This window comes from Pseudomonas sp. S2_A02, assembly GCF_054668495.1.
In genome coordinates this window covers 3,624,338-3,739,680 of sequence record NZ_CP162776.1, presented here as the reverse complement: position 1 = coordinate 3,739,680, position 115,343 = coordinate 3,624,338, and the positions used below count along the sequence as shown (strand labels likewise).

Genomic DNA, 115,343 nt, shown 5'->3' with positions numbered 1-115,343 from the left:
GTCCTGCCAGGTTGACGCTCCCTGCGTCGGGCACATCCCAATGCCTTTGTGCCGCTCAGCGACGACGAATTTACCGGCATAAGTAACCTGCGAGCCGATTCACAATATTTGTTCAGAATTGGTCGAAGGCTAAAACATCATCAACGTCACCCTGCTTGGGAACTTCGATTCAATCAATCGGCCTAAACTCCGCAATTTTCACTTTGCACTTACGAGATAAAGGAATCACTCGGCATGCGTGTCGCAATACTGGATGACGAACCCGCCGAACTCCGCCGGGTGGAACAGACACTGCGACAGATTCCCGCAACGGGAGAGCAGACGTGGACGTTGCACAGTTTCGAGCGGGGAGAGGACTTGCTGCGGCAACTCCGGCGGGAGACCTTCGACCTGCTGATCCTCGATTGGCAACTGCCCGATATCACTGGCTTGGCGTTGTTACGCTGGACCCGTGAACATATGGACGCTCCACCGGCCGCGATCATGCTCACCAGCCGCGATACTGAAAGCGATATCGTCCAGGCGTTGAACGCCGGGGCCGACGATTATGTGAGCAAACCATTTCGTCCAAACGAGCTGATGGCCCGAGTCAGCGCGGTACTTCGTCGACATGGACTGCAACGCGCGGCAGCCCCCGAAATACTGACTTTCAATGATCTTGAATTCGACGACGCTGAACTCACCGTCACCCGCGCGTCCACCCCCATCAGCCTGACCGAACGGGAATACCGTCTCGCCCGCTGTCTGTTCGCTAATCTGGGCCGACCTTTATCCCGTGAATATTTGTATGAGCGCTTTTGGACCCATGAAGAAATAGTCTCCTCCCGCCCGCTGGACACTCATATCTATCGCCTGCGCAACAAGTTGGGCCTGACGGCCGATCGCGGTTGGCAACTGCTGACGATTTACGGGTATGGGTATCGGCTCGAGAGCGTGGCCACTGCTAGCGAATGACGACGTTTCGACGATCAATAAAAAAGGCCAGCGCTAAGCGTTGGCCTTTTTCGTTTAGCGGTCCTGCCGGATGATTCGGCAGCCCTGGCAAATGCTGGCAAAGATGAATAGTTCTGGCACGACCGGTTCAGTCAGGGCGAAACTCGGCTCCGGGGGCGGCATGGATTGTGCCGGGGGACTTACGATAGAGGCCGACTGCCAATCCCATAATGATGATCGCAATTGAAATCAAGTTCGGTATCAAGATGTGCTCGCCAATAATCAGCATCGAACTGCCGATGCCGAATACCGGAATCAACAACGACAGCGGTGCCACTGTGGATACGGGATAAAGCTTCAACAGCGAATTCCATCCCCAATAGGCAAAGTGGGTGGCCAGGTAAACCTGGAAAACGATCGATAGCACAGCCGTGAAGTCGAGACTACTTTGCAGGTTCTCAAAGGGCGCGGCGCCCTGCATGAGCCAAGCGATGAAGAAGAGTGGGATGGGTGGAAACAGACTGGCCCAGACCATGAATGAAAAGATCTCTTTGACACCGGATTTCTTGATAATCACGTTGCCGACGCTCCAAGCGACCGCACTCAGCACAATCAGCAGTACTCCAAGTATTGCGTGCTCCCCTTGTTGGGTGGAAATGATGCCACCTAGCCCGACCAATGCCAGCAGTGCCCCGATAAGCTGAGCACCGCGTAACTTTTCTTTAAACAATAACGCTCCCCAACCCATGGTGAAGAACACGCTGAGCTGAATGATCAGCGAAGCAATACCGGGGCTGACACCGACCTGAATGCCATAGTTGATCACCCCCCACATACCCAACCCGAAAATGAAGCCGTAAGCGGCGACATAGCTGAACTTGATGGCGGGGCGCTTGATGAAGAACACCAAGGGTATGGCCGCGAGTGCAAAGCGTATTCCGGTTAACACAAAGGGATCGATCGAGCGCAAACCCAGTTTGGTGATTGGAAAGTTCACTCCCCATACCAAGGTGACGAGTATCGCCAGAACCAAGTGTTTTTTCTGCATATCCCTAGCCTCACATTAAGCGGTACACCGCGTAGGCGGTATGTCGCATTCCAATCAGTTCAATGCGAACCGTTTTTGCATCAGGTAGTTTTGGAGATGCGATTCTATGGTCCAAAAATTTGGCCTGCTTGCTATAGCAGGTCTATTTTTGTCAAAATCGGGCCATGTTGATCAATCAAACACTGGATCCCTACGAGCATGGAAGCCCCGATGCTGTGGTGAGTCTGCGCAAGTATTCTTCGGGTACTGTTTTTGCGCGGCACACGCACAGTCGTGGTCAGTTTGCGTACGCCTCAACGGGCGCGTTGAAGATGTTCACCGATCAGGGGAATTGGGTTGTCCCGCCTCAAAGAGCGCTTTGGGTGCCCGCGTGCGTGTCGCATGAAATGCATATGCGCGGCGACGTGACCATGATCAATACTTACCTCAATGAGGCTGCCTCCATCCGCGCCGGTTTGCCGGAGCATTGCCAGGTCTACAATGTTTCGCCGCTACTCAGGCACTTGTTGGAAGCGGCGTTGACTATTGATCCGGAGCAACCGCCCAATATTCGAAGCCAATCCGTGCAGACGCTACTGGTGGATGAAATCGGCGCCATGTCGGAGCTTCCACTGAGCGCACCTTTGCCTTCAGAGCCTCGACTGGCCCATTCGTGCCATCGATTCCTTGATGCACCCACGCAGAATATTTCCATCAGTGAAATGGCCAGTTGGTCGAGCATGAGCCGGCGAACGTTCACGCGAAGTTTTCGGGAAGCGACTGGCATGAGTTTTGTGTTCTGGCGGCAACAAGTCTGTTTGCTGGAAGCCACGTCCAGATTGAGCAATGGTTCATCAATCACCGAAGTGGCTATTGATCTGGGTTACAGCAGCCCAAGCGCATTTACCTCGGTATTTCGGCGTAATTTGGGGGATTCACCGGGGCGCTATCTGGCCAAGTCCAAAGGCGCATCGATGTTCTGAGCGATTGATCGAGAAGGGAAATAATCGACGTCTTAATAAATTGATATACCGTCTCAATGGAGTGTTATGCGAGGCGTATCCGGACCGAGCCACCCCTTGGTTGACCTAAGGGACGTTCATTTCGTGGTGGAAACACAGATCCTTGAAGACCCGGAACTCCAGCCTGCGGTCCGCGAAAATTTCCTGTTCACTCTGGACCTGCTTGAGCGCGCAGGGGTTCATCTTCATTACAGGGCAATGTCGCGACGCCCATAACACGCAATAAAAAAAGGCCAACGCTAAGCGTTGGCCTTTTCCGTTTAGCGATCCTGCCCGGATCAGAAGTCCAGGTTGGAAACCGCCAAGGCGTTGCTTTCGATGAAGTCACGGCGAGGTTCGACCGCATCACCCATCAGGGTGTTGAAGATCTGGTCTGCGCCAATGGCGTCTTCGATGGTCACTTTGAGCATCCGGCGCTGGCTTGGGTCCATGGTGGTTTCCCACAGCTGATCCGGGTTCATTTCGCCCAGACCTTTGTATCGCTGGATGGTGTGACGCTTGGTGCTTTCAGCCATCAGCCATTCAAGTGCTTCCTTGAATTCGGTGACCGGCTTCTTGCGCTCGCCGCGCTGGATGTACGCGCCGTCGTCCAGCAAGGTGCTCAATTGAGCGCCCAACGACACGACAGTCTTGTAATCGTTACTGCCGAAGAAATCGCGGTTGAAGGTGATGTAGTTCGACAGGCCGTGGGAGATCAGTTCGACCTCTGGCAGCCAGACGTTACGTTCACGGTCTTCACGCAGGCTGGCTTTGTAAACCAGGCCGGATTTTTCGACGGTGCGCAGGCGAACTTCGAACTGAGCCATCCAATCCTGCATCGCTGCGTGATCGGACAGTTGCTCCATGCTTACCGCTGGCAGGTAGATGAAGTGCTCGGTCAGTTCTTGCGGGTACAGGCGCGACAGACGCTTGAGGGTCTTCATTACCAGACGGAAGTCATTCACCAGACGCTCAAGCGCTTCGCCGGAGATACCCGGGGCTTCTTCGTTCAGGTGCAGGCTCGCGTCTTCCAGGGCCGACTGCGTCATGTACTCTTCCATGGCGTCGTCGTCTTTGATGTATTGCTCTTGCTTGCCTTTCTTGACCTTGTACAGCGGCGGCTGAGCGATGTAGATGTAACCGCGCTCAATCAACTCCGGCAACTGACGGAAGAAGAAGGTCAGCAACAGGGTACGGATGTGCGAACCGTCGACGTCAGCATCGGTCATGATGATGATGTTGTGATAACGCAGCTTGTCGATGTTGTACTCGTCGCGGCCAATACCGCAGCCCAGCGCGGTGATCAAGGTGCCCACTTCCTGCGAAGAGATCATCTTGTCGAAGCGTGCCTTCTCGACGTTCAGGATCTTGCCCTTGAGCGGCAGGATGGCCTGGGTGCGACGGTTGCGTCCCTGCTTGGCGGAGCCGCCAGCAGAGTCACCTTCCACAAGGTACAGTTCGGAGAGGGCAGGGTCTTTTTCCTGGCAGTCAGCCAATTTGCCCGGCAGGCCGGCGATGTCCAGCGCGCCTTTACGGCGGGTCATCTCACGAGCCTTACGTGCCGCTTCACGCGCACGCGCCGCATCGATCATCTTGCCGACGACCAGCTTGGCTTCGTTCGGGTTCTCCAGCAAGAAGTCAGAGAAGTACTTGCCCATTTCCTGTTCAACCGCAGTCTTCACTTCGGAAGACACCAGCTTGTCTTTAGTCTGGGAGCTGAACTTCGGATCCGGCACTTTTACCGAAATGATCGCGGTCAGGCCTTCGCGGGCATCGTCACCGGTGGTGGCAACTTTGTGCTTCTTCGCCAGACCTTCAGCTTCGATATAGGTGTTCAGGTTACGCGTCAGTGCGGAACGGAAACCCACCAGGTGAGTACCGCCATCGCGCTGTGGAATGTTGTTGGTGAAGCACAACAGGTTCTCGTTGAAGCTGTCGTTCCACTGCAAGGCGATTTCGACGCCGATGCCGTCTTCACGCTGGATGTTGAAATGGAACACCTGGTTGACTGGAGTCTTGTTGGTGTTCAGGTATTCAACGAACGCACGCAGACCACCTTCGTACTTGAACAGCTCTTCCTTGCCGCTGCGCTCGTCCTTGAGGACGATGCCGACACCGGAGTTGAGGAAGGATAGTTCGCGAATCCGCTTGGCCAGGATGTCCCAGCTGAAATGGATGTTCTTGAAGGTTTCAGCCGAAGGCTTGAAGTGAATCTGCGTGCCAGTGGTTTCGCTCTCGCCAACGATTTTCATCGGCTCTTGCGGAACACCATGGACGTAAGTCTGTTCCCAGATCTTGCCGCTGCGGCGAACGGTCAGGATCAGTTCTTTGGACAGCGCGTTCACAACCGAAACGCCTACACCGTGCAGACCGCCGGATACTTTGTAGGAGTTGTCGTCGAACTTACCGCCGGCGTGCAGCACGGTCATGATGACCTCGGCCGCCGATACACCTTCTTCTTTGTGCACGTCTACCGGGATACCACGACCGTTGTCGCGAACGGTAATGGACTCATCCGGGTGAATGATGATGCTGATATCGTCGCAGTGGCCGGCGAGAGCTTCGTCGATCGAGTTATCGACCACCTCGAACACCATGTGGTGCAGACCACTGCCATCGTCAGTGTCACCAATGTACATACCGGGACGTTTGCGTACGGCATCCAGGCCTTTCAGCACTTTAATGCTCGTTGAGTCGTACGTATTTTCTTCGCTCAATGCCTTCACTCCCGATGGTCGTGGGTCTGGGTGATACGGCCCTGTTCCACGTGGAACAGAGCGACTGGCGTTTCCGTCTGCCAGCCTTCCCTCAATAATTCGTGATCTACACAGGTGATAAAGACCTGGCAGCGTAAGTCTTCCAGCAAGCGGCAAAGCGCGCGACGGTGGTGCTCGTCCAGTTCGGACGGCAGGTCATCCACCAGATAAATACACTGGCCGCGACGGGCCTGGCTAACCAAGTGCCCTTGGGCGATCCGCAATGCACAGACCACCAACTTCTGCTGGCCACGAGACAAGATGTCCGCGGCGTTATGTGCGCCCAATCTAAGACGCAAATCAGCGCGTTGTGGTCCGGCCTGGGTATGACCCATTTGCTGATCCCGCTGAAGGGACCCGGCGAGCACTGCACTCAACTCACGGTCTTTGTCCCAACCTCGGTAATAGCTGAGCGTTAAGCCCTCAAGCTCAACCAGTTCGCTCAAGGTCTGTTCAAAGACTGGTTTCAAGGCTTTGATGTAGGCGCGGCGGTATTCATCTATTTCAGCGCTGGCCTGGCACAGTTCCCTGTCCCAAACCGCTTGCGAAACGGCGTCAAGTGTACCATGTCGCAGCCAAGAGTTTCTCTGGCGCAAGGCCTTCTGCAAGCGCTGCCACGTGGACATGAATCGCGGTTCCACGTGGAACACACCCCAGTCGAGAAACTGTCGGCGAATCTTCGGCGCACCTTCCAGCAGGCGGAAGCTGTCCGGGTTGATCAACTGCAACGGCAAGATCTCTGCAAGTTGCGCAGCACTTCGGGCGTTCTGCCCGTCGATGCGGATCTGGAACTCACCCTGCCGGTCGCGAGATATCCCCAGCGCGCTGTGTCCACCCTCGGCCAGTTCAACCTGGCCAAACACCGTACACGCCAATTGCTCGTATTGAATGACGGGTAACAGACGGCTGCTACGAAACGAACGGGCAAGCCCCAGCAGATGAATGGCTTCCAGAACACTGGTTTTGCCGCTGCCGTTGGCGCCGTAAAGAATGTTTATTCGGGGGGAGGGGGAGAAGGTCACCGGGTGCAGATTGCGCACCGCGGTGACCGAGACGCGACTTAAGGACATCTAGGTTCTGCTGAACATGATTACAGACGCATCGGCATGACAACATAGGCCGAGTCGTCATTGTCGGACTCTTGCACCAGCGCACTGCTGTTGGAGTCGGACAGGATCAAGCGAACCTGCTCGGTGGTCATCACGCCCAGTACGTCGAGTAGATAGCTCACGTTGAAGCCGATTTCCAGAGAGCCGCCGTTGTACTCAACGCCCACTTCTTCTTCCGCTTCTTCCTGCTCCGGGTTGTTCGCCTGAATCTTCAGCTGACCATTGGCCAGTTGCAGACGGATGCCACGGTACTTCTCGTTGGACAGAATCGCGGTACGGCTGAACGCTTCACGCAATGCCTGGCGATCGCCGAGTACCAGCTTGTCGCCGCCTTTAGGCAGAACACGCTCGTAGTCAGGGAATTTACCGTCGACCAGTTTCGAGGTGAAGGTAAACTCGCCGGTGGTGGCGCGAATGTGGTGTTGGCCCAGCACGATGCTGACGTTGCCGTCCGGCTCGGTCAGCAGACGCGCCAGTTCCAGAATACCTTTGCGTGGCACGATCACCTGATGACGATCCGGCTGACCGATATCGGCCTGCATCGAACACATGGCCAGACGGTGACCGTCAGTCGCCACGGCGCGGATGATCCCGGCCGAGACTTCCAGCAGCATGCCGTTGAGGTAGTAACGTACGTCTTGCTGCGCCATGGCGAAGCTGGTGCGTTCAATCAGACGACGCAGTTTGCTTTGCTCAAGGCTGCAGGTCAGCGAGCCAGGGCCTTCTTCCACCGTCGGGAAGTCATTGGCCGGCAGGGTCGACAGAGTGAAGCGGCTACGGCCGGCCTTCACCACGAGCTTCTGCTCATCGACCTTGATGTCGATCAGCGCATCGTTCGGCAAGCTCTTGCAGATGTCCATCAGCTTGCGCGCAGGCACAGTGATGGAACCCGGGTCCGCAGGCTCTTCGAGTTGCACACGACCGACCAGCTCGACTTCCAGGTCGGTACCGGTCAGCGACAATTGCTGGCCTTCGACAACCAGCAGCACGTTGGAGAGCACCGGCAAGGTCTGTCGGCGCTCGACGACGCCTGCGACCAGTTGCAGGGGTTTCAACAGGGCTTCGCGTTGAATGGTGAAATGCATGGTCTAGTCCCTTGCCTTAATAAGCTGCGCTGGTGTTCATCAAGTAGTCAGTGTACGCAGCAGGTTCTTATAGTCCTCGCGGATGTCCGCGTCGGATTCCTTAAGCTCGTTGATCTTGCGGCAGGCGTGCAAAACAGTCGTGTGGTCGCGGCCTCCAAACACATCGCCGATTTCCGGCAGGCTGTGGTTGGTCAGTTCCTTGGACAACGCCATGGCGACCTGACGCGGACGTGCTACCGAGCGTGAACGACGCTTGGACAGCAAGTCGGAGATCTTGATCTTGTAATACTCGGCGACGGTGCGCTGAATGTTATCCACAGACACCAGTTTGTCTTGCAGCGCCAACAAGTCTTTCAGGGATTCGCGAATCAACTCGATGGTGATATCGCGGCCCATGAAGTGCGAGTGGGCGATCACGCGTTTGAGCGCGCCTTCCAGCTCACGGACGTTGGAGCGAATACGCTGGGCAATGAAGAACGCTGCGTCGTGTGGCAGATCGACTTTGGCCTGGTCGGCCTTTTTCATCAGGATCGCCACGCGGGTTTCCAGCTCCGGCGGCTCGACGGCAACCGTCAGGCCCCAGCCGAAACGGGACTTCAGGCGTTCTTCAAGGCCTTCGATTTCTTTCGGATAGCGGTCACTGGTAAGAATGACCTGCTGGCCACCTTCAAGCAGGGCGTTGAAGGTGTGGAAAAACTCTTCCTGGGAACGTTCCTTGCGGGCGAAGAACTGAATGTCATCGATCAGCAACGCATCCACCGAGCGGTAGAAGCGCTTGAACTCGTTGATCGCATTCAGCTGCAAGGCCTTGACCATGTCCGCGACGAAACGCTCGGAATGCAGGTACACAACCTTGGCATTCGGATTCTTCTTTAATAGGTGGTTACCCACAGCGTGCATCAAGTGGGTTTTACCCAAGCCGACACCGCCATAAAGGAAGAGCGGGTTGTAGCCGTGCTTGGGGTTGTCCGCCACTTGCCAGGCCGCAGCCCGGGCCAGTTGGTTGGACTTGCCTTCGACGAAGTTCTCGAAGGTAAAGGTGCGGTTCAGGTAGCTGGTGTGCTTGAGCGCGCCTTCGACCTGCACCGTGCGCTGTTCAGCGCGAACCGGAGCCTGTTGCGAACTGGCGCCGGCCATTGGATCGAAGCTGTCGCGGGACGGCTCTTCACTGACCTCAGCTACTTTTTGGGTCGCACGCTTGGTCGAGGCAGCTACCGGGGCTGGCGCCGGAGCGCTGACAGGCGCTTGAGCGGCCTGAGCCTGGGACGCCGCAGCGGCCAACGGGGCATTGGGTGCCGCACGCGGTGCCGAACTGCGTTTGCTGCCTATTAATAAGGAAAGCGCCGGCGCCAGGCCATTGCCATGCTCATCCAGCAGTTCAAGGACGCGGCCCAGGTATTTTTCATTGACCCAGTCGAGAACAAAACGATTCGGCGCGTAGACACGCAGCTCGTCGCCTTCGGCTTCGACCTGTAGTGGACGGATCCAAGTGTTGAATTGTTGGGCAGGCAGCTCATCGCGCAAAAGCTCTACGCACTGCTGCCAAAGTTCCACTGACACGGATATCCCCTAAGTTGAAAGCCGGTGAGGCAAAAACAAGCGGTCATTGTAGCGACCAGACGTCCACTTATCCACATGCAGGTTGCGCACAGGGCATGATTTATCAATGCGTTAACCCTTGAAAAGAAGACCAACGGTATGTGCATAAGCTCTGTGGATAACCGCCCATGAGGGCACTGGACAAGTGGGGGCGAAACTCGGTGGATAACCTGCCTGTGGATAACTGGCCTTTCCACACACAGCTTATCCGACAGCGCAGCACAGGCTGACCACCGTTTTCCACTGTAGTTGTCATTCTCTGTACATCACGGTTTAGAAGGGCTAAAGGCAGTTATCCACAGATGAACGTGGCCCTAGCTTTTATAAGCTTTACAGAAAAGCCTTAAATAATTCCCTTCTTTATTTCTATATTTAGAGAGCGACCTTCGGCGAGCAAATCGTCTGGAGATCTATTTATGAGGAAACGCTGGTTGGAAATTGACCTAGAGGCTTGCTTTCTCTAGAATCCCCGGTCTCTTAAAACGGGGGCCATTCCGGCCCGTTGTGGACGAACCAGGTAACACGACAATGAAACGTACTTTCCAACCAAGCACTATCAAACGCGCTCGTACCCACGGTTTCCGTGCTCGCATGGCTACCAAGAACGGTCGTGCCGTCCTGTCGCGTCGTCGCGCCAAAGGTCGTGCGCGTCTGGCAGTTTGATAATCCGGCACTGGAGGTGAGTCAGGACTTCAGTCGGGAAAAGCGTCTGCTTACTCCCCGGCATTTCAAGGCAGTCTTTGACTCCCCTACCGGCAAGGTTCCGGGGAAAAATCTCCTGCTCCTTGCGCGCAACAACGATCTTGATCACCCCCGTCTCGGGCTGGTTATCGGGAAAAAGAGCGTAAAGCTCTCCGTCGAGCGCAATCGCCTCAAACGTCTGATGCGCGAATCGTTTCGCCTGAACCAGGATTTACTGGTCGGTTGGGACATTGTTATCGTCGCGCGCAAAGGTTTGGGTGACGTAGAAAGCCCCGAATTGATTCAGCATTTCGACAAACTCTGGAAACGTCTGGCACGCAGCAAGCCGGTACCAGCAGTCAGAACCGAAACTGTAGGGGTAGACAGTCCCGATGCGTAAACTGGCACTCGTTCCGATCCAGTTTTATCGCTATGCCATCAGTCCCCTGATGGCCAGTCACTGTCGTTTCTACCCCAGTTGTTCCTGCTACGCGTATGAAGCCATAGAAAATCATGGCCTTCTGCGCGGTGGCTGGCTGACCTTTCGTCGTTTAGGTCGCTGTCATCCGTGGAATCCCGGTGGTTATGACCCGGTTCCATCTATCCCTACCTCCCGTTCTTCTTCGATGGCCGAGTAATCATGGATATCAAACGCACGATCCTGATCGTCGCCCTGGCAATCGTGTCCTACGTTATGGTCCTTAAATGGAACCAGGACTATGGCCAGGCTGCCCTGCCGACTCAGAATGTTGCTTCCAGTACTACCGCACCGGGCCTTCCGGATACGGCGACTGGCAATAATGCTTCTGTCAGTGACGACATTCCACGCGCCGCAAGCGATACCAGTGCAACTGCACCTGCTGAAACACCAGTAGCTGCAAGCAAAGACCTCATCCAGATCAAAACGGATGTGCTCAACCTGGCAATCGATCCACAAGGTGGCGATGTTGCGCAGTTGACGTTGCCGCTGTATCCACGTCGCCAGGACCATCCGGAAATTCCATTCCAGCTGTTTGATAACGGCAACGAGCGGACATATCTGGCTCAGAGTGGCCTGATCGGCACCAACGGGCCGGACGCAAGTCCTGCCGGTCGTCCGGTTTACTCCTCCGAGAAGAAGATTTATCAACTGGCTGACGGTCAGGACCAATTGGTCGCGGACCTGAAGTTCAGCAAGGACGGCGTCAACTACATCAAACGTTTCACGCTGAAACGTGGCCTGTATGACGTAACCGTTTCCTACCTGATCGACAACCAGAGCGCTCAGCCCTGGTCCGGTGCAATGTTCGCGCAACTGAAGCGCGATGCCAGCTCCGATCCTTCTTCAAGCACCGCCACCGGCACCGCGACTTACCTGGGCGCCGCCCTGTGGACAAGTAACGAGCCGTACAAGAAAGTGTCGATGAAGGACATGGACAAGGCTCAGCTGAAAGAAACCGTCAGTGGTGGCTGGGTTGCCTGGTTGCAACACTACTTCGTGACTGCCTGGATTCCGGCCAAGGGCGAAAACAACGTCGTCCAGACCCGTAAAGACAGCAAAGGCAACTACATCATCGGCTACACCGCCCCGGCAATGACTGTTGCGCCAGGTGCGAAAGCTGAAACCAGCGCTGTTCTGTACGCGGGTCCGAAAAGCCAGGCTGTGCTGAAAGAGTTGTCCCCAGGTCTGGAACTGACTGTCGACTACGGCATTCTATGGTTCATTGCCCAGCCAATCTTCTGGCTGCTGCAACATATCCACGCGCTGGTCGGTAACTGGGGCTGGTCGATCATCTTCCTGACCATGCTGATCAAGGGGATTTTCTTCCCGCTGTCGGCTGCCAGCTACAAATCTATGGCACGCATGCGTGCAGTGGCACCGAAACTGGCCGCGCTGAAAGAGCAACATGGCGACGACCGGCAGAAAATGTCGCAATCCATGATGGAACTGTACAAAAAAGAGAAGATCAATCCGCTGGGTGGTTGCTTGCCAATCCTCGTGCAGATGCCGGTTTTCCTTTCGCTGTACTGGGTTCTGCTGGAAAGCGTTGAAATGCGCCAAGCGCCATTCATGCTGTGGATTACTGACCTGTCGATCAAGGATCCGTTCTTCATTCTGCCGATCATCATGGGTGCAACCATGTTCATCCAGCAGCAGCTGAACCCGACGCCTCCGGATCCGATGCAGGCCAAGGTGATGAAGCTGATGCCAATCATCTTCACCTTCTTCTTCCTGTGGTTCCCGGCGGGTCTGGTGCTGTACTGGGTAGTGAACAACTGCCTGTCCATCGCCCAACAGTGGTACATCACGCGTAAAATCGAAGCGGCTACCAAAGCAGCTGCCTGATTTACACTGTGGATAACCACTCAAAACGCCCCCTAGTGGGGCGTTTTGCTATCTGTCACTTTTGTCTGGATACCGGTTTATGAGCGTTCCTCGTGAAACCATCGCTGCCGTCGCCACCGCTCAAGGTCGCGGCGGTGTGGGCATCGTCCGTATTTCCGGGCCGCTGGCGAGTCTGGCGGCCAAAGCCATCAGCGGTCGCGAACTGAAACCGCGGTTTGCCCATTACGGCCCGTTCCTCAGTGCAAACGAAGAGGTGCTGGACGAAGGCATCGCGCTGTACTTCCCCGGACCGAACTCGTTCACCGGCGAAGATGTGCTTGAGCTGCAGGGCCACGGCGGGCCGATCGTTCTGGATATGCTGCTCAAGCGTTGCCTGGAACTGGGCTGTCGTCTGGCCCGGCCGGGTGAATTCAGCGAGCGCGCCTTCCTCAACGACAAGCTCGACCTGGCTCAGGCCGAAGCCATTGCCGACTTGATCGAGGCAAGTTCTGCACAGGCGGCACGAAATGCCCTGCGTTCGTTGCAGGGCGCGTTTTCCCAACGTGTGCATAACCTCACCGAGCAACTGATAGGCCTGCGCATCTACGTCGAAGCCGCCATCGACTTCCCCGAAGAAGAAATCGACTTCCTCGCCGATGGCCATGTCCTGAGCATGCTCGACAAAGTGCGCAACGAATTATCCACAGTGCTGCGTGAAGCCGGGCAAGGAGCCTTGCTCCGCGACGGCATGACCGTGGTGATCGCCGGCCGGCCGAATGCCGGCAAGTCCAGCCTTCTGAATGCCTTGGCCGGACGTGAAGCTGCGATCGTGACCGAGATTGCCGGCACTACCCGAGACATTCTTCGCGAACATATCCACATCGATGGCATGCCGTTGCACGTGGTCGACACTGCCGGCCTGCGAGATACCGATGATCAGGTGGAAAAAATTGGCGTTGAACGGGCATTGAAAGCCATCGGTGAGGCAGATCGGGTATTGCTGGTGGTCGATGCCACAGCTCCCGAAGCCCTTGATCCATTTGCCTTGTGGCCTGAATTCCTTGAGATCCGTCCGGATCCGGCAAAAGTTACCCTTATACGCAACAAGGCTGACCTGACGGGAGAAGCTATCGCCTTGGAGGTCAGTGATGATGGCCATGTCACAATCAGCCTCAGTGCCAAATCCGCCGGTATGGGGCTGGAACTGTTACGCGAACATCTCAAGGAATGCATGGGTTACGAGCAGACCTCCGAAAGCAGCTTCAGTGCTCGCAGGCGTCACCTGGAGGCACTGCGTCACGCGAGTGCGTCCCTTGAGCATGGCCGTGCGCAGCTGACGTTAGCGGGAGCCGGTGAGCTGTTGGCCGAAGATTTGCGACAGGCTCAGCACTCTTTGGGCGAAATCACCGGCGCATTCAGCTCCGATGATCTACTGGGAAGGATCTTTTCCAGCTTCTGTATCGGTAAATAGTCCCTCCTGCTGTCCCCAGACAGGCCATTCGGGCCTGTCTGTTCTCTCCTTTTCTGAAATTTTTCCCTCAGTGCCGAGCAGATTCTTCGCTTGGGCGGATTTTCCTTGCCGGGATTTGCTCATTCGACGGCTTTTCTGTGGATTAAGCCCTGTGAATAAGTACCGCTAAGGGCAGTTGATAACAAGGCCTGAAAACTGAAGATAACCATCTCTGTGGATAACCACCCCTTTCATCCACAGGCTTACACCGGTTATCCAAGGGCCTCCTTGGCACATGACCACAGGGTTTTGAATCTCTGTACATATTGAAAATAAAGGGCTGTACCAATCTATCCACAGAAAGATGGCTCAGTAGAAATAAACATAAAAACAAAGATTTAATAAATTTCTCTCTTTTTAATTTCTATAACCCCGACTTCTCCACAGCTGGTTAAATTTTGTGCAAAGGGTTCTTTAGGAAGGGCGAAGTCCCTATACTTGCCGACCAGGTCCAAAAACCTGAGCTCAAACTATTTCCGGATTACCTGACTGAAGCAGGCACGAGGTGCGTGGTGGATTTCCCTTCCCGTTTTGAAGTGATCGTCATCGGCGGCGGTCATGCCGGTACCGAGGCAGCACTGGCGTCAGCACGTATGGGGGCAAAAACCCTATTGCTGACGCATAACGTGGAAACCCTCGGTGCCATGAGTTGCAATCCAGCCATTGGCGGGATCGGCAAAAGCCATTTGGTTAAAGAAATCGATGCCCTGGGCGGCGCGATGGCCATGGCTACCGATAAAGGCGGCATTCAGTTTCGCGTATTGAACAGCCGCAAAGGCCCAGCCGTGCGTGCAACCCGCGCTCAGGCAGATCGGGTTCTGTACAAGGCCGCTGTCCGCGAAGCTTTGGAAAACCAGCCGAACCTGTGGATATTTCAACAGGCTGCTGACGACCTGATCGTCGAGCAGGAACAAGTGCGCGGTGTTGTCACCCAAATGGGCCTGCGTTTCTTCGCAGACTCCGTGGTATTGACCACTGGCACCTTCCTCGGTGGACTTATCCACATCGGCATGCAGAATTATTCCGGCGGTCGCGCCGGCGATCCTCCGTCGATTGCTCTGGCTCATCGCCTGCGCGAACTGCCATTGCGTGTCGGTCGCCTGAAAACCGGTACCCCGCCGCGCATCGACGGTCGTTCTGTGGATTTCTCGGTGATGACCGAGCAGGCAGGGGATACGCCGATACCGGTGATGTCGTTCATGGGCTCCAAGGAGCAGCATCCGAAACAGGTCAGCTGCTGGATTACCCACACCAACGCCCGTACCCACGAAATCATTGCTTCGAACCTAGATCGTTCGCCGATGTATTCCGGTGTGATCGAAGGTATCGGCCCGCGTTATTGCCCATCGATCGAAGACAAGATCCACCGCTTTGCCGACAAGGAAAGCCATCAGGTATTCATCGAGCCGGAAGGTTTGACCACCCACGAGCTGTACCCGAACGGGATATCCACTTCCCTGCCGTTCGACGTGCAACTGCAGATCGTGCAATCGATCCGCGGCATGGAAAACGCGCACATTGTTCGCCCTGGCTACGCCATCGAGTACGACTACTTCGACCCGCGTGACTTGAAATACAGCCTGGAAACCAAAGTGATCGGCGGTTTGTTCTTCGCCGGGCAAATCAACGGCACCACCGGTTACGAAGAAGCCGGCGCCCAGGGTTTGCTGGCCGGAGCCAACGCCGCACTGCGTGCTCAGGGCAAAGATGCCTGGTGCCCGCGTCGCGACGAGGCGTACATCGGCGTTTTGGTCGACGACCTGATTACCCTGGGTACCCAGGAACCGTATCGGATGTTCACGTCCCGCGCCGAATACCGTTTGATCCTGCGCGAAGACAACGCAGACCTGCGCTTGACCGAAAAAGGTCGCGAATTGGGTCTGGTGGATGACGTGCGTTGGGCAGCGTTCTGCAAGAAGCGCGAAAGCATCGATCTGGAAGAGCAACGCCTGAAAAGTACCTGGGTTCGCCCGGGCACCGAGCAGGGCGATGCGATTTCCGAGAAATTCGGTACGCCGCTGACCCACGAATACAATTTGCTCAATCTGCTGAGCCGTCCGGAAATCGACTACGCTGGTCTGATCGCCGTGACCGGTGGAGGCGCAGAAGATCCACAGGTCGCCGAACAGGTCGAAATCAAGACCAAGTACGCCGGTTACATCGATCGTCAACAGGATGAAATCGCGCGTCTGCGGGCCAGCGAAGACACCAAACTGCCTGTGGATATCGATTACACGAACATCTCTGGTCTCTCGAAAGAGATCCAGAGCAAGCTCGGCGCGACCCGTCCAGAAACCCTGGGCCAGGCGTCGCGTATTCCGGGCGTGACCCCGGCAGCGATTTCGCTGTTGATGATTCATTTGAAAAAACGCGGCGCGGGCCGTCAGTTGGAGCAAAGCGCTTGAGTTCGTTGGTCACCTCGCAACACGCCGAAGAGTTATCCACAGGTGCTCGCCAGCTCGGTGTCAACCTGACTGAAGCCCAGCATGCACAGCTGCTGGGTTATCTGGCCCTGTTGATAAAATGGAACAAGGCCTACAACCTCACGGCAGTGCGTGATCCGGACGAAATGGTTTCACGGCATTTGCTCGACAGCCTGAGTGTTATGTCCTTCATCGAAAACGGCCGTTGGCTGGATGTGGGCAGTGGCGGCGGCATGCCAGGCATTCCCTTGGCGATTCTGTTTCCCGAGTCGCAAGTGACCTGCCTGGACAGCAACGGCAAGAAAACCCGCTTCCTGACCCAAGTCAAACTCGAACTCAAACTGGATAACCTGCAAGTTATCCACAGTCGCGTCGAAGCCTTCCAGCCTGAACTGCCATTCAACGGGATCATTTCCCGTGCGTTCAGCAGCATGGAGAACTTCAGCAACTGGACTCGCCATTTGGGCGATGCCGATACACGTTGGCTGGCAATGAAGGGCGTTCATCCCGCTGATGAGCTGGTAGCATTGCCGGCAGACTTCCACCTCGATAGCGAACACGCCCTGGCCGTACCCGGTTGCCAAGGCCAACGCCATCTGCTGATACTGCGCCGCACGGCATGATTGGGAACACAAGCAAGAATGGCTAAGGTATTCGCGATAGCGAACCAAAAGGGTGGTGTGGGCAAGACCACCACCTGCATCAACCTCGCAGCTTCCCTGGTCGCTACCAAGCGTCGGGTGCTGTTGATCGATCTCGATCCACAGGGCAACGCCACCATGGGTAGCGGTGTGGATAAACACGGCCTGGAAAACTCGGTCTACGACCTGCTGATCGGTGAATGCGATCTGGCCCAGGCCATGCACTATTCCGAGCACGGCGGTTATCAATTGCTGCCGGCCAACCGCGACCTGACCGCGGCCGAAGTCGTTCTGCTGGAAATGCAGATGAAGGAAAGTCGTCTGCGCAGTGCGTTGGCGCCAATCCGTGAAAACTACGATTACATTTTGATCGACTGCCCGCCGTCGCTGTCGATGTTGACGCTTAACGCGCTGGTTGCCGCCGACGGGGTGATTATCCCCATGCAGTGCGAGTACTTCGCGCTCGAAGGGTTGAGCGACCTTGTGGATAACATCAAGCGCATTGCCGAACTGCTGAACCCGAACCTGAAAGTCGAAGGCCTGTTGCGGACCATGTACGACCCGCGCCTGAGCCTGATGAACGACGTATCGGCGCAGCTCAAGGAACACTTTGGCGAGCAGCTCTACGACACCGTGATTCCGCGCAACATCCGCCTGGCCGAAGCGCCAAGCTATGGCATGCCGGCGCTGGCGTACGACAAATCCTCGCGGGGCGCGATTGCCTATCTGGCATTGGCGGGCGAGATGGTTCGCCGTCAGCGCAAAAATTCACGCATCGCCGCTGCTCAGGCAACTTAAGGAATCCCCATGGCCGTCAAGAAACGAGGTCTCGGACGTGGACTGGATGCACTGCTGAGTGGTCCGACTGTCAGCTCGCTGGAAGAGCAAGCGGTACAGGCCGATCAGCGTGAGCTGCAGCACCTGCCCCTGGACCTGATCCAGCGTGGCAAGTACCAGCCGCGTCGGGACATGGATCCTCAAGCGCTGGAAGAGCTGGCGCAGTCGATCAGGGCCCAGGGCGTGATGCAGCCGATCGTGGTTCGTCCGATCGGCAGCGGGCGCTTCGAAATCATCGCCGGCGAACGCCGCTGGCGCGCCAGCCAGCAGGCTGGCCAGGAAACCATCCCGGCGATGGTTCGCGATGTGCCGGATGAAACCGCCATCGCCATGGCGCTGATCGAGAACATCCAGCGCGAAGACCTCAATCCGATCGAAGAAGCGGTGGCCTTGCAGCGTTTGCAGCAGGAATTCCAGCTGACTCAGCAACAAGTGGCCGAGGCTGTGGGTAAGTCTCGCGTCACCGTGGCCAACCTGTTGCGTCTGATTGCGCTGCCGGAAGTCATCAAAACCATGCTGTCTCACGGCGACCTGGAAATGGGTCATGCCCGTGCCTTGCTCGGTTTGCCGGAAAATCAACAAGTTGAAGGGGCGCGACACGTTGTCGCACGGGGGCTGACTGTGCGCCAGACTGAAGCACTGGTTCGCCAGTGGTTGAGTGGCAAACCGGAGCCTGTGGAACCTGCAAAACCGGACCCGGATATCGCCCGACTCGAGCAGCGTCTGGCCGAGCGCCTAGGCTCTGCGGTGCAGATCCGCCACGGAAAGAAGGGTAAAGGGCAGCTGGTGATCGGCTACAACTCTCTTGATGAGCTTCAAGGTGTGCTTGCACACATCCGCTGAAACAATTCCTCATGTAGCGTGAAGTCGGAAATCACTACCTGACAGTTGAATAGGGGCAGAACCGCCCCTATACTCTGCGCGCATTTTGTCGGCACAAATTATGCCAAGTTATTGAATTCTGGCAGCCGACCATTGGGGGCAAAAGAGATGGAAAACCGCACGCCAGACCGCTTGCCGTTCCATCGCCTGGCAGTTTTCCCGGTGTTAATGGCTCAATTTGTCGTTTTGCTGATCGCCGCTTTGGCGCTCTGGCAATGGCATGGAGTCGTTGCCGGGTACTCAGGACTCTGCGGAGGCCTGATAGCCTTGCTTCCCAATATATATTTCGCTCACAGGGCATTTCGGTTTTCCGGCGCCCGAGCAGCTCAAGCCATCGTCCGGTCTTTTTATGCCGGCGAGGCGGGCAAACTGATTTTGACGGCAGTGCTGTTTGCATTGACGTTTGCAGGTGTGAAGCCACTGGCGCCGTTAGCAGTATTCGGCGTCTTCGTGCTGACCCAACTGGTTAGCTGGTTCGCTCCCCTGCTAATGAGAACAAGACTTTCGAGACCTTAGGGCGTTTGAGGCAACCATGGCAGAGACAACCGCTTCGGGCTATATCCAGCACCACTTGCAGAACCTGACTTTCGGTCAGCACCCAACTGGCGGGTGGGGTTTTGCCCACACCGCAGCAGAAGCCAAAGAAATGGGCTTCTGGGCTTTCCACGTCGATACTCTCGGCTGGTCGGTTGCGTTAGGTCTGATTTTCGTTCTTCTTTTCCGCATGGCGGCAAAAAAGGCGACTTCCGGTCAACCTGGCGCCCTGCAGAACTTCGTCGAGGTTCTGATCGAGTTCGTCGACGGCAGCGTGAAAGATACTTTCCACGGCCGTAATCCATTGATCGCGCCATTGGCCCTGACGATTTTTGTCTGGGTGTTCCTGATGAACGCCGTCGACCTGGTACCGGTTGACTGGATTCCGAAGCTGGCTGCCATCATTACCGGCGACCCGCACCTGGTTTTCCGTGCCGTTCCTACCACTGACCCGAATGCGACCCTGGGTATGTCCCTGTCGGTATTCGCGTTGATCATTTTCTACAGCATCAAGGTCAAGGGCATCAGCGGCTTCATTGGCGAACTGACCCTGCACCCGTTCGGCAGCAAGAACATCTTCGTTCAAGCCCTGCTGATTCCGGTGAACTTCCTGCTGGAGTTCGTGACGCTGGTGGCCAAGCCAATCTCTCTGGCACTGCGTCTGTTCGGCAACATGTACGCCGGCGAGCTGGTTTTCATTCTGATTGCTGTGATGTTCGGCAGCGGTCTGCTCTGGCTTAGCGGCCTGGGCGTAGTTCTGCAGTGGGCGTGGGCTGTGTTCCACATCCTGATCATCACCCTGCAGGCGTTTATCTTCATGATGCTGACCATCGTCTACCTGTCGATGGCGCACGAAGAGAACCATTAAGACCAGTCTCGACTAGTCTGATGTCCCTCTCGGTCAAACGAGAGGGTGCCCGAACAGGGCTATGAAACGATTTGTTTTACCGCTTTAAAATCTAAAAAACCTAAACCATACGACGTAAAAGTCGGGAGGAAAGATGGAAACTGTAGTTGGTCTAACCGCTATCGCTGTTGCACTGTTGATCGGCCTGGGCGCACTGGGTACCGCAATTGGTTTCGGCCTGTTGGGCGGCAAGTTCCTGGAAGGCGCAGCGCGTCAGCCAGAAATGGTTCCAATGCTGCAAGTCAAAATGTTCATCGTTGCCGGTCTGCTCGACGCCGTAACCATGATCGGTGTTGGTATCGCTCTGTTCTTCACCTTCGCGAACCCATTCGTTGGTCAACTCGCTGGCTAATCACTCGAACCTTCGAGTTGATTGGTGTGATGTGCAACGAACGAGCGAGGTGTTGGCGTGAACATTAATGCAACCCTGATTGGCCAGTCCGTTGCGTTCTTCATTTTTGTACTGTTTTGCATGAAGTTCGTGTGGCCTCCGGTCATCGCGGCTTTGCACGAACGTCAGAAGAAGATCGCGGATGGACTGGACGCTGCCAGCCGAGCAGCTCGCGACCTGGAGTTGGCCCATGAGAAAGTGGGTCAGCAACTGCGCGAAGCGAAAGCTCAGGCAGCTGAAATCATTGAGCAAGCCAAGAAACGCGGTAATCAGATCGTCGAAGAGGCCGTTGAAAAGGCCCGTGTCGACGCTGACCGTGTGAAGGTCCAGGCTCAGGCCGAGATCGAGCAGGAACTGAACAGTGTCAAAGACGCGCTGCGTGCCCAACTGGGTGCATTGGCTGTCGGCGGCGCCGAGAAGATCCTGGGTGCCACAATCGATCAAAACGCGCACGCGGAGCTGGTAAACAAACTGGCTGCTGAAATTTAAGCGAGGGCGATCATGGCAGAATTGACCACGTTGGCCCGACCTTACGCTAAGGCAGCCTTCGAGCACGCCCAGGCCCACCAGCAACTGGCCTCTTGGTCAGCCATGCTCGGCCTGGCTGCAGCAGTGTCGCAAGACGACACCATGCAGCGCGTGCTCAAGGCCCCGCGACTGACGAGCGCAAACAAGGCCGCCACGTTTATTGACGTGTGCGGCGACAAGTTTGATGCCAAGGCACAGAACTTCATTAACGTCGTTGCCGAAAACGACCGTCTCCCGCTTTTGCCGGAGATATCCGCTCTGTTCGACCTGTACAAGGCTGAACAAGAGAAGTCGGTAGACGTTGAAGTCACCAGTGCTTTTGCATTGAACCAAGAACAGCAAGACAAACTCGCCAAGGTTCTCAGTGCACGACTCAACCGGGAAGTGCGCCTGCAAGTTGCGGAGGATGCCGCCCTGATTGGTGGTGTCATCATTCGCGCCGGCGACCTGGTAATCGATGGCTCGATTCGCGGCAAACTCGCGAATCTTGCCGAAGCATTGAAATCTTGAGTTTGAAGGGGCAGCAGAGCAATGCAGCAACTCAATCCTTCCGAAATAAGTGAAATTATCAAGGGCCGCATCGACAAACTCGATGTGACCTCCCAAGCCCGTAACGAAGGCACTGTCGTCAGCGTATCTGACGGTATCGTGCGGATTCACGGTCTGGCCGACGTCATGTACGGCGAGATGATCGAGTTTCCGGGCGGCGTCTTCGGTATGGCTCTCAACCTCGAGCAAGACTCTGTAGGTGCCGTTGTATTGGGCGCTTACCAGTCTCTGGCTGAAGGCATGAGCGCCAAGTGCACTGGCCGCATCCTCGAAGTTCCGGTGGGTAAGGAACTGCTGGGTCGCGTAGTCGACGCACTGGGTAACCCAGTTGACGGCAAAGGTCCGCTGAACAACACCTTGACCGATGCGGTCGAGAAAGTTGCTCCGGGCGTGATCTGGCGTAAGTCGGTAGACCAGCCTGTACAGACTGGCTACAAGGCTGTCGATGCCATGATTCCTGTCGGCCGTGGCCAGCGTGAGCTGATCATCGGTGACCGTCAGATCGGTAAAACCGCTCTGGCGATCGACGCGATCATCAACCAGAAAAACAGCGGCATTTTCTGCGTCTACGTAGCGATCGGTCAGAAGCAATCGACCATCGCCAACGTGGTTCGCAAGCTGGAAGAAAACGGCGCTCTGGCCAACACGATCATCGTGGCTGCCAGTGCTTCGGAATCTCCTGCGCTGCAATTCCTGGCTCCGTACTCCGGTTGCACCATGGGTGAATTCTTCCGCGACCGCGGTGAAGACGCGCTGATCGTTTATGACGATCTGTCCAAGCAAGCAGTGGCTTACCGCCAGATTTCCCTGCTGCTGCGCCGTCCACCAGGCCGTGAAGCTTACCCAGGCGACGTGTTCTATCTCCACTCCCGTCTGCTGGAGCGCGCATCCCGCGTTTCGGAAGAATACGTAGAGAAGTTCACCAACGGCGCAGTGACCGGCAAAACCGGTTCCCTGACCGCACTGCCGATCATCGAAACCCAGGCTGGCGACGTTTCCGCGTTCGTTCCGACCAACGTGATTTCCATCACCGACGGTCAGATCTTCCTGGAATCGGCCATGTTCAACTCCGGGATCCGTCCTGCTGTGAACGCCGGTGTTTCGGTATCCCGTGTGGGTGGTGCCGCTCAGACCAAGATCATCAAGAAGCTCTCCGGTGGTATCCGTACCGCTCTGGCTCAGTACCGTGAACTGGCGGCATTCGCCCAGTTCGCTTCTGACCTGGACGAAGCGACCCGTAAGCAACTTGAGCATGGTCAGCGCGTTACCGAGCTGATGAAGCAGAAGCAATACGCACCAATGTCGATCGCTGACATGGCGCTGTCGCTGTATGCCGCTGAGCGTGGGTTCCTGACTGACGTCGAAATCGCCAAGATCGGCAGCTTTGAACAAGCGCTGATTGCTTTCTTCAACCGCGATCACGCCGATTTGATGGCGAAGATCAACGTGAAGGGTGACTTCAATGACGAAATCGACGCTGGCATGAAAGCCGGTATCGAGAAGTTCAAGGCCACCCAAACCTGGTAAGCCGCAGCGGGAGCCGCAAGGCTCCCGCTTGCTAACCTGATAGGTGTTACATGGCAGGCGCAAAAGAGATTCGCAGTAAGATTGCGAGCATCAAAAGCACGCAAAAGATTACCAGCGCCATGGAAAAAGTGGCGGTCAGCAAAATGCGCAAGGCACAAATGCGCATGGCTGCTAGCCGTCCTTACGCGGAGCGCATCCGCCAGGTTATTGGCCATCTGGCCAACGCCAACCCGGAATATCGCCACCCATTCATGATCGACCGTGAAGTAAAGCGCGTCGGTTACGTTGTGGTGAGCAGTGACCGTGGTCTGTGTGGTGGCTTGAACACCAACCTGTTCAAGGCCCTGGTCAAGGACATGGCGGTAAACCGCGAAAACGGCGTCGAGATTGATCTGTGTGTAGTGGGTAGCAAGGGTGCGGCTTTCTTCCGCAACTTCGGCGGTAACGTCGTTGCAGCTATCAGCCACCTGGGTGAAGAGCCGTCGATCAATGACCTGATCGGCAGCGTCAAGGTGATGCTGGATGCCTACCTGGACGGCCGTATTGACCGCCTGTCCGTGGTGTCCAACAAGTTCATCAACACCATGACGCAACAGCCTACCGTGGAGCAGTTGATTCCACTGGTGGCAACCCCGGATCAAGAACTCAAGCACCACTGGGATTATCTGTACGAACCGGACGCCAAAGAGCTGCTTGACGGCTTGATGGTCCGCTACGTGGAGTCGCAGGTCTACCAGGCGGTGGTCGAGAACAACGCGGCTGAACAAGCTGCGCGGATGATCGCGATGAAGAACGCTACCGACAACGCCGGTGATTTGATCAGCGATTTGCAGCTGGTCTATAACAAGGCGCGTCAGGCTGCGATCACCCAAGAGATCTCGGAAATCGTCGGCGGCGCTGCCGCGGTTTAACGGTTCAAATATTCAGAGGATCCAGCTATGAGTAGCGGACGTATCGTTCAAATCATCGGCGCCGTTATCGACGTGGAATTTCCACGCGACAGCGTACCGAGCATCTACAATGCGCTGACAGTTCAAAGCGCGGCCGGGACCACCCTGGAAGTTCAGCAGCAGCTGGGCGACGGCGTGGTTCGTACCATTGCGATGGGTTCCACCGAAGGCTTGAAGCGCGGTCTGGACGTCATCGACTCCGGCGCAGCCATCTCCGTACCTGTCGGTAAAGCGACCCTGGGCCGGATCATGGACGTTCTGGGTAACCCGATCGACGAAGCGGGCCCGATCGACACCGAAGAGCGCTGGGGCATTCACCGTCCTGCGCCATCCTTCGCTGAACAAGCAGGCGGCAACGACCTGCTGGAAACCGGCATCAAGGTTATCGACCTGGTTTGCCCGTTCGCCAAGGGCGGTAAAGTCGGTCTGTTCGGTGGTGCCGGTGTAGGCAAAACCGTAAACATGATGGAACTGATCCGTAACATCGCCATCGAGCACAGCGGTTATTCCGTGTTCGCTGGTGTGGGTGAGCGTACTCGTGAGGGTAACGACTTCTACCACGAGATGAAGGATTCCAACGTTCTGGACAAAGTGGCACTGGTTTACGGTCAGATGAACGAGCCGCCGGGTAACCGTCTGCGCGTAGCACTGACCGGCCTGACCATGGCCGAGAAGTTCCGTGACGAAGGTAACGACGTTCTGCTGTTCGTCGATAACATCTATCGTTACACCCTGGCCGGTACTGAAGTATCCGCACTGCTGGGCCGTATGCCTTCGGCAGTGGGTTACCAGCCGACCCTGGCTGAAGAGATGGGCGTTCTGCAAGAACGTATCACTTCGACCAAGGAAGGTTCGATCACTTCGATCCAGGCGGTATACGTACCTGCGGATGACTTGACTGACCCGTCGCCAGCGACCACCTTCGCCCACTTGGACGCCACCGTCGTTCTGTCCCGTGACATCGCTTCCCTGGGTATCTACCCGGCTGTCGATCCACTCGACTCGACTTCGCGCCAGTTGGACCCGAACGTAATCGGCCAGGACCACTACGACACCGCTCGCGGCGTACAGTATGTTCTGCAGCGTTACAAAGAACTGAAGGACATCATTGCGATCCTGGGTATGGACGAGCTGTCGGAAGCCGACAAGCAGTTGGTAAACCGTGCTCGTAAGATCCAGCGTTTCTTGTCGCAGCCGTTCTTCGTGGCTGAAGTCTTCACCGGTGCTTCGGGTAAATACGTTTCCCTGAAAGACACCATTGCTGGCTTCAAAGGCATCCTCAACGGTGACTACGACCACCTGCCAGAACAAGCGTTCTACATGGTCGGCGGCATCGAAGAAGCGATCGAGAAAGCCAAGAAACTGTAATCCCGGCGCCCGGCAACGGGCGCTAATTTAGGTTGAGGCAATCAGATGGCTATGACAGTCCATTGCGATATCGTCAGCGCGGAAGGGGAAATCTTTTCCGGTCTGGTCGAGATGGTGATTGCGCACGGTGCACTGGGTGATCTTGGTATCGCCTTGGGTCACGCGCCGTTGATCACTAATCTCAAGCCGGGCCCGATCCGCCTGGTCAAGCAGGGCGGGGAAGAGGAGGTGTATTACATCTCCGGTGGTTTCCTCGAGGTTCAGCCGAACATGGTCAAGGTTCTTGCCGACACCGTGCAACGTGCTGCCGACCTGGACGAAGCCTCCGCTCAGGAAGCCGTAAAGGCTGCCGAGAAGGCACTGCATGAGCGGGGCGCGGAATTCGATTACGGTTCTGCTGCCGCACGTCTGGCCGAGGCTGCAGCTCAGCTGCGCACCGTCCAGCAGATCCGCAAGAAGTTCGGCCACTAATTGGCCATCGACTAATTGTGTGATTGATTAAAAAGGGTAGCCTCGGCTACCCTTTTTTCTTTTCTGACTTTCATCACCCGGTCGCAGCCGCTGACCTCCCAGGATTAGTAGCCTGTCATGTCTCTTGAAATCGTTATCCTCGCAGCCGGCCAAGGCACGCGCATGCGTTCGGCCTTGCCGAAAGTTCTGCACCCGGTTGCCGGTAATTCAATGCTTGGCCATGTTATCCACAGTGCCCGGCAACTTGATCCACAACGCATCCATGTAGTGATCGGTCATGGCGCCGAAGCCGTGCGCGAGCGTCTGGCGGCCGATGACCTGAATTTCGTCCTGCAGGATCAACAGCTGGGTACCGGACATGCGGTGGCCCAGGCTGTGCCGTTCATCGAGTCCGATACCGTGCTGATTCTGTACGGCGATGTACCCTTGATCGAAGTCGAAACCCTGCAACGGTTGCTCAAGCTCGCCGCACCGCAGCAACTGGGCCTGTTGACTGTCGAGCTGGATGACCCGACTGGTTACGGCCGTATCGTCCGCGATGCCGCCGGCAAGGTTACCGCCATCGTCGAGCAGAAAGATGCCAACGAAGCCGAACGCGCTATCACTGAAGGCAACACTGGCATTCTGGCGGTTCCTTTCGAGCGCTTGGGCGACTGGATGAGCCGGCTCTCCAACAACAATGCCCAGGGCGAGTACTACCTGACCGACGTGATCGCCATGGCGGTCAGTGATGGTCTGGTGGTGGCTACCGAACACCCCCATGACACCATGGAAGTGCAGGGCGCCAACGATCGCAAGCAACTGGCCGAGCTTGAGCGCCACTATCAGCTGCGCGCTGCCCGTCGCTTGATGGCTCAGGGCGTGACTTTGCGCGACCCGGCACGTTTCGATGTGCGTGGTGAGATCACCGTCGGCCGCGATGTACTGATCGACATCAACGTGATCCTCGAAGGTAAAGTGGTCATCGAGGACGATGTGGTGATCGGCCCGAATTGCGTGATCAAGGACAGCACCCTGCGCAAAGGTGTGGTGATCAAGGCCAACAGCCACATCGAAGGCGCAATACTCGGTGAAGGCAGCGATGCTGGTCCGTTCGCTCGTTTGCGTCCGGGCACAGTGCTGGAAGCTCGCGCACATGTGGGTAACTTCGTTGAGCTGAAGAACGCTCATTTGGGCGAAGGCGCCAAGGCCGGTCACTTGACGTATCTGGGCGACGCCGAAATCGGTGCGCGTACCAACATCGGCGCAGGCACCATCACCTGTAACTATGACGGCGCCAACAAGTGGAAAACCGTGTTGGGTGAAGATGTATTCATCGGTTCCAACAATTCGTTGGTGGCGCCTGTGGATATCTCGGCGGGTGCAACCACGGCGGCTGGTTCGACCATTACCCAGAATGTGGATAAGGCTCAGTTGGCCGTGGGTCGGGCTCGGCAGAAGAACATCGATGGCTGGAAACGGCCGGAGAAGATCAAGAAGAGCTGAGTTATCCACAGTTCATGAGATCGCCTTCGCGGGCAAGCCTCGCTCCTACAAGGTTTTTGTCGTTCGCACATTGGCAAACGACACAAACCCTGTAGGAGCGAGGCTTGCCCGCGAAGCTTTTTATCCACAGATCATTTTTATCGTGTCCCGCTTGACGAAGTTTCGCTAATAGGTTTTGATTGCTTACGTTATCTTTCGAATCGAAACTTACCAAGCCATGTCAAAGCGCAACACACCCCAACGCCGGCACAACATCCTCGCCTTGCTCAATGAGCAGGGCGAAGTCAGTGTGGATGAACTGGCCAAGCGCTTCGAAACCTCGGAAGTTACGATTCGCAAGGATTTGGCGGCGCTTGAAAGCAATGGTCTGTTGCTGCGTCGCTATGGCGGGGCAATCACCATGCCTCAGGAACTGGTCGCCGACCTCGGCCAACCGGTTTCCAAATACAAGAAGGCCATTGCCCGCGCCGCCGTCACGCGAATCCGCGAGCATGCACGAATCATCATCGACAGTGGCAGCACCACCGCCGCGATGATCCCGGAACTCGGCCAACAACCGGGTCTGGTAGTGATGACCAACTCCCTGCATGTCGCTAACGCTTTGAGCGAACTCGAGCATGAGCCAGTGCTGTTGATGACCGGGGGGACTTGGGACCCGCATTCCGAGTCCTTCCAGGGGCAGGTGGCCGAGCAAGTACTACGCTCATATGACTTTGATCAGTTGTTTATTGGTGCCGATGGCATCGATCTGGTGCGCGGAACCACCACCTTCAATGAATTGCTGGGCTTGAGCCGAGTCATGGCCGAAGTCGCCCGCGAAGTGATCGTGATGGTCGAGGCCGACAAGATCGGCCGCAAAATTCCCAATCTGGAGCTGCCATGGAGCAGTGTCCATACCCTCATTACCGATGATCGCCTGCCACTGGAGGCACGCGATCAGATTCAGGCCCGCGGCATTAATTTGATCTGCGCCGCCGTCAGTCAGGAGAAATAGCATGTGTGGAATTGTCGGTGCAGTCGCAGAACGTAACGTTACCGCCATCCTGCTCGAAGGCCTCAAGCGCCTGGAATACCGTGGCTATGACAGCGCCGGTGTGGCGGTGTACACCAACGATGGAAAACTCTTGCGCACGCGTCGTCCGGGCAAGGTCAGCGAACTGGAACAGGCGCTGATCGAAGAGCCTCTGGTCGGCCGTCTAGGCATTGCCCATACCCGCTGGGCGACCCACGGCGCGCCGTGTGAACGCAATGCTCACCCGCATTTTTCCGGCGATCTGGCGGTGGTGCACAACGGCATCATCGAGAACCATGAAGCCCTGCGCGAGCAACTCAAGGCTTTGGGTCACGTATTCACGTCGGACACTGACACTGAAGTCATCGCGCATTTGCTGCACGAGAAACTCAAGCTGCAACCCGACCTGACGGCGGCCCTGAAAGCGACCGTGCAAGAGCTGCACGGTGCTTACGGCCTGGCGGTGATCAGCGCCCTTCAACCGGATCGTCTGGTCGCCGCTCGCAGTGGCAGCCCGCTGGTGATCGGTTTGGGTATGGGTGAGAACTTCCTGGCCTCCGATCAATTGGCACTGCGTCAGGTCACCGACCGCTTCATGTACCTGGAAGAAGGCGATATCGCCGAAATTCGCCGCGACAGTGTGCAGATCTGGGACATCAACGGCAAACTCGTCGAGCGTGAAAGCGTTCAGTATCGTGACGGTGCCGAAGCCGCTGACAAGGGCGAATTCCGCCATTACATGCTCAAGGAAATTCACGAGCAACCGGCTGTGGTGCAGCGCACCCTTGAAGGTCGCCTGAGTCAGAACCAGGTGCTGGTCGAGGCGTTCGGTCCCCAAGCTCCCGAGCTGTTCGCCAAGGTGCGCAATGTACAGATCGTCGCCTGCGGCACCAGCTATCACGCCGGCATGGTTGCCCGTTACTGGCTCGAAGAACTGGCTGGCATTCCGTGTCAGGTCGAAGTCGCCAGCGAATTCCGCTATCGCAAGGTAGTGGTTCAGCCGGACACCCTGTTCGTGAGCATCTCTCAGTCCGGTGAAACCGCCGACACTTTGGCCGCGCTGCGTAATGCCAAGGAGCTCGGTTTCCTCGCCAGCCTGGCAATCTGCAACGTCGGCATCAGTTCTCTGGTGCGTGAATCGGACCTGACGCTGCTGACCCAGGCCGGTCGCGAAATCGGCGTGGCCTCGACCAAAGCCTTCACCACTCAACTGGTTGGCCTGCTGTTGCTGACCCTGTCTTTGGGTCAGGTTCGCGGTACGTTGGCCGAAGGTATCGAAGCCACACTGGTCGAGGAACTGCGTCGCCTGCCGACTCGTTTGGGCGAAGCCCTGGCCATGGACGGCACCGTGGAGAAAATCGCCGAGCTGTTCGCCGAGAAGAACCACACGCTGTTCCTCGGTCGCGGCGCGCAATTCCCGGTGGCGATGGAAGGGGCTCTCAAGCTCAAGGAAATCTCCTACATCCACGCAGAAGCCTACCCGGCGGGCGAACTGAAACATGGCCCGTTGGCGCTTGTGGATAACGACATGCCGGTGGTCACCGTGGCGCCGAACAACGAGTTGCTGGAGAAGCTGAAGTCCAACCTCCAGGAAGTCCGCGCCCGTGGCGGTGAGCTGATCGTCTTTGCTGACGAGCAGGCTGGCATGACCAATGGCGAAGGCACTCATGTCGTCCAGATGCCGCACATCCACGACATTCTGTCGCCGATTCTCTACACCATTCCGTTGCAGTTGCTTTCGTACTACGTGGCTGTGTTGAAAGGTACTGACGTTGATCAGCCGCGTAATCTGGCGAAGTCGGTGACGGTGGAATAAGTTATCCACAGGTGATCGAAACAATGAAAAGACCGCTGTTTTAGAGAATTAAAACTGTCGCAGGAGTCGGTCAGGTCAGTCCTACCGCCTCTTGCGATGCTTCCCGCTCTCCGCATCCTCCCATTCTTCCTTCACCACGACCGGCCGCTCATGCTGCTGGGATGCTAATCTCGTTGGAACCTTCGGTTATGGCTACAGTTGGGTCAATAGCGGTATCAGGAGCGTCTGCTCGATTTTCGCAAGCAACTTGAGGCCATCCCCTCAAAAACTCGTTTGGCAAATGCAGAGATAGAACAGGCAGAGGCTGTTTTCAACCGACTGACTGGGCTGACAGTCATTGAGAGAGATTTACAACTCCAGACGAAGCTCATCGACGAATTCCTTAATCCCGCCAACCTGGAAATGGTTATCCAGTTGACCAGCAATCAAAAAATCCGCGCAGAAACGGTGCTCGCCGTACACCAGCTCCGAAATGAGCCTTGCGGCATGGCTCCTGAGAAATACGTAGCCGAAATCGACCGAATGCTGAAGCAACGTTATTCAGCCGGAGCCATACGAATCTCTGAGTGATTCTTCTCGCCCCGGCGTCAACGCTCGAGTCGCCGTTATTGACCTCTCGTGCAGAGCGCGCTGGTCCTACGTTGGCATCGGGGGCGGGTTGGTGTTTTGCTGAGCGATGAGCTGTGCTTGAGAAATTCGCCAAGTCCAGACAATCGTGGTGAGCATGCAAATGACAGCTACGATCATAGCAATCGTAATTCCTGTGATGCTCAGCAGGAAACTTAATAGGCCATCCATTTCTGAGCTTTGACCCATCGTGCGCTGTAGAGTCATGAAACGAATCCTGCTCGCGATGTCGGCCTTCATGGCGCCGAACGCCGTTTTTTCTATGTTCTCATCTGTGTCGCCGGGCATCTCCTTGAAAGTTAGTTTGTAAAGCTCCACTGCCGTATCGCAATAGTAATTGCGGTTCGCATCATTATTTTTTGATGCATCGATGCAAAGCCCAAGGTAATCAATCGTTCGCTTGTCTTGGTTTTCGGCAACCATGAAACTGTACTTAGCGTTATGTTCGTTAGAGCTCTTCCGGTATTCACCGAGCAAGTAGGTAAGGTATCCAAGGTAGCTACCTAAAATCACGATACCCACGCTGGCCATGAGCAGCACCCTGGTCAGTACGCGTTTCGAGGCCTTGGACGTAATACTGTTGGCTAGCCTTCCCAGAAAGTCTGCATCATCAAAAGCATCCTTAATGCTGCCCATATGGCTCCTTGAACAGTTTCGTGCTTATCTTGGGTGACCAGTATTATGCCTCCGTGCCATCACAGCCGCGAGCGACGATGGCTCAGGGTGTGGAAATGCCTAGCTCAGTACGGAGCTAACTTCTTCAAGCACGAGCCAGATACTGATATCCAACTGTTAACGCCAACGCTGAATTGACCCACGTGCTGACGTGCGATTAACCCACCCTCAAGTCAACACAAATCCAGTAAAAGTAGTGGTTATCGAGGAGTCTGCCCGGGTCAGTGATATCTCGGCAACTGGGTCAATTCGGCGCCGGCGCCAACAGGCTGGACGTCAGCGCTGACGTGAGCGCCGGGCGACTGGTCGTGTTGCTGGCGGATCATCCGGGCAACGCTTCGCCGTTAAGCATGGTCTGTCCGCACCGCAAGCAGATTTCTCCTGCCGTTTCGCAACTCTATAAGTGGTTGAGAAGCCAGTTTTCCCGAATGGAGCCTGTTTGAACCTGGGCGTCTGGCTTTAAGTCTCCCAGGTAAGAACGGCGGGCTGCGCAGCGTAACGAAACACCCTCTCAACGTTTCACGCCTGAATATGCCGCCGCGTTGATCACTGTCATTGTCAGTTGAAACACACACTGCCAATACTCAGCCACATCATTCATCAGCCCCGCTGGCGTCTACACTCGATGGCCATGCCCACCAGGACAACCCTGCTGGGCAGGTTGCTGCTGATTATCATGGAAACTTGAGAAGGACACTCAAATGGTACGTGCCGTTACTATTCTCACCGAGAATTTTTCTGACTGGGAGCCCGCGCTGATCAACTCCACGGGCCGCGCCTACTATGGCTTCGAGACTTGTTTTGCCGCTCCCGGTGGCAAGCAAGTGACATCATCCGGAGGCATGACCATCATCCCCAACCTGGCCATCGAGGCCATTCGGCTGGACGATGTCGACTTGCTGATTGTGACGGGAGGCCCGATCTGGAAAACAAACAAGGCACCCGCCATCGAGGCGCTGGTCCGTGAGGCCCACGACAGGAGCATAGTCGTGGCGGGAATCTGTGACGGTACCCGCGTACTGGCCAAGGCTGGAGTGCTGGATCACTTGCAGCACACCTCCAATTCCGTTGACAACCTGAAGCAGGTGCATTATCGCGGAGCAGATTATTACCAGGACGTACCGTACGCCGTTGCCGACCAGGGTGTGGTCACGGCTCCCGGCAGCGCGCCGGTCAGTTTCATGGCGCAAATTCTCGACACCTTGGGTTTGAACGACAAGAAGCTGGATGCCTACCTGGCCATGCATGCGGCTGAACATATTCACGGCTGAACCCTTCCCCCTATCTCTCCCCTCACCTCGGCGCTGCGGCCTGTTACCGGGCCGTAGCGCACTTCACCCTTGAACCACTCCTCCAATACTGCGCTGACAACAACCCCTGTTTGTTCTCCACTGCTGAACCGCAGTTCCAGATCGTCCGACAATTATTTTTAATAATCGGAAAAATCTTACTTGCGGTTACGACATTTCCGACTAAGGTTACTCCCCATGACGCGTAGGGGTTTCCTTGGCTCCATAAGGACGAGTTTGGAGCCGTGTCAAAGGATGCATTGTTGAGATCGCCAAGAGGCGACACTTTTCGACCAAAGCTAAGGAATGGCTAAATGTTTTTCTCTGCCGACATGACTGTGGCTCGATGCCTGCCGCACTCGCTTGTGTCCCCGGCTTTCAGCACCTCATCCCATGAGCGAACTGCTGTAAGCAATAACTCCCATACCCTCAGAGCCGTGTCCGAGATGACGTCAGGCTCTCTCCTTAGCGTGCGCCTTAGAAATTGATTGGCCCGCTCATAGCCAGTAAATCACCGACACATTTTTACGACATGACTGACTGAGTCTGTCGTACAAAAACCTGTGCGCGTTCTATGTCTTTCCCGCTGAACGGGAGAGATGCGAGTGCCCGGGAATGTGCTCCCCAATGGATCGAGATCGCCGCCGGCTGCTGCCTGTGCGTCGAGGATCTGACATGCCAAAAATAACAGTTGAACGCTCGACCAAAGATTCGACCGAGCAGATGAGCATGACGCAAGCACTTGCCGATGCCAGGCTGAGTGTCGAGGCCAAGGCCATGGTCGCCCAAGGCATCTACGCCGGGGTCGCTCAGGAAGTTTCCATCGTCATACCGGTCAAAACTGCGATCAATCCGGATTCGGGACTTTTGCGTCAGTTGGTGATCGCTGGATGGGGCGAAGCGCTTGGCCAGTATCTTGAAGTGCTCGATCTGGGGGGAGACGGCGCTCCAGAGGCCTTGCGCAAGGTTCAGCTGGCTGTCAGATCCGGCACTGCGCTATTTGCCGCCGGCAGCCTGACCACCCGCACTGGAGTGCACTGCCTGGTCTCGATCCATCATGGGTTGGCCGACGAACATAGCCTTGAGGTGCTGGCACGACAGCTACAAACAGAAGACATCGACTCGGCCCTGATGTGCATGCGTCGAGGGCGCGAACGCCATGGCGAATACATCCAGGCACAAGCACAGCTCGCGGAAGTTGATGGCGCGCAGCTGACCGCTGCGGCGCACGCCATGACCCCCGTGCGTTTGCTGCAAACCGGGCGCTTGGCCTTCGACATCCAACGGCAGCGCATCAGCCTGCAACGCACCCTGGACATCGCCTCGATCAATGCCGACAAGCCGCCCGTGGCGAAACTCCTGGGCTGCCTGCAGCGGGCCGGTGTCATCGCCGAGGGCGACACCCTGTGTTCGTCGCACAACTGGCGCGAGGCTCACCAGCAGGATGCCATCGGCATGATGACGGGTCTTGTTCCACGCTCCGTGGCGACCCCTGGAGCGCTTGTGCTTCCCGGGCAAATCAGCCTTGAAGCATGCGCCCGTCGCTCTCCGGCTGCGCGCCAGGCGCTGGCCTGCTGCCGCGCGTCCGAGCTGTTCATCAATGGTGCCGGTCGACGCGGCATCCCGGCTTCACACGTGATGAGTGCCGCTTTTCCGGTCGGCATCGACATACGGCGTACCGGCGCTTCGCAACTGCTCCTGGAACTCGAGGGACCGTTTTGCAACGCCAGCGCAGCCACCAATCTGCTCAATGAACTCGCTGATGTATTTATGGATAGGAGTGAATGGAATGACTGAAAACATCCAGCTTGATGAACACGCTCTGGCTGATGAAGTGGCTCGCGTCTGCGCCACTTTTGCCGAGGTGCTCAACCTGCCGAGTGTCGGCCACGAGGACAACTTCTTCAACCTCGGCGGCGACTCCTTTGACGCGATTCGCGTGATGTCGCGGCTGTCTTGCAATTTGCCCATAGTGACTCTTTTCGAGCATCCGACGGCAGCGGGTCTTGCTCAACGCATTGTCTGCGCCGCCGCCCGACAAGCCGCACGTCTGGTCTGTTTTGGCGACGTGCAAGCAGCCGCGGGTTCGACCGCGGTGATTGCGGTGCCTTTCGGCGGCGGAGACGCCACGGCCTACCGCAATCTGTTTCAAGGTAATCCGGATGTGCAGGTGTTCGGCGTGGACTTCGGTGATACCGAGGTGGAGAACGCCGCGGATTTTCAAAGTCTGCTCGACAGCCTTGCCAGCGACATCGAAGAAATCGGCGCTGCCCATCTGGTGATCTATGGCCACTGCGCAGGCGCGGCGACCGCCGCGTGCATTGCCTCAAGCATGGCCGCCCACCACAACCACCTCGCTCTGGTGGTGGCCGCCTCGCGCCCGGTGCTGGATGCAGACGCCGCGATTCGTGCGGCTGAAACCACCTCGGACCAGATCTGGACCGACTACTTGCGATCGCTGGGGGCCTTCACCGGACTGCTCGACAGTCAGGTCGAGAGCATGCTGGCTCGCGGTCGAAGAGACCACCTGATCGCCTGCGAAGCCTATCGCTACCTGACGCAGTACCCGGCCAATGGCGTATCGGCACTGGTGCTGCTGGGCGACGAGGATCCGGCCACCGCCGAGCCTGAAGTCGTATTGGCGCAATGGGGCAAGTTCATCAACGTCACCCAAGCCGCCACCCTCGCCGGTGGCGGGCACTACTTCGTGCGTACCCATGCGCACGAGGTCGAGGAAACCGTGCTGTCTTTTGCAGCACACAACACCAAAGGAAGGGATAGCAAGTCATGACAGTCAATCATCAACCACTTCTGACCCAGGCTGATCTGCTCAAGCGTGGCCTGGCCGATCTGCAGGAACATGATGCCGAACTGGCGCGGATCCTCGACGCCGAGGTCGCTCGCCAGCAACGCACGCTCTCTCTGGTGGCCTCTTGCTGCGCGGTCAAGCCGCGCACCCTGGCCGCGTCGTCCTCCGTGCTGGTCAACGTGACCGCCGAAGGTGTGCCCGGACGCCGCTATCACGCCGGATGCGAGAACGTCGACCTGGTCGAGTCTCTGGCGATCCAGCGTGCCCGCGAGCTGTTCTCTGCGCAGTACGCCGGTGTGCAGTCGCACTCGGCTTCCAGCGCCAACTATTCGGTACTCGCGGCTTTGCTCGAGCCTGGCGACACGCTGCTGGGCATGGCTCTGGATAACGGCGGCCACCTGACCCATGGCAGCCCCGTGACGTTCTCGGGCACTTACTACAACGCCATCGGCTATGGCACCACCAAGGAAGGCCTGATCGACTACGACGAAGTCCGCAGGCTGGCTTTGGAACATCGGCCGCGACTGATCATCTGCGGTGCCACGGCCTACTCCAGAGTCGTGGATTTCGAGCGCTTCCGCCGGATCGCCGACGAAGCCGGCGCCATCCTGATGGCCGACATCTCGCACATTGCCGGTCTGGTGGCAACCGGGCGGCATCCGAGCCCGATCGACGCTGCGCACGTCACCACCACCTGTACCCACAAGCAGCTCGCCGGCCCGCGTGGTGGCCTGATTCTCTCGGGCCGTGACGCCCACGAAAAAGTCCCTGGCCGTGAAGCGACGTTCAGCCGCGTGCTCGAACTGGCGGTGTTCCCGCGGATGCAAGGCGCACCGGCCGTCAACATGATGGCTGCCAAGGCCGCGGCACTGGGTTACGCCATGACCCCTGAGTTCGATGCCGAGATGCAGCGCATCCGCACTGCGGCGGACGTAATGGCCAGCGAATTCCAGGCCCGGGACTATGAAGTGGTGGGCGGTCGCAGCGAGAACCACACCATTCTGATCCGCCTGCGTGCAGCGATGACCGGCGCTATCGCCGAGACCGCGCTGGAGCACTGTGGAATCGTCGTCAACAAGAACCGTGTGCCCGGCGAAACCCGCTCGTCCTTCGTCACCAGTGGCCTGCGCATCGGTACCGGCGCCCTCGCCCAGCGTCATGTCGACCCACAGGGTTGCCGGGAGATCGTCGACCTGCTCTGCCGGATCCTGGACGAGGTGACGCCGCTCGGTGACAGCGAGTTCACCCTCGATCCGCTCCTGCGCCAGCAATTCTGCGCAGAGGCCGAGGCGCTTTGCGCGAAGTATCCGATCGCCGATTACCTCGCACGCTAAAACAGTCTCCGGCAGCGCTGGAGGCATGGCACGACGGTCCGCCGATCGTCGTGCCCGGGAACAGGTAAAACTCTAAGGAGAGAGAAGCACCATGACGGACAAGATCAAGTATGTCGCCATCAATGGCTCGGAACGGGTGGATGGCAACAATGCCAGGGCGCTGGAGTGGGCGGCCGAGTACCTGGAAAAACAGGATGTCATTCTCGAAGTTTTCTCATTGGCCAACGCCAAAATCGACCCTTGCGGGGCCTGCGGTGATTGCAATTTTCGCAACGAACCCTGCGCCCAGAAAGATGACGCCGCGCGCGCCGTGCGCCTCATGGAAGCCAGCGATGGCGTGATCTTCGCCTGTGCCGTGCATGGCTTTGGCGCAACCCCTCTGATGTCGGCGTTCCTGGAACGGGTCGGCACCGGGTTCCTGCGCCACGACCGCACCCTCACCAACAAAGTGGCCGGGGTCATGGTCACTGGTCGGCGCATGGGCCATGTCGAGGTCTACAACCAGATGCTCCAGTGCGCCTTGCTCAACCGCATGATCATGGTCGGCTACGGCTTCCCGGCGATGCTCGTGGGCGACAAGAAAGGCGAAGTGCTGGGTGACAAGGAAGGCATGGAGATGCTGCGTCGGATGCTCGATCGCATGGTGTCCATGACGCGTCTGATCCGCGACTACGAACAACTCACCGGGCAGCCGGCGCTGCCGGTCTCGGTGCCTGGGGAACGCCATCGCGAGGGTAACGACGGCAAGTTCTTCGTCCCGACCAAGTCCGACATGTACCAGGTCGAGGCCACTCGCAGTTGCAACTTCGATGTCGTCGGCGACTGAACAGCGCAGCCTCAGAGCCAATCGAGAATCATATGAGCATTAGAACTGCCTGCAATGGCCTCACCGACACTCTCCTGCGGGAATGGATGGTGTCGGAACACTTCGAGCGTCTGGCACAAGCAACGGTGGCACAGATAGCACAGGCCTATGTCGGCGTTTATTCGGCGCGGCCCACCAGTTGGCTGGCGGTCATGGCACGCAATCAAAACCTCGATCGCAAGAGCGTACTGGCGGAAGAAAACGACAGCGAGTTGTTGCGTATCCCGGGTATGCGGCGCTCCAAGTTCCTGCTGCCCGGCGAGCTCGCAGGCAACGTCTTTGCGGCCACTCGCCTGCCGTTGGCCAACCACGAGTGGCGGCTACGGGACGTCGGGCTTGGCCTGGACGATTACCGACGCCTGCTGCCGGCGCTGATCACTTTGAGCACAGGCGCCGCCGTGCGTCTGCAAGACATCGCCAGTGCCCTCGAACTGCCGGCGCCCCAGGCGCGGGCGTTGACGTCAGTGGCGACCTATGACGGCGCGTTGGTTCGCATACCGGCGGCCAATCATTGGTCGAATCGCTGGCTGTATTCGGCTGCACCCGAAGGCCTGTTGCCGGGTGACGGTGTGCCACTGGACCGCGACTCGTTGCTGCGTGACATCGCTGGGCGCTACGTCGAGCACTACGGACCGGTCACGGTCAATGACCTCGCCTGGTGGCTCGCGGTTTCAAAGGACACCGCGCGCACGCTGCTTCAAGCCTGCGCAGCCTGCCAGGTCGCCGATCAGATGTGGCATAGCGAGGCCGGGAAAGCGCGTCTTGAGCAGTTCCTGCAACGCGAGCAGAAACCCGCGAGCAAGCAGATCCGCTTTCTGCCGGCCTGGGACCCGTTGGTCATGGGCTATGCGCCCGGTTCCAGGCAGCGCGACTGCCTTGAACTGGAGCGCATCGGCGGCTACGACCCGGCCGGTAACGGCCGGCCGGTAGTGCTCATCGGTGGCCGGGCTGCCGCAACCTGGCACACGGCGGCCAAGGGCAGCAAACGCGTCATCGCAGTCGATGCCTCGACACTGACTGACCAGGAACGTGCAGCCGTGCTTGAGGCTGCCACGGTTCTGGCGGAGCAGATCGGGGCTATTCACCAGATCGAAAACGAACTCACAGCGTGAAAACAGGGAAGCATGAGCAAGATGAGGGACGACATGACATCAGTACCCCAAGCGCCACAATCGCTGTCAGGGAGTGAGCGCAGCCTGTGGGACGCGTTTGCGCAGCCACAGGCCGGGCAATCAGCGGACAACACCCGAGAACAGCAAGAGATCGTCTTGCCCGCTGGCCTGACGGCCACCATGAATGACCTGGTCACGGTCGCCGCGGTTCTGGGCTACCTGCTCAGTCCGGAAGGCCGGCTGACGTTGGCAATCCATGATGACGCCAAGCCGTCACTGCTCAGCGTCGATTGCATGACATTGAACCTTGCAGAAGACGCTCGCGACTACATCTCGCAATTGCGCAACAGTGCCGAAGCGTCCCATGGCGAGCCGCAATTGCGGGCCGATATCGAGATCAGCGATGGCAAGCACCTGCCAGCGGCGCAAACACCGGTCTGGCTGTTGGTGCACGAGGGCCGCTGCCAACTGTCGGTACGCAGCGATTACATGACCCCGGCGGTAAGCCTGGAATTGCTGGAGTTGGTGGCCTTCGCCTGCGCCCGTGTGCTTGATTCCAAGGCCCTGCCGGCGCCCGCGCTCCAACCGGGCTGCCCGGCCCCGGCCGAAGCCGTCGAGCGCCAGTTTCTCGTGGAGCGCATTTACCGGCATGTGCAGAGCAAACCCTCGGCTGCGGCAATCGTCGATGACAACAGCGATCGCACCCTGACTTACGCCGAACTCTGGAACGCCTCCGAGGCATTGGTCCAGCACATACGCGAGCGCGTCACCTCCCGCCGTTCGAGTCCGCGCCTGGCGTTGTTCCTGGAACGCGGCTGGCAGCATCTGGCCGCGATTATCGCCGTGCAACGCATGGGCGGTACCTGCGTGCTGATCGACCCGGCGCATCCTGATGAACGCATCCGTGCCTTCATCGAAGAGTGCAGTCCGCATGCGGTGTTGACCGCCGGCAGCACCACCGAACGCGCGCGCGAGCTGCTGACCTTTCAGCTGCTGGATATCGATAAGGTGCAGGTCCGTCCTACCCTCGTCGATTGGGAGCACGGCAAGTGGGTCGACAGCACCAATGAAGCCTGTTTTATCGCCGGGACTTCCGGCAGTACCGGACGGCCCAAAGCCGTTTGCCTGTCCTATCGGGGGATGGCCGCGACCCTCGACGCTGTCATCGAGCAGGCCGGACTTGGCGAGCATAGCCGCGGCTCATGGCTGTCGTCGCCCGGCTACGGGATGGTCGAAGTCGACCCGCTGCCGGTTCTGTGTGCCGGCGGCACGGTATGCATCCCTGCGCCCCAGGTGCTGCAGGACGTCAACCTGCTGGCACGCTGGCTGCTTGAAGGCGACATGAACCACACACTGGCCATGACTTCCATTGCCGAAGCATTGTGGGCCACGAGCACCCGAACCGGTCTGCGCACCATGCTGATCGCCGGTGAACGCTGCAAGCAATGGCCGCCGAGCGACCTCGGCTACCGGGTGATCAATGTCTACGGCTCCGCAGAAGCCGCCGTAGTCTCCATCGAAGACCTGAGCGCCCCGCGCCGCACCTTGCTGCCCTCGGTAGGCCGCGCGATTCCTGGCGCCCGGATGTACGTGGTCGACCGCAATGGCCAACAACTGCCGGCCCGTTGTGTCGGTGAGTTGATCATCACCGGCGAAACGCTGTCGGTGGGCTATGTCAATCCCGAGGACACCAGGAAAGCCTTTCGTGGCAACACTCTGGACGCCACGTCGGCCTTGCAATACAGCACCGGCGACCGAGCGCGCATGGCGGCCGATGGCACCGTGGAAATCTTTGGCCGTACCGACTCCGTGGTCAAGATCCGCGGCCATCGGGTCGACCTGACTGAACTGGAGATCACCGCGCTGCAAGTTCCGGGCGTGGTGAAGGCCGCGGCCAATTGCTTGAGCAATGACCTCGGCGCGACGCTGGCATTGTTCCTGGAGCTGGCTCCCGGTGCCAAAGAAGTGGTCGCCCGGGTTCGCCAGCACTTGGCCGCGCGCTTGCACCCGGCCGCCCAACCCGGCCAGATCGTGACCGGCGCCCTGCCCCTCGGGCGCAATGGCAAGGTGGACTACAGCGCGTTGCAGGTCAGCCCGATCGAGCGCGATGCGAACCAGACCGTTTTTGTCCCGCAGAGCCCGGCAGACCACGCGGTACGTGACTGCTGGCTGGCCTGGACGCTCTGTGACGAAGCCATGCTGGAGGCGAGCTTCTTCGACGCCGGTGGCGATTCCCTGCGCGCCTTGCGCATGGTCGGCGAACTGGCCTGCAAGCATGGCATTCATGTGCAAATGGGGGCGTTCCTCGAGGAGCCGGTTCTGGCGAATCTGGTGCTCCTGGCCAATGCCTCGCACAACACTCAGTTGCCGACGTTCGAGCACTTACCGGCAGAGCAGCAATGGCTGCCGTTCGAGCTCAACGAAAGCCAGCAGGCGCTGTGGATCGGTCGTGGTTCGTTCTACGACTACGGCGGCGTCGGCTGCCAGGGGTATTTCGAGTGGGAAGTGCAAGCCCTCGATAGCGAGCGTTTCACCCGTGCCGTGGGGTTGCTAGTGCAACGCCATCCAATGCTGCGCATGACCATCGATGCCAGCGGCCGCCAGAGCATTGGCGACGTCGACGGCACGCAAGCGGTGAAATATGTCGATCTCAGTGCTCTGGACGGCGCGCAGATCGAGCGCGAGATCGATGCGGTTCGCGACCGCATGGCCAACGAAGAAATCGGCACCACGCAATGGCCGCTGTTCCAGTTCCGCATCAGTCGCATCAGTGCCAGCGCCAGCCGGGTGCATCTGTGCATCGACATGTTGATCGCCGACGCCTGGTCGATTTTCCAGGTGATCATTCCCGACCTGATCGATCTGTATCTGGAAGATGATCCACAACTGCCGGTGCTGCAGACCAGCTTCCATGACTACGTCGCCTATCGGCAAAAAGTGCTCAAGAGCGCCCAGTACCAGGCCGACCGCGAATACTGGCTGGAGAAGATCAATCACCTGCCGGCAGCCCCGCGCCTGCCTCAACTGGAGCCTGGAGAGTTCAGCGGCACGTCGCACTTCGAGCGACACGAAGGCACCCTCGCCGTCGATGCCTGGGAGCGACTGCAGGCCCGGGCGCAGGCGCGCAACATCTCTCCGTCCGGCGTGGTCGCGCTGGCCTTGTGCGAAGTGTTGCGCTGCTGGGGCGAAGAAGACCGCTTCACCCTGAACTTCCCGGTCTCCGACCGGATGCCCGTCACTGCCGATATCGACCAGGTTGTCGGTGACTTCACCAACACCTTGCTGGTGCCCTATGAAACCGCGGCCGCCGACACCCTCGAGGTTCGTGGCCAGCAACTGCAGGGCGCCATATGGCAGGCACTGGATCATCGCCTGTTCAACGGTGTCGAGGTGCTGCGCGAGCTGGCCCGGGTCCGGCGCAGTGGCGGCGCGCCACTGATGCCGATCGTCCTCACCAGCCTGCTCGGGCACCCAGGACGCCATGATGCGGCGCTGCTTGGGCCAGAGGTTTACGGCGTCTCGCAGACACCGCAAGTCACCCTCGATGTGCAACTGCGCGAATCCGAAGGCACGTTGTACTTCAAATGGGATTACCTCACCGGGGTCATTCGTCCCGAAGTCGTGGAGTCGATGTTCGGCGCATTCAGCACATTGCTGCAGCAACTGGCCGACGACAGCGAGATCTGGCAACGCACCTGGCTTGACCTGCGCCCCGCCGCGCAGATTGACGTACGCCGCGCCGTAAACGCGACTCAGGCCCCCGTGCCGCAGGTTCACTTGCGTGACCTGCTACTGGCACGGATTGCCGAGCGCGCCGGGGAAACCGCAGTGATCGATACCCGGCGCAGCTACAGCTGGGGTGAAATCGGCCGGGCCGCAGCACGGATCAGCAAGATGATCCAACACACCCGTAACCCTGATGAACGTTTTGTCGGCATCGTCCTGCCCAAGGGCAGCGGCCACTACGCGGCTGTCTATGGCTGCCTGCTGGCCGGGGTCGGTTATGTGCCGGTGGATATCGATCTGCCGTCCGAGCGTATTCGTTCAGTGCTGTCGCAGGCCGGAGTGCACACGGTTATCGCCGGTATCGATACCCCGTTGCCGGAGCAGATCCAGCGGCTGGTACTGACCGATGAGGACCTGCATTACTGGACTACCGAGCACACGGAGCTGACTCTCGCACCTCTGGCTGCGGACTACTCGCCGTATGTGATCTTCACCTCCGGCTCTACCGGTAATCCCAAGGGTGTCGAGATCCCGGAGGCCGCAGTAGTCAACCACGTTTATGACGTCGTCGAGCGCTTTGGCCTGGATGCCTCCACTCGCCATCTGGCCACTGCCGCCCTGCATTTCGACATGTCGGTCTTCGATATCTTCGGCCCCCTGCTGCACGGCGGCTCGGTGGTGGTGCCAGCTCAGGCGGCGGGCCCGGACCCCGATGCCTGGCTACGACTCCAGCGGCGTCACGGCGTGACCTTCTGGGCCTGTGTTCCGGCGATCATGGACCTGCTGTGCAGTGTTGCGGAAACTGCACGGAGTTTCTGCGCGGTGGATTCGCTGGCCAACATCGTCATGGCGGGCGACTGGATTCCACTGCCACTGTTGCCACGCGCCAGGGCGCTGTATCCGAACGCGCGATTGTATTCCTGCGGAGGTCCCACCGAGACCACCAACTGGTCGGTGCTGCACGAGATCGACGAACAAGAAGGCCAGCGAGTGCGTTCGGTGATCTACGGCGCGCCCATGCGTAACTCTGCCTACCACATCGTGGCCGACGACTGGACCGATTGCCCGGATTGGGTGCCCGGGGAAATGCTGGTGGAGAGCGATGTTTCCCTGGCCTGTGGCTACATCGGCCAGCCGGAACTGACCGGCAAGGCCTTTGTCCAGCACCCGCGCAGCGGGCGGCGCATGTACCGCACCGGCGACCTTGGGCGTTACCTGCCTAACGGCGAAATCGAGATCCTCGGACGTATCGACAACCAGATCAAGCTCAATGGTCTGCGCATCGAGCTGGGAGAAATCGAGGGCGTCGCCGAGTCCTGCGCCGGCGTCTCGCGGGCCTGTGCGATAGCACTGCCGGGGCCCGACGGGCATCCCAAACAGATTGCCCTGGTGTATGTCGGCGAGCCCGGACTGGCGCCTGCAATCACGTTGACCTTGAGCCAACGGCTGCCCGCGTACATGGTGCCGAAAACTGTCCAGTCGTTGCCCCGCTTGCCCCTGTCGAAGAACGGCAAGGTGGATGTGCTGGCCCTGCGAGAAACCATGAGGAATGACATGAAAGAACCCAATGGCAAGGCTTCGCAATCCACCCTGCGCATCGTGATTGGTGTGATCAGCCAGCATCTCGGACAGCCAGTACTGCCCGACGACAACTTCTTCGACATGGGCGGCGACTCGCTGTCGGCAATGAAGATCAAGGTCGAACTTGGCTCCAGGTTGTCACAGCCCATTGAGCTGGAGGACCTCATGCTCACCGAGACCATCGGTGAGTTCGCCAAGTGCCTGAACGCGGAGACCCAGTCATGATCAGAGACAACCTGCACCAGCAATGGCTGGATGATGTGGACGCCTACCTGGATGGACGCACGACGCCGCAGACGCTGCAGGCCAACGGGCAGCAACGGGCCGGGGAAGTCTTGCGCTATGTCGCGCAACGCTCGGCGTTCTATGCCGATCACCTGCGCTCGCAAGCGGGCAGTCCGAGCGCCTTGCCGGCGCTGGACGGCGTACCGTTCACCACTAAGGACGACCTGCGCGCCGTGGGCCGCTCGGTCTGCAGCCTGCCGTTCGACCAGATCGCGGTGTACTACGAGACCACCGGGACCACCGGGCTGCCAACCCCCTGCCCGCGCGCGGCGATCGATGTCGAAACCAGCGGCGCCTATGTGCAGAAGGCTGTTGCCGACCTGTATCAGTCGACCTTCGGCACCACTCATGCCCTCACCGCGATCATGGGGCCGTCGGAGCTCTACGCGTTCGGCGATACCTATGGCGAGGTCTGCCGCAATCTGGGCATTCCTTACGTACGGCTATGGCCGGAAAGCCCTCGGGTCGGCCTGGTCAAAGCCGCCCAGTTGATCAACGACCTCGGTGTCCGCTCGCTGATCTGCTCACCCGCCGTCGCGCTGGCCCTGGCCCGCCTCTATGTGAGTCAGGGGATCGATCCGCGCGCGACAGCAGTTGGGCAGATCATGGTGTTGGGCGAACTGTGCACGCCGCAGATGCTGAGCAATATTGCCCGGGTCTGGGATGCGCATTGCACCCACGGCCTGTATGGCTCTCAGGAAGCCCACGCGGTGGCCACCGGTTGCCCGAACGGCAACCTGCACTTTTCCGAGACCAACTATCTGGCGGAGATTCTTCCGGTGCCCGGGATGGACGGCGATATCGGCGAGCTGTGCCTGACGATGCTCGTACCCGGCGCCAAACCGCTGATCCGCTACCGCACCGGCGACCTGGCGCGCCTGCATTCTGCCGAAGAATGCGGATGCGGCAATCGTTCGCGTTGCCTGCGGGTCTTTGGCCGGGTGAGTGATGTGATGACCCTGGCCGGTCGCCAGGTACTCCCGGCTCTGATCGAGTCGGCGGTGCTGACGGCGGCCGAGTGGGTCTCCGGCTACGAGGTCAGGATCTGTTCCGCCAGCGACGGCAGCGACCATGTCGAGGTGTCGATGGTGGCAGGGATCGGTGAGCGTTCGCTGGCCGAGGTACAGGAGCAGATGGCCGGCCATTTCGGCACCTCGGTCCAATTGCAACTGGCACAGAACCTGGACCCGAGGACCGAGACCGGTGCCTACATTTCCTGGAAGCACGCACGTATCCGCGATCAACGGGAGCCCGCCCTGTGAGCTCATTACAACCCATCCCCCTGTGGAGCGTGGAGCACCACGAAATCAGCGATGCGGCGCCGCTCGCCCAGGTGCGGCGAGGCCTGCTGGGGCTGTATCCGTGCCCGGCATTGTTCGAGACCGGTGCGGGTTTTCTGCCGGTCGACGGCAACCAGACCACCTTCATGATCGACCTGTTGTTGGAGTTGAAACTGGTCAACGACACCTGGCACTTGTCGACCGGTGCGCCGTTCCAGTGGGCCCTGGCCGCGTGCGAGCAGTTGCTGAACAATTCGCAGGTGAGCCTGTGCGAACGCCTGCGACGCGTCACCCAGACGCTGGCCCTGCCGGAGGGCTTTCCGCTGGTGCTGGCGCTGGGCTACAGCGCCGCGCGGTTTGTCGAAAACCTGCCGGAGATTGCCATCGAGCCAGATGTCCCGGAGGTGGTGGTGCGGGTCTATCGGCATGTCGTCCGCTACGAAGCTCCCGAAGGTCCGGCGCGGATCGACGTACTAAATGCCGGCGACAACGCGGCAGCGCAACTGGATGCCCTGCTCGCCGTGCTGCGCAATCCGCCGGTGACGGCACCTGTTGCAAGACTCGGCACTGAAGTCGCGGTGATCGAGGACGTCACTGATCGCGAGGACTTCTGTGCCGCCGTTTTAAGGGCCAAGGAGTACATCCGCGCCGGTGAGATCTATCAGGTGCAGTTGTGCCGGCGTGCCGTGTCCAGCGCGACGATTGCTCCGGTCGATCTTTACGAGCGTCTGGCAACGGTCAATCCGGCGCCCTACATGTACTACCTCGACCTTGCCGACCTGCATGTCGTGTCATCCAGTCCTGAACTGATGATCCGCCTGCAGGACGGCGTGGCCCAGGTCCGGCCCATCGCCGGCACCATGAGCCGGGAGGATCAGCGCGGCAGTCCGCTGGACAAGATTCCCAAGGAAGCCGCCGAGCACTTGATGCTCGTCGATCTGGCGCGCAACGACCTGGCCCGGTGCGCGGTTCCCGGGGGCGTCCAGGTGAGTTCGTTCATGCAGCAGGACACTTACGGGTCCTTGCTGCACCTGGTGTCCACTGTGGAAACCAGGGTACGCGAGCAATGCGATGTCTGGGATCTGATCGTGGCCAATTTCCCGGCGGGAACCATGACCGGCGCACCCAAGGTCCGCGCAATGGAAATCATCGCCGAGCTGGAAGGCACCGCACGCGGGCTGTACACCGGTTGTGTCGGCTATATCACCGGGCGCAACAGCGCGGTGCTGGCACTGACGATCCGCACCATTGTCGGCAACGCCGGACGCTATGTGTTGCAGTCGGCGGCGGGAGTCGTCGCTGACTCCGAGGCCGAGGATGAATGGAATGAAGCGGGAGCGAAGATCAAGTCGTTTTCCCGAGCGATGGGAGCCTGCGCATGAAAGTGATGTTGATCGACGCCTTCGACAGCTTTGTGTATGTCATCGAGCAGTATTACTCGGCCGTGGGTGCAGAAACCCGGGTCGTTCGCGTCAACGATGATCCGATCGCCCAATACCGACAGTGGCAACCGCAGTTGTTGGTTCTGGGTCCAGGGCCGGGCACTCCCGAAGATCATGGCTACCCGCAGATCATTCGCGCGATGGATGAGCAGCAGGCCATTTTCGGTGTCTGCCTGGGGCATCAGGCACTGGGCGAACATTTCGGCTGGAAGCTCAGCCGTGCACCGACCACCCAGCATGGCAAATACGCCCAGGTGCATCATGACGGCCGCGGCGTTTTCCAGGATGTACCGTCGGCCGTCACTGTGGTGCGTTACCACTCGCTGGCCATCACCGAGCCGCAAACATCAAGCCCATTGGTGGCCACGGCGTACTCGGACGATGGCGTCAACATGGCGGCGCGGCACCGTACCCGGCCGATCGAAAGCGTGCAGTTTCACCCCGAGAGCGTCGGCACCGCCCACGGGATCAAAATGATCCGTAACTCATTGGCGTTGGCCAACGTCCACGCCATGGGCTGATCGCTCAAGAAGAAAGCCCTGGGTGCCGACCGGAAGCCGGTCGATACCTCTTTAAATCTAAGGATTGGATAAACATGATGCACACACCAACCAACACAACGCTGCACGAAAAACGATGGCAGGCACTCGCTGTCATCTCGATCATCCAGTTGATTCTGCTGCTGGATGCCACCGTGGTGAACGTCGCCCTGCCACGGATCAAACACGACCTGGGACTCACGGACGGATCCCTGACCTGGGTCGTCAATGCCTACCTCATTACCGCAGGTTCGCTGTTGCTGCTGGGCGGACGGATCGGCGATGCCTTCGGGGTGCGCCGCACCTTTCAGGTCGGCGTAGTGATTTTTGGCGGATTTTCCTTACTGGCAACCTTCGCCCAAGACGCCACCGTGCTGATCATCAGCCGTGCCGGTCAGGGGCTCGGTGAAGCCCTGGCGTCAGCCACCGGACTGGCAATGGTGTCACTGCTGTTTCCTTCCGGCCCCGAACGCGGCAAGGCGTTTGGCATCTGGGCAGCACTGGGCGGCCTGGGCTCGATCATCGGCGTATTGCTCTCCGGTGTACTGACGCACTATCTCTCGTGGCGCTGGGTCTTCGGGATCAACGTACCGATTGTCATGCTCCTGATCGTGGCTGCCGCCGTCATGATTCCCAAGTTCAGCCACCGCAGTTCCACCTCTCTGGATCTGGGCAACGCGCTGATCCTGGTCGTGGCCGTCGCCGCGACCGTCATGGCCGTGATGGGTTCTGGCATTGAGCATCTTCCTGGCCAGCGCATGGCGCTTCTGCTGCTGGGCGTTTTGGGCATCGCGGTGGTACTGCGTCGTTGCAAGCGTTCGGAAAACGGCATTATTCCGGCACGCCTGATGACGCGCTCTCCGCGCATGGCTGGTTACGCCATCGTCGCTATTCTCGCAGCGACCTCCGGCGCCCTGTTCTATCTGGGCGTGCTGTTGCTGCAAGACTATCTCGGCCTGACGCCGATGCAGACGGGCCTGGCGTGGCTGCCCTTCTGCCTGGGTTTCTTCCCTGGGATCTTCCTTTCGCAGTTCGTCATGCAGCGCTGGAATCCGCAGGCCGCCGCCGTGGTCGGCCTGGCAATTTCGGCTCTGGGTTTCGCCTTGTTTGCCTTCGGCGTGCCCCTGCACAGCTACTGGCTGGGAATGCTTCCGGCGATGCTGGTGACCTCCATCGGCTTCGGCTGTGTCGCCCCGGTCGCCCAGTCGTTGGCCACCAGCGACCTTAGCGAGGCCGACGCCGGTGCAGGGTCGGGCATCACCACCACCCTTCAGCAACTGTTCCAGGTTTTCGGGGTCACCCTGCTGGCAGCCGTGGCGCTGGCGGTCTCTGACAACAGTGGCGTGCCGACCATCGCCGCGAACGGTTTCGTGGCCGCCTTCGCCGTGTCGGCGCTGGCCATGCTCGGGGGCGCCTTGCTGATATGGGCCGGACGCAATGCCCTGGCGCTCGAGCCAGCCCCGTCGAGCCCCCAGCCTTAGGAAACCGTCATGCATCAGAACTACCTGATCCCGCCCTTCAAGGGCCCCCTCACGACGCTGTCCAGCGTCGCGGGACTGCGGGAAAAATGGACCGGGGCGATGCTTGACCAGACAGGGCGCGCCTATTGCGGCGCCCTGCGTCTGGACTTCAGCGCAGAGTGTGACCAGGCACAAGTATTCGATGCCGTGGCCCAGACCCTGGCGCGACATCCAATCCTCGCGGCCCGGTTCGAACTGGAACAGGAACACCTGATCGGCCGAGCCCCCACTGAGCAGGCATTGCGTCAGGCGTTGCGTGAGCAATTGGGCCAGGTGCAGGCCACGCTCAGCGATCAGGACTTCCTCGCCTATCGCGCCCGGCACGCCGGCGAACCCGGGCTGCGCATCGCCTCGGCGGTCGACGCGGCTGGTCTGCATGTCTGGATCGGTTTCTGGATCTATACCTGCGATGGCGCGTCGATTGATCTGTTGATCGACGACATCACCCGGTATTACCGGTGCCTGCCCCCGGTTTCCTGCACGGAATGGAACGACTATTGCCAGGGGCTGCACCTGCCGGAGCAGCCCGTGAGCACAGCGCAGCAGCTGGAGATCTACCCGGGAACAGGCCCCTACGGACTTGATGCAGTGCGCAGCAAAAACACAAGCGGCAAGGGGCGCATGCAGAGTCTGAAGTTCACCGCCCCCGTTGCCCGCAGCCGGGTGTTGGACTATGCCAAAACCTTGCGCGTGACGCCGTTTGCGCTGCTGCTGGCCATCTATCAACGGGCAATCAGTGCCGTCAGTGGGGTCGCGACCGTGGTGACGGGAGTGCCCTTCGCCAATCGCCCGGATGCTGCCGCTCAGACTGTGGTGGGGCCGTTGTCCAATACCATCCCGGTCAGTACCCGGCATGAACCCGACGAACCGCTGGCAACAGTGGTCAAGCGGGTGCAGCGAGCGGTGATCAATGCCGCGACGCGGCAGCACATCGAACCGGCAGCGTTGTATCCCGAAGGCATGTCTACGCGTACCGCCGGCTTCGAACTGCCGTTTCCCCAGTTGTTCAACGCCTGGAACTCACGCAGCGAAGGCAGTCGCATCGACCTGGGTGACAACCAGTGGATGAGCCTGCAGCTATTGCCGAACGATACCTGCCGGGTCGCTTTCGAGATCACTCTGGATGAGCATAACGAGCATATTTCAGGGCGGATCGACATGGACGCCGATGGCTATGGCGAACACGCAGGACAGGTCATCGAGCAGATGATCCGCGACCTGCAAAGCATCCCCGACGCTTGATCGGTAACGCGTGTAAAGCAATCAGGGCGGTGTCACACCGCCCTGATTCAATTGCCGATGTAACTTGCTTGCTCAGAAGTCCACAGTCGCCGACAGCAGATAAGTCCGAGGTGTCGACAGCGTCAACCCCGGTTCGCTGTCATCGGAAGCGCCGGCGGAACTCCAGTAACGCTTGTCCAGCACGTTCTCGACATTGGCGCGCAAACGCCTGGGTCGCATTGGAGCCTACACGCACGAGCTTGGTCGGTACTGGGTGTACCGAACGTTGGTGGGGCAACCTGCAATCTTGCGCGCGCTATCCGCAGCTTTTGGTCGATGAGTCCCAGGACCTGGGCACCTTGCATCAGGCTATCTTGGAATTGCTCATCAAGGCTGGAGTCCATGTCTCGCTCATTGGTGACGTGAACCAAGGCATTTACGGCTTCGCAGGAGCTGACGGTTCGTTTCTGAGCACTTATTACAACCGTGCTGGGGTGAAGGATTTCAAGCTCACGCGCAATTACCGCTCACTGCCTCCAATCATCAGCATCGCCAATTCGCTCTGTGGCCGCGAGGATGAAGCCGATCGGGAGCCTGAAAACGGAGGGGCATATTTCGTCGGGTACAAGGACTCCGAGCTTCCTAAGCTTTTTGAATCGTTCAAAGCGCAAATTGATGACTTGGGCATGCAATATCAAGATGCGGTGATACTCAGCCGGGGGACTGAACGGGCGGCAGTGCTATCCGGCAAAGCTGCTCCCCCCAGGTCAAGGTACGGTCGCTCTTTTCACCGAAGCAGCATTGGTCCGAGACCAGCAAGGCCGCTATCAAGACTGCTTCAAGCTTGTGTGCCGAGCGGTGGTGGGTTTGATGGATAAGCCAACGCATGGCCTCAGCACCCACCTTCAGGGTGCCCCGCAGGATGCATGGATGCTTGGGCTTAGACGACTGCTCTGGGGGTTCATCCGCGACGCTGAGGCCGGGCTACCTTCATCTACGCTTTTGGCTAAAACCGAGTGGCATCCCCAATTAGTGACCAATCTCAAAAAGCTTCTCTCGACCACCGAAGGGCAATTTGGGTTGAAGGCCGCAGACAGGCTGGGCAACAAGCTGGCTAAAACCGGGTTGTTGGATCTTCCCCTAACTGGTGCGGTAGAGGAGAAAGATCGGGGCCCCGGGATTAGAGTGGAAACCATCCACCAGGTGAAGGGCGAGTCTATCGGTGCGGTTCTGTACGTAACCAAAAAGCCGAACGTTGACGCCTTGCTTGCCGGCACCCTTACCGAGGAAGGTCGCATCGGCTATGTCGCTGTGACCAGAGCGCGGAACCTTTTCTGGCTGGCCGTGCCACATACTTGCTTGAAAGCACTTCGCCCGAATCTGATTGCCGCTGGTTTTGAAGAGGTTCCTGCCCGCAAGTAGCCCAGGGTCAAGCGGCATTTTTCAGATAGGCAGATGTCTAGATAAGAACTGCCCGATGGGGGTATCTACGGCCATTAGCTGCCTGCTGCGAATGACGACTTGGTTCGAATGCACCCATACCGTATCGGCTGCAATCGACCCACAGTGGAGGGTCGTGGATGATCGCTATCCATGCCTGAAGTTGGTCCCACTGGGATGCATATAACTTTGGACGCCTGCCAGAGATACGGCCATTACGGACTTCAGGGGCGCCGCGTTAGCCTTATTGCGAGCAAGTTCGCTGCTCACAGAGTGATGTGCAATGTCCCATCGTGGTCGGTCCGCCACGATGCGAGACTATTTTGGAGTTAACTCAGACCATCCAGGTTATCGGCCAAAGGGTGGTCGGGCTGATCGAGTCGGTTGCTATTCTGCTTCTAGGGAGGCCTTCAGGACTGGAGGATGTACAAAATGCTTTTATCATCGGCCTTTTCAGTGGTGATCGTCAGACTCCCGCCTTCATAGCCGTTTTCCTGTAGGAATTCGGTGCATTCATGCGTCCAACGCTCGACAACTTTTGAGCCGATGCCTGTTCCACAAGCATCGGTCACTCGACCGTTGGCATTCAATTTATCAACGATTGCTTTCACTTCGCTGGGATGAAGCTGCTTCAACCAATCTAACATCTTGAAAATCTCCACTGCTTTGGTTCATTCACAAAATGAGGCCCTAGGGTGGGATTTTCAAGCAGGGGTAGTCTGTCCTCATCGTCAATGTGCAGGTTCAACTCTCTGCCTCAGCGCTTTCCTCGTCGATGACTCTTGGCCCGGCGGCTGTTAAAACTACGTGAAAGCCGCGTCGTTACTGGCTGAGACAGTTTTAATTCTCTATCGTATCCGTCCGGATCGGCATTTTAGGTGGTCGCGACAGTTTTGCGATTCCTCTCAACGAGGCTGCAGGCCGCGAAAACCGTGATGCTCCCGCGACAGTTTTAATTCTCTAAAATCAACAATAAAAATCGCAGCCTATGGTTGCGATTTTTTTTATCTGAATAAAGGACATGCCCGATGGATCGCTTCCAGGAAATGCAGGTCTTCGCCACCGTCGCCCAGGAGCAAGGCTTCTCGGCGGCGGCGCGGCGTTTGGGGATGTCGGCGGCCAGCGTCACCCGCGCCGTGGCGGCGTTGGAGAAACGCATCGGCACCCAATTGCTGACGCGTACCACCCGCAGCGTGCATTTGAGCGAGGCGGGTCAACGCTATCTGGAAGATTGTCGGAGAATTCTCACCGAGGTGCAGGAAGCCGAGGATTCTGCGGCGGGCAGCCATGCCCAACCCCGTGGGCAACTGACGATTACGGCGCCGGTGTTGTTCGGTGATTTGTTTGTTACGCCGGTCATGGTCGGTTACCTGGCTCGATTCCCCGAAGTCAGCATCAACGCTCTACTGGTCGACCGGGTGGTGAGCATGGTCGAGGAGGGCATCGATGTGGCTGTGCGCATCGGTGAGTTGCCTGACAGCAATCAACATGCAATTCGCGTGGGCGAAGTGCGGCGGGTGATCTGCGCTTCCCCTGGATTCCTGACCGACCATGGTCGGCCCCGGCATCCTGCAGATTTGAGCGCAGCCCCGATCATTGCTACTTCGTCCATTGGGCAGCACAGAAGTTGGCCGTTCCTTGATGGGGGCGAGCCGATCAGCGTTCGTCCGGAACCGCGTCTTGTGGTCACCGCCAATCAGGCGGCTATCACTGCCGCCGCCATGGGGCTGGGGCTGACCCGGGTCCTGTCGTATCAAGTGGCGAGCAAGGTCGCCGCCGGTGAGCTGGAAATCGTGCTGGCCGACTTCGAACTGCCGCCATTGCCCATTCATGTGGTCTATCAGGGTGGGCGCAAGGCCCCAGTGCGGGTCCGTAGTTTTGTCGACTTCACGGTGAAGGTGTTGCGCGAACACCCGGCCCTGCACGGATGAAGGGTTATTGCACCGGATGAAATAATGGATTGCGTTTGCTGGTTATTCTGTTGTTTTGATGGCGAGTGGAAGATAGCCCCCATCGGCGCTGATCTTTTCTGAACGGCGTCACCACTCAGCGGAGTCACCATGCAAGCCATCAAACTCTACAGCTTTCCCCTCTCTGGCCACGCTCATCGTGTGGAGCTGATGCTGTCGCTGTTGCAACTGCCGACCGAGCTGATCTTCGTCGATTTGGCCAAGGGCGCGCACAAGCAACCGGACTTCCGGGCACTCAACCCGTTTGGTCAGGTTCCGGTGATTGATGATCAAGGCGTGGTGCTGGCCGATTCCAACGCAATTCTGGTCTACCTTGCGCTGAAATACGGCAACGGTCACTGGCTGCCAACCGACCCGGTCGGTGCGGCCAAGGTTCAGCGCTGGTTGTCGGTCGCCGCCGGGCCGATTGCCTTTGGCCCTGCCAGGGCAAGGCTGATCACTGTGTTTGGTGCGTCTTTCAATGCGCAAGAGGTGATCGCTTATTCCCATACATGGCTCAAAGTCATCGATCAGGAATTGGGCGCAACGGCCTATCTGGCCGGTAGCGAGCCGACCATCGCCGACATCGCCGCGTACAGCTACATCGCCCATGCACCCGAAGGCAATGTGTCGCTGGACGACTACGCCAACATCCGCGCGTGGCTGGCGCGGATTGAAGCTTTGCCAGGGTTTGTCGGCATGCCGCGCACCGTCGCCGGTTTGCAAAAACTGCCTGAAGTTCACGACCCGACTCGGTCGGGCCGTTCTTATTGCGCGAGAGCGCAGGGGAGAAGCCGTTATGGAACGTTCACCTTGGCACGCAGGCGAGAAACAGTTGCAGGCTCGCGTGGGTGTCGCCGAGCGAATGGACGAATTAGGTCGTAGGGTGATTCGCAGCGAGATGCCGGATCAGCACCGCATGTTCTATCAGCAACTGCCGTTCATGCTGTACGGCGCGGTGGATGCTGACGGCAATCCTTGGGCCAGCATTCTTGAAGGGGCGCCGGGTTTTGCCCATTCTCCAGAGCCTACGCTGCTGCAGTTCGGCAGCCTGCCTGGCCGCGACGACCCTGCGCAATTGCAAGACGGGGCGGCGATCGGTCTGCTCGGTATCGAGCTGCACACCCGACGTCGCAACCGTCTCAATGGTCGAATCGGCGCTGTAACGGCGAACGGTTTCGAGGTGAAGGTGGAGCAGTCTTTCGGCAATTGCCCGAAGTACATTCAATTGCGCCAGTTTCGCTCGGTACCCTTGGCGGATCCGGCGACCCGTATCGCGCAGCACCTCAATGGGCTGGATGACGCGGCCAAAGCCATGATCGCCGGCGCCGATACCTTCTTTGTCGCCAGTTATGTGGACGTCGATGGCCAACGCTCGGTGGACGTTTCTCATCGGGGTGGCCAGGCGGGTTTCATCCAGGTTGAGGGCAATCGCCTGACCATCCCGGACTTTGCCGGCAACCTGTTCTTCAATACCTTGGGCAACCTGCTGACCAATCCTCGAGCCGGTTTGCTATTCATCGATTTCGATTCGGGTGACTTGCTGCACCTCAGCGGTCGCACCCAAGTCATTCTCGAAGGTCCGCAGGTCGAAGCCTTTCAAGGGGCCGAGCGGCTCTGGACATTCGAGGTGGAGCGGGTAGTGCGTCGGCCCGCGGCGCTGGCCTTGCGTTGGCGCTTTGGCGGCGTGTCACCCACCAGTTTGCTGACCGGCACCTGGGCGCAGGCGAATGCTCGTCTGCAAGCCCAGGCTTCAGAGCCTTCGGTGCTCGACCTTTAGAAAAGGATCGCATCCTTCGGAAGCTCCTACAGGGTGTAAACAAATCCTGGGTAGGAGCTGCCGAAGGCTGCGATCTTTTGATCTTCAGGCCGTCCTACAGACGATGATTTTAGGGGGAGGTTTCCGACAGGTTTTGACGGTTGTCGGGTGGGAAGTGGAGTGGATAGGCTTTGGGGGTCGCTGGCAATTCAGCGACCGGGTCTGGAAAACCCGAAGTATAGGATCACAGCAGATGACATAATGCGGCGCATTTTGCAGCACCGCAGTTATGGCGGCTGTGCGTGGGAGACCTTCGGGTCTGCCGGGTTTGATCCTTAACCGGTTTTTCCAGTCCGCGTACAGCTGCCACCCTTTTCGTCTGGAAAACGAAAAATGGCAGCTCCATCTCTTTAAGGATCTTTGCCATGTTTAAGCCGACACCAAATCCGCCTGAAGCGGACGACGTTTCCCCCTACGAATCCCTCAATTCAAAAAAGCTCCACGAAGCCGCTGACCGCGCGCTCGATCACTACCTCAACCCATCCGCCCTCAAATCCCCCGTGGCCCGCAAGCCGAGCACGATGTATATGATTGCGCCGGATATCAAAGATGAAGACCTGTTGGCTCACACCTGTGAATCGTTGGCCCAGGCCAGTGTGATGGCGAGTGATTTTGCGGGGTATCTGGAAGGGCCGCACCGGCACACGGCGATGGCGATTCAACAGATCGTCATGTTGGCCGAACTGGCGGTGAACCGGATGCTGGATAACGTGGGCGTACCCAAACCTGCACCGCACAGCTGATCCCTGTGGGAGCCGGGCTTGCCCGCGATGACGGATTAACATTCAACATTGATGTTGACTGAGACTCAGCCATCGCGGGCAAGCCCGCTCCCACAAAAAGCAGTCATGCGTAGGACAGGGATTTTTCTTCCAGTAGTTCTTCGTACAACTGCGTCCACTTGCGACCCATTTCTTCCGCCGTGAACAACTGCCAATAACGGGCCTCTGCCTTCACGCCCATTTCGGCTGCAAGCATCGGGTTCTCCCACAGCGTACGCATGGCTTCACGGAACGCTTGTGGATGACTTGGCGGAACCACCAGCCCGGTTTCGTTATGGATATTGATGTAGCTGGTGCCGGTGCCGATTTCGCTGGAGATCATCGGTTTGCCGTACATAGCGCCTTCGAGCAGCGAGATGCCGAACGCTTCGGAGCGCAGGTGCGACGGAAATACGATCGCGTAACTCAATTGCAGCAGAGCGACTTTGTCTTCGTCCCCCAGACGCCCAAGAAAGTGAATATTGCGCAAACCCAACGCCGCAGCCTGGGCGTGCAGTTCGGCTTCCAGCGGCCCGGCGCCAACGATTACCACCGGGTAATCCACGTCTTTCAAGGCGTCGAGCAAAATGTGCAGGCCTTTGTAATAACGCATCACGCCCACAAACAGGAAAAACTTATCCCCAAGCTTTTGCCGCCAATGTTCCATGCGTTCGTTATCAGCCTGTGGATAACCGGCCTTGTTCAGACCATAGGGAATGACGCGGGTCTTGTCCTGAAATTGCTGCAACACATCACTGGTGTGCAGATAGTTGGGGGAGGCGGCGACGATCCGGTCGGCGCTGGCGAGGAAGCGGTTCATCAGTGGCCGGTAAAGTTTGAGTAGGTGCTTCTGGCGAATGATGTCCGAGTGGTAGGTCACCACACTGGGTTTGTTCATGCCGCTGAAAAAATGCACCAGGTCCATGAACGGCCACGGGAAGTGGTAATTGACCACGTCCGCTTCAGCAGCCATTTCGCGAAATTGCTTGAAGACGCTGTAAGAAAAGCCTGTGGAAGCGAACTGAATGTCGAGTTTGGCCCGATGCACTTCGTGTTGCCCAAGTTGTACCACTGGCGGTGTCGGGTCGGCACTGAGGGTTAGCACCCGGCCTTCAATACCGTGCTGGGCGCCGCTTTCGCACAACTGGAAGATCACTTGTTCGATCCCGCCGACGGAGTCAGGCAGGTACGTCTTGAAAAAATGAAGAACTCGCATTCAACCTCCCATAGCCTGGCGGTAGGCGCGGGCCGTGACCTTCGCGCAACGCCCCCAGGAAAAAATCCTTGCCTGCTGCAATCCGGCGTCCGAGCATCCCTGCCAATGTGTTTGATCGTCGATCAGTCGGCGCATGGCATCGCGCAGGCCGTCTGGATCGTCAGGTTCAATATAGTTGCCTGCAACGCCTGCGACTTCGGGCATGGCCGAACGTCGGGTCAGGATGACCGGCGTGCCGCTGGCCATGGCCTCCAGCACCGGCAGGCCGAAGCCTTCATAGAGCGACGGGAAAATCAGCGCCCGGGCGCCCGCCAACAGCTGCGCGACTTGCTCGTCGGGCAGATAGCCGAGCAAACACACATGACCATTGGCCAATGCCTGGCGCAGTTCATCGCTGAACTGTTCGCGCTGCCAGCCGGCCATGCCGACGATCAATAGCGGAAAACGCTGACGCAGCGCTTCCGGTAGTCGGGCATGGGCGCGCAGGGCCAGGTTCAGGTTCTTGCGTGGTTCCAGGGTGCCGACGCAAAGGAAGTATTCCCGCATCTCGACCCCGTGAGCCTTGAGCACCGCATCGATGGCCTCGGGTTCGCGTGGATGGAAACGTGCAGCCACGCCCAACGGTGCGACCACAAAACGCTCGGCCGGCAGGGAAAAATAGGCCTGAGCTTCGTCGGCGATGTACTGCGAGTCGGTGAGAATCAGCTGCGCCTGTTGCACGCCATCGGCCAGTCGCCGCTCGATTTCTCGCAGGCGCGCCGGCGGTTGCGTCTCGGGATAGTGCAAGTGCGTCAGATCATGCAGGGTGATGACCGTCGGGCCGTCGAACGACAATGGCCACAGACTGGGTTCGTGATAAAGGTCGATCGCCTGGGCGCGGCCTTGATCAAAGCGTTTCTGCGTCAGCCAGCGCCGAGCCTGATACGCCCCTGGTATCTGCCGCAACAATGGCGTCAGTCGCGAGTAGCCCGGCATGGCTGCATCGGGTAGCGAAGAGCTCCAGCCCCAGCCATGGAACAACGACAATTCAACATCCGGCTCACCGGCCAGGGCATTCACCAGTTCGGCGACGTAATGGCCAATGCCGGTGCGCGGAGCCTGGAGGATTCGGGCGTTAAGGGCAATTCGCATGTTGCCTCTCTACCACGGGTGTTTCCACAAGGTTGCGCAGGGTTCGTTCAACCAGTTGCGCACTGGCTTCACGCCAGCCGATCCAGCGCCAGTCCGCCACATTGCGGACGGCCGGGAATTGTTGGCTGCTCTCGAATCGAGCAACCAGATCGGCCAGGCTTTGTGGTTCGGCCAGGTCGAAGTACGCCATGAACTCGCCGCCTATTTCACGGAAAACCGGGATGTCACTGCCCATGGCAGGCAAGCCACGCTGCATGGCCTCCACCAGTGGCAGGCCGAAGCCTTCGACATAGGATGGAAACACCAGCGCACTGGCGTGGGAATAGGCGTGTTCGAGGCTGGTGTCGCTCAGGTCGTTAAACATGAACAATCGCGAATTCAACTGCGGGTGATTGCGCACCCGGGCGAGCAGGGCATCGCACTTCCAGCCAATGCGCCCGGCGATGCACAACCGGGCTTTCGAGCCTGCGGCCCAGGCGAGTTCAAAGGCGTCCAGCAAGTAGTCATGGTTCTTGCGCGGCTCGATGGTGCTGACCATCAGGAACACCGGTTCCGGGGTATCGAACAGCCGTGTCAAACGCGTTTCGACGGTGGCGGTTTCTTCGTGCAGGTCCAGCTCGGAACCCAGGTGGAAATAGTCGAACCACAAGGTCTCGGCGTTGGCAGGACCGACGCGACGATGCAATTCTTCGCGCACCTGATCGCGCACCGTAGCGGAAATCGCCACATAGCCGTCGGCGGTTTTGGCGATCCAGTCGAACCACTCGTTGAAAATCTGCACCAGTCGCGTGTCGTAGAACTGCGGGTGGGTCAGGGGAATCAAGTCGTAGATCACCGAGACAATGCCCACGCCTTCGCGTTTGAGTTGTTCGGCCAACGGGAAGAAATCGGCGTGCCAGGACGAATCCAGCAACACGAGCTGATCGCCCGGTTGATGCTGCAGCGGCGAGCAACGTTTGGGCAGGTGATATTGGTTGATCCGGTCAATCACACGCAACGGTACGCTGAAACCCGCCAGCGCCGTGAGGCGGTAAGCCGCGTACAGCGCGCGCCGGGTCCATCGCGATGTGCAGCGTTTGTCGAGGCGCTGGTGCAGTTGCCAGAAACGATGGGCCAAACGCTCCAGACGCCCACCGAACGCCATCAGCCCATTGAAAAGCGGCGTGTCCAAAGGCGCCAGACTCAACACCCGGTAGAGCTTGCCCTTGAGCATCACCACCGGAATGCACTCGACACCGTCGACACGTTCAGGCAACTGATTGATGACGTTGCGCACCACCCGCTGGATGCCCGAGTTGACCTTGGGGTGCTGGAACACGTACGTGCATTCCACCAGAAGACGGGTCATGGCGTGTTCTCCGGGACAATCGATTTGGTCGCTCGAGTAATGGTGGTTTTCGCCCCCAGCCACGAGCAGCCCACGAAGTCTTCGTGTCGGTTGTTGATCACGTGGAACACCAGGCCGTAGTCGCGCCACTCGAAATTGCGGTCCAGGTGCGAGTCCAGCCGCGACAGGCTCAGGGCCACGGAATAGTTGCCCTTGCCCAGGCCCATGACGAAGGCAAAGCGGTAGGTCACCCGCTCGCCGGCCTGCAGGTCGGTGAGGGCGAGGTCCTGACGATGGGTGTTTATGCCGTACATGGCCTGGCCCAGGCGATCCTTGATCATGAAACCCAGCACCAGGCGTTCGATGTCCTGGTGCACTTCGACTTGCACCTCAAGCACCACTGGTTGGCCGACTTCGGCCGCATCGATGGCGCGTTCGCGTTCATCGAGCATGCGCACGCTGAGGATCCCGGCTTCACCGGTGCCGGAAACGGTTTGCACCTGGCCGTCCGCGAGCATTTCCTGACGCACCGTCTGGCCTTCGCGCTCGGCGAGCAGGGCGTTGTAGTAGTCCATGACGGCTTCGGGTTTGCCATGCATGGCCATGCGGCCATTTTCCAGGAGGATCGCCGAGTCGCAGATAGACTGAATCGCCGAGCGGTCGTGGGACACGATCAGCAATGTGGTGCCGGCCTTGCGGAAGCTGCGGATGCGTTCAAAGCTCTTGTGCTGGAAGTAGGCGTCGCCCACCGACAGCGCTTCGTCGACGATCAGGATGTCCGGGCGGCGGGCGGTGGCCACGCTGAACGCCAGGCGCATCTGCATGCCGCTGGAGTAGGTGCGCACCGGGTGGTCGATGGCTTCGCCGATTTCCGCGAAATGCTCGATCTGTGGCATCAGGGCTTCGATTTCTTCGACCTGCATGCCTAGTAATTGCCCGGCCATGACCGCGTTTTGCCGGCCGGTGAATTCCGGGTGAAAACCCATGCCCAGTTCCAGCAGGGCGGCGACGCGGCCTTCGAGCTGGATTTGCCCACAGGTGGGTTGGGTGGTGCCGGTGATCATCTTCAGCAAGGTGCTTTTGCCCGCACCGTTGACCCCGACGATGCCCACCGCTTCACCGGGAGCAATCTCGAATGCCACGTCTTGCAGCACCCAGTGCTGGCGATGACGGATTGCCGAAAACGGGATCAGCCACTCGGCCAGTCGGCTCCAGCGCGTGGCGTATTGCTTGTAGGCCTTGCCCAGGCCGGTCACGCGTATGTGTCCCATCAGAGTTCATCCACCATTTCGCCGACCCGCTGACGAAACAGTCGCAGCCCGATCACGCAGAACAACAGACCGATCACGAAGATCGGCAGCAGCGAACTCCAGACCGGCCATTGACCGTAGAGGAACAGGTTCTGGTAGCTGCCGATCAGGTTGGTCATGGGATTGAGTTGCAACAGCCGTTGCACCCACTCGGGCAGGATGCTCATCGGGTACACGATCGGCGTGAGCCAGAACCAGAATTGCAGGCAGATGCCGAAGAGTTGCCCGACATCGCGAAAGAACACGTTCAGCACACCGAGGATCATTCCCAGCCCGGCGCAGAACATCACCTGCAGCGCCATCAGCGGCAGCAACGCCAGCAGGGCCATGCCCGGCAGGCGCCCGGTGATCAGCAGAAAGCCCAGGAATAGCCCGATGATGATTGCGAAGTTGATGCCGGCGTTGAACAGTACGATCACCGGCAGGCAGATTCTCGGGAAGCTGATTTTCTTCAGCAGGTTGGCGTTTTCCAGAAACATGTTCTGGCTGCGCAGGGTGATTTCCGAGAACAGCCCCCAGGTCAGCAACCCCGCGCATAGATAGATGCTGTAGGCCATGCCGTCATCCACACCCGGCAAACGTGCGCGCATGATGTGGGAAAAAATCACCGTGTAGACGATGATCATCGACAGCGGATTGAGCACGGTCCACAGGGCACCGAACAGCGAATTGCGATAACGCGCTTGAAACTCTCGCTTGACGCTACCGAGGATGAAACCTCGATAGCCCCACAGCGAGCGATACAGGGAAAGCAACATTCAAACCGTCCTGCCGTATTGGTCTTCGAAGCGAACGATATCGTCCTCCCCCAGGTATTCACCGCTTTGCACTTCGATGATCACCAGGTCGATCACGCCGGGGTTTTCCAGACGGTGCCGGTGCCCGGCGGCAATGAACGTCGACTCGTTCTTGGCCACCAGGTGTGACCCGGAACCGTTGTTGGTGACCTTAGCCATGCCTTCGACTACCACCCAGTGTTCGTTGCGGTGGTGGTGCATCTGCAACGACAACTTGGCACCGGGTTTGACCACGATACGTTTGATCTTGAACCGCGGACCTTCCTCGAGCACGGTGTAAGTGCCCCAAGGTCGGCTGACTGTGCGGTGCAGGCGATAGGCTTCGTGTTTTTTGTCCTTGAGCTGCCGGGCTACCCGGCGCACATCCTGGGCGCGGTCGGCGTGGGCCACCAGCACCGCGTCGGCGGTGTCGATGATGATCAGGTTATCCACACCCACTGCGGCTACCAACCGGTCTTCGCTCTGGATGAAGTTGTTGTGGCTGTCGATGAAGATCGCGTCGCCGCTGGCGCGATTGTTCTGTGCATCGGCCGGCACCAGCGCCGCCACGGCGCCCCAGGAACCGATGTCGCTCCAGTCGAAAGAGGCTGGCACCACGACCACTTTGTCGGAGCGTTCCATCAAGGCGTAGTCGATGGAGATGTCGGTGATTTCGGCGAAGTGCGTGGGCGACAGTTCCTGTTGCAGGCAACCGCCGGTTTCCACTGGCGCACTGGCCGCCATGCAGGCCCGAGCCTGTTCAAGCAGTGCGGGGGCGTGAAGGTGCAACTCGGCCAGCAGCGTGGCGATCGAGAAGCAGAACATTCCCGAATTCCACAGGAAATTGCCGCTCTCCAGATAATGCGTGGCGGTTTGCAAATCAGGTTTTTCAACGAAGCGCTGCACCTTGGCGGCGCCTTTGTCGTCCAGCGGCGCACCGGTTTCGATGTAGCCAAAGCCGGTTTCCGGGGCCGTTGGCACGACGCCGAAGGTCACCAGATGACCGGCCTTGGCCAGCGCCACGGCGTGCTCGACCGCGCTTTTCAACGCGTCTTCGTGGAGGATCAGATGGTCGGCGGGCATCACCACCATGATCGCTTCGTCGCCGTGCAGGGTTTGTAGCGAAAGGGCCGCTGCCGCGATGGCCGGGGCTGTATTGCGGCCCATCGGCTCGAGCAGGAAATGCCCGCGATGACGCTCCAGGCGCGCATCCTGATAGTGATCCTTGCTCTGGAAGTAATAGTCGCGATTCGTCACCGTGACGATATCGCCCCAGCCATCGAGCAAACCGGCCGCACGCCGATAAGTTTTACTCAGCAGCGACTGACCGTCGGGCAGGGTCATGAACGGCTTGGGATGGCCTTCACGGGACACAGGCCACAAACGGGTCCCGGCACCGCCGGAGAGAATCACGGGAATCAGCATGGCCTACTCCTTGGCCACGCGTTTCATGTCCGCATCCATCATCATGCGGATCAAGGTGTCCAGATCGGTTTTTGGCTTCCAACCCAGAACGCGCTTGGCCTTGGCCGGGTTACCAAGCAGCACCTCTACCTCGGCCGGGCGGAAAAATGCCGGGTCGATTTTCACAAAGTCGCGGTAATTGAGGCCGATGTGATCGAAAGCGATGCGGCACATTTCGCGCACGGTGGTGGTCACGCCGGTGGCGACCACGTAATCGTCAGGCTTGTCTTGTTGCAGCATCAGCCACATGGCTTCGACATAGTCGCCAGCGAACCCCCAGTCACGTTTCGCGTCGATGTTGCCCAGGCGCAGCTCCTGCTGTTTGCCCAGTTTGATGCGAGCGGCGGCGTCGGTGACTTTACGGGTCACGAACTCAATGCCGCGCAACGGTGATTCGTGGTTGAACAGGATCCCGCTGCTGGCGTGCAGGTTGAAGCTTTCGCGGTAGTTCACGGTGATCCAGTGGCCGTAGAGCTTGGCCACGCCGTACGGGCTGCGCGGGTAAAACGGCGTGTTTTCGTCCTGCTGTTCGGCTTGAATCAAGCCGAACATTTCGCTGGTGGACGCTTGATAGAAGCGGGTGTGCGGACTGAACTGGCGGATCGCTTCGAGCAGATGGGTCACGCCCAGGCCGTCGACGATGCCGGTGGCCACCGGTTGATCCCAGGAGGCAGCGACAAAGCTTTGCGCGGCCAGGTTATAGACCTCGTCCGGCGCCGACTTGATCACCGCGCGCTGCACCGAACAGGCATCGGCCATGTCGCCATCCAGATAGACGATATCGCCCTCGATCCCCGTCTCGCGCAGTCGCCAACGTGAGTCGCTGCTGCGCCGCGCCACCAGGCCGTGAACCTTGTAACCCTTGTCGAGCAAGAGTTTGGCCAGATACGCGCCGTCCTGGCCGGTAATTCCTGTGATCAGTGCACTTTTGGTCATTCTTGTTGTACTCGCTTCTCCCAGTCGGACAGGATCGCCCGCAGGGATTGTTGTGTTGTGATTTCAGGCGTCCATCCTATGGTCTGGGCAAGCTTGGCGTGGCTGCCACAAACGCGACGCTGATCCGCGCGACGAAAACGCGCCGGATCCTGAATCAGTTGCATATCGACCTGGGCGAGGTCCCCCAGCTGTTCAATCAAACTGCGAATACTCTGCTCGCGCCCCGAGCAAATGTTGTAGACCTGCCCCGGCGCGCCTGTTTCCAGCAACGCCAGGTAGGCCGACACCACATCACCCACATCAAGGAAGTCGCGGGTGACATCGATGTCACCGACTTCCAGGTGTGGTGCTTGCAGGCCTTGCTTGATTCGGCTGATTTGCCGTGCAGCGCTGGCGATGACGAAGCTGTCTTTCTGCCCGGTGCCGATATGGTTGAACGGGCGCGCGACCAATACCGGCCAACCCTCGCTCAGGCCCCATTGCAGGCTCAGGAACTCCGCCGACAGTTTGCTCACGGCATAAGGATTGCGCGGGCAGGGTGGCTGGAATTCGGTGATGGGCAGATCGGTCTCGTTGACCTGGCCATAGACGTCACCGGAGCTGACGTACAGGAAGGTGCCGTTGAAGCCGCGGGCCTTTAGGGCTTGAAGCAGGTTGAGGGTGCCCAGCAGGTTGATATTCAGCGTACGCGCCGGATCACGGAAGGCTTCGGGAACGAAGGTCTGGCCGGCCAGGTGAATGACCGCGTCGGGCATCTCCGGCCACAGACCTTCAAGGCTTTCTGGCTGTGCGAGATCGTACCGGGACGGGGCAGGCAGCAGCTCCCATTCCGAGACATCAGCCTTCAGTCGAGATTGGATGTGTTGTCCTACGAATCCACTCAGACCCGTTACGAACAGACGCTTTTTCAAGCCGCGGTTCCTCAATTTTAAACTTCTGCCATTTCCCACAGGATTTACGGAATTGTCCGACAATTCGAGGGAAAATCCTCGATAAGTGGATGGGCGAAGTCATTGTTGTAGTTGTTTGGTAGCCAATCTGTGCCAATTGCGCAGCAATTTCAACAGGTCCCACCGTGACTGATCAGTTCTCGTTTTTGCAGGCCTATTTATTATCGCCGAGCGGTTCACGGACCCTTGATGGATGTGTTTAGAATGCCCCTCGTCACGATCGCCCAGGGTTCGGCAGGGTTGTTCTGGAACTCCGCGAAACTGACCACTAAAACAAGAACGTAGACGGGCATGAAGACCATAGACGAGGGCGGCACGCCGACTCGATCCGTAGCTTCGCCGTCATAGAGTGAGGTTGCCGGGATGGCAGCCTCATCGTGGGATGCCATGAATTTTATTCTTTACTCGGACGTCAACGACAGTTCCATCAGCCGGAGCCTCGGTCGTCCCGAATACAGTTACTACTTCGTGCTCAAGGCTTATCGCCCGGTGCTCGAAAGTCTTGGGCGGGTGCATGTGGTGTCCTCTACCGCCGAGGTCGACCCCCTCTACAGGCAACTGCTTGCTGCTGGCGAAGACAGCCTGTTCCTGTCTTTTACTCCTCCGCAGAAAACCCCGAACGATCTTGAATGCCCGACGATCTGCGTGGTGGCCTGGGAGTTCGATTCGATTCCCGATGAGCAGTGGGACAACGATCCCCGACAGGACTGGACCCGCATGCTGGCGCGCCAGGGCCGGGTGATCACGCTCTCCAGTCATACCGCGCGGGCGATTCGTCGGGCCATGGGCGAAGACTTTCCGGTGTTGGTATTGCCGACCCCGTTGTGGGAAAACTTCGCGGCCATTCGTAGCCGTCATACCAATGTGCCGGTCAATGCCGGCTCGACCCTCGATATCAAGGGTTGCATCCTCGATACCCGCACGTTGGGGCTGACAGCCGACTCGCTGACTCCACCGCCGCTGACCCCCGAGCAGCAGGCCGAACTCGATGCCTTGCGACCGCCGCCGCTGACCCTGAAACGCCGCTTCGTCATCGCCAGGCACTACTTGCGTCTGTGGGCGCTGGACCTGGGCAAGGCGCAACCGGTGCCGGTCCATCGCACTCATTTTCTGAGCCAGTGGTACTGGGAGGGGATTCGCGATCTGTTGTCCGATCCGGCTCATTCCAGGCTCGCAAAATACCTCCCGGCCATTGCCGGTCCGCAGTCGGTGCCGGTCCATGTACCAGTGCCCGTGGACCTTCCGGACACTACGGAACAGGTTCAGACCCATGTCGACGGCGTGGTCTACGTCACCGTGTTCAACCCCAAGGACGGGCGCAAGAACTGGCATCAACTGATCAGCGCATTCTGCTGGGCGTTCCGGGAAACCGAGGATGCCACGTTGGTATTGAAGATCACCCAGAGCGACCTGTCGGCCTACTACACCGAGCTGATGACCTTGCTGGCGCAGCTGTCGCCGTTCGCCTGTCGGGTGGTGGTGATGCACGGTTACCTGGACGATCCGCAATATGCCCGGCTCTATGAGGCGGCGAGTTATTACGTCAACGCCTCACGCTGCGAGGGCCTGTGCCTGCCGCTGATGGAGTTCATGGCCAGCGGAAAACCGGTGATTGCCCCGGACCACACGGCCATGGAGGATTACATCGATGAGCGTGTGGCGTTTGTGGTCAAGTCCAGCGAAGAGCTGACCATCTGGCCCCAGGACACCCGCATTATTTACCGTACCCTGCGATATCGACCGGACTGGGGTTCGTTGAAAGCGGCCTACGAAAACAGCTACCGGATCGCCAAGGAGCAGCCGCTGGAATATCAGCGCATGTCTCACGCTGCGGTCGAGCGCATGCACGAATACTGTGCCTTCGTTCCGGTACAACAGCGCCTGGCGGACTTTTTCGGGCTGGCGCCACACAGTGTGCCAGCAACGGCCGCGACGGATAACGCCTCATGCTGATCATCATTCATTCGGAAACCAACCAGCGCACCATTGCCCAGAACCTGGGCCGTTCGGAATACAGCTACTACTTCGTGCTCAAGGAGTATCGGCCGGTGCTGGAGCGACTGGGGCGGGTAGTGGAAGTCAGCGACCCGCAGACCGAAGTCGACGCCCTGTACCTCGACTGCCTGTCCCATGGCGAAGACTGCGTGTTCCTGTCGTTCTCGCCGCCCCATCGCACGCCGGTGCATTTCGCCTGTCCGACCCTGGCGGTGTTTGCGTGGGAATTCAGCACCATTCCCAACGAGCCGTTCGCCGGTGAACCGCGTAATGACTGGCGCACGGTATTGCGCGCATGCGGTGCGGCGATCACCCATTCCAGCTACACCGTCAACGCCGTGCGCGAAGCCATGGGCGCCGACTATCCGATCGTCGCGGTGCCGGCGCCGGTGTGGGATCGCTTTGCCGAGCGCGGTGCGCAGCTGCAGCGCCAGCCAAAGGCCCGCCAGGTGCGATTGAAGATCAAAGGCTTGCTGGCAGACAGTCGCCAACTTGATCTGCGGGCCTTTGCTCCTGCGCATCTGCGTGCCGGCAAGGGCATCGACTTTCAGGCGCCCGCTCGTGAACAGGAGCTGGTGCTCGACGGTGTGATCTATACCTCGGTGTTCAACCCCGGCGACGGGCGCAAGAATTGGGAAGACATGCTCAGCGCCTTTTGCGTGACTTTCCGCGAGGTGGAAGACGCCACGCTGGTGCTCAAACTGACGCACCACGATGCCGAAGAAGCGCTGACCGATATCCTTCATCACTTGTACAAAAACCAGCCTTACCGCTGCCGCATTGTGTTGATTTACGGCTACCTCGCGGATGCGGACTACGAACGTCTGGTGCAGGCCACGAGTTACGTGGTGAACACATCCTACGGCGAGGGCCAGTGCCTTCCGCTGATGGAGTTCATGTCCTGTGGCAAGCCGGCGGTGGCGCCGCGCACCACGGCGATGATCGATTACCTGGACGCCGACAACGCTTTCCTCATTGACTCCACGGATGAGCTGACAGCCTGGCCCCACGACCCACGCAAGGCGTTTCGCACCCTGCGTTACATCACCAATTGGGCCTCGCTGTGCACGGCCTATCGGGCCAGCTATGACGTGGCCACGGACGACCCGCAACGCTATGCAAGGATGTCCGCCCACGCGGTAACCAGCCTGCAAAACTTCTGCAGCCAGACGACCGCTGAACAGCGTCTGAAAGAGTTTCTTGCCCGGATGTTCGAAACCCGCGCTGCATCTGCCGTGGAAACCCCCGAGGCATGATCCGCGCATTGATGAGTTGGCTGCGTCCAGTGGCGAAACCCGAACCGGTGCCTGTGCCTGCACCGGTTGCGCAAGGCAGCGTGTCGCCGCGCGATGTCGGCTTGCACGACGCCATGCTCGATGGCTGGTTTTTGGGCGATAGCGGCGAATTGCTCAAGGGCTTTGCAATCACAGCAGACGACACCTTGCTGGATGTCGGCTGCGGTGAGGGCGTTGCGACACTGTTTGCGGTACGTCAGGGCGCGTCGGTGATTTTTACCGACAGTGAATACGAAAAGGTCCGTGATCTGGCCCGGCAAGTGGAAGCGCAGACGGACAAGTCCAACCTGGGGCTTGTCAGCAATAGCCTGCCGTTGCCGCTGGCCGATGGCTGCGCGAGCAAAGTCGTGTGCATGGAAGTGCTCGAACACATCGACCAGCCCGAGCCGTTCATGGCCGAGTTGGTGCGCATGGGCCGTCCGGGTGCGCAGTATCTGCTCAGCGTGCCGGCGCCGGTGGGCGAGCATTTGCAACAAGGCATCGCACCGGCCAGCTATTTCCAGTCGCCCAATCACGTACAGATTTTTACCCCGGAACGTTTTGCCGCGTTGGTGGAGGACGCCGGTCTGGTGATTGAGCATCGTCAGGCCACCGGGTTTTTCTGGGTGATGGGCATGATCTTCTTCTGGGCCAGCGAGCGCGCGGCCGGGCGCGACCTGGGCGGCGCGGTGCGTGACCGGATTCAGGCGCCGTACCCACCGCTGATGGAGAGCTGGGCGAAAACCTGGCAAGAATTGCTGACGCAACCCAATGGGCTGGCGATCAAGCAGATGCTCGATCAGTTCATGCCCAAGAGCCAGGTGATCATTGCACGCAAACCGATGGCGACCGACTCAAAGGCCGGGACTGCGCCATGAGTGGTCAACGGATTCTCGACATCGAGTTGTTGCGCGGGATCGCTGTGCTTGGTGTGCTGGTGCATCACCTGCAAACCATGCCGTTTCCGGGTGGGCTGCCGGGCTTTGAGTCGGGTACGGCCCACGGGCAATTCTGGTGGGGCGTGGACCTGTTTTTCGTGATCTCGGGGTTTGTGATCGCCCGTGGTCTGATTCCGCTGCTGCGCGGATGCCACACACCGCAGGCCTTCTGGCAGGAAACCCGTGATTTCTGGATTCGCCGGGCCTTTCGTCTGTTGCCATCCGCCTGGTTGTGGCTGCTGCTGATGTTATCGGGCGCGCTGTATTTCAATCATTCGGGTGCCTTTGGCACGGTGCAGGCCAATCTGCAGGCGACGCTGGCGGGCTTTCTGCAATTTGCCAATTTCCGCTTTGCCGAAAGCTTTATGCGCTTCGAATACGGTGCCAGCTTCGTTTACTGGAGCCTGTCCCTTGAAGAGCAGTTCTACCTGCTGTTGCCGTTGCTGATCTTTGTCTGCCGCAAGCGGTTGGTGTGGGTGTTGCTTGCCCTGGTTGCGGTGCAGCTGTTCACTTGGCGTTCAGCGCTGTTGATGAGCATCAGGACCGATGCTCTGGCATTGGGCGTGTTGCTGGCGATGTGGAGCTCAAGGCCGAGCTATCTGACCTGGGAGCCACGGTTGTTACGCCGCTCCTGGTCCGGCCCGTTGATACTGATCGGCCTGGGGTCGGTACTGAGCGTGCTGGCGAGCACACCGTTCAACCTGGCGAGCTATAGGGTCGCAGTCATTGCCTTGTTGTGCGCGGCGCTGGCCTGGATCGCTTCCTACAATCGCGATTATTTGCTGCCCAAGGGCAGGCTCAAACAAATACTGGTCTGGTTGGGCGCCCGTTCCTATGGCATTTACCTGATCCACATCCCGGCGTTTTTTGCCGTGCGCGAAGGCTGGTTTCGTTTTGCTCCTGCCGGTTCGCAGGACGTGGCAATGCAGCCGGCACTGGCGCTGTTTTGCGCCATGAGCCTGATCGTGCTGCTGAGTGAACTCAACTACCGATTCATCGAGCTGCCCATGCGCAACCGGGGTGCCCGTCTGGTGCAACGCTTGCGTGGATCCCGATCAGCCCTTCCATCCTCTGGAGCCACCTCATGCTGAGCCTTTTGAAGAAACTCACGGCGGGTACGTCCGCTGCCGCGACGCCAGAACCCTCGGCCCCGGACAAGGTCGACCCGTACATGCTCGGCCTGCACGATGCGATGCTCAGCGGCTGGTTCAACCAGCAAACCGGCGAGTTGTTCACCGGCTTCCCGGTCAGCCCCGAGGACACACTACTGGATGTGGGCTGCGGTGACGGCGGCAACGTGCATTTCTGCGGCATGCGCGGGGCGAAGATCATTATCGCCGACATCGACGCCGCCAAGGTCGAAGCGACTCGTCAACGCCTGAGCGACACACCGGCGCGGGGCGTCGAGTGTCACGTCACGGATTGCAACCCGCTGCCGATTGCCGATGCGACCGCGACCCGGGTGGTGTCCACCGAAGTCATCGAACACGTCGACGATCCAGCGCAGTTCCTCGCCGAGCTGGTGCGGGTCGGCAAGCCTGGGGCGTTGTATTTGCTCAGTGTTCCGCACCCGAGTTCCGAAGACCTGCAAAAAGACATCGCTGCGCCGGAGTATTTCCAGAAGCCCAACCACATTCGCATCATCAGCGAAGAGCAGTTCAAGGCGATGGTCAGCGACGCCGGCCTGGAAGTCATCAGCCATAGCCAGTACGGGTTCTATTGGTCGATGTGGATGCTGTTGTTCTGGGAAGCCAAGGTCGATTTCAGCAACGCCGACCACCCGTTGCTCAATCATTGGGCTGAAACCTGGCAAGCCGTGCTGTCCTCGCCACGGGGTGCGCAGATCAAACAGGCGCTGGACGCGGTGGTGGCGAAAAGTCAGGTGATCATTGCCCGCAAGCCGATGGCTGAGTAGGCTGCCGGGAATTCGTAATAGATCAATTGTGGCGAGGGAGCTTGCTCCCGCTGGGCTGCGAAGCAGCCCCTCATTTCATCAGACACACCACATTGGCTGCATTTGCGACTGCTGCGCAGCCCAGCGGGAGCAAGCTCCCTCGCCACAGAGGATGAGGGTTCATTGTGTTTTTCATTCGTCTATCGGCCTTGATCGCCACATTGCTGCTGCTCAACGGTTGTGAGCGACCGGACGCACCACCGCTCGATCAGCAACTCTATGTCTGGCAACGGCAATGGACGTCGGCCCATGACGCCGCGCTGCGCGACAGCCGCGCCGATTTCTCGACCTTGCACGTACTGGCCTTGCAGGCGTTTCCGCAGGCCGGCTGGAGCCGGGCGCGAATCGATCCGGCGCTGCTCAAGCGTGATGGTCGACCGCTGATTGCAGTGATTCGTCTGGATGGCCAGCTCAAGGGGCTGGATCAGGACGAGGTCACCGCGCACATCCAGCAGGTGCTTAGCGATTGGCAAGGGCAGGGACTCATCCTCTCTGGCGTGGAAATCGACCACGATGCGGGTAACGCGCGGCTACCGGCCTATCGCGAATTTCTCACGCATTTACGCGCTGCTCTCCCGGCTTCCTTGCCTCTGAGCATCACCGCGTTGCCGGCCTGGCTCGACAGCCCTGAGTTGCCGGCGCTGCTGGCGACGGTCGACAGCAGCGTTTTGCAGGTGCACGCGGTGAGCGATCCACGGCGTGGGCTGTTCGACCCGGATCAGGCACGGCAGTGGGCCAAGGCCTGGAGCCGTATCACCTCGAAACCGTTCTATCTGGCATTGCCGGCTTATGGCGTGGCGCTGTTGCCAGGGACCAGTGGTGCTCCGGTCGTGGAAAGTGAAGTGCCCATCGAGCGGGGCGGCAAACGTCGGGAGTTACTGGCGGATCCGCTGCAACTGAGCAAACTCGGCGCCGAGTTACGCGCCGATCCTCCGGCTCATCTGGCCGGGCTGATCTGGTTTCGCCTGCCGCTGGCCCATGATCGCAGGGCCTGGAGCCTGACGACGCTGGCTGCTGTGGCGCGTGGCGATACGCTCGACAGCCGCGTGGGGCTGAAGCTCTCGACGCAGGACGGCCTCTACGACATTAGCGTCAGCAACCAAGGCAACCTCGACAGCGCTTGGCCCGAACGCCTGACATTGGCGGTGCGGGGCTGCGATGGCGCCGATGCATTGGCCGGTTATGCATTGCAACAGCGCCCGGATCTGCTTACCTTCACCCGCCTGCGCGAGGGTCGAATCCCCGCCGGCGGACAGCGCGCCATCGGTTGGGCACGCTGCGCAACTATTGATCAAGGAGGTTCGAATGTTCACCCGTAACTGGCCCCGCCATGTGCTTTGCCTGAGCCTCAGCCTGCCGTTGGGTTCGGCGCTGGCCTGCGGGCCGGACTTCCCCATGCGCCTGCTGGACAACCGTGGCCAGTCGCTGGCGGAGCTGCCGGAAGGTAACTTCAACTTTGAGATCAGCCGCCTCGGGCATGCCATCGCGGGACTGAAAAATGTCACGGCTGCCACCAATATTCCGGGGGACGGTTACGGCGATGCGCCGGATTACGCGGGTCAGCGCAACACCGCCGAACAGGCCGGTCTGACGCCTGAGCAGCAAGCGCTGGTGCAACAGCTGCGCAGCCTGACCGATGCCCGTCAGGTTGAAGAGCAGGGCGCGAGCCTGCCGGCCGAACACATGTTGTATCTGGCTGGCGCGGTGGCGTTCAACGCGGGTGATCACGGCTTGGCCACCGAGTATTTTCAGAAAGTGCTGGCGCTGCCGGCGGATCAACGCTCGTTGCGCAGTACCTGGGCGGCTTACTCGTTGGGGCGGGCATTGTTTGCGATGAGTTCAGAGGCGGGCGCGGGGGCCGACCTGTGGGCTCAATCCCGGAAGGCTTTCGAGCAGACTCGTCAATTGAGTATTGACGGTTTCAGCGACCCATTGGAGCTGGGTGTTGCCAGCCTCGGCGAAGAAGCGCGAGTAGCCCGCACCGCTGGCGACTGGAACAGCGCTATCGAACTCTACGCCACGCAGAATCTCCACGGTTCGGCGGTGGGCTACAGCTCGTTGAAGTTGTTGATGGCTGATCTGATGGCAATGCCCGACGATCAACTGGCCGTGTTGCTCAAGGGCAAAACGGTGCAGCAACTGGTGACGGCGTCGTTGATCAGTCGATTGGGCTGGTCATTTGGTGATCAACCGCCGAACGAACAGAAACTGATCAAACTGCTGCAAAACAGCACCCGCGGCAACCTGGATAACGCCGATCGCCTGGCGGCGATGAATTATCAACAGGGCGATTACGCCAGTGCCAAAGCCTTCCTCGAACAGGCCGGTGACGGTGGTCTCGCTTGGTGGCTGCGGGCGAAACTGGCGTTGCGTGATGGCGACAAAAGCGCTGCCGCAGCGGCCTATTCCAAGGCAGCCCAGGCCTTTCCGCAGAACGAGTCCTGGGGCGAACGACGGACCCCTGACTGGGATTACGAAACGGTGCAGCCCAAGTGCCGGGTCGACGGCGAAAGTGCGATCCTGGCCCTGCAGCGTGGCGATTATTTGCAAGCCTTTGATCAGCTCTATCGCAGCCAAAGCATTTACTGGTACGACGCAGCCACCGTTGCCGAGCGAGTGCTGACCCTCGATGAACTGAAGCAGTATGTCGACACTCAGGTGCCCGCACCGCCGCCGCTCAGCCAGCAGGATCGCGACAATTATGTGCCGTTGTCGGTAGCCGCGAACCTGCGCAATTTGCTCGGGCGGCGCCTGCTGCGTGAAGAACGTTACGACGAAGCACCGGCTTACTTCGACAATATCGATCTGCAGACCAAGGCCAAGGCGTACGGGCAGTTGCGTCAGGAGGCGGACGCTGCCTGGTGGCCGACCAAACGTGCGGCGGCGTTGTTCAATGCTGCTACGACGGCACGCCAAGGAGGCATGGAGCTTCTCGGCTACGAAATGGCGCCGGATTACGCCACGTTCGGCGGTAATTACAGCCTTGAGAGCCGTGAACTAAAGGTCGGCCCGTTAGTGACTGAAGATGAAGTCCTGCGTCAGCAAGCCAGCGCCGCTCAACCCGATCAGCGCTATCACTATCGTTATGTCGCAACGGCTTTGGCCAGTCGTGCTGCCGATAATCTACCCCATACCAGCCAGGCTTTTGCGGCGGTTTTGTGTGCGGCGGCGGGGTGGAACACCAGCCTTGAAGAAGAAAATACCTTCTATCAACGCTATGTAAAAGAAGGGCCGTACGTGGATTGGGCGGAGAACTTCGGTCACCAATGCCCTTATCCCGACTTTGAAAACGCCAGCAAACGTTATGTCACCCAGGCCACCGATGCTACGCGTTCGATGCTGCGGCCTTACAAGAAGCTGGTGCAAGTAGGCGCTATTGTGGCGATCACGGCGGCGACTTTGCTGCTGATCAGTCGCCGCCGTCGTAAGGCGCGATAAGGCTTATGCCTGCTGCACAAAGGTCAGCCGCACCGCGAAGCCGATCAGCAGGCTGCCGAACAACCACTGCTGCACCCGTTGGGCTGATGGACTGCGTTGTAGCCAACGGCCCAGCGCAGCGCCGACCAGGGCGTAGGCGCTGTCGAACAACAACCCGATACCGACCAGCATTACGCCCAGCGTTGCAAATTGCGCGAGCACTGGCCCGGCGTGAGGTTCGATGAACTGCGGCAACAGCACCGAGCAGAACAGCAGCGCCTTGGGGTTGAGCAGGTTAGTCAGCAAACCGCGCTGAATCGCCTCGCGCCAATGCGGTTTTTCGGTGGTTGCGTCGGTACCGCTCAAGCCAGGCAGCATCGTGGTGCGCAGGCACTGAATGCCGATCCACAGCAGGTACGCAGCCCCGATCAGGCGCACCACGTCGAAGGTCCAGGGCGCCGTCTTGAACAGCGCCGCCAAACCCAGCGCCGCCAAGGCCACATGACAACCACGCGCTATGCCCAGCCCCAGCGCCGTGGCCAACGCCGCGCCTTTGCCCTGACGCGCGCCGGTCTGCAACAGCAGAATCATGTCCGGGCCGGGCAACAGGTACACCACCGCCAGTGCCATGAAAAACAGCCAGAGTCCTGTCATGTTGCACCCCATTCGTTGTTGATTTGGTGAAATCAGTCTACGGCTGAGGGGCAGGGCAGGTGGTTGCGTAGTCAGCTTCTAAAGCTTCGATATTTGGCATAACCTGCCATTTTGTGATGATCGAACCATCGGGATCTGCCAAACCATGAAACTGGACGCCTACGACCGCAAGATTCTCGCGGCGCTGCAACGGGACGGACGCCTGAGCAACGTGCAACTGGCTGACGAGATTGGCCTGTCTGCCTCGCCTTGTTTACGTCGTGTACGGATGCTGGAAGAGGCGGGAGTGATTCGCGGCTATCAGGCTAATCTGGATCGAGATGAAGTGGGCCTTGGGCTGACGGTGTTTGTCGGGGTTAAAGTCGAACGACACAATGATGAACAAGCCGAGGCGTTTCGCTTGGCGGTGACGGCGTTGCCTGAAGTGATTTCGGCATTCCTGGTGTCCGGCGAGTCGGATTTTCTGCTGCAAGTGGTGGTGCCGGATTTGCGCGCCTATGACCATTTTCTCACCGGCCGACTGCTGAAATTGCCGGGTGTGAGCGACATCCGCAGCAACTTTGCGATTCACACGGTGAAGACGCCGGGGGCGCTGCCGTTGGAGCATTTGCCGCTTTAGACCGAGTCGACCCTATTCGTGAGCAAGCCCGCTCCCACAGTAGATCGTTGTCGAACACAAAATCTGTGTTCACTGAAGATCGACTGTGGGAGCGGGCTTGCTCGCGAAAGCGCCAGTTCAGTCACCGCCAAATCATCGGCCCTACATCTGCGTCGCCATTCCCTCCACATCCATTGCCGCCTGGCGCAAGGCTTCGGAGCGGGTCGGGTGTGGATGACAGGTCAGGGCGATGTCTTCGGCCGAGGCGCTGAACTCCATGGCCACGCAATATTCGCCAATCATTTCACTGACGCTCGGGCCGACAAGGTGCACGCCGAGGACTTCATCGGTGCGCTCATCGGCCAGTACTTTGGCGAAGCCTTCGGTTTCGTGATTGATCTTCGCCCGGCTGTTGGCGGTGAAGGGAAATTTGCCGACCTTATAGGCGCGACCTTCGGCCTTCAGCTGTTCTTCGGTCTTGCCGACGCTGGCCAACTCCGGTTTGGTGTAGATCACGCTGGGTATCAGGTCGTAATTGACCTCGCCGGCCTTGCCAACGATTTGCTCGATGCAGGCCATGGCCTCGTCTTCGGCCTTGTGGGCGAGCATCGGCCCCGACGTCACATCACCGATCACCCAGACGCCTGCGGCCTCGGTGCGGTGGCCCTTATTGGCGAGCATCCCGCGTTTGTCCGTGGCGAGACCGACGTTTTCCAGCCCCAGGCCTTGGGTATAAGGGCGCCGCCCAATGGCCACCAACACGTAATCGGCTTCAAGCAGCTCGGTGGTGCCACCCGCGGCCGGTTCGACGCTGAGCTGAACACCGCTTGCCGACGTCGTGGCGCTGGTGACTTTCGAACTCAACTTGAAGCTGATGCCTTGCTTGCTCAATGAGCGCTGAAGGGTCTTGCCCGCTTCGCCGTCCACACCGGGGCAGATCCGATCGAGAAATTCGACCACCGTCACCTGAGCACCCAGGCGCCGCCATACCGAGCCCAGTTCCAGGCCGATCACCCCGGCACCGATCACCACCAAGTGCTTTGGTACTTCGTTCAGCGACAGGGCGCCCGTGGAGTCGAGGATGCGTTTGTTATCGATGTCCACGCCGGGCAGGGGAGTGGGTTCGGAACCGGTGGCGATAACGATGTCCTTGGCGCTCAGCTCAGTCTTGGTACCCTGGCTGTCGGTCACCGTGACTTTGCCCGGCCCGTCGATGTGGCCCCAGCCCTTGATCCAGTCGACTTTGTTCTTGCGAAACAGAAACTCGATGCCTTTGGTCAGCCCGGTAACGCTTTCATCCTTCTGTTTCATCATTTGAGCAAGATTGAGGACGGGTTTGACCTCAATCCCCAGGTTGGCGAATTCCGCCCCCATGGCCGCGTCGTAGAGTTCGGAGGCATGCAGCAGAGCCTTGGACGGCATGCAGCCGACATTCAGGCAGGTCCCGCCCAGAGTGGCGCGGCCTTCCACGCAGGCCGCTTTCAGACCCAGCTGGCCGGCGCGGATCGCTGCGTTATAACCGCCGGGGCCGGCGCCCAGAATCACGACGTCATAGGTGCTCATGGTGCAACTCCTTGATTGAGAGGGAAGGGATCGATAAAAAGTAGTCTTCAGTAAAAATTACGAACGTAATATGTGCGTTTCGAGCCATTTCGGTCAAGGCTTCAGCTTGGCGACAGGTTTAGCGCTTTTAGATAGAACGATTCAGGACGAAAATTTCACCATTTTCGTTATATCGTAACGAATTGTGAAGTGAGCAATGGCTGGGGTGGTATGCAAGTCGATCTCGATGGCGATGGAGCACAGATAGCAAGGCTGCCGCGCTTTCAGCAGGCGGTCGTTCAAGGACGTCGATTGCGGCAATGGGCAATCGGTTTGGGTGCCTTGGCGGCAGCAGGGCTGGTGCTGGCGTTTTTTGTCGGGCTGTTTGCGCCGCAGTCGTTCTGGTCAGCGCTGTTGGTCAATCAGAGCGCCGGTTTGCTGGTGCTGGTCGCCGGCGTGCAATCTGCCTGGTGGGTAACGCAGTGGCGAGCACGGGCGATGAATCCGGCCGTGTTGGTGCCGGTGGTTGTCGCTGAAGAAGTCGTTGCCGCTGAAGGCTGGTACGAGCGGTTGCTGGACCGGATCAGTCAGCGTTGGGTGCGCTTGCTGGGGCAGATCGGTGCTCCAACGCTTTGGCTTGGCGGCTGGGCGTTGTTGACGTTGTACAGCATCGAGCAAATCTGGAATCTGACCTTGCCGCCCGCTGCGCTGGGGTTGTCGGCCAGTGTCGGCGCCGCGCTGTCGTTATTGCTGGCTTTCGGTTTGCTGGTGCTGGAGCGGCAACTAGCGCAGGAAAACGTCGCCCAGTGGCCCGAAGCAGGGTCGTTGGCGCAGCTGACGCGGGTCGCGATTATTTGCCTGGTGCTCAGCGCCCTGTGTTTGTTGTTCGGCAGTGAAACATCGGTCTGGCCGGTGCGTCTGGCGGTGCTGATCGGCTTGCTGCCAGGGCTGGTCGCCGTTGAGTTGCTGCTGCGCGCGGTGTTATCGCTGTTCAGTCCCCGTCGCGAACAGCTGGAACCGGCCTTGCTGGCGCGAAGCTTCGTCGCCGACATGCTGCGCTGGCCGCCGCAGCCTTTACTCGCATTGCAGCACGAACTGCACAACCGCTTCGGTATTGACCTGCGACAAATCTGGGCCTTCACCTACATGCGCCGGGCGTTTTTGCCGGTGCTGGTGGTGGTGGCTATCGTCGGTTGGTCGCTCACCGGCATTCACGAAATTGCGCTGCAAGGGCGCGGTATCTATGAGCGCTTTGGCAAACCGGTGGAAGTGTTCGGCCCTGGTTTGCACGCCGGTTTGCCGTGGCCGCTGGGCCGCGTGCTGAGCGTCGAAAACGGGGTGGTCCACGAGTTGGCCACCAGCGTGGGCGAAACGTCGGCACCGGTCGCGGCCGAACCAGCCGAAGGCCCAGCACCAGCGATTGCCAATCGCTTGTGGGACGCCAGCCATGTGAACGACAAATCCCAAGTCATCGCCAGCAGCCGCGCCGACAAGCAGAGCTTCCAGATCGTCAACATGGATGTGCGCTTCGTCTATCGCATCGGCCTGAGCGATCAGGCGGCGCTGGCAGCAACGTACAACAGCGCCGATGTGCCAACGTTGATCCGCAGCACCGCCAGCCGGATTCTGGTCCACGATTTCGCCTCACGAACCCTCGACGGTTTGCTCGGCGAGGACAGGGTAGGGCTCGCCGAAGAAATCGGTCGCGCCGTGCAGGCTGACCTGCAAAAACTCGACAGCGGCGTGGAAATTCTCGCCACGGTGGTTGAAGCCATCCACCCGCCAGCGGGGGCGGCTAACGCTTATCACGGCGTGCAAGCGGCGCAGATTGGTGCTCAGGCATTGATTTCCCGTGAGCGCGGGGCAGCGGCGGAGGCGACCAACCAGGCGCAGTTGCAGGCCAGCATCGCTCGCGATCAAGCCACGGCCAGTGCTCATGAAATCAACGCCACCGCTCAGGCCGCCGACCTGAAATTTGCCGCCGAGCGAAAGGCTTATTCCAGCGCCGGCCAGGCCTTTGTACTGGAGCAATACCTCAGCCAACTGAGCCAGGGTTTGGCCAACGCCAAGCTGCTGGTTCTCGATCATCGTCTGGGCGGCAGCAGCAATGCGCCGACCATCGACCTACGTACATTCACGCTGCCGGCTGACCCTGCGCCGCCGCGTAATTCCGCTCAGCCAGGAGCCATCCATTGAGCCAGCCGACGCCTACTCACAATCACGATCACGATGATCACGCCGGCCACGATCACGGTCATGGCGGGCATCACCACGGCCATCACCATCATCACCACGGTGATCCGCAAGAAGCTGGCCCTTTCCCGTGGCGTCGAATGGGTTGGGCGGTGCTGCTGGTGGCGTTTGCCATTGCGGCGGCGAGCCTGGTGCAAGTGCGCTCGGGCGAGGCCACGGTGATTACGCGCTTCGGCAATCCATCGCGGGTGTTGCTGGAACCGGGTCTTGGCTGGCGTTGGCCGGCACCGTTCGAGGCGGCGATCCCGGTGGATCTGCGGCTGCGTACCACCTCCAGCGGTTTGCAGGATGTGGGCACGCGCGATGGCCTGCGCATTATCGTGCAAGCCTACGTGGCCTGGCAGGTACAGGGTGATCCGGACAACGTGCAACGCTTCATGCGCGCCGTACAGAACCAGCCGGACGAAGCGGCACGGCAGATCCGCACCTTTGTAGGCTCGGCGCTGGAAACCACCGCCAGCAGTTTCGATCTGGCCAACCTGGTGAACACCGATGCCAACCAAGTGCGCATCGCCGATTTTGAAGCGCAGCTGCGTCAGCAGATCGATCAACAGTTGCTCACCACTTATGGTGTGCGAGTGCTGCAAGTCGGCATCGAGCGTTTAACCCTGCCGTCGGTGACGCTCACCGCGACTGTCGATCGTATGCGCGCCGAGCGTGAAACCATCGCCACTGAACGCACGGCCATCGGCAAGCGTGAAGCTGCGCAAATTCGCTCCGCGGCCGAGCGTGATGCGCGAATCGTGCAAGCTGATGCGACAGTGAAAGCTGCCGACATCGAAGCCCAATCCCGCGTCGAAGCCGCGCAGATTTACGGCCGAGCCTACGCCGGTTCGCCGCAGCTCTACAACTTGCTGCGTTCTCTCGACACCTTGGGCACCATCGTCACGCCGGGTACCAAACTGATTTTACGTACCGATGCCGCGCCGTTTCGGGTGTTGGTTGACGGTCCGCCGACGCTCGATAACAAGCCCGGATCGCAGCCATGAGTTTAGTTCCACGTGGAACAAATGAGTTAAGCAGCCCCTGGATTCAGGCCGGGCGCTTGGCTTTTCTGGCGCTGTACGCCGTGACCGTACTGGCTGCTTTGGCGTGGGCATTCTCCAATGTGCGGCAGATCGACCCGCAAAATCGTGCCGTGGTGCTGCACCTCGGCGCACTGGATCGCATTCAAAATGCCGGTTTGTTGTTGGCATGGCCCCGCCCGTTCGAGCAGGTGATTTTGTTGCCGGCAGCCGATCGGGTGATCGAGCGTCGGGTGGAAAATCTGCTGCGCACGGATGCTGCATTGCAGGCGGATCGAGTCGCGAGTTTCGCCACGCCGATCAGCGATGCGCTCGCCGGCTCTGGTTATTTGTTGACCGGTGATGCGGGCATCGTGCAACTGGATGTGCGGGTGTTCTACAAAGTCACCGAGCCGTATGCCTTCGTTCTCCAAGGTGAACATGTGCTGCCGGCACTGGATCGGCTGGTGACCCGCAGCGCCGTGGCGCTCACCGCGGCGCGAGATCTGGACACCATCCTAGTGGCTCGACCGGAACTCATCAGTGCCGACAATCAGGCCGCTGAGCGCCGCGAACGTCTACGCGGCGATCTGGTGCGGGGCATCAATCAGCGCTTGGCCGAGCTGACGGCGACCGGGCAGGGGTTGGGCATCGAAGTGGCGCGGGTCGATGTGCAATCGAGTCTGCCCGGCCCGGCAGTGAACGCGTTCAACGCAGTATTAACCGCCAGCCAGCAGGCCGACAAAGCCGTGGCCAACGCACGCACTGAAGCCGAGAAACTGACTCAGTCCGCCAACGAACAAGCCGACCGCACGCTGCAAGTGGCTCACGCCCAAGCCAGCGAACGCCTGGCCAAAGCTTCTGCCGACACCGCCACGGTGCTGAGTTTGGCCAAGGCGCAACAGCAGGGCACCGACCCACAAATGTTGCTGCGTATTTACCGTGAGCGGATGCCGAAGATTCTCGGGCAGACCGGCTCGGTGACCACGGTTGATCCGAAAGACGATTCCCGCCTGATCATTCAGGGAGCTGCGCAATGACTGCCCACACCGCCGCCACGCCGAGCATGTTGTCCTCGGCTGAACAACGTAGCGCCGCGCGCCAGTTGACCCTGGCCATGCTTGCACTGGGGTTGCTTGCACTGGGCCTGATCTGGCGCTGGTTGTCGCCGGATCAGACCGGTGTCAGCCAATTGCTGCTTGGGTTCGCTTCCTTGCTGGTGGCCGTGCCGGTCATGCGCTCGGCGTGGTACAGCTTGCGTTATCCGAGCCTGCACGGGATCACCGATCAACTGATCGCTCTGGCCATGCTCGGTGCCTGGGCCACAGGCGATCTGCTCACCGCGGCTCTGCTACCGATCATCATGATCTTCGGTCACGTGCTGGAAGAGCGCAGCGTAATCGGTTCCCAGGAAGCGATTCATGCCCTCGGCAAATTGACTCGCAGCCATGCGCGCAAGATTCAGGCTGACGGTTCCGTCGTTGAAGTCGACAACGGAACACTCAAGGCCGGTGACCTCGTGGAGGTGCGTGCCGGTGATCGAGTACCGGCGGATGGCCGGGTGTTGTCCGGTCAGGCAAGCCTCGACACTGCCTCGATCACCGGGGAGTCGGTGCCAATAGAAGCCGGTGTGGGCATGCCGGTGTTCGGCGGGGCGATCAATCTTGATGGCCTGTTGCGCATTGAAGTGACCCGCACCGGTAACGAATCGACCTTGGGTAAAGTCATCGCGCTGATGCAAAGCGCCGAACGCTCCAAGCCGCCAATCACCCGTTTGCTCGAACGCTACGCCGGCAGCTACATGGTGCTGGTGTTGTTGCTGGCGGCCGTGACCTGGTTTGTTACCAACGATGCGCAAGCGATGCTCGCGGTGTTGGTAGCGGCTTGCCCTTGCGCACTGGTGTTGTCGGCACCGGCCACGGCCATTGCCGGGGTGGCGGTGGCGGCCCGGCACGGGATTCTGATTCGCAGCTCGGCGTTCCTCGAGGAGTTGGCTGACCTGACGTCATTGGTGGTCGACAAGACCGGAACCCTGACGTTCGGCACCTTGCGCCTGCAATCCATCGATAGTCCGCTGGAGGATCGCGGGCACGTACTGAAGCTCGCCGCCAGCCTCGGTTCCGCCAGCAGCCACCCCGTCAGCCGCGCCTTGGCTGGGTTAGTCTCTCAGGAACACTTTCTGCTGCTCTCTGACATCCGCGAGCGTCAGGGGTTGGGCGTTGTGGCAATGACAGAGCAGGGCGAGGCGGCCCTCGGTCGTCCGGAGCTGTTCGCACAATTGGCCATCGACACATCAGCTGTGCCTGAACACGACGGCCCGATTGCCGGGTTGGCACTCAACGGTGAGTTTCTTGCCTGGCTGTTGCTCGCCGACAGCGTCAAACCCGAGGCGCGGTTTGCCCTGAGTGAGTTGCGTGAATTGGGTTTGGGTCGTCAGCTGTTGCTCACCGGGGATCGGCAAAGCGTTGCGCACACGCTGGCCCGGGATGTAGGCCTCAGCGATGTCGAAGCCCAGGCGTTGCCCGAGGACAAACTCAATCGTGTGCTGAAGGAAATCGGCAGCGGTTTCCGGCCGATGGTGGTGGGAGACGGCATCAACGATTCCCTGGCGCTCAAGGCCGGTGTCGTCGGCGTGGCCATGGGCGCGGGCGGCGCGGACATCGCGCTGGCCTCGGCCGATATCGTACTGATCGGCAGCGACTTGCGCCGGCTCGGAACCTGCGTGCGCTTGAGTCGCCAATGTCGGCAGACCTTGCAGGTCAATGTGATCATCGGTTTGGGATGGACCCTGGCCATCGTCGCGTTCGCCGCATTCGGTTGGCTTGGGGCGGCAGGGGCGATGATTGCCGCGCTGTTGCACAATTTGAGCACGTTATTGGTGCTCGGTAATGCCGGGCGTTTGCTACGCTTTCAGGAACCCCTACTCAAGCTTAAGGAAGAGGTGTGAGCGTCTACAACTTTTCAGAACTGTGTACCGGATTTGTAGTCATCTAGGGTAAGGCGATCATTTTCAACGGTCGCCCGTTGGATGGTTTCAGTGTTGCAGGCAACACCGGGAATAGAAAAAGGCTATTAATTCGATAGCCTGCTATTTTTCAAGGATGGTCTACCCTCAGATTTGACGTCTGAAACAAGGGGGACTTTTCATGCTCGCGCAACTTCCACCGGCCTTACAGAATCTGCAATTACCGCTTCGCTTGCGACTCTGGGACGGTCATGAGTTCAATCTGGGGCCGACGCCCAGCGTCACCATTGTGGTCAAGGACCCCCACATGGTTACCCAGTTCACCCATCCCAGCCTCGATGCGTTGGGGGCGGCATTTGTCGAAGGCAAGCTAGAGCTGGAAGGCTCCATCAGCGATGTAATTCGTGTCTGCGATGAATGGAGTCAGGCGCTGATCAACGAAGACGAAGATGCACAACCGGTGCGCACGGTTCATGACAAAGAAACCGACGCCAAAGCCATCTCCTACCACTACGACCTCTCCAACGCGTTTTACCAACTGTGGCTCGACAGCGACATGGCGTATTCCTGCGCCTATTTCGAGACCGGCAGTGAAACCCTCGAGCAAGCCCAACAGGCCAAGTTTCGTCACCTGTGCCGCAAGCTGCGGTTGCAGCCAGGCGAATATCTGCTGGATGTCGGTTGCGGCTGGGGCGGGTTGGCGCGGTATGCGGCTCGCGAGTTCGGCGCAAAGGTGTTCGGGATCACGCTCAGTAAGGAGCAATTGGAACTGGCTCGCGAACGGGTGAAAGCCGAAGGTCTGGAGGATCAGATCGAATTGCAACTGCTCGACTACCGCGATTTGCCTCAGGACGGGCGCTTCGACAAGGTGGTCAGTGTCGGTATGTTCGAACACGTTGGCCACGCCAATCTGGCCGAATACTGCAAAACCTTGTTCGGCGCGGTGAAAGAGGGCGGCCTGGTGATGAACCACGGAATCACCGCCAAACACATCGACGGTCGTCCGGTCGGGCGCGGTGCCGGTGAGTTCATCGAGAAGTACGTGTTCCCCAACGGCGAACTGCCGCATCTGTCGATGATATCGGCTGAGATCAGCGACGCGGGGCTGGAGATCGTTGATGTCGAGAGCCTGCGCCTGCATTACGCGCGAACCCTGGACCACTGGAGCGAACGCCTGGAAGACAATCTGGAAGCTGCCGGCAAACTGGTGCCGGAGCAGGCTTTGCGGATCTGGCGGTTGTACCTGGCGGGGTGCGCCTATGCCTTCGCCAGAGGCTGGATCAACCTGCATCAAATCCTGGCGGTGAAAACCCATCCCGATGGCAGCCATGAACTGCCATGGACCCGCGATGATATTTACAACCCTTAAAGAATCGGTGAAATGAGCCGGGCGATCCGCATGCCGATCTGTTGCAGGCGGCGGGTCTCCCGGCCTTCTTCTTTGGCGATCTCGCGAGCCTGGGCAAAGTCATCGTTGAGCATCTGTTCCACTTCGGCAGTAAATGCACTGTCGACCGTCAATAACATCACTTCGAAATTCAGCCGGAACGAACGGTTGTCCAGGTTGGCGCTGCCAATGGCGCTGATTTCGCTGTCGATCAGCACTGCTTTCTGATGCATGAACCCCGGCTGGTAACGGAACACGCGCACGCCTGCACGTACCGCTTCGAAGGCGTAAAGGCTGGAAGCGGCGTAGACGATCCGGTGATCCGGCCGCGACGGCAACAAAATCCGTACATCCACACCGCGCAACACCGCCAGTCGCAACGCGGCGAATACCGCTTCGTCGGGGATGAAGTAAGGGCTGGTGATCCACACCCGTTCCGTCGCCGCATGGATGGCTTCGACGAAGAACAGCGAACAGGTTTCGTAGGAATCCGCCGGGCCGGTTGCCAGCAATTGGCAGAGCACACCGTCATCCGGATAAACCTCCGGCAGGATCAACGGCGGTAGTGAACGGGCCGCCCAGAACCAGTCTTCGGCAAAGGATTCCTGCATGCAGGCCACCACCGGCCCACGTACTTGCACATGGGTGTCACGCCATGGCGCCAGGGGCGGTTTCTCCCCCATGTATTCGTCACCGACGTTGAGCCCGCCGACAAAACCGACAATCCCGTCGACCACTACGATTTTGCGGTGGTTGCGGAAATTGACCTGAAAGCGATTGAGCCAGCCGCTGTGGGTGGCGAAGGCTTTGACCTCGATACCGGCATCGCGCAACGGTTGCACGTAACTGTGGGGCAGGGAGTGGCTGCCGATGCGGTCGTAGAGCAAGTAAATCGCCACGCCCTCTGCAGCTTTCTTGGTCAGCAAGGTATGCAGGCGCTGGCCGAGGCGATCGTCGTGGATGATGAAGAACTGGATCAGCACCGCTTGCCGGGCGTTGCTGATGGCGTCGAAAATCGCCTCGAAGGTAGCTTGGCCGTCGATCAGCAAGCGCACTTCGTTATTCGCCAGACACGGCATACGTCCCAGTTTCGGCATGGCCCTCAAAGACGCGTAGGCGCTGGAGGCACGCGCAGCCAGAGCCTCTTCTACCCAGGGGCGCCAGTTGAGCTCGGAGATTGCCTTGCGCATTTCTTCGTTGGCTTGCCGCCGGGCCTTGATATAGCCATCGAAGGTGCTGCGGCCGAAGACCAGATAGGGGATAAGGGTGAGGTAGGGAATGAACAACAGGGACAGAGCCCAGGCGATCGAGCCTTGAGCGGTCCGAACGGTCAATACGGCATGGATGGCGGCAATCGAGCCCAGCGTGTGCAGCAGAGCAATCAGATAACCGAAAACATGCGGTCCAAAATAATCCATGGGGCAGCCTTGCTCCTGAAGATTCAATGCCTAACAGACCATGTTCCGGGCAGAATGTCGCTATTTAATTGGCCCATGAACCGAAGCCCGTGGCTGACGTCTAACGGCCACTAATGATCAGGAGTTACTCGATGAACGTTCGTCTGCTGGGTTTGGCCATTGCGTTTGGTTTGGCACTTCCTGTGGCTGCTCAGGCGCAGATGTTGCAACCGGGTTTGTGGGAAATGACTTCAAGCAACATGAAGGTCGATGACCAGAACCTGCCCGATCTTCAACTGATTCTCGGCCAGATACAGAGTCAGATGACCCCTGAACAGCGCGCTCAGCTGGAGAAGCAGGGCATCACCATGGGCGGCAAAGGTATTCGGGCTTGCCTGACGCCTGAGCAGGTGAAGACCGACAATATTCCACTGACGGACCCACAATCGGGCTGCAAGCAGCAAATCACCGAACGTACCGGCAACCAGTGGAAATTCCGTTTCAGCTGTCCGAAAGCGCAAGGTGCGGGTGTCGCCACATTCCTCAGCGATCGTGAGTTCACCACCAAGGTCAACGGCACTTTCAACGCCACCGGCATTCAGCAGAAGGGTAGCCTCGATACTCGCGCTGTGTGGTTGGGCCAGGATTGCGGCACTGTTAAACCCAGAGCTTAAAAGCTTCGCGGGCAAGCCTCGCTCCTACAGGATTTGTGTCGTTCGCACGATCACGAAACGACATTGATACCCCGTAGGAGCGAGGCTTGCCCGCGAAGGCGTCGGCTCAGGCACCGCCAGTCTTCGGCGGATTCAACAATTCACACACCGCCTCAATCCCTTTCTCCCCGAAGTCCTCCCCGCTGCCGCTGCGCATACTGACAAACCCGCCTTCCTTTTCCTTCTCTCCCACCACCAACAGATATGGCACTTTCTGGCTGTGCTGGCGAATCTTGTGGCTGATTTTCTCGTTACGCAGATCCGAGTTGGCCCGCAGTTCGCGGCGGCGCAGTGCCTGGGTCACCGAGTGCGCATAAGCGCTCTGACGTTCATCGATGTTCACGACCATCACCTGCGGCGGTGCTCGCCAGGTGTCCAGCTCCTGTTGGCTGGACCAGCACGTGCCGTAGATCCGTTGCTGCGACGTGCCGCTGATATGGTCCAGAGTGAACGCTTGCAATACCTTGGTGGCGGGAACATGCGGGCCTGCGGCGAAACTTTCAAAATCCCCCAAGCGATACAGCGATAACTGTTCGGTTGACGTCGCCCGGGGAGCGGTTGCCCGTCGGATCGAATGGTTGGTCGCCGCCAGTGCATGCATGCGCGCTTCGATAACTGGCAGCTCGGCCAGAGCTAAAGAGCGGTGGAAAGCAAACTCATAAAAGAAACCATCACCCAGCGACGATCCGGCTCGCAACTGCGCATTCGGATGGAGCTGTTTGACGGCCATGGCCAGCATCAGCGCGCAGGAACGCCGAAGGATCTCCAGGCCATCGGGTTCCTGGGGCGTGACGATATTGACCCGGGCATCGCCCTCGATCAGGAAACCACAGTCCACCAACACGCCGTCGACCCGACCGGCCACCGCCGCGTTAGCCAGCCCGAGACTGATACTGGCAGCAACTTCATACACAGACAGCGGCTGATCGTACTCACGCAATGAACCATCAGGCAGGGTGATATGGATCATGATCGATGTTCTCGAATGTTTTCGAAAACGCGCGCTAGCGCATAAACCGCAGGGGTAAACCCTGGCAAGTGTCATTAAGACGTTCGTCGTGCCAGGCAATTTGCCCCGACACCACAGTAGTACTGACGCTGTGGCGAAAGCGATGGTGGGTGAAGGGCGTCCAGCCGCATTGAGAGAGGATCGGTTGCCGGGAAACGGCAAGGCCATCGGGCTCGGTTTTGATCAACACCAAGTCTGCCCAATAGCCTTCGCGCAGGTAGCCGCGATCGGGGATGGCAAACAGATCGGCGACCCGGTGACTGGTCTTGGCCACGAGGGTGGTGATCGGCAATATCTCATCGGACACCAGCTCCAGCAACGCGGGCAGGGCGTGTTGCACCAACGGCAAACCGGACGGCGCCTGGCTGTAGGGCCGCTGTTTTTCGGCCCAGGTATGAGGCGCGTGATCACTGCCGATCACATCCAGTCGATTGCTCAACAGTGCTTGGCGCAAGGCATCGCGGTCGGTCTGAGTCTTGATCGCCGGGTTGCACTTGATCAGATTGCCAAGGCTCGGGTAGTCGCGATCATCGAACAGCAAGTGATGCAGACAGACTTCGGCGGTGATGCGTTTCTGTGCCAGCGGCTGGTCTTCGAACAGCGCCAGTTCGCGGGCCGTGCTCAAGTGTAAAACGTGAAGTCGGGTGCCGTGTTGCCTGGCCAGATCAACGGCCATTGAGGAGGAGCGAAAGCACGCTTCGGCGTTGCGGATCAGCGGGTGAGCGGCGGGTGGAAGGTGCTCGCCGAACAGCTCCCGCAGATTCGCGGCATTGGTTTCGATGCTGGGTGTGTGTTCGCAGTGAGCCAACAAAATGGTCGGCACCTCGGCGAAGAGCCGCTCGAGAATCCGTGGATCGTCCACCAGCATGTTGCCGGTGGAGGCGCCCATGAACACTTTGACCCCGGCCACTTCGCAAGGGTTGAGCGCGGCAACCGTGTCGAGATTGTCGTTGCTCACGCCGAAATGAAAACCGTAATTGGCCACTGAGTCGGTCGCCGCTCGACGCTTCTTGTCGGCCAGCGCGGCGAGGGTCAGGGTGGCCGGGGAGGTGTTGGGCATGTCCATGAAGCTGGTGATGCCGCCGGCCACCGCCGCTCGAGATTCGGTATGGAAGCTGCCCTTGTCCGGCGCTCCGGGGTCGCGGAAATGCACTTGGTCATCGATCATCCCCGGCAGCAGCCATTGGCCGTTGGCGTCGATTTCCACGGTAGCCGTTTCACCTTCGATGCTGCTGGCGATCTTGACGATGCGACCGTGGCTTACCAGCAAATCACCGTCGAACTCACGACCTTCATTGACCAGCCGGGCATTGCGAATCAGCACGCTGCTCATGGTCAGAACTCGTTTTGCAGGGCTTTGTAGCCGCGCACCAGATCGACGTTGGTGCGCGCCACGTCTTCTGAAAACTCCGAGGCGCTGACGCTCACCGGTGGGAACTGTGACAGGTCAGTGTTGGGGCCGATGCGCGTGGTGGAGGGCACGTAGAAGTCTTCGGGCAAGTCACGACCGTCGACCACCGAGTTGTGCCGCACCACGCAACCGTCGCCCACTTCGCAGTTGAACAGCACGCTGTTGAACCCGATGAACACGCGGTTACCGACGGTGCAGGGGCCATGCACGATGGAGCGGTGGGCAATGGAGCTGAACTCGCCGATGGTCACCGCTGCACCGGACTTGGAGTGAATCACCACGCCATCCTGAATGTTCGAGTTGGCGCCGATGGTGATTGGCTCCATCTCGCCCGAGTCATCCACTTCATCGGCGCGAATCACCGCGTACGGACCGACGAACACATTCTCGCCGATCACCACTTTGCCGCAGATGATGGCGGTTTTATCCACGTACGCGGACTCCGCAATCAACGGCAGATCACCCGAAGGATTCTTGCGGATCATGGCTTGCTCAACGCCTCATACAAGGTGTTGAGGTTGCATTCGAACAACCCGGCGAACGTGCTGGCCGGGCCGCTCGCCGCGAGTGCATCGGAGTACAGCGTGCCGCCGATATGCGCGCCGCTTTCATCGGCGATTTGCTTGAGCAGGCGTGCGTCCTTGATGTTTTCCATGAACACCGCTTTGACCTTGGCCTGACGGATCTGTGTGATCAGCGCAGCGACTTCGGCGGCCGACGGTTCACGTTCGGTGGACAGACCTTGTGGCGCCATGAAGTCGATGCCGTAAGCCTGACCGAGATAGCCAAAGGCGTCATGGGAGGTCACGATTTTACGATTACCCGGCGGCAGCGAACCGAGCTTGGTTTTGGCCTCGGCGAGCAAGGCGTAGATCTTTTTCAGGTAGGCTTGGCTGTTGTGTTCGTAGTCGGCTTTGTTCGCAGGGTCGGCGGCGATCAGCGCTTTGGTGATGTTGCTGATGTACAGCTCGGTGTTCGCCAGGTTGTGCCAGGCGTGTGGGTCGGGAATGGTTTCGCCGTCTTCATCCAGCGAGCGTGGAATGACGCCGTGGCTGGCACTGATGACCGCAGCTTTGGTCTCGGTGCTGGTCACCAGACGGTCCAGCCAAGGCTCGAAACCTAGCCCGTTCTTGATGATCAGTCTGGCCTTGAGCAATGCCTTGGCATCGTCCGGCGTCGGCTCGTAGGTATGGGCATCGGCGTCCGGCCCGACCATGTTGGTGATCTGAATGTGATCGCCGCCGACCTGATGGGTCATGTCGGCGAGGATGCTGAAGCTGGTGACTACCTGGAGTTTTTCCGCGGCAGACAACGACATCGACAGCATCAAACTGAACAGCACGAGTAAAGCGCGCATCGGGCAACACCTCATTGGGATGTGAGCAAAGGCGGGCGGCGCAACAAACCGTGCACCGGACCGAACACCACGGACAGCAAATAAAAAGTGCCAGCCACCAGCACGATCGCCGGGCCGCTGGGCAGTGAGTAGTAAAACGACAGCAACAATCCGAGCCAGACCGAGAGGCAACCGAGCAGCGCGGCGATGACCATCAATACCGGCAAGCGACGACTCCAGAAGCGAGAAGCGGCGGCTGGCAACATCATCAAACCGACTACCATCAGGGCGCCGATGGCCTGGAAACCGATCACCAGATTCAGCACCACCAGGGTCAGAAATACTCCGTGAGCCAATGGTCCTAGGCGGCTGACGGTTTGCAGAAAGAGCGGGTCGAGGGTGTCCAGCAACAGGGGTTTGTAGGTGAGGGCCATGGCGATCAGGCTGACGCCTGAGACCCAGAGCATGCCGGTCAAGGTCGGCCCATCGACCGCGAGCGCCGAGCCAAACAATAGGTGCAACAGGTCCAGTCGTTTGCCGGCGATACCGAGGATCAGCACGCCGCTGGCCAGCGATATCGGATAGATCGCGGCCAGGCTCGCGTCTTCCCGCAGGCCGGTGCGGCGGGTGATCCATGCGGCCAGTCCGGCCATGCTCAGGCCAGCACCGAGGCCGCCGATGGTCAACGCGGGCAGACTCAAACCGGCAAACCAGAAGCCCAATGCGGCGCCTGGCAAGATGCCATGAGCCACTGCATCGCCGATCAGGCTCATGCGCCGCAGGATCAGAAACACCCCAAGCGGAGCGGTGCTGCACGCCAGAACGAGGCCACCAAGTAACGCCCGGCGCATGAATACGAATTCGTGGAACGGTTGCCAAAGCTGAGCGGCAGCGATCATCAAGCCACCTGCGTCTGGGGTTGTTGGCGAATCAGATCGGTACTGGGGCCGAGGACGCAGCCGCGGCTTTTGATCAGCAGGGCATGTGGGATGTGTTGGCGCACAGCGGCCAGGTCATGACACACCACCACAAGGGTTCGGCCTTCGGCATGCCAGGCGTGGATATGTTTCCAGAGCAGCGCCTGGCCGAGTTCGTCGAGCGCGGCGTGGGGTTCGTCGAGCAACAACAAGGGGGCTTCGGCGAGACTCAACCGGGCGAGCAGGGCTCGCTGCAATTCGCCCCCGGAGAGGGCCATCAATGGTCGATGTTCCAGGCCGGTCAGGCACCAGTCTTCCAGCGCAGACTTGAGTCGCTGGCTGCGAATTTCCGGAGTTTGCTTGCTGCCCCAGAAACCTGCCGCCACCAACTCTTGCAGGCTGATGGGGAATTGCCGGTCCAGGTGTTGTTGCTGAGGCAGGAACGAAAGGCCGCCTTTGCGTGGAACATCAATGATGACTTTTCCGGTCAGTGGCTTTTGCAGGCCGGCGATGACTTTTAGCAGGCTGCTTTTACCCGAACCGTTGGCACCGATGACGGCGGTCAGACTTCCTTTGGGTAATTGGAAATCCACCGACGGAGTGAGCGGTTGACCGGGAGCGCCCCAGCGCAAGGCTTGGCATTGGATCATGCAGCCTCCCAATTCCAGCGACTTTCAGCGACAGCATCGTGGGCATGAAGACTTTCGGCGTGAACGACTCGCACATGAAAGGCGTTGATGCCCGGGGAGCGTTTCAGGGCCAGGTTCAAGCGTCGAGCGGCGTCTTCGCAGAACATCAGGTTCTGGCCGTTGGCGAGGGCGAAGGCTTGTTCATCGGCGCGTTTCACGGCGGTTTGCACTGCGGTGCCGAGGGCTGCTTCCGCATCGTTGATCGCGGCGATCAGCGGCAGGTCATCCAGGTAGTCGTCCAGACGCAACTGCAACTGCGCGTTGCTGCGTTGGCTATGCGGCGTGGCGACGATGCCTTTCGTGGAGCCGAGCCAAGCCAGAATGTCGGCGTGTTGCAGTGACTTGTTGGCGAAGTCATCAACGAATTGCTGCTGAATCAGCTGCCGCGAAAGTGCCGCTGAGCATGGACAGGTTGAGGAATAAGGAACGTCGATTTTTAGTTCCACGTGGAACATCGCGTTTTTCAAACTGGCTTTGATGCTCACCGGATAAGTTTTCCAACCGGCTAGCGGACTGATGAGCGCAGGTCTTTTGAGCAATAGTTCGGTGTGAATTTTTAGGTAAGCGTTGTGGGAAAGCCCTTCATGGCTCTCGAGAAAACTCTGCAAGACTCGCCGCAACAATGTCGGTGAAAGGTTTTCCTGCTCAAGCATTTCCAACGCCAGATACAACCGCGACATATGGATGCCACGCGCCTCTCCATCGTCGAGGCTAACGCCAGCGTCGGCCTTTGCGCTCAGCCGCTGGCCGTCGAATAAAACAGGAAGAGCAATGCCGCACATGCCCACCCAGTCGAGTGGCAGGGCTTGGCGTGAGGCCTGCGCGGCGATATCCGGCAGAGTCAGCGCATTCATGAGCAGGTCCATCGTGGGAGTTGATTCTGTATGTTATGTTATTACATTAAAATCAACCATGCCTTTTTCATGAACAGGCTTTCATCATGCACAGACGTCAGTTGCTCAACCTGATTCTGGCCGGCGCGGCCTTCGCGTTACCCTTTGGTGCGTCGGCCACGCAAATCCGCAATGCACGGCTGTGGCGTTCCGATGACAAGCTACGACTGGTGTTCGATCTGAGCGGGCCGGTGCAATACAAGACGTTTTCCCTGAGCGCTCCGGAACGGCTGATCATCGACCTGAGTGGCGCCAACCTCAGTGGCGACTTCAGTCAGTTGGCACTCAGCAACACGGTGATTCGCTCAATCCGCTCCGGAAATTTCGGCCAGGGCGATACGCGGATCGTCCTCGACCTCAGCGGCCCGGTGCAGCTCAACAGTTTCCTGCTGCCGCCCCAGGACGGGCAGGGGCACCGATTGGTGCTCGATCTGAAGACCGCTGCGCCGCTACAGATCGCGGCGGTGCCGGTGGAAAAACCTGAACCCGTCACCGACAAGACCCACCCCAAGCGCGACATCATCGTGGTGGTCGACCCTGGTCACGGTGGCAAAGACCCGGGCGCGGTCGGTGCCAAAGGTGAGCGGGAAAAAGACGTGGTGTTGTCGATCGCCCAACTGCTGGCCAAGCGGCTGAAGCGCGAGAAGGGCTTCGACGTGAAGCTGGTGCGCAACGACGACTTCTTCGTTCCGCTGCGCAAGCGCGTGGAGATCGCCCGCAAGCACAAGGCCGACATGTTCATCTCGGTCCATGCGGACGCGGCGCCGCGTCTCACCGCTTCAGGTGCGTCGGTGTATTGCCTGTCCGAAGGCGGCGCGACCTCGGCCACGGCGCGCTTCATGGCGCAACGGGAGAACGGTGCAGACCTGCTGGGCGCCACCAGCCTGCTCAATCTCAAGGACAAGGATCCGATGCTCGCCGGGGTGATTCTCGACATGTCGATGAACGCCACCATCGCCGCCAGTTTGCAACTGGGCAGCACGGTGCTTGGCAGCCTGGCGGGCATTACCACGCTGCATCAGAAGCGCGTGGAACAAGCAGGATTCGCCGTTTTGAAGTCGCCGGATGTGCCGTCGATTCTGGTGGAAACCGGCTTCATCTCGAACGCCCGCGACAGCCAGCGACTGGTGACTGCCCGCCATCAGCAAGCCGTGGCAGATGGTTTGTTCGAAGGGTTGCAGCGCTATTTTCAGAAGAATCCGCCAATGAACAGCTACATCGCCTGGCAGCAGGAACAGAAAAAGACGCAGGCCTAGCAGCCGGTCATCCGGCTGCACGTGAATTTGCCGCTGCTGCCGCCGGAGCTGGAAAACCGATTGATGGTTGTCCAGCCAACCCGGCGGTTGTAGCCGACCCAGGCTTCGCCATCGGACGCGATGCCCGTGAAGAACGTCAGTTGCCCATAGCGGCTATTGGTTTGCGCCCATTGGCGTTTGCCGGTCACTTCGAAGCCGCGCAGATAGATCGTGTTACCGACGGTGTTAACGCTGTAGGCATTGCCGTCGGCATCCACGCAGGCCAGCAGATTGGCGCTGCGAGTGCAGTTGGCCAAGCTCGGGACTTGTCCCCAGGCATCGGCCGCGATCAGCAACGAAAGGCTCAACATCGAGAGTTTCAGGGCGTTTCCCATGGCATTTCTCAAGGGGGCGGACGGGCTAAAGCATCGTGCCCTTTGTCGTGGCGAGCAAGAGGGAAGTGGCTTATTTGTATTGTTATACTATAACATAAAAATACACCCGCTCTGATGATCCACCGCCATGACTGAACAAGAACTCCTCGCTCACCCCGCCGCCGATTACATGAACGACGCCCAGCAAGGCTTCTTTCGCGAGCTGTTGCTGGCACAGCGCAGCGAGCTGCAGGAGCGCATTGCTGACGAGTTTGACGCGTTACGCGAGCAGGAACCCCACAGCGATCCTGCTGATATCGGCAGCGCCGAAGAACAGCGCCAGTGGCAGCTGCGCCTGCTGGAGCGGGAAAAGAAGCTCCTGGACAAAATCGACGAAGCCCTCGAACACCTGGCTCGCGGTGAGTACGGCTGGTGTCGCGAAACCGGTGAGCCGATCGGCCTCAAGCGCCTGCTGCTGCGACCCACCGCCACTCTGTGTATTGAAGCCAAAGAACGTGAAGAGCTGCGCGAACGCCATCAACGGGCGGTTTGAACGGCCACATCCTGATGAGGAATACCTGATGCCCAATCGTCTCCCCGTGACCGTCCTGTCGGGCTTTCTCGGCGCCGGAAAAAGTACACTTCTTAATTACGTATTACGTAATCGCGAAAATTTGCGGGTCGCAGTGATCGTCAACGACATGAGTGAGATCAATATCGATGGCAGTGAAGTTCAGCGCGATGTCAGCCTGAACCGTGCCGAAGAAAAACTCGTGGAAATGAGTAACGGCTGCATCTGCTGTACCTTGCGCGAAGACCTGCTCGAAGAAGTCAGCAAACTCGCCAGGGACGGTCGTTTCGATTACCTGTTGATCGAGTCCACGGGCATTTCCGAGCCTCTGCCCGTGGCAGAAACCTTCACGTTTCGCGATGAAGAAGGGCAGAGCCTGGCGGATATCGCGCGGCTCGATACCATGGTCACCGTGGTCGACGGTATGAATTTCCTGGTCGACTATCAGGCCGCCGAAAGCCTCGCTTCCCGTGGCGAAACCCTGGGAGAGGAGGACGAACGCTCGATCACCGACCTGTTGATCGAGCAGATCGAATTCGCCGACGTGATCCTGATCAGCAAGATCGATTTGATCAGCAGTAGCGAGCGCCAAGAGTTGATCGCGATCCTTGAACGGCTCAATTCCCAGGCGGAAATCATTCCGATGGTCATGGGCGAAGTGCCGCTCAAGAAAATCCTCAACACCGGGCGCTTCGACTTCGAAAAAGCCGCTCAGGCGCCGGGATGGTTGCAGGAGTTGCGCGGTGAACACGTACCGGAAACCGAGGAATACGGTATCGCCTCCACGGTCTATCGGGCGCGGCGTCCGTTTCATCCACAGCGCTTCTTCAGTTTTATCGACCGTGCGTGGGTGAACGGCAAATTGCTGCGTTCCAAGGGCTTTTTCTGGTTGGCCAGTAAACACCGGGACGCTGGTAGCTGGTCCCAGGCTGGCGGCTTGATGCGCCACGGCTTTGCCGGGCGCTGGTGGCGTTTCGTGCCAAAAAACCAGTGGCCGCAAGATGAAGAAAGCACCGCCGGGATCATGGAAAACTGGACGGCGGCCACCGGTGACTGTCGCCAGGAACTGGTGTTCATCGGCCAGAACATCGACTTCGTGCAACTCGCCGCCGAACTCGATAGCTGCCTGCTGACGGATGCTGAGATGGCTTTGGGTGTCGAGGGCTGGCAGTTACTGCCCGATCCGTTTGGTCCTTGGCACGAAGAGGCGGCCGCCTGATGTTGGCGCCCAGTCTGAAGCGGCGACCGGTCATTCGCCAGGTTCAAGGTGATACGCCAAAAGCGCTGACCGGGATTCTGGACGACGGCGTGAACCTCGCTCTCTGGCAACGCCAACTCCCGGCGCATATTGCTGATTTCGGTCGCTTGTTGTTGTCCCTGAACGAGCCGTTGGCCGAGGCGCTGTCCCTGGAAATGCCCGGCGATGACGCCGAACCCAATCTCCACGGTTTAGCCTCAGGCTTCAGCGACCTTGAGGGCTACGAAGGCTTTATCGCTGACGTTTCCTGGCTGGTCAGCGCCTTCGCCTGCCTATTGGGCGCCCAGCGTATCGGCCTGCGCCTGCGGGTTCTGGACAAAGCCATGTGCCCGCGCTTCCACGTCGATCATGTGCCGGTGCGGTTGATCACCACCTACGCAGGTATCGGCAGCCAATGGCTGAAAGAAGGGGCGATGGATCGTCGGCAATTAGGTAAACCTGAGGCCGAACCGCAGGACGATCCGCTGATCCAGCAAATCGCCAGCGGCGAAGTGGCGCTGCTAAAAGGAGAAAAGTGGCACGGCAACGAAGGCTTTGGTTTGATCCACCGCTCGCCGCAGCCGGCACCGGGCGAGCGTCGTTTAATCCTGACTCTCGACTGGCTGAGCTAACCGCTCAAGGTTTGAGCCAGGTTCCCTGGCTCTGGGCTTCGCAAAACGGCTTCAAATACGCCGCATCGGTGGCCACGCCGTAATAGTGAATATCCTGCCGGTAAGGCATATTGGCGACTTGAGCGTTGCTACACACCCCGAACGCGCCGGTGGGGCATTGGTCGACGTACTGCACCTCGACTTTCTGCCTGGGCAGATTCGGCTGGCAGAATCCGTCGGCGAACAGTTTTTCCGGGATGTTGCGGTTTTGCTGGCAGACCTTCACGTCGAGCCGCTCAGCCGTGCTGTGCACCACGCAGGCCTGAGCCAGCGCTTCGCCCGATGTGAGCGTCAGAAGCAATGACCATCCCATCAACCGCATTCTTTACCTCCTCAGAAAACCTCGACCATGTTGCAGAACATTCCCACCCACGTCATTGCCGGCCCGCTGGGTGCCGGCAAGACCAGCCTGATCAAGCACCTGCTGGCGCAACGGCCCGTGGGTGAGCGCTGGGCGGTGCTGATCAACGAGTTCGGCCAGATCGGTCTGGATGCCGCGCTGTTGACCCAGGATGCCGATGGTATCGCACTGGGGGAAGTGGCCGGGGGCTGTTTGTGTTGCGTGAATGGTGCACCGTTTCAGATCGGCCTCGGGCGGTTGCTGCGCAAGGCACGACCGGATCGACTGTTCATCGAACCCTCCGGGCTGGGACATCCGGCGCAGTTGCTCCGGCAATTGAGTGAGGCGCCGTGGCAAGGCGTCCTGGCGGTGCAGCCGTGCGTGTTGGTGTTGGACGCCCAGGCGCTCGCGGCCGGCAAACCGCTGCCTGCGGCGCAACAGCAAGCGTTGGACAGTGCCGGGTTGTTGTTGCTGAACAAGGCGGAAGGCCTCGACGACAGCGATCGCCAGCGAATCGCCGCACAGTTGCCGATGCGTCCTTTGTACTGGACGCAGCAAGCCGTCTTGCCGTTGAGCGAGTTACCGGGGCTCGGGGCTCAGGCTGTCGGGGGTGTGGATAACTTTGTCGTGCCCAAGGGATTGGCGCAGATGCTAGCCATCTGGACTGACCCCACGCTGCCGATTTGCTTGAGTCAGGCGCAAGAGGGTGGCTGGAGCGTTGGATGGCGGTGGCATCCGAGTCAGATATTCGATGCCGTACTGATCGGGAAATGGCTTGAGCGCCTTGAATGGCGGCGGGCGAAGCTGGTTATCCACAGCGTCGAAGGGTGGGTTTCGGCCAATGCGCTGGATAACTCGTTACTGGATTGGCAGATCAGCGAATGGCGTCGGGATTCGCGCATCGAGCTGATTTTCAGTGAGCCGCAGGCTGTCCCGGAACTGCAGGAAGGTTTGGCGGGGTGCCGCACTTAGGCACATTAGCGAGTTTTTGTGCAGTTTTTGAAGACCTCATCGCGGGCAAGCCCGCTCGCACAGGTACAGTGTGAACCTTGTGGGAGCGGGCTTGCCCGCGATTGGTTCTAATAGACTGACATCCGACTCAAGGCCGCCACTTCGTGTGTTCTTGCCGCCACTGGCTCAGTTCAATCACCTCTGCTCTGGGCTTCGCGATATCGACTACCGGCGGTGTGTCATCGAACGGCATCGGGTAGGGCGCGAGCTCGATCTGTGCGCTATGGGCGCCGAACTGGGTGATGGTGCCGGTGTGGCGGGTTTCGCCGGTCACGGTGAATTCGAAGTTATACACACGGGCCAGGCGCCGACGGCCATTGGCGTCTTTAATGAAGGCGATCTTCTTCAAGGCTACGTTGCCGTCCAGCAGCTCGATTCGCAGCTTGGCGCAATGCTGCATGACCCGCTCCAGCGCGCGTTCGCGCAAGCCGTGGTTGTGCCACAACCACGCGCCACCAGTGGCGAGCAGCATCAGCACGAAGATATTTCCGAGGGTCAGCATCAACAGGGTGCTCCAACAAGATAGTGCCAGCTTAACTGTGTCTCCGGTCTGTCGTACAGGCTGCGTTTAGTCGCATACTGCGCGGCTCGAATTTCAATCGTTTGACGGAAAACTCACCGCATGAAACGTACGCCCCATGTGCTCGCCATCCAGTCCCACGTGGTGTTCGGCCACGCAGGCAACAGCGCCGCGGTTTTCCCGATGCAGCGGATCGGGGTGAACGTCTGGCCGCTCAATACCGTGCAGTTCTCCAACCACACGCAATATGGCCAGTGGGCCGGGGAAGTGCTGCCTCCGCATCAGATTCCGGAATTGGTGGAAGGCATCGCGGCGATCGGTGAGCTGGGCAATTGCGACGCGGTGTTGTCCGGCTACCTCGGCAGCGCGGCTCAGGGCCGGGCGATTCTCGCGGGCGTGGAACGAATCAAATCGATCAATCCCAAAGCGCTATACCTCTGCGACCCTGTGATGGGCCATCCGGAGAAGGGTTGCAGCGTACCGGCGGAGGTTAGCGATTTTCTGCTGGAGGAGGCGGCAGCGGTGGCCGACTTCATGTGCCCGAACCAGTTGGAGCTGAACAGCTTCTCGGGGCGCAAGGCGCAGTCATTGTTCGATTGCCTGGCCATGGCGCGGGCGCTGCTGGCGCGTGGTCCGAAGGCGGTGTTGGTCAAGCATCTCGACTATCCCGGCAAACCGGCGGATGGCTTCGAGATGTTGCTGGTGACCGCTGAAGGCAGCTGGCACCTGCGTCGGCCGCTGCTGGCGTTTCCACGTCAGCCGGTCGGCGTTGGTGACCTGACTGCCGGGCTGTTCCTGGCGCGTGTGCTGCTGGGTGACAACCTGGTGAGCGCCTTCGAATTCACGGCGGCGGCGGTGCATGAAGTGCTGCTGGAAACCCAGGCCTGCGCCAGCTATGAGCTGGAACTGGTGCGGGCGCAGGACCGGATTGCCCATCCGCGGGTGCGGTTTGAGGCGACAGCGATCAGCCTGTAAATCGGGTGGTTGTCCCAATCGCGAGCAGGCTCGCTCCCACAAGGTTATCGCTGTACCTGTGGGGGCGAGCCTGCTCGCGATAGCGATCTGAAGAGCGCTGGATAACTGTCTGCTCAGGCGTCGCCCTTGATGTCCTGATAACGCTTTTCCAGTTCCTGACGAATCTGCCGACGCTGCTGCGCCTGCATGTACCGACGCTTGTCTTCACTGTTCTGCGGTTGCAGCGGCGGGACTGCGGCCGGTTTGCGCTGGTCATCCACCGCGACCATGGTGAAGAAGCAGCTGTTGGTGTGGCGCACCGAGCGCTCGCGAATGTTTTCGGTCACAACTTTGATGCCCACCTCCATCGAGGTGTTGCCGGTGTAGTTGACCGAGGCCAGAAAGGTCACCAGTTCGCCGACGTGAATCGGCTCGCGGAAAATCACCTGATCCACCGACAGGGTTACCACATAGCGACCGGCATAACGGCTGGCGCAGGCGTAGGCCACTTCGTCGAGGTATTTGAGCAGGGTGCCGCCGTGGACATTGCCAGAGAAGTTGGCCATGTCGGGGGTCATCAATACCGTCATCGACAGCTGGGCGTTTCCGGGTTCCATAACGTACTCACGGGTTCAAGGCAGGATTCGGGATTGCACCTCTGTGGGTGCTTGGTTTTTCAAACCAACAGTTATCGGGACGCCGGGCGGGGGGCCGCCGTCACGCCCGAATCGATCTGTTTCCATATATTGCACCGTCTTCCCGCCGGAAGTCGCGGTGTTACCCTTCAAAAGCCCACCCCAAGGAGCCATATGCCATGCATGCCATCAGCTTCATTCAGGATCTGGCAGTGATCATGCTGATCGCGGGTGTGGTGACCGTGCTCTTTCATCGTCTCAAACAACCGGTGGTGCTCGGCTACATCGTCGCCGGTTTCATCATCGGCCCGCACACGCCGCCGTTCAGCCTGATCCACGACGAAGCAACCATCAAGACCCTCGCCGAACTCGGGGTGATTTTCCTGATGTTCTGCCTGGGCCTGGAGTTCAGCCTGCGCAAGCTGTTCAAGGTTGGCGCCACGGCGTTCATCGCGGCCTTCCTGGAAATCGTCCTGATGATCTGGATCGGCTACGAAATCGGCCGCTGGTTCGACTGGAATACCATGGATTCGCTGTTCCTCGGCGCGATCCTGGCGATTTCCTCGACCACCATCATCGTCAAGGCGCTCAACGACCTGAAGATGAAGAACGAGCGTTTTGCACAGCTGATCTTCGGCGTATTGATCGTCGAAGACATCCTTGGCATCGGCATCATCGCGTTGCTGTCGAGCATCGCGGTCAGCGGCACCGTCAGTTCTGGCGAAGTGTTTTCCACGGTCGGCAAGCTTTCACTGTTCATGATTGTCGCACTGGTCATAGGTATTCTGCTGGTGCCCCGACTGCTGGCCTATGTGGCGAAATTCGACAGTAACGAGATGCTGCTGATCACCGTGCTGGGCCTGTGTTTCGGCTTCTGCCTGTTGGTGGTCAAGCTTGAATACAGCATGGTCCTCGGCGCGTTCCTGATCGGCGCGATCATGGCCGAATCGCGGCAATTGCTGAAGATCGAGCAGTTGATCGAGCCGGTTCGCGACTTGTTCAGTGCGATTTTTTTCGTCGCTATCGGCCTGATGCTCGACCCAATGATCCTGCTGCAATACGCCTGGCCAATCGCGGTGATCACCGTGGCCGTGGTGTTGGGCAAGATGCTGTCCTGCGGCCTCGGTGCCTTTATCGCCGGCAATGACGGGCGCACCTCACTGCGCGTGGGGATGGGGCTCTCACAGATTGGCGAATTCTCTTTCATCATTGCGGCGTTGGGCATGACGCTGCAGGTCACCAGCAACTTTCTCTACCCGGTGGCGGTGGCCGTCTCGGTGATCACCACGCTGTTGACGCCGTATCTGATTCGCGCGGCCGATCCTCTGTCGATCAAGCTTGCGGCAATGATGCCGCAGCATCTGAGCCGTGTGCTGGGGATGTATGGTGAATGGCTGCGTAGCATTCAGCCTCAGGGCGAGGGCGCACTGTTGGCGTCGATGATCCGGCGGATTCTATTGCAGGTGGGGGTCAATCTGGCGTTGGTGATTGCGATCTTTCTCTCGGGCGCGTTCTTCGCCGAACGCATGTCCGTTTACCTACAGGACTGGATCAGCGATCCGAGCTGGCAGAAAGCGTTGATCTGGGGCGGGGCGTTGCTGTTGTCACTGCCATTTCTGATCGCCGCTTATCGCAAGCTCAAGGCGCTGTCGATGTTGCTGGCAGAGATGGGCGTGAAGCCGGAAATGGCCGGCCGTCACACGCAGCGAGTGCGTCGGGTGATCGCCGAAGTAATTCCGATACTCTCGCTGTTAGTGATTTTCCTGCTGCTGGCGGCCTTGTCGGCCAGTATTCTGCCGACCAACAAGTTGCTGCTGCTGATTGTCATCGTCGCAGCCGCCATAGTGGCGCTGCTCTGGCGCTGGTTCATCCGCGTGCATACGCGGATGCAGGTGGCCTTGCTGGAAACGCTGGACAATCACAAGGACTCGTCCAGGCATTGACCACGCGATGCATCAGGGTGGATCAGCTTTCCAGCCAGACGTCCCGTGCCCAGTGCCATACCGATTCCCAGGTTTCTTCGGCGATCAGCTCTTCTTCGGCCAGCCACAGCACCACGGTGCCGTCTTCTTCGACCAGGTAGTAATTGTCACCGTCCTGGCAGATCGGAATCATGCTGCGATCGACGCCAGCATCCCAAGCGTTGGCGGCAACGTCTGGCAGGTAGGTGTGGGACTGCGGATCGGTGACGGTCACCGGCTCCAGGCTGCCGTAGACCACATCGCTGACGGTCAGCAAAAATTCTCTGAAGACGAACGGGATGTCGATGAACAGCTGCTCTTCGATTTCCACAATCTGATCTTCGTCAGGCAATTCCAAGGGGACCGGTACCGGTTCGTTGGCTTCACGCAGTTGTTCGATGATTTCTTCCACGTCCGGGATCCTCTTGCTTGATGGCGCGGTTTAGTTGGGGCGGTTTATACAGTAGCTCGCTATAGATGCAACCGCGAAATAGAAAACCCCAGCCGAGGCTGGGGTTTTATTACAACAAGTGAAACGCGGGAAGTGATCAGCCGTTCTGGCGGATACCGGCCACCAGCCAAGGCTGGTTTTCGCCCTGTGGACGTTCCATGTTCCAGCTTTCGCTGAACACTTCGCCCTGGTCGAAACGCGAGGACTTCGACACGCCGCTGAAGGTCAGGGTGGCAATGGTCTTGTCCGCACGGTCATCAACGCCATCCAGTTGTACCTGGAGGTTATCGATGTAGGTCGACTGGAAGCCGTCGCCCAGATCCGCACGTTCGCGCTTGAGGAACTCGAGCAACTGCGGGGTCACGAACTCGGCGATCTTGTCCATTTCGTTGGCATCCCAGTGTTGCTGCAGGGACTGGAAGTGGTTGCGGGCCGCTTCAATGAAGTTGTTTTCATTGAACCAGGCTGGCGCGTTGATCACCGGACGAGCGGCAGCAGGTGCCGCCGAGCCGCCGAAGATCGAACCCATGGCTGCTGGTTTCTGTTCGAACACTTCACGCTGCATCGGCGCGCCGGCTGGAGCCATGTGCTCCTGCTGCTTGCGACGACGGGCGGCGATGAAGCGGAAGACCAGGAAGGCAATAACCGCCATGATCAGGATGTCGAAGATCTGCATGCCCTGGAAGCCGCCGCCCATGAACATGGAGGCCAGCAGGCCACCGGCCGCGATACCGGCCAGAGGGCCGAGCCAGCGCGAAGCACCGCCGGCTTTGGCCGCGGCACCCGCAGCACCGGCCGCGCCCGCAGTGGCAGCAGCGCCGCCTGCAGCAGAAGTAGGAGCCATTTGGCTGGTCTGGTGAGTCGGCGCAGCGCCGGAGCTCTTGCCGCCACCAAAGCGCTTGGCGTTGGCGTCCAGGCTCATCGTCAGGCCGATGCACAACGCCATGGCGATGCTAAGAAAACGTTTCATAAAGGGAATTCCCATTTGTGGATGGCACGCGCGCCATGTTGCACAGCTGAAGTGTTACTGGCTAGCGGCAGAGTGTTTCGGGCTTTTGCCTGACAGGTTGTGTTCAGCTTCAGTCAGCGCAATTAAGGCCTGTTAACTTTGGTCTGTAGGACGAGTGGATGAGTTCTGTAGGAAAGGTGATCAGTGCCACTGCGCGATCAAACTGTGGGAGCGAGCCTGCTCGCGATAGTCGCACCGCGAAATAGCAGAAACACTGCGTCATCGTTCATCGCGAGCAGGCTCGGCTCCCACAGAAATGCTCCCTGATGGTCGCCTTTAGATGGCTTCCAGCTTGGCGTAACCCAGCATCAACCACTTGCTGCCTTCGCTGAAGTTCACCTGCACCCGGGCCTGAGCACCCGCGCCTTCGAAATTCAGGATCACACCATCGCCGAACACCGAATGCCGCACAGTCTGGCCGAGGCTGAAACCGGTGTCCGGGATCTCGCTGCCGCCGAACAGGCTGCTGGAGCTCTGCTGCTGGCCACCGCCGAACGGACGGCTGACGCTGTTGGACAGACGCACTTCCTGGATCAGGCCTTTCGGCACTTCACGTACGAAACGCGACACCTTGTTGTAGGTCTCGCTGCCGTAAAGGCGGCGTGTTTCAGCATAAGTCAGCACCAGGTTCTGCATCGCCCGGGTGATACCGACGTAGGCCAGGCGGCGTTCCTCTTCAAGACGGCCGGGTTCTTCCAGGCTCATCTTGTGCGGAAACAGGCCTTCTTCCATGCCCACCAGGAACACGTAAGGGAATTCCAGGCCCTTGGCGCTGTGTAGGGTCATCAACTGAATGCTGTCTTCGTGCTCGTCGGCCTGGGTATCTCCTGCTTCCAGCGAGGCGTGACCGAGGAACGCCGCCAATGGCGACTGCTCTTCATCCTCTTCCGGGTTTTCGAAGTTACGCGCGGCGCTGACCAATTCCTCAAGGTTTTCTACCCGGGCCTGGCCTTTCTCGCCTTTTTCCGCCTGGTGGTAGGCGATCAACCCCGACTGCTCGATGACGGTTTGGGTCATCAGATGCAACGGCATTTCCAGGCATTTGGCGGCGAGGTTCTCGATCAACTCCATAAATGCCCCAAGAGCACCGGCAGCGCGACCGGTCAGGCCTTTGTTGGCCACCAGCTGACGCATGGCTTCCCACATTGACACATGGCTGTGGCGTGCATGATCGCGGATGGCTTCGACGGTTTTTTCGCCAATGCCACGGGCCGGAACGTTAATCACCCGCTCAAGGGCCGCATCGTTGCCACGGCCTTCCAGCAAACGCATGTACGCCATGGCGTTCTTGATTTCTGCCCGTTCGAAGAAGCGCTGACCGCCATAAATGCGATACGGAATTCGCTCACGAAGCAAGGCTTCTTCCAAAACGCGCGATTGGGCGTTGGAGCGGTACAAAATTGCGATATCGCTACGAGCCAAGCCGGTTTTCAGCGCACTTTCAATGGTTTCAACCACGTAGCGTGCTTCATCGTGTTCGTTGAACGCCGCGTACAGATTGATCGCTTCGCCTTCGCCGCCATCGGTCCACAACTCTTTGCCCATGCGCCCGGTATTGTTGGCGATCAGGGCGTTGGCGGCCTTGAGGATCCCGGCTGTGGAGCGGTAGTTTTGCTCCAGACGAATGATCTGGGCATCCGGGAAGTCGTCGGAATACTGATAAATGTTCTCGATTTTCGCGCCACGCCAGCCATAGATCGACTGATCGTCGTCGCCGACCACCATCAGGCTGTCGCCACCCTTGGCCAGCAGACGCAACCAGGCGTACTGCACGGCGTTGGTGTCCTGGAACTCGTCCACCAGAATGTGCCGGAAGCGCTTCTGATAATGGGCGAGCAGGCCCGGGTTATCGCGCCACAGATCGAGGGCGCGCAGCAGCAGTTCAGAGAAGTCGATGACGCCGGCGCGCAGGCAAGCAGCCTCATAGGCTTCATAAATGCTGCGCATGGTCGCCAGGAACAGATCGCCGCTGGCTTGAATATGTTGCGGACGCAGACCTTCGTCTTTCTGCCCGTTGATGAACCACTGGGCCTGCCGGACCGGCCAGCGTTGCTCGTCCAGACCCAGCTCGCGGATTACCCGCTTGACCAGCCGTTGCTGGTCATCACTGTCGAGAATCTGGAAGGTCTGGCTCAAGCCGGCTTCCTGCCAGTGCGCCCGCAGCAAGCGGTGCGCCAGGCCGTGGAAGGTGCCGACCCACATGCCGGCCGGGTTGATACCCATCAGCTGCTCGATGCGATGACGCATCTCGGCAGCGGCCTTGTTGGTGAAGGTCACCGACAGAATGGAGTGGGGCGAGGCGTTTTCGACCTGGATCAACCAGGCGATACGGTGCACCAGCACTCGGGTTTTACCGGAGCCAGCACCGGCCAGGACCAACTGACGACCCACGGAGGCAGCTACGGCCTGGCGTTGGGCATCGTTGAGGGAGTTCAGCAGAAGGGAGAGATCATCGCGCATCGGGGCATTCTAGGGTGCGCGGTCACACCGGGCAAACCGAGCTTTGCATTAGCCGATGAAAGAAGCACCGATGACGACCGGTCGGTCACCGGCTGCAAGCATTGGCGGAGCTCATCTGGCGGCTTTTTTACCAAGGTAGGCGGCTCAAACTTTCGTCTACTTTATGACCTTGGGCTGTTTGGTCCGGGCATTTGCTTGTGTATGCTCCGTCCACAATTCGGGCTCGCATGCTCACTATAAGAACAAGAACATTGCCTATGACCTTCAGCTCCGACCTGTCGGGCCCCTCTGTGGAGCCCCGGGTTATCCGCAAACAGTACGCCATGGAGATGGCGGTCGAACGCACGCGTCTGCTGTACCAGGGTTCGCTGTTGCCTACGCTGTTCATGCTGATCAACGGTCTGGTGTGCGCGGGCTTGCTCTGGAGCCCGCAGCGTTACTTCATGGTCAGCGTCTGGCTGATCTGGCTATTGTCGCTGGTGGCATTGCGGGTGATTCAAGTCGCGGCCTTCGATTCGGCGATTCCCAATCGTCAGGCGCATCCGGTCTGGCGTCGTATGTTCTTCCTCGGCTCGGGGATGACAGGCCTGACCCTGGCCGGTGCCGGCATCGCGTTGGTGCCCGCTGATAATTTCATGCAACAAGCCTGGGTATTCGGCCTGATCGGCGCCGCGGCACTCTCGGCCAGTGTTGCGTATGCCGTCAGTCTGCCGGCTTTTCTATCCTTTACCTTGCCCTGTCTGTTGCCGGCCATCGGCTATCTGTTCTGGGGCGGTGATGAGCAGGAACAGGGCTGGGGCTGGTTCGGGCTGATTTTGCTGGGCTCGCTGAACGTGGTCGCCTGGCAGGTCAATCGGCTGATCGATCAGGGGTTGCTGCGACGCTTTCAAAATCAGGCCCTGATCGAGCATTTGCAGCAGGCGCAAAGTCGCAGCGATCAGCTCAACCACGAACTGGCCAAGGAAATCGACCAGCGTCGCCGCGCCGAAGACGAATTACGTGAAACCCAGGTTGACCTCGAAAATCGAGTCGCACAACGCAGTCTGGAGCTGGACGCCGCCAACCAGGCCTTGAGCAAGAGCGAAGCGCGACTGGCGCTGGCATTGAAGGCGAGCGAGCTCGGGTTGTGGGACTGGAACCTGCAGACAGACGAAGTCCATCACACCCAGCTTCAGGAGTTGTTTGGCCTGGAACCGGAATTCGTGACAGCGATGCTCCGTCACCTCAAGCCGAGGCTGCACCCCGACGACTTGCCATCGCTGAAGCGGGCGCTGGTCGAGCATTTGAAGGGGCGAAGCGAGGATTATCAGATCGAATATCGGGTGCGGCATGGCGATGGCCATTGGGTCTGGATCGAGGACCGTGGTCGAGCGGTCGAGCGCAGTGAAAACGGTCGGGTGATCCGCATGGTCGGAACCCGTCGTGACATCAGCGCCAGCAAGGGCCTGGAGCAACAGCGACAACTGGCGGCGACGGTGTTTGAGGCCGCCAGCGAAGGCATTGTAATTCTGGACCCGAATTACGCGCTGATTGCCGTCAATCAGGCCTTCAGTCGGGTTACCGGCTATGACATCGATGACATGCTCGGACGCAACGTGGTCGAGTTGCCCTGCAACCGCGATGCCCGCCGGCATTACGCGGCGATTCGTCAGGCGCTGGAGCAGGACGGTAGCTGGCAGGGCGAGCTGGTCGAAGCCCGCAAGAATGGCGAGCTGTATCCGCAATGGCTGCAACTGAATGCCGTGCGCGATACGCGGGGAAATGTGAGTCATATCGTCGGCTTCTTCGCCGATCTGTCCGCTCGGCGTGAATCCGAAGAACGTATGCGCTACCTCGCTCATTACGATGAACTCACGGGGCTGGCCAACCGTTCGTTGTTCCGCGAACGGCTGCACGAGGCTCATCAACGTGGGCGCCAGGGCGGTCGTCGCAGTCTGGCGTTACTGCACATCAATCTGGACCGTTTCAAGCTGCTCAACGATAGTCTCGGCCACGAAATTGCCGATGAGTTGTTACAAAAAATGGCCCGGCGGTTGGTCAATGCACTACCGGAAGCGGACACTATCGCCCGGTTGTCCGGCGATGAATTTGCAGTGCTGTTCGATACCTACGGCAACCTGTCGAGCCTGGCGCGGGTGGCGACCCGATTGTCGACCAAACTGCGTTTGCCGCTCACCGTCGAGGGGCATGAATTGGTGATGAGCGCGTCTATGGGCATCAGCCTGTTGCCGGACACCGCGCGGGAGATTTCCGCGCTGGTCAGCCAGTCGAACATGGCCATGCAGCATGCCAAACACTTGGGCGGCAACAACTTCCAGTTCTATACAGACAGCCTGCAAGCCAGCACGCTCGAGCGTTTGCAACTCGAGAACCAGTTGCGCAAAGCCATCGAAGAAAAGCAGCTGAAAGTGTTTTATCAACCGAAACTCTGCCTCGCCACCGGCCGGCTGAATGCCGCCGAGGCGTTGGTACGCTGGAATCACTCAACCCTGGGCCAGGTACCGCCGGGGGATTTCATCGGTCTGGCCGAGGAAACCGGGCTGATCGGGGCTATAGGCGAGTTCGTTTTGCGCCAGGCCTGTTGGCAAGCTTGCGAGTGGCAGCGTCAGGGCCTGGAGCCAATTCGGGTGTCGGTCAATCTGTCGGTACATCAACTGCGTCAGGGAAAACTGGTCAGCCTGGTGCGTCAGGTGCTGGAGGAAACCGGCCTGGCGCCGCACTACCTGGAACTGGAGCTCACCGAAAGCCAGTTGTTGGACAGCGTCGAGCACATCATTGCGACCTTCCAGCAGTTGCGTGATCTCGGAGTGAAACTGGCGATCGATGATTTCGGCACTGGTTATTCGTCTCTGAGCTATCTCAAGCGCATCCCCGTGGACTACGTGAAGATCGATCAGGCATTTATTCGCGGTCTGGGGGAGAGCAGTGAGGATGCGGCGATCACCCGGGCAATCATCGCCATGGCCCACGGGTTGTCGTTGAAAGTGGTGGCTGAAGGTGTGGAGCGAGCCGAGCAGCTGGAGTTTCTGAAAGCTGAGCGTTGCGATGAAGTGCAGGGGTATTGGGTCAGTCGTCCGGTCGAGGCCACCGACCTCGCCGAGCTTCTACGTCGCGGCGCCAACCCTTTGTAGCCCGCTGCCGAAGGCTGCGTTCGGCTGCAACGCAGTCGTAAACCTGCTTACCGGACTTTTCCTGTTAAACCGCATCCACCTTCACAACGGCTTCGCAGCCGAACGCAGGCTTCACATGCTGCTACAAGGACCGAGAGGGCTACATGGAGCGCATGTCGCATGAAATGGGGACATTGAGTTACGCATTGAGCAGGCAAAATGCCGATTCATGTAGTATAACTACAAGCGTGCTACATCCCCGGCACCTGCCAATAACAAAGAGTCCGCCCCTTTGAATCTGCTGCAACACATCGCCCAATCACGCCACCTGTTACGCAAGTCGGAGCTCAAGGTCGCCGACCACGTGCTGCTTGATCCTGCGGCGGTGATGCACAGTTCCATGGCCGACCTGGCTCACAGCGTGGGCATCAGCGAGCCGACCATCGTGCGATTTTGCCGCGCCATCGGTTGCTCCGGGTTTCAGGATTTGAAGCTGAAACTGGCGCAGAGCCTGGCGGCTGGCGCGAGTTTCGGGCAGTTCGCGATCCATGAAGACGATTCGGTCGCCGATTACAGCCTGAAAATTTTCGACACCACCCTGCACACGCTGATGGAGGTTCGCGAGAAACTCGATCCGGTGGAGTTGCAGAGGGCTGTGTCGCTGATGTCTCAGGCCCAGCGTGTCGAGTTCTATGGATTCGGTGCTTCAGGCGCGGTGGCGGCGGATGCCCAGCATAAATTTTTCCGTTTGCTGCTGACCGCAGCGGCGTATTCCGACCCGCACATGCAGGCGATGTCGGCGGTTACCTTGAAGCCGAGCGACGTGGCGATCTGCATTTCCCAGTCGGGGCGTTCCAAGGATCTGTTGATCACCGCCAATCTGGTGCGAGAGAGCGGCGCTTCGTTGATCACGTTGTGCCCGAGCCAGACTCCGTTGGCCGAGCTGTCGACCGTCAACCTGGCGATTGATGTACACGAAGACACCGAAATCTATACGCCGCTGACGTCGCGTATCGCGCACCTGGTGGTGATTGATGTGCTGGCGATGGGCGTGGCCATGGCCCGCGGTCCGAGCCTGGTCAATCACCTCAAGAGCGTCAAACGCAGCCTTCGCAGCTTGCGGCTGTCGCCCAAGTCAGTAAAAGCCCTCGACGATTGAGCCCGATCTGACATTGCCGGAAGGTCGTTCCGACCTTTTCGCGGGCAAGCCCGCTCCCACAAGGATCGGCTGTGTTGCACAGAATGAGTGAACACCACCGGTCCCTGTGGGAGCGGGCTTGCCCGCGAAGGCGTCCTCAAAAACACCCCTTTCATCTGCCAATGTTCACACCGCTGTAACCTTCCCGCCGCCAAACCGTCATCCCTCGCACCTATCTTGTAACTCCCGTACTCGCCTTGGGAGACTCGAAATGGCTCAGCCCTACGAAGAACGCAACAGCGCCGTCAAAACCCGTCGTCAGCAAGAAGATCAGCGCCGCATGGAATTTCGCCGTGCCATCGAAGATCGCAGCGAGCGCCGTCAGCTTCTGGCGGAAATTGGCGAATTTCCTGACGACCTCGAACTCAATTACTGGCAGGCAGCTCCCGTAACTTCCCGTCGAAGCGCTCAACCAGGGCGCTGATTTGTATCCGTTCGCTGCGGATAAACGCCAGGAACGCGTGCGCCACCGGTGACAGCCGTTTGGCTTTTGCCTGCACCAGGCACCAACTGCGATACAGCGGCAGCTCTTCGACGGGCAACTCAATCAATCCGCCTGTTACCAATTCAAGGTTCAGGGCATGGCGCGTCAACAGCGCCAGGCCCAGACCCGCGAGTACGCATTCACGCTGGGCTTCGGCCGATGAGACTTCTTGGGTCTGGTTGAAGTGCACGCGCTTTTCTTTGAAATACTCTTCGCAGGCTAATCGCGTACCGGAGCCGGATTCGCGCAATAGCAGTGTGTAGGGCTCCAGATCCTGTAAGCGCAGTGGGCCCATGTGGCACAGCGGATGATCCGGTGGTGCTACGGCGACAATCGGGTTGTTGAGAAATGGCAAGAACTCCAGCCCCATGTCCTGCGGCACCATCGACATGATCACCAAATCATCGCGGTTATCCGACAACCGCCGGATCACCTGCCCACGGTTGACCACCGTCAGTTGCAGATTCACCTCCGGGTGCTGACGCTTGAAGGCGGCAAACAGGTGCGGCACGAAATACTTGGCGCTGGATTCCACCGCCAGTTTCAGCTGACCCTGCAACGAGCCTTGCATGTCCGACAGCTGCATATCGAGGTTTTCCAGGCGCCCGAAAATGTCCCGGCTGGCGCGCTGCAGTGCTTCGGCCGCCTCGGTCATGTAAAGTTTTTTGCCGACATAATCGAACAAGGGTTGGCCGATCAGCTCTTCGAGTTGACGAATCTGTAGGCTCACGGCAGGTTGTGTGAGAGACATTTCGTCCGCCGCGCGGCTGTAGGACCTTAAGTCGCACACCTCATTGAAGATCTGCAATTGACGCAATGTCATACGCATCAATGACTTACGCATTTTCTATGCATCCTGAGCGAAGGCTGATGACTCAACTATAAGTCTTTGCTTATGCATGACCCAATTATTATTCATTTTTGTTAATCCCTTGCGAAGGCTAGTGTGGAGCTGCAACTGAATTGAAACATTTGGTCACGCGCCGACCTGGTCTGACAGGTCGTGGGTACCACCGGCTCAAGGGAACCTCCAAGTGATAAAAAAGATCCTGATCGCCAACCGTGGTGAGATTGCCGTACGAATCGTGCGTGCCTGCGCCGAGATGGGCATCCGCTCGGTCGCGATCTATTCCGACGCCGACCGCCATGCCTTGCATGTGAAGCGGGCGGACGAGGCCCACAGCATCGGTGCCGAGCCATTGGCCGGCTATCTGAACCCGCGCAAGCTGGTGAACCTGGCGGTGGAAACCGGTTGCGATGCGTTGCACCCCGGCTACGGCTTCCTTTCGGAAAATGCCGAACTGGCGGACATCTGCGCCGAACGCGGTATCAAATTCATTGGTCCATCGGCTGAAGTGATTCGCCGTATGGGCGACAAGACCGAAGCGCGCCGCAGCATGATCAAGGCTGGCGTACCGGTTACCCCGGGCACCGAAGGCAACGTGTCGGGCATCGAAGAAGCCCTGACCGAAGGCGACCGCATCGGTTACCCGGTGATGCTCAAAGCCACATCCGGTGGTGGCGGCCGCGGTATTCGTCGTTGCAACAGCCGCGAAGAACTCGAACAAGCCTTTCCACGGGTCATTTCCGAAGCCACCAAGGCTTTCGGCTCGGCGGAAGTGTTCCTGGAAAAATGCATCGTCAATCCGAAACACATCGAAGCGCAGATTCTCGGTGACAGCTTCGGCAACGTGGTGCACCTGTTCGAGCGTGATTGCTCGATCCAGCGTCGCAATCAGAAGCTGATCGAGATCGCTCCGAGCCCGCAACTGACCCCGGAACAGCGCGCCTACATCGGCGACCTGTCGGTGCGTGCGGCCAAGGCTGTGGGTTACGAGAACGCCGGCACCGTGGAGTTCCTGCTCGCCGAGGGCGAGGTGTACTTCATGGAAATGAACACCCGGGTGCAGGTGGAACACACCATCACCGAAGAAATCACCGGCATCGACATCGTTCGCGAGCAGATTCGCATCGCGTCCGGCCTGCCGCTTTCGGTGAAACAGGAAGACATCCAGCACCGCGGTTTCGCGCTGCAGTTCCGGATCAACGCCGAAGACCCGAAAAACAACTTCCTGCCGAGCTTCGGCAAGATCACTCGTTACTACGCGCCCGGCGGTCCCGGCGTGCGCACCGACACGGCGATCTACACCGGTTACACCATTCCGCCGTTTTACGATTCCATGTGCTTGAAACTGGTGGTCTGGGCGCTGACTTGGGAGGAAGCGATGGACCGTGGCTTGCGAGCTCTGGACGACATGCGTCTGCAAGGGGTCAAGACCACCGCCGCGTACTACCAGGAAATCCTGCGTAACCCGGAATTCCGTAGCGGCCAGTTCAACACCAGCTTCGTTGAAAGCCATCCTGAACTGACCAACTACTCGATCAAGCGCAAACCCGAAGAGCTGGCCCTGGCCATCGCCGCCGCCATCGCCGCCCACGCAGGCCTGTGAGGAATAGAACAATGAGCAAACAAATCCACGTTACCGACACAATCCTGCGCGACGCCCACCAATCGCTGCTCGCCACCCGCATGCGTACCGAAGACATGCTGCCGATCTGCGACAAGCTCGACAAAGTCGGCTACTGGTCGCTGGAATGCTGGGGTGGCGCGACCTTCGACGCCTGCGTACGCTTCCTGAAAGAAGACCCGTGGGAGCGTCTGCGCCAACTGCGCGCGGCCTTGCCTAATACGCGTCTGCAAATGCTCCTGCGTGGCCAGAACCTGCTGGGCTACCGCCACTACAGCGACGATGTGGTCAAAGCCTTCGTTGCCAAGGCTGCGGTCAATGGCATCGACGTGTTCCGCATCTTCGACGCGATGAACGACGTGCGTAACCTGCGAGTTGCCATCGAAGCGGTGAAAGCTGCCGGCAAACACGCTCAAGGCACTATCGCTTACACCACCAGCCCAGTGCACACCATTGACGCGTTCGTGGCACAAGCCAGACAAATGGAAGCCATGGGATGTGATTCCGTGGCGATCAAAGACATGGCCGGCTTGCTGACTCCGTACGCCACTGGCGAACTGGTCAAGGCATTGAAATCCGAGCAATCGCTGCCCGTGT

The 115,343-nt window shown here is 59.1% G+C and carries 101 protein-coding genes and 3 pseudogenes (1 of these 104 cut by a window edge); 69 read left to right on the top strand and 35 right to left on the bottom strand.

What is annotated here, in order from left to right; all coding sequences use genetic code 11:
• The first annotated feature begins 234 nt into the window (after positions 1 to 234).
• Entirely contained in the window at positions 235 to 954 is a 720-nt protein-coding gene (locus AB4O41_RS16950) for a response regulator transcription factor (protein ID WP_460144018.1), read from the top strand.
• A 127-nt stretch (positions 955 to 1,081) separates the two neighbouring features.
• Here AB4O41_RS16950 and AB4O41_RS16945 read toward each other — a convergent pair whose 3' ends face one another.
• Positions 1,082 to 1,981, bottom strand: a complete 900-nt coding sequence (locus tag AB4O41_RS16945) for an EamA family transporter (protein ID WP_460144017.1) — start codon at positions 1,979 to 1,981, stop codon at positions 1,082 to 1,084.
• 164 nt (positions 1,982 to 2,145) lie between these two features.
• Here AB4O41_RS16945 and AB4O41_RS16940 point away from each other — a divergent pair, with 164 nt between their 5' ends.
• On the top strand, positions 2,146 to 2,943 hold the full coding sequence (locus tag AB4O41_RS16940) for an AraC family transcriptional regulator (RefSeq protein WP_460144016.1): 798 nt from the start codon (positions 2,146 to 2,148) through the stop codon (positions 2,941 to 2,943).
• A gap of 317 nt (positions 2,944 to 3,260) precedes the next feature.
• Here the strand turns inward: AB4O41_RS16940 and gyrB are convergent, their stop codons facing one another.
• Genes gyrB through dnaA form a run of 4 tightly spaced genes read right to left on the bottom strand, consistent with a single transcriptional unit; the run spans position 3,261 to position 9,471 of the window.
• Entirely contained in the window at positions 3,261 to 5,678 is a 2,418-nt protein-coding gene (gene gyrB, locus AB4O41_RS16935; RefSeq protein ID WP_305424393.1) for a DNA topoisomerase (ATP-hydrolyzing) subunit B, read from the bottom strand.
• Between the two features lie 5 nt (positions 5,679 to 5,683).
• Positions 5,684 to 6,787: a DNA replication/repair protein RecF gene (recF, locus tag AB4O41_RS16930; protein WP_008007898.1), complete on the bottom strand. Its 1,104-nt coding sequence runs from the start codon at positions 6,785 to 6,787 to the stop codon at positions 5,684 to 5,686.
• A 20-nt stretch (positions 6,788 to 6,807) separates the two neighbouring features.
• Positions 6,808 to 7,911 carry a DNA polymerase III subunit beta gene (gene dnaN / locus AB4O41_RS16925; protein WP_007903001.1) on the bottom strand — a complete coding sequence of 368 codons (1,104 nt, stop codon included), beginning with the start codon at positions 7,909 to 7,911 and terminating at the stop codon, positions 6,808 to 6,810.
• Positions 7,912 to 7,950: 39 nt separating this feature from the next.
• Complete coding sequence (gene dnaA / locus AB4O41_RS16920; protein WP_052966010.1) at positions 7,951 to 9,471, bottom strand: chromosomal replication initiator protein DnaA; 1,521 nt, start codon at positions 9,469 to 9,471, stop codon at positions 7,951 to 7,953.
• Between the two features lie 567 nt (positions 9,472 to 10,038).
• On the opposite strand from dnaA, the gene rpmH reads away from it, so the two are divergent.
• From rpmH to AB4O41_RS16810, 22 genes are all read left to right on the top strand, one after another.
• Positions 10,039 to 10,173, top strand: a complete 135-nt coding sequence (rpmH, locus tag AB4O41_RS16915; RefSeq protein ID WP_003213577.1) for a 50S ribosomal protein L34 — start codon at positions 10,039 to 10,041, stop codon at positions 10,171 to 10,173.
• Between the two features lie 16 nt (positions 10,174 to 10,189).
• Positions 10,190 to 10,591, top strand: coding sequence for a ribonuclease P protein component (rnpA, locus tag AB4O41_RS16910; RefSeq protein WP_460148366.1), 402 nt, complete (start codon positions 10,190 to 10,192; stop codon positions 10,589 to 10,591).
• Positions 10,584 to 10,829 (top strand): membrane protein insertion efficiency factor YidD, encoded by a 246-nt coding sequence (gene yidD / locus AB4O41_RS16905; protein WP_052966011.1) that lies wholly within the window; start codon positions 10,584 to 10,586, stop codon positions 10,827 to 10,829. The genes rnpA and yidD overlap by 8 nt, the downstream gene beginning before the upstream one ends.
• A 2-nt stretch (positions 10,830 to 10,831) precedes the next feature.
• Complete coding sequence (gene yidC / locus AB4O41_RS16900; protein WP_460144015.1) at positions 10,832 to 12,517, top strand: membrane protein insertase YidC; 1,686 nt, start codon at positions 10,832 to 10,834, stop codon at positions 12,515 to 12,517.
• Between the two features lie 79 nt (positions 12,518 to 12,596).
• The gene (gene mnmE / locus AB4O41_RS16895; protein WP_460144014.1) at positions 12,597 to 13,967 is read left to right on the top strand and encodes a tRNA uridine-5-carboxymethylaminomethyl(34) synthesis GTPase MnmE; all 1,371 of its coding nucleotides are present in this window, start codon (positions 12,597 to 12,599) and stop codon (positions 13,965 to 13,967) included.
• 551 nt (positions 13,968 to 14,518) lie between these two features.
• Positions 14,519 to 16,411 carry a tRNA uridine-5-carboxymethylaminomethyl(34) synthesis enzyme MnmG gene (gene mnmG / locus AB4O41_RS16890; protein ID WP_258618475.1) on the top strand — a complete coding sequence of 631 codons (1,893 nt, stop codon included), beginning with the start codon at positions 14,519 to 14,521 and terminating at the stop codon, positions 16,409 to 16,411.
• Entirely contained in the window at positions 16,408 to 17,052 is a 645-nt protein-coding gene (gene rsmG, locus AB4O41_RS16885) for a 16S rRNA (guanine(527)-N(7))-methyltransferase RsmG (protein WP_030132558.1), read from the top strand. The genes mnmG and rsmG overlap by 4 nt, the downstream gene beginning before the upstream one ends.
• Positions 17,053 to 17,070: 18 nt before the next feature.
• Complete coding sequence (locus AB4O41_RS16880; RefSeq protein ID WP_460144013.1) at positions 17,071 to 17,868, top strand: ParA family protein; 798 nt, start codon at positions 17,071 to 17,073, stop codon at positions 17,866 to 17,868.
• A gap of 9 nt (positions 17,869 to 17,877) precedes the next feature.
• Positions 17,878 to 18,750 (top strand): ParB/RepB/Spo0J family partition protein, encoded by an 873-nt coding sequence (locus AB4O41_RS16875; RefSeq protein WP_305424387.1) that lies wholly within the window; start codon positions 17,878 to 17,880, stop codon positions 18,748 to 18,750.
• 147 nt (positions 18,751 to 18,897) lie between these two features.
• Positions 18,898 to 19,305 (top strand): F0F1 ATP synthase subunit I, encoded by a 408-nt coding sequence (locus AB4O41_RS16870; protein ID WP_007903021.1) that lies wholly within the window; start codon positions 18,898 to 18,900, stop codon positions 19,303 to 19,305.
• A 16-nt stretch (positions 19,306 to 19,321) separates the two neighbouring features.
• Positions 19,322 to 20,191, top strand: a complete 870-nt coding sequence (gene atpB / locus AB4O41_RS16865) for a F0F1 ATP synthase subunit A (RefSeq protein ID WP_123357030.1) — start codon at positions 19,322 to 19,324, stop codon at positions 20,189 to 20,191.
• A 133-nt stretch (positions 20,192 to 20,324) separates the two neighbouring features.
• Positions 20,325 to 20,582 (top strand): F0F1 ATP synthase subunit C, encoded by a 258-nt coding sequence (atpE, locus tag AB4O41_RS16860; RefSeq protein ID WP_002555987.1) that lies wholly within the window; start codon positions 20,325 to 20,327, stop codon positions 20,580 to 20,582.
• Positions 20,583 to 20,639: 57 nt separating this feature from the next.
• Positions 20,640 to 21,110 (top strand): F0F1 ATP synthase subunit B, encoded by a 471-nt coding sequence (locus AB4O41_RS16855; RefSeq protein ID WP_123357032.1) that lies wholly within the window; start codon positions 20,640 to 20,642, stop codon positions 21,108 to 21,110.
• Between the two features lie 12 nt (positions 21,111 to 21,122).
• Positions 21,123 to 21,659, top strand: a complete 537-nt coding sequence (locus AB4O41_RS16850; RefSeq protein ID WP_460144012.1) for a F0F1 ATP synthase subunit delta — start codon at positions 21,123 to 21,125, stop codon at positions 21,657 to 21,659.
• Positions 21,660 to 21,680: 21 nt separating this feature from the next.
• On the top strand, positions 21,681 to 23,225 hold the full coding sequence (gene atpA, locus AB4O41_RS16845) for a F0F1 ATP synthase subunit alpha (protein ID WP_258618467.1): 1,545 nt from the start codon (positions 21,681 to 21,683) through the stop codon (positions 23,223 to 23,225).
• Between the two features lie 50 nt (positions 23,226 to 23,275).
• Positions 23,276 to 24,136: a F0F1 ATP synthase subunit gamma gene (gene atpG, locus AB4O41_RS16840; protein ID WP_007934344.1), complete on the top strand. Its 861-nt coding sequence runs from the start codon at positions 23,276 to 23,278 to the stop codon at positions 24,134 to 24,136.
• 27 nt (positions 24,137 to 24,163) lie between these two features.
• On the top strand, positions 24,164 to 25,543 hold the full coding sequence (gene atpD / locus AB4O41_RS16835) for a F0F1 ATP synthase subunit beta (RefSeq protein ID WP_038980433.1): 1,380 nt from the start codon (positions 24,164 to 24,166) through the stop codon (positions 25,541 to 25,543).
• 45 nt (positions 25,544 to 25,588) lie between these two features.
• Entirely contained in the window at positions 25,589 to 26,014 is a 426-nt protein-coding gene (locus tag AB4O41_RS16830; protein WP_007969909.1) for a F0F1 ATP synthase subunit epsilon, read from the top strand.
• 117 nt (positions 26,015 to 26,131) lie between these two features.
• On the top strand, positions 26,132 to 27,499 hold the full coding sequence (glmU, locus tag AB4O41_RS16825) for a bifunctional UDP-N-acetylglucosamine diphosphorylase/glucosamine-1-phosphate N-acetyltransferase GlmU (protein WP_460144011.1): 1,368 nt from the start codon (positions 26,132 to 26,134) through the stop codon (positions 27,497 to 27,499).
• A gap of 217 nt (positions 27,500 to 27,716) precedes the next feature.
• Positions 27,717 to 28,493, top strand: a complete 777-nt coding sequence (locus AB4O41_RS16820) for a DeoR/GlpR family DNA-binding transcription regulator (protein WP_460144010.1) — start codon at positions 27,717 to 27,719, stop codon at positions 28,491 to 28,493.
• 1 nt (position 28,494) lies between these two features.
• Positions 28,495 to 30,327, top strand: coding sequence for a glutamine--fructose-6-phosphate transaminase (isomerizing) (gene glmS, locus AB4O41_RS16815; protein WP_460144009.1), 1,833 nt, complete (start codon positions 28,495 to 28,497; stop codon positions 30,325 to 30,327).
• A 273-nt stretch (positions 30,328 to 30,600) separates the two neighbouring features.
• Entirely contained in the window at positions 30,601 to 30,897 is a 297-nt protein-coding gene (locus tag AB4O41_RS16810; protein ID WP_460144008.1) for a hypothetical protein, read from the top strand.
• A gap of 66 nt (positions 30,898 to 30,963) precedes the next feature.
• Here the strand turns inward: AB4O41_RS16810 and AB4O41_RS16805 are convergent, their stop codons facing one another.
• Entirely contained in the window at positions 30,964 to 31,590 is a 627-nt protein-coding gene (locus tag AB4O41_RS16805; RefSeq protein WP_460144007.1) for a hypothetical protein, read from the bottom strand.
• A 308-nt stretch (positions 31,591 to 31,898) separates the two neighbouring features.
• Between AB4O41_RS16805 and AB4O41_RS16800 the strand changes: the two are divergent.
• The 13 genes and pseudogenes from AB4O41_RS16800 to AB4O41_RS16740 all read left to right on the top strand — a co-directional run.
• A pseudogene (locus tag AB4O41_RS16800) lies at positions 31,899 to 32,072 on the top strand (LysR family transcriptional regulator); the annotation flags it as partial.
• A 258-nt stretch (positions 32,073 to 32,330) separates the two neighbouring features.
• Positions 32,331 to 32,900 carry a DJ-1/PfpI family protein gene (locus tag AB4O41_RS16795; protein WP_460144006.1) on the top strand — a complete coding sequence of 190 codons (570 nt, stop codon included), beginning with the start codon at positions 32,331 to 32,333 and terminating at the stop codon, positions 32,898 to 32,900.
• A 693-nt stretch (positions 32,901 to 33,593) separates the two neighbouring features.
• A complete protein-coding gene (locus AB4O41_RS16790; protein ID WP_460144005.1) occupies positions 33,594 to 34,715 on the top strand; it encodes a hypothetical protein in 1,122 nt (373 codons plus the stop codon).
• Complete coding sequence (locus AB4O41_RS16785; RefSeq protein ID WP_460144004.1) at positions 34,708 to 35,709, top strand: phosphopantetheine-binding protein; 1,002 nt, start codon at positions 34,708 to 34,710, stop codon at positions 35,707 to 35,709. The genes AB4O41_RS16790 and AB4O41_RS16785 overlap by 8 nt, the downstream gene beginning before the upstream one ends.
• Positions 35,706 to 37,061: a serine hydroxymethyltransferase gene (locus tag AB4O41_RS16780; RefSeq protein WP_403100010.1), complete on the top strand. Its 1,356-nt coding sequence runs from the start codon at positions 35,706 to 35,708 to the stop codon at positions 37,059 to 37,061. Before AB4O41_RS16785 ends, AB4O41_RS16780 begins: the two co-directional genes overlap by 4 nt.
• A 91-nt stretch (positions 37,062 to 37,152) precedes the next feature.
• A complete protein-coding gene (locus AB4O41_RS16775) occupies positions 37,153 to 37,887 on the top strand; it encodes a flavodoxin family protein (protein ID WP_104995203.1) in 735 nt (244 codons plus the stop codon).
• Between the two features lie 32 nt (positions 37,888 to 37,919).
• A complete protein-coding gene (locus AB4O41_RS16770; protein ID WP_460144003.1) occupies positions 37,920 to 39,038 on the top strand; it encodes a DNA glycosylase AlkZ-like family protein in 1,119 nt (372 codons plus the stop codon).
• A 33-nt stretch (positions 39,039 to 39,071) separates the two neighbouring features.
• Positions 39,072 to 44,570 (top strand): amino acid adenylation domain-containing protein, encoded by a 5,499-nt coding sequence (locus AB4O41_RS16765; protein ID WP_460144002.1) that lies wholly within the window; start codon positions 39,072 to 39,074, stop codon positions 44,568 to 44,570.
• On the top strand, positions 44,567 to 45,892 hold the full coding sequence (locus AB4O41_RS16760; RefSeq protein WP_403100006.1) for a phenylacetate--CoA ligase family protein: 1,326 nt from the start codon (positions 44,567 to 44,569) through the stop codon (positions 45,890 to 45,892). The genes AB4O41_RS16765 and AB4O41_RS16760 overlap by 4 nt, the downstream gene beginning before the upstream one ends.
• Positions 45,889 to 47,292: an anthranilate synthase component I family protein gene (locus AB4O41_RS16755; RefSeq protein WP_460144001.1), complete on the top strand. Its 1,404-nt coding sequence runs from the start codon at positions 45,889 to 45,891 to the stop codon at positions 47,290 to 47,292. Before AB4O41_RS16760 ends, AB4O41_RS16755 begins: the two co-directional genes overlap by 4 nt.
• Entirely contained in the window at positions 47,289 to 47,873 is a 585-nt protein-coding gene (locus tag AB4O41_RS16750; protein WP_134660331.1) for an aminodeoxychorismate/anthranilate synthase component II, read from the top strand. The genes AB4O41_RS16755 and AB4O41_RS16750 overlap by 4 nt, the downstream gene beginning before the upstream one ends.
• A gap of 74 nt (positions 47,874 to 47,947) precedes the next feature.
• On the top strand, positions 47,948 to 49,372 hold the full coding sequence (locus AB4O41_RS16745) for an MFS transporter (protein WP_346609076.1): 1,425 nt from the start codon (positions 47,948 to 47,950) through the stop codon (positions 49,370 to 49,372).
• 9 nt (positions 49,373 to 49,381) lie between these two features.
• A complete protein-coding gene (locus AB4O41_RS16740; protein ID WP_460144000.1) occupies positions 49,382 to 50,653 on the top strand; it encodes a condensation domain-containing protein in 1,272 nt (423 codons plus the stop codon).
• Positions 50,654 to 50,725: 72 nt separating this feature from the next.
• Here the strand turns inward: AB4O41_RS16740 and AB4O41_RS16735 are convergent, their stop codons facing one another.
• On the bottom strand, positions 50,726 to 50,872 hold the full coding sequence (locus AB4O41_RS16735; protein WP_248804211.1) for a hypothetical protein: 147 nt from the start codon (positions 50,870 to 50,872) through the stop codon (positions 50,726 to 50,728).
• 119 nt (positions 50,873 to 50,991) lie between these two features.
• Between AB4O41_RS16735 and AB4O41_RS16730 the strand changes: the two genes are divergently transcribed.
• Both AB4O41_RS16730 and AB4O41_RS16725 read left to right on the top strand, forming a co-directional pair.
• Entirely contained in the window at positions 50,992 to 51,510 is a 519-nt protein-coding gene (locus tag AB4O41_RS16730) for a hypothetical protein (RefSeq protein WP_460143999.1), read from the top strand.
• Positions 51,503 to 52,054, top strand: a complete 552-nt coding sequence (locus AB4O41_RS16725; protein WP_460143998.1) for a 3'-5' exonuclease — start codon at positions 51,503 to 51,505, stop codon at positions 52,052 to 52,054. The genes AB4O41_RS16730 and AB4O41_RS16725 overlap by 8 nt, the downstream gene beginning before the upstream one ends.
• Before the next feature lie 428 nt (positions 52,055 to 52,482).
• Here the strand turns inward: AB4O41_RS16725 and AB4O41_RS16720 are convergent, their stop codons facing one another.
• On the bottom strand, positions 52,483 to 52,719 hold the full coding sequence (locus tag AB4O41_RS16720; RefSeq protein ID WP_460143997.1) for a hypothetical protein: 237 nt from the start codon (positions 52,717 to 52,719) through the stop codon (positions 52,483 to 52,485).
• 381 nt (positions 52,720 to 53,100) lie between these two features.
• On the opposite strand from AB4O41_RS16720, the gene AB4O41_RS16715 reads away from it, so the two are divergent.
• The 4 genes and pseudogenes from AB4O41_RS16715 to AB4O41_RS16700 all read left to right on the top strand — a co-directional run bounded on the left by AB4O41_RS16715 (position 53,101) and on the right by AB4O41_RS16700 (position 56,583).
• Positions 53,101 to 54,003: a LysR family transcriptional regulator gene (locus tag AB4O41_RS16715; RefSeq protein WP_460143996.1), complete on the top strand. Its 903-nt coding sequence runs from the start codon at positions 53,101 to 53,103 to the stop codon at positions 54,001 to 54,003.
• Positions 54,004 to 54,132: 129 nt separating this feature from the next.
• Positions 54,133 to 54,750 (top strand): annotated as a pseudogene (locus AB4O41_RS16710) (glutathione S-transferase family protein); the annotation flags it as partial.
• Between the two features lie 70 nt (positions 54,751 to 54,820).
• A pseudogene (locus tag AB4O41_RS16705) lies at positions 54,821 to 55,774 on the top strand (flavin-nucleotide-binding protein); the annotation flags it as partial.
• Between the two features lie 431 nt (positions 55,775 to 56,205).
• Complete coding sequence (locus tag AB4O41_RS16700) at positions 56,206 to 56,583, top strand: DUF6124 family protein (RefSeq protein ID WP_460143995.1); 378 nt, start codon at positions 56,206 to 56,208, stop codon at positions 56,581 to 56,583.
• A 103-nt stretch (positions 56,584 to 56,686) separates the two neighbouring features.
• Here AB4O41_RS16700 and AB4O41_RS16695 read toward each other — a convergent pair whose 3' ends face one another.
• The 9 genes from AB4O41_RS16695 to AB4O41_RS16655 all read right to left on the bottom strand — a co-directional run bounded on the left by AB4O41_RS16695 (position 56,687) and on the right by AB4O41_RS16655 (position 66,100).
• Positions 56,687 to 57,817: a glycosyltransferase family 4 protein gene (locus AB4O41_RS16695; RefSeq protein WP_460143994.1), complete on the bottom strand. Its 1,131-nt coding sequence runs from the start codon at positions 57,815 to 57,817 to the stop codon at positions 56,687 to 56,689.
• Complete coding sequence (locus AB4O41_RS16690; protein WP_460143993.1) at positions 57,818 to 58,948, bottom strand: glycosyltransferase family 4 protein; 1,131 nt, start codon at positions 58,946 to 58,948, stop codon at positions 57,818 to 57,820.
• On the bottom strand, positions 58,932 to 60,296 hold the full coding sequence (locus tag AB4O41_RS16685) for a glycosyltransferase family 4 protein (protein ID WP_460143992.1): 1,365 nt from the start codon (positions 60,294 to 60,296) through the stop codon (positions 58,932 to 58,934). The genes AB4O41_RS16690 and AB4O41_RS16685 overlap by 17 nt, the downstream gene beginning before the upstream one ends.
• Positions 60,293 to 61,546 carry an ABC transporter ATP-binding protein gene (locus AB4O41_RS16680; protein ID WP_460143991.1) on the bottom strand — a complete coding sequence of 418 codons (1,254 nt, stop codon included), beginning with the start codon at positions 61,544 to 61,546 and terminating at the stop codon, positions 60,293 to 60,295. Before AB4O41_RS16680 ends, AB4O41_RS16685 begins: the two co-directional genes overlap by 4 nt.
• Entirely contained in the window at positions 61,546 to 62,343 is a 798-nt protein-coding gene (locus tag AB4O41_RS16675; protein WP_460143990.1) for an ABC transporter permease, read from the bottom strand. Before AB4O41_RS16675 ends, AB4O41_RS16680 begins: the two co-directional genes overlap by 1 nt.
• Positions 62,344 to 63,786: a mannose-1-phosphate guanylyltransferase/mannose-6-phosphate isomerase gene (locus tag AB4O41_RS16670; protein WP_460143989.1), complete on the bottom strand. Its 1,443-nt coding sequence runs from the start codon at positions 63,784 to 63,786 to the stop codon at positions 62,344 to 62,346.
• A 3-nt stretch (positions 63,787 to 63,789) separates the two neighbouring features.
• Positions 63,790 to 64,761: a GDP-mannose 4,6-dehydratase gene (gene gmd / locus AB4O41_RS16665; protein WP_460143988.1), complete on the bottom strand. Its 972-nt coding sequence runs from the start codon at positions 64,759 to 64,761 to the stop codon at positions 63,790 to 63,792.
• Complete coding sequence (locus AB4O41_RS16660) at positions 64,758 to 65,672, bottom strand: GDP-mannose 4,6-dehydratase (protein WP_460143987.1); 915 nt, start codon at positions 65,670 to 65,672, stop codon at positions 64,758 to 64,760. Before AB4O41_RS16660 ends, gmd begins: the two co-directional genes overlap by 4 nt.
• Positions 65,673 to 65,887: 215 nt before the next feature.
• Positions 65,888 to 66,100 carry a hypothetical protein gene (locus AB4O41_RS16655; protein WP_460143986.1) on the bottom strand — a complete coding sequence of 71 codons (213 nt, stop codon included), beginning with the start codon at positions 66,098 to 66,100 and terminating at the stop codon, positions 65,888 to 65,890.
• Between AB4O41_RS16655 and AB4O41_RS16650 the strand changes: the two genes are divergently transcribed.
• From AB4O41_RS16650 to AB4O41_RS16620, 7 genes are all read left to right on the top strand, one after another.
• Positions 66,099 to 67,664 (top strand): glycosyltransferase, encoded by a 1,566-nt coding sequence (locus AB4O41_RS16650; RefSeq protein ID WP_460143985.1) that lies wholly within the window; start codon positions 66,099 to 66,101, stop codon positions 67,662 to 67,664. The genes AB4O41_RS16655 and AB4O41_RS16650 overlap by 2 nt on opposite strands.
• Positions 67,658 to 68,962, top strand: coding sequence for a glycosyltransferase (locus AB4O41_RS16645; RefSeq protein ID WP_460143984.1), 1,305 nt, complete (start codon positions 67,658 to 67,660; stop codon positions 68,960 to 68,962). The genes AB4O41_RS16650 and AB4O41_RS16645 overlap by 7 nt, the downstream gene beginning before the upstream one ends.
• Positions 68,959 to 69,858 carry a class I SAM-dependent methyltransferase gene (locus tag AB4O41_RS16640; protein WP_460143983.1) on the top strand — a complete coding sequence of 300 codons (900 nt, stop codon included), beginning with the start codon at positions 68,959 to 68,961 and terminating at the stop codon, positions 69,856 to 69,858. Before AB4O41_RS16645 ends, AB4O41_RS16640 begins: the two co-directional genes overlap by 4 nt.
• Complete coding sequence (locus AB4O41_RS16635; RefSeq protein ID WP_460143982.1) at positions 69,855 to 71,009, top strand: acyltransferase family protein; 1,155 nt, start codon at positions 69,855 to 69,857, stop codon at positions 71,007 to 71,009. The genes AB4O41_RS16640 and AB4O41_RS16635 overlap by 4 nt, the downstream gene beginning before the upstream one ends.
• Complete coding sequence (locus AB4O41_RS16630) at positions 71,003 to 71,833, top strand: class I SAM-dependent methyltransferase (protein ID WP_460143981.1); 831 nt, start codon at positions 71,003 to 71,005, stop codon at positions 71,831 to 71,833. Before AB4O41_RS16635 ends, AB4O41_RS16630 begins: the two co-directional genes overlap by 7 nt.
• A gap of 161 nt (positions 71,834 to 71,994) precedes the next feature.
• Positions 71,995 to 73,191 (top strand): DUF3142 domain-containing protein, encoded by a 1,197-nt coding sequence (locus AB4O41_RS16625; protein ID WP_460148365.1) that lies wholly within the window; start codon positions 71,995 to 71,997, stop codon positions 73,189 to 73,191.
• Positions 73,178 to 75,310 carry a hypothetical protein gene (locus AB4O41_RS16620; protein ID WP_460143980.1) on the top strand — a complete coding sequence of 711 codons (2,133 nt, stop codon included), beginning with the start codon at positions 73,178 to 73,180 and terminating at the stop codon, positions 75,308 to 75,310. Before AB4O41_RS16625 ends, AB4O41_RS16620 begins: the two co-directional genes overlap by 14 nt.
• 3 nt (positions 75,311 to 75,313) lie before the next feature.
• Here AB4O41_RS16620 and AB4O41_RS16615 read toward each other — a convergent pair whose 3' ends face one another.
• The gene (locus AB4O41_RS16615; RefSeq protein WP_460143979.1) at positions 75,314 to 75,943 is read right to left on the bottom strand and encodes a LysE family translocator; all 630 of its coding nucleotides are present in this window, start codon (positions 75,941 to 75,943) and stop codon (positions 75,314 to 75,316) included.
• Positions 75,944 to 76,088: 145 nt separating this feature from the next.
• Here AB4O41_RS16615 and AB4O41_RS16610 point away from each other — a divergent pair, with 145 nt between their 5' ends.
• On the top strand, positions 76,089 to 76,562 hold the full coding sequence (locus tag AB4O41_RS16610; RefSeq protein ID WP_460143978.1) for an Lrp/AsnC family transcriptional regulator: 474 nt from the start codon (positions 76,089 to 76,091) through the stop codon (positions 76,560 to 76,562).
• 141 nt (positions 76,563 to 76,703) lie between these two features.
• Here AB4O41_RS16610 and lpdA read toward each other — a convergent pair whose 3' ends face one another.
• Positions 76,704 to 78,104 (bottom strand): dihydrolipoyl dehydrogenase, encoded by a 1,401-nt coding sequence (gene lpdA / locus AB4O41_RS16605; RefSeq protein WP_460143977.1) that lies wholly within the window; start codon positions 78,102 to 78,104, stop codon positions 76,704 to 76,706.
• A 210-nt stretch (positions 78,105 to 78,314) separates the two neighbouring features.
• Between lpdA and hflK (AB4O41_RS16600) the strand changes: the two genes are divergently transcribed.
• The 5 genes from hflK (AB4O41_RS16600) to cfaB all read left to right on the top strand — a co-directional run bounded on the left by hflK (AB4O41_RS16600) (position 78,315) and on the right by cfaB (position 85,674).
• Positions 78,315 to 80,279 (top strand): protease modulator HflK, encoded by a 1,965-nt coding sequence (gene hflK, locus AB4O41_RS16600; protein ID WP_460148363.1) that lies wholly within the window; start codon positions 78,315 to 78,317, stop codon positions 80,277 to 80,279.
• A complete protein-coding gene (gene hflC, locus AB4O41_RS16595; RefSeq protein WP_460143976.1) occupies positions 80,276 to 81,325 on the top strand; it encodes a protease modulator HflC in 1,050 nt (349 codons plus the stop codon). The genes hflK (AB4O41_RS16600) and hflC overlap by 4 nt, the downstream gene beginning before the upstream one ends.
• Positions 81,322 to 82,380 (top strand): protease modulator HflK, encoded by a 1,059-nt coding sequence (hflK, locus tag AB4O41_RS16590; protein WP_460143975.1) that lies wholly within the window; start codon positions 81,322 to 81,324, stop codon positions 82,378 to 82,380. The genes hflC and hflK (AB4O41_RS16590) overlap by 4 nt, the downstream gene beginning before the upstream one ends.
• Entirely contained in the window at positions 82,377 to 84,287 is a 1,911-nt protein-coding gene (locus AB4O41_RS16585) for a cation-translocating P-type ATPase (RefSeq protein WP_460143974.1), read from the top strand. Before hflK (AB4O41_RS16590) ends, AB4O41_RS16585 begins: the two co-directional genes overlap by 4 nt.
• A gap of 199 nt (positions 84,288 to 84,486) precedes the next feature.
• Entirely contained in the window at positions 84,487 to 85,674 is a 1,188-nt protein-coding gene (gene cfaB / locus AB4O41_RS16580; protein WP_460143973.1) for a C17 cyclopropane fatty acid synthase CfaB, read from the top strand.
• On the opposite strand, the gene cls is transcribed toward cfaB, so the two are convergent.
• Positions 85,671 to 87,110 (bottom strand): cardiolipin synthase, encoded by a 1,440-nt coding sequence (cls, locus tag AB4O41_RS16575; RefSeq protein WP_460143972.1) that lies wholly within the window; start codon positions 87,108 to 87,110, stop codon positions 85,671 to 85,673. The two genes, cfaB and cls, sit on opposite strands and share 4 nt — an antisense overlap.
• A gap of 131 nt (positions 87,111 to 87,241) precedes the next feature.
• Here cls and AB4O41_RS16570 point away from each other — a divergent pair, with 131 nt between their 5' ends.
• Entirely contained in the window at positions 87,242 to 87,763 is a 522-nt protein-coding gene (locus tag AB4O41_RS16570; RefSeq protein ID WP_123357105.1) for a DUF3617 domain-containing protein, read from the top strand.
• A 106-nt stretch (positions 87,764 to 87,869) separates the two neighbouring features.
• Here the strand turns inward: AB4O41_RS16570 and AB4O41_RS16565 are convergent, their stop codons facing one another.
• From AB4O41_RS16565 to folE2, 7 genes are read right to left on the bottom strand one after another with little or no spacing between them, the layout of a single operon-like run.
• Entirely contained in the window at positions 87,870 to 88,772 is a 903-nt protein-coding gene (locus tag AB4O41_RS16565) for a His/Gly/Thr/Pro-type tRNA ligase C-terminal domain-containing protein (RefSeq protein ID WP_460143971.1), read from the bottom strand.
• Positions 88,773 to 88,806: 34 nt separating this feature from the next.
• A complete protein-coding gene (locus tag AB4O41_RS16560; RefSeq protein ID WP_460143970.1) occupies positions 88,807 to 90,144 on the bottom strand; it encodes a dihydroorotase in 1,338 nt (445 codons plus the stop codon).
• A 2-nt stretch (positions 90,145 to 90,146) separates the two neighbouring features.
• Complete coding sequence (locus AB4O41_RS16555) at positions 90,147 to 90,707, bottom strand: gamma carbonic anhydrase family protein (protein ID WP_460143969.1); 561 nt, start codon at positions 90,705 to 90,707, stop codon at positions 90,147 to 90,149.
• A complete protein-coding gene (locus AB4O41_RS16550) occupies positions 90,704 to 91,579 on the bottom strand; it encodes a metal ABC transporter substrate-binding protein (RefSeq protein WP_460143968.1) in 876 nt (291 codons plus the stop codon). The genes AB4O41_RS16555 and AB4O41_RS16550 overlap by 4 nt, the downstream gene beginning before the upstream one ends.
• 11 nt (positions 91,580 to 91,590) lie before the next feature.
• On the bottom strand, positions 91,591 to 92,457 hold the full coding sequence (locus tag AB4O41_RS16545) for a metal ABC transporter permease (protein WP_460143967.1): 867 nt from the start codon (positions 92,455 to 92,457) through the stop codon (positions 91,591 to 91,593).
• On the bottom strand, positions 92,457 to 93,125 hold the full coding sequence (locus tag AB4O41_RS16540; RefSeq protein WP_460143966.1) for a metal ABC transporter ATP-binding protein: 669 nt from the start codon (positions 93,123 to 93,125) through the stop codon (positions 92,457 to 92,459). Before AB4O41_RS16540 ends, AB4O41_RS16545 begins: the two co-directional genes overlap by 1 nt.
• Positions 93,122 to 94,018: a GTP cyclohydrolase FolE2 gene (gene folE2 / locus AB4O41_RS16535; RefSeq protein ID WP_460143965.1), complete on the bottom strand. Its 897-nt coding sequence runs from the start codon at positions 94,016 to 94,018 to the stop codon at positions 93,122 to 93,124. Before folE2 ends, AB4O41_RS16540 begins: the two co-directional genes overlap by 4 nt.
• Before the next feature lie 86 nt (positions 94,019 to 94,104).
• Here folE2 and AB4O41_RS16530 point away from each other — a divergent pair, with 86 nt between their 5' ends.
• A complete protein-coding gene (locus AB4O41_RS16530) occupies positions 94,105 to 95,313 on the top strand; it encodes an N-acetylmuramoyl-L-alanine amidase (RefSeq protein ID WP_460143964.1) in 1,209 nt (402 codons plus the stop codon).
• Here AB4O41_RS16530 and AB4O41_RS16525 read toward each other — a convergent pair.
• Positions 95,310 to 95,687, bottom strand: coding sequence for a glutamine synthetase (locus AB4O41_RS16525; protein ID WP_460143963.1), 378 nt, complete (start codon positions 95,685 to 95,687; stop codon positions 95,310 to 95,312). The genes AB4O41_RS16530 and AB4O41_RS16525 overlap by 4 nt on opposite strands.
• A gap of 127 nt (positions 95,688 to 95,814) precedes the next feature.
• On the opposite strand from AB4O41_RS16525, the gene dksA reads away from it, so the two are divergent.
• Genes dksA through AB4O41_RS16510 form a run of 3 tightly spaced genes read left to right on the top strand, consistent with a single transcriptional unit; the run spans position 95,815 to position 98,106 of the window.
• Positions 95,815 to 96,219, top strand: coding sequence for an RNA polymerase-binding protein DksA (gene dksA / locus AB4O41_RS16520; protein ID WP_460143962.1), 405 nt, complete (start codon positions 95,815 to 95,817; stop codon positions 96,217 to 96,219).
• A gap of 28 nt (positions 96,220 to 96,247) precedes the next feature.
• Complete coding sequence (gene zigA, locus AB4O41_RS16515) at positions 96,248 to 97,456, top strand: zinc metallochaperone GTPase ZigA (protein ID WP_460143961.1); 1,209 nt, start codon at positions 96,248 to 96,250, stop codon at positions 97,454 to 97,456.
• The gene (locus AB4O41_RS16510; protein ID WP_460143960.1) at positions 97,456 to 98,106 is read left to right on the top strand and encodes a DUF1826 domain-containing protein; all 651 of its coding nucleotides are present in this window, start codon (positions 97,456 to 97,458) and stop codon (positions 98,104 to 98,106) included. The genes zigA and AB4O41_RS16510 overlap by 1 nt, the downstream gene beginning before the upstream one ends.
• A 4-nt stretch (positions 98,107 to 98,110) precedes the next feature.
• Here the strand turns inward: AB4O41_RS16510 and AB4O41_RS16505 are convergent, their stop codons facing one another.
• Positions 98,111 to 98,467, bottom strand: a complete 357-nt coding sequence (locus AB4O41_RS16505; protein WP_460143959.1) for an NADH:ubiquinone oxidoreductase — start codon at positions 98,465 to 98,467, stop codon at positions 98,111 to 98,113.
• Between the two features lie 27 nt (positions 98,468 to 98,494).
• On the opposite strand from AB4O41_RS16505, the gene AB4O41_RS16500 reads away from it, so the two are divergent.
• Positions 98,495 to 99,457, top strand: coding sequence for a CobW family GTP-binding protein (locus AB4O41_RS16500; RefSeq protein ID WP_460143957.1), 963 nt, complete (start codon positions 98,495 to 98,497; stop codon positions 99,455 to 99,457).
• Positions 99,458 to 99,584: 127 nt separating this feature from the next.
• On the opposite strand, the gene AB4O41_RS16495 is transcribed toward AB4O41_RS16500, so the two are convergent.
• Positions 99,585 to 99,998: a DUF3301 domain-containing protein gene (locus AB4O41_RS16495; protein WP_007896535.1), complete on the bottom strand. Its 414-nt coding sequence runs from the start codon at positions 99,996 to 99,998 to the stop codon at positions 99,585 to 99,587.
• A 120-nt stretch (positions 99,999 to 100,118) separates the two neighbouring features.
• On the opposite strand from AB4O41_RS16495, the gene pdxY reads away from it, so the two are divergent.
• Complete coding sequence (pdxY, locus tag AB4O41_RS16490) at positions 100,119 to 100,991, top strand: pyridoxal kinase PdxY (protein ID WP_460143956.1); 873 nt, start codon at positions 100,119 to 100,121, stop codon at positions 100,989 to 100,991.
• A gap of 113 nt (positions 100,992 to 101,104) precedes the next feature.
• Here pdxY and AB4O41_RS16485 read toward each other — a convergent pair whose 3' ends face one another.
• Positions 101,105 to 101,587: an acyl-CoA thioesterase gene (locus AB4O41_RS16485; RefSeq protein WP_007896533.1), complete on the bottom strand. Its 483-nt coding sequence runs from the start codon at positions 101,585 to 101,587 to the stop codon at positions 101,105 to 101,107.
• A gap of 197 nt (positions 101,588 to 101,784) precedes the next feature.
• Here AB4O41_RS16485 and AB4O41_RS16480 point away from each other — a divergent pair, with 197 nt between their 5' ends.
• A complete protein-coding gene (locus AB4O41_RS16480; RefSeq protein WP_460143954.1) occupies positions 101,785 to 103,548 on the top strand; it encodes a cation:proton antiporter in 1,764 nt (587 codons plus the stop codon).
• A gap of 22 nt (positions 103,549 to 103,570) precedes the next feature.
• On the opposite strand, the gene AB4O41_RS16475 is transcribed toward AB4O41_RS16480, so the two are convergent.
• The 3 genes from AB4O41_RS16475 to uvrD form a co-directional block, all read right to left on the bottom strand.
• A complete protein-coding gene (locus tag AB4O41_RS16475) occupies positions 103,571 to 103,978 on the bottom strand; it encodes an SMI1/KNR4 family protein (protein ID WP_008007803.1) in 408 nt (135 codons plus the stop codon).
• Positions 103,979 to 104,114: 136 nt separating this feature from the next.
• Positions 104,115 to 104,987 carry a Tim44 domain-containing protein gene (locus AB4O41_RS16470; RefSeq protein ID WP_460143953.1) on the bottom strand — a complete coding sequence of 291 codons (873 nt, stop codon included), beginning with the start codon at positions 104,985 to 104,987 and terminating at the stop codon, positions 104,115 to 104,117.
• A 315-nt stretch (positions 104,988 to 105,302) separates the two neighbouring features.
• A complete protein-coding gene (uvrD, locus tag AB4O41_RS16465) occupies positions 105,303 to 107,486 on the bottom strand; it encodes a DNA helicase II (RefSeq protein WP_367373600.1) in 2,184 nt (727 codons plus the stop codon).
• A 257-nt stretch (positions 107,487 to 107,743) separates the two neighbouring features.
• On the opposite strand from uvrD, the gene AB4O41_RS16460 reads away from it, so the two are divergent.
• From AB4O41_RS16460 to AB4O41_RS16450, 3 genes are all read left to right on the top strand, one after another.
• Positions 107,744 to 110,617, top strand: coding sequence for an EAL domain-containing protein (locus tag AB4O41_RS16460; RefSeq protein WP_460143951.1), 2,874 nt, complete (start codon positions 107,744 to 107,746; stop codon positions 110,615 to 110,617).
• 271 nt (positions 110,618 to 110,888) lie between these two features.
• Positions 110,889 to 111,755 (top strand): transcriptional regulator HexR, encoded by an 867-nt coding sequence (gene hexR / locus AB4O41_RS16455; RefSeq protein ID WP_007896526.1) that lies wholly within the window; start codon positions 110,889 to 110,891, stop codon positions 111,753 to 111,755.
• 250 nt (positions 111,756 to 112,005) lie between these two features.
• Positions 112,006 to 112,218, top strand: coding sequence for a PA3496 family putative envelope integrity protein (locus AB4O41_RS16450; RefSeq protein ID WP_460143950.1), 213 nt, complete (start codon positions 112,006 to 112,008; stop codon positions 112,216 to 112,218).
• Here AB4O41_RS16450 and AB4O41_RS16445 read toward each other — a convergent pair.
• Positions 112,160 to 113,122 (bottom strand): LysR family transcriptional regulator, encoded by a 963-nt coding sequence (locus AB4O41_RS16445; protein ID WP_460143949.1) that lies wholly within the window; start codon positions 113,120 to 113,122, stop codon positions 112,160 to 112,162. The genes AB4O41_RS16450 and AB4O41_RS16445 overlap by 59 nt on opposite strands.
• A gap of 190 nt (positions 113,123 to 113,312) precedes the next feature.
• On the opposite strand from AB4O41_RS16445, the gene AB4O41_RS16440 reads away from it, so the two are divergent.
• Together AB4O41_RS16440 and oadA are read left to right on the top strand one after the other, a co-directional pair.
• A complete protein-coding gene (locus AB4O41_RS16440; protein ID WP_007896523.1) occupies positions 113,313 to 114,728 on the top strand; it encodes an acetyl-CoA carboxylase biotin carboxylase subunit in 1,416 nt (471 codons plus the stop codon).
• Positions 114,729 to 114,739: 11 nt separating this feature from the next.
• On the top strand, positions 114,740 to 115,343 hold the beginning of the coding sequence (gene oadA / locus AB4O41_RS16435) for a sodium-extruding oxaloacetate decarboxylase subunit alpha (protein ID WP_460143948.1). 1,205 nt of this gene lie beyond the right edge of the window; the window shows 604 of its 1,809 coding nt (coding positions 1-604); the start codon lies at positions 114,740 to 114,742; the stop codon falls past the right edge of the window.

Excerpts from the sequence above, each read along its gene's own strand:
- AB4O41_RS16690 (WP_460143993.1), bottom strand. The coding sequence starts at position 58,948 with ATGCGAATTGCCCTTAACGCCCGAATCCTCCAGGCTCCGCGCACCGGC.
- AB4O41_RS16545 (WP_460143967.1), bottom strand. The coding sequence starts at position 92,457 with ATGATCGCTGCCGCTCAGCTTTGGCAACCGTTCCACGAATTCGTATTC.
- atpA (WP_258618467.1), top strand. The coding sequence starts at position 21,681 with ATGCAGCAACTCAATCCTTCCGAAATAAGTGAAATTATCAAGGGCCGC.
- AB4O41_RS16750 (WP_134660331.1), top strand. The coding sequence starts at position 47,289 with ATGAAAGTGATGTTGATCGACGCCTTCGACAGCTTTGTGTATGTCATC.
- AB4O41_RS16640 (WP_460143983.1), top strand. The coding sequence starts at position 68,959 with ATGATCCGCGCATTGATGAGTTGGCTGCGTCCAGTGGCGAAACCCGAA.
- AB4O41_RS16950 (WP_460144018.1), top strand. The coding sequence starts at position 235 with ATGCGTGTCGCAATACTGGATGACGAACCCGCCGAACTCCGCCGGGTG.
- atpG (WP_007934344.1), top strand. The coding sequence starts at position 23,276 with ATGGCAGGCGCAAAAGAGATTCGCAGTAAGATTGCGAGCATCAAAAGC.
- dksA (WP_460143962.1), top strand. The coding sequence starts at position 95,815 with ATGACTGAACAAGAACTCCTCGCTCACCCCGCCGCCGATTACATGAAC.
- AB4O41_RS16850 (WP_460144012.1), top strand. The coding sequence starts at position 21,123 with ATGGCAGAATTGACCACGTTGGCCCGACCTTACGCTAAGGCAGCCTTC.
- AB4O41_RS16675 (WP_460143990.1), bottom strand. The coding sequence starts at position 62,343 with ATGTTGCTTTCCCTGTATCGCTCGCTGTGGGGCTATCGAGGTTTCATC.
- cls (WP_460143972.1), bottom strand. The coding sequence starts at position 87,110 with ATGGATTATTTTGGACCGCATGTTTTCGGTTATCTGATTGCTCTGCTG.
- AB4O41_RS16820 (WP_460144010.1), top strand. The coding sequence starts at position 27,717 with ATGTCAAAGCGCAACACACCCCAACGCCGGCACAACATCCTCGCCTTG.
- zigA (WP_460143961.1), top strand. The coding sequence starts at position 96,248 with ATGCCCAATCGTCTCCCCGTGACCGTCCTGTCGGGCTTTCTCGGCGCC.
- AB4O41_RS16650 (WP_460143985.1), top strand. The coding sequence starts at position 66,099 with ATGAATTTTATTCTTTACTCGGACGTCAACGACAGTTCCATCAGCCGG.
- AB4O41_RS16615 (WP_460143979.1), bottom strand. The coding sequence starts at position 75,943 with ATGACAGGACTCTGGCTGTTTTTCATGGCACTGGCGGTGGTGTACCTG.
- AB4O41_RS16760 (WP_403100006.1), top strand. The coding sequence starts at position 44,567 with ATGATCAGAGACAACCTGCACCAGCAATGGCTGGATGATGTGGACGCC.
- AB4O41_RS16610 (WP_460143978.1), top strand. The coding sequence starts at position 76,089 with ATGAAACTGGACGCCTACGACCGCAAGATTCTCGCGGCGCTGCAACGG.
- folE2 (WP_460143965.1), bottom strand. The coding sequence starts at position 94,018 with ATGAATGCGCTGACTCTGCCGGATATCGCCGCGCAGGCCTCACGCCAA.
- recF (WP_008007898.1), bottom strand. The coding sequence starts at position 6,787 with ATGTCCTTAAGTCGCGTCTCGGTCACCGCGGTGCGCAATCTGCACCCG.
- AB4O41_RS16495 (WP_007896535.1), bottom strand. The coding sequence starts at position 99,998 with ATGCTGACCCTCGGAAATATCTTCGTGCTGATGCTGCTCGCCACTGGT.
- atpB (WP_123357030.1), top strand. The coding sequence starts at position 19,322 with ATGGCAGAGACAACCGCTTCGGGCTATATCCAGCACCACTTGCAGAAC.
- AB4O41_RS16790 (WP_460144005.1), top strand. The coding sequence starts at position 33,594 with ATGCCAAAAATAACAGTTGAACGCTCGACCAAAGATTCGACCGAGCAG.
- dnaN (WP_007903001.1), bottom strand. The coding sequence starts at position 7,911 with ATGCATTTCACCATTCAACGCGAAGCCCTGTTGAAACCCCTGCAACTG.
- AB4O41_RS16655 (WP_460143986.1), bottom strand. The coding sequence starts at position 66,100 with ATGGCATCCCACGATGAGGCTGCCATCCCGGCAACCTCACTCTATGAC.
- yidD (WP_052966011.1), top strand. The coding sequence starts at position 10,584 with ATGCGTAAACTGGCACTCGTTCCGATCCAGTTTTATCGCTATGCCATC.
- atpD (WP_038980433.1), top strand. The coding sequence starts at position 24,164 with ATGAGTAGCGGACGTATCGTTCAAATCATCGGCGCCGTTATCGACGTG.
- AB4O41_RS16740 (WP_460144000.1), top strand. The coding sequence starts at position 49,382 with ATGCATCAGAACTACCTGATCCCGCCCTTCAAGGGCCCCCTCACGACG.
- AB4O41_RS16805 (WP_460144007.1), bottom strand. The coding sequence starts at position 31,590 with ATGGGCAGCATTAAGGATGCTTTTGATGATGCAGACTTTCTGGGAAGG.
- AB4O41_RS16780 (WP_403100010.1), top strand. The coding sequence starts at position 35,706 with ATGACAGTCAATCATCAACCACTTCTGACCCAGGCTGATCTGCTCAAG.
- AB4O41_RS16715 (WP_460143996.1), top strand. The coding sequence starts at position 53,101 with ATGGATCGCTTCCAGGAAATGCAGGTCTTCGCCACCGTCGCCCAGGAG.
- AB4O41_RS16485 (WP_007896533.1), bottom strand. The coding sequence starts at position 101,587 with ATGGAACCCGGAAACGCCCAGCTGTCGATGACGGTATTGATGACCCCC.
- AB4O41_RS16450 (WP_460143950.1), top strand. The coding sequence starts at position 112,006 with ATGGCTCAGCCCTACGAAGAACGCAACAGCGCCGTCAAAACCCGTCGT.
- AB4O41_RS16695 (WP_460143994.1), bottom strand. The coding sequence starts at position 57,817 with ATGCGAGTTCTTCATTTTTTCAAGACGTACCTGCCTGACTCCGTCGGC.
- AB4O41_RS16560 (WP_460143970.1), bottom strand. The coding sequence starts at position 90,144 with ATGAGCAGCGTGCTGATTCGCAATGCCCGGCTGGTCAATGAAGGTCGT.
- lpdA (WP_460143977.1), bottom strand. The coding sequence starts at position 78,104 with ATGAGCACCTATGACGTCGTGATTCTGGGCGCCGGCCCCGGCGGTTAT.
- AB4O41_RS16555 (WP_460143969.1), bottom strand. The coding sequence starts at position 90,707 with ATGATCCGCAAGAATCCTTCGGGTGATCTGCCGTTGATTGCGGAGTCC.
- rpmH (WP_003213577.1), top strand. The coding sequence starts at position 10,039 with ATGAAACGTACTTTCCAACCAAGCACTATCAAACGCGCTCGTACCCAC.
- AB4O41_RS16585 (WP_460143974.1), top strand. The coding sequence starts at position 82,377 with ATGACTGCCCACACCGCCGCCACGCCGAGCATGTTGTCCTCGGCTGAA.
- AB4O41_RS16480 (WP_460143954.1), top strand. The coding sequence starts at position 101,785 with ATGCATGCCATCAGCTTCATTCAGGATCTGGCAGTGATCATGCTGATC.
- AB4O41_RS16460 (WP_460143951.1), top strand. The coding sequence starts at position 107,744 with ATGACCTTCAGCTCCGACCTGTCGGGCCCCTCTGTGGAGCCCCGGGTT.
- pdxY (WP_460143956.1), top strand. The coding sequence starts at position 100,119 with ATGAAACGTACGCCCCATGTGCTCGCCATCCAGTCCCACGTGGTGTTC.
- AB4O41_RS16775 (WP_104995203.1), top strand. The coding sequence starts at position 37,153 with ATGACGGACAAGATCAAGTATGTCGCCATCAATGGCTCGGAACGGGTG.
- AB4O41_RS16870 (WP_007903021.1), top strand. The coding sequence starts at position 18,898 with ATGGAAAACCGCACGCCAGACCGCTTGCCGTTCCATCGCCTGGCAGTT.
- AB4O41_RS16685 (WP_460143992.1), bottom strand. The coding sequence starts at position 60,296 with ATGACCCGTCTTCTGGTGGAATGCACGTACGTGTTCCAGCACCCCAAG.
- AB4O41_RS16785 (WP_460144004.1), top strand. The coding sequence starts at position 34,708 with ATGACTGAAAACATCCAGCTTGATGAACACGCTCTGGCTGATGAAGTG.
- AB4O41_RS16550 (WP_460143968.1), bottom strand. The coding sequence starts at position 91,579 with ATGCGCGCTTTACTCGTGCTGTTCAGTTTGATGCTGTCGATGTCGTTG.
- AB4O41_RS16670 (WP_460143989.1), bottom strand. The coding sequence starts at position 63,786 with ATGCTGATTCCCGTGATTCTCTCCGGCGGTGCCGGGACCCGTTTGTGG.
- AB4O41_RS16540 (WP_460143966.1), bottom strand. The coding sequence starts at position 93,125 with ATGATCCAATGCCAAGCCTTGCGCTGGGGCGCTCCCGGTCAACCGCTC.
- AB4O41_RS16770 (WP_460144003.1), top strand. The coding sequence starts at position 37,920 with ATGAGCATTAGAACTGCCTGCAATGGCCTCACCGACACTCTCCTGCGG.
- AB4O41_RS16505 (WP_460143959.1), bottom strand. The coding sequence starts at position 98,467 with ATGCGGTTGATGGGATGGTCATTGCTTCTGACGCTCACATCGGGCGAA.
- glmU (WP_460144011.1), top strand. The coding sequence starts at position 26,132 with ATGTCTCTTGAAATCGTTATCCTCGCAGCCGGCCAAGGCACGCGCATG.
- mnmE (WP_460144014.1), top strand. The coding sequence starts at position 12,597 with ATGAGCGTTCCTCGTGAAACCATCGCTGCCGTCGCCACCGCTCAAGGT.
- AB4O41_RS16830 (WP_007969909.1), top strand. The coding sequence starts at position 25,589 with ATGGCTATGACAGTCCATTGCGATATCGTCAGCGCGGAAGGGGAAATC.
- AB4O41_RS16700 (WP_460143995.1), top strand. The coding sequence starts at position 56,206 with ATGTTTAAGCCGACACCAAATCCGCCTGAAGCGGACGACGTTTCCCCC.
- AB4O41_RS16795 (WP_460144006.1), top strand. The coding sequence starts at position 32,331 with ATGGTACGTGCCGTTACTATTCTCACCGAGAATTTTTCTGACTGGGAG.
- AB4O41_RS16525 (WP_460143963.1), bottom strand. The coding sequence starts at position 95,687 with ATGGGAAACGCCCTGAAACTCTCGATGTTGAGCCTTTCGTTGCTGATC.
- AB4O41_RS16880 (WP_460144013.1), top strand. The coding sequence starts at position 17,071 with ATGGCTAAGGTATTCGCGATAGCGAACCAAAAGGGTGGTGTGGGCAAG.
- AB4O41_RS16720 (WP_460143997.1), bottom strand. The coding sequence starts at position 52,719 with ATGTTAGATTGGTTGAAGCAGCTTCATCCCAGCGAAGTGAAAGCAATC.
- AB4O41_RS16565 (WP_460143971.1), bottom strand. The coding sequence starts at position 88,772 with ATGATCCATATCACCCTGCCTGATGGTTCATTGCGTGAGTACGATCAG.
- gmd (WP_460143988.1), bottom strand. The coding sequence starts at position 64,761 with ATGACCAAAAGTGCACTGATCACAGGAATTACCGGCCAGGACGGCGCG.
- AB4O41_RS16530 (WP_460143964.1), top strand. The coding sequence starts at position 94,105 with ATGCACAGACGTCAGTTGCTCAACCTGATTCTGGCCGGCGCGGCCTTC.
- AB4O41_RS16445 (WP_460143949.1), bottom strand. The coding sequence starts at position 113,122 with ATGCGTAAGTCATTGATGCGTATGACATTGCGTCAATTGCAGATCTTC.
- AB4O41_RS16645 (WP_460143984.1), top strand. The coding sequence starts at position 67,658 with ATGCTGATCATCATTCATTCGGAAACCAACCAGCGCACCATTGCCCAG.
- AB4O41_RS16620 (WP_460143980.1), top strand. The coding sequence starts at position 73,178 with ATGTTCACCCGTAACTGGCCCCGCCATGTGCTTTGCCTGAGCCTCAGC.
- AB4O41_RS16725 (WP_460143998.1), top strand. The coding sequence starts at position 51,503 with ATGGATAAGCCAACGCATGGCCTCAGCACCCACCTTCAGGGTGCCCCG.
- hflK (WP_460143975.1), top strand. The coding sequence starts at position 81,322 with ATGAGTTTAGTTCCACGTGGAACAAATGAGTTAAGCAGCCCCTGGATT.
- uvrD (WP_367373600.1), bottom strand. The coding sequence starts at position 107,486 with ATGCGCGATGATCTCTCCCTTCTGCTGAACTCCCTCAACGATGCCCAA.
- AB4O41_RS16510 (WP_460143960.1), top strand. The coding sequence starts at position 97,456 with ATGTTGGCGCCCAGTCTGAAGCGGCGACCGGTCATTCGCCAGGTTCAA.
- AB4O41_RS16765 (WP_460144002.1), top strand. The coding sequence starts at position 39,072 with ATGACATCAGTACCCCAAGCGCCACAATCGCTGTCAGGGAGTGAGCGC.
- AB4O41_RS16945 (WP_460144017.1), bottom strand. The coding sequence starts at position 1,981 with ATGCAGAAAAAACACTTGGTTCTGGCGATACTCGTCACCTTGGTATGG.
- hflK (WP_460148363.1), top strand. The coding sequence starts at position 78,315 with ATGCAAGTCGATCTCGATGGCGATGGAGCACAGATAGCAAGGCTGCCG.
- AB4O41_RS16875 (WP_305424387.1), top strand. The coding sequence starts at position 17,878 with ATGGCCGTCAAGAAACGAGGTCTCGGACGTGGACTGGATGCACTGCTG.
- AB4O41_RS16680 (WP_460143991.1), bottom strand. The coding sequence starts at position 61,546 with ATGGGACACATACGCGTGACCGGCCTGGGCAAGGCCTACAAGCAATAC.
- glmS (WP_460144009.1), top strand. The coding sequence starts at position 28,495 with ATGTGTGGAATTGTCGGTGCAGTCGCAGAACGTAACGTTACCGCCATC.
- yidC (WP_460144015.1), top strand. The coding sequence starts at position 10,832 with ATGGATATCAAACGCACGATCCTGATCGTCGCCCTGGCAATCGTGTCC.
- AB4O41_RS16635 (WP_460143982.1), top strand. The coding sequence starts at position 69,855 with ATGAGTGGTCAACGGATTCTCGACATCGAGTTGTTGCGCGGGATCGCT.
- AB4O41_RS16735 (WP_248804211.1), bottom strand. The coding sequence starts at position 50,872 with ATGCGACCCAGGCGTTTGCGCGCCAATGTCGAGAACGTGCTGGACAAG.
- atpE (WP_002555987.1), top strand. The coding sequence starts at position 20,325 with ATGGAAACTGTAGTTGGTCTAACCGCTATCGCTGTTGCACTGTTGATC.
- AB4O41_RS16745 (WP_346609076.1), top strand. The coding sequence starts at position 47,948 with ATGATGCACACACCAACCAACACAACGCTGCACGAAAAACGATGGCAG.
- AB4O41_RS16570 (WP_123357105.1), top strand. The coding sequence starts at position 87,242 with ATGAACGTTCGTCTGCTGGGTTTGGCCATTGCGTTTGGTTTGGCACTT.
- AB4O41_RS16940 (WP_460144016.1), top strand. The coding sequence starts at position 2,146 with ATGTTGATCAATCAAACACTGGATCCCTACGAGCATGGAAGCCCCGAT.
- cfaB (WP_460143973.1), top strand. The coding sequence starts at position 84,487 with ATGCTCGCGCAACTTCCACCGGCCTTACAGAATCTGCAATTACCGCTT.
- AB4O41_RS16630 (WP_460143981.1), top strand. The coding sequence starts at position 71,003 with ATGCTGAGCCTTTTGAAGAAACTCACGGCGGGTACGTCCGCTGCCGCG.
- AB4O41_RS16500 (WP_460143957.1), top strand. The coding sequence starts at position 98,495 with ATGTTGCAGAACATTCCCACCCACGTCATTGCCGGCCCGCTGGGTGCC.
- AB4O41_RS16470 (WP_460143953.1), bottom strand. The coding sequence starts at position 104,987 with ATGAAACGTTTTCTTAGCATCGCCATGGCGTTGTGCATCGGCCTGACG.